The 115,343-nt window shown below is 61.2% G+C and carries 84 protein-coding genes and 1 other RNA gene (2 of these 85 cut by a window edge); 54 read left to right on the plus strand and 31 right to left on the minus strand.

All coding sequences use genetic code 11. The features are described from left to right. Positions 1-469, plus strand: the 3' portion of a protein-coding gene (locus M2366_RS08965) for a TetR/AcrR family transcriptional regulator (RefSeq protein ID WP_259269511.1). It extends 230 nt beyond the left edge of the window; the window shows 469 of its 699 coding nt (coding positions 231-699); its start codon lies beyond the left edge, outside the window; the stop codon is at positions 467-469. A 69-nt stretch (positions 470-538) separates the two neighbouring features. Here M2366_RS08965 and M2366_RS08970 read toward each other — a convergent pair whose 3' ends face one another. The 5 genes from M2366_RS08970 to glpA all read right to left on the minus strand — a co-directional run bounded on the left by M2366_RS08970 (position 539) and on the right by glpA (position 7,670). Beyond that, the gene (locus M2366_RS08970) at positions 539-1,792 is read right to left on the minus strand and encodes a D-amino acid dehydrogenase (RefSeq protein ID WP_259269512.1); all 1,254 of its coding nucleotides are present in this window, start codon (positions 1,790-1,792) and stop codon (positions 539-541) included. 379 nt (positions 1,793-2,171) lie between these two features. Next, complete coding sequence (locus M2366_RS08975; RefSeq protein WP_224430603.1) at positions 2,172-3,065, minus strand: serine hydrolase; 894 nt, start codon at positions 3,063-3,065, stop codon at positions 2,172-2,174. A 395-nt stretch (positions 3,066-3,460) separates the two neighbouring features. Continuing rightward, on the minus strand, positions 3,461-4,663 hold the full coding sequence (gene glpC, locus M2366_RS08980; protein ID WP_259269513.1) for an anaerobic glycerol-3-phosphate dehydrogenase subunit GlpC: 1,203 nt from the start codon (positions 4,661-4,663) through the stop codon (positions 3,461-3,463). A gap of 2 nt (positions 4,664-4,665) precedes the next feature. Next, a complete protein-coding gene (gene glpB, locus M2366_RS08985) occupies positions 4,666-6,000 on the minus strand; it encodes a glycerol-3-phosphate dehydrogenase subunit GlpB (RefSeq protein WP_259269514.1) in 1,335 nt (444 codons plus the stop codon). Continuing rightward, positions 5,997-7,670: an anaerobic glycerol-3-phosphate dehydrogenase subunit A gene (gene glpA / locus M2366_RS08990; protein ID WP_259269515.1), complete on the minus strand. Its 1,674-nt coding sequence runs from the start codon at positions 7,668-7,670 to the stop codon at positions 5,997-5,999. The genes glpB and glpA overlap by 4 nt, the downstream gene beginning before the upstream one ends. Before the next feature lie 225 nt (positions 7,671-7,895). On the opposite strand from glpA, the gene M2366_RS08995 reads away from it, so the two are divergent. Continuing rightward, on the plus strand, positions 7,896-21,191 hold the full coding sequence (locus M2366_RS08995) for a retention module-containing protein (RefSeq protein ID WP_259269516.1): 13,296 nt from the start codon (positions 7,896-7,898) through the stop codon (positions 21,189-21,191). Between the two features lie 55 nt (positions 21,192-21,246). Here the strand turns inward: M2366_RS08995 and M2366_RS09000 are convergent, their stop codons facing one another. Further along, positions 21,247-21,711, minus strand: coding sequence for a YchJ family protein (locus M2366_RS09000; RefSeq protein ID WP_259269517.1), 465 nt, complete (start codon positions 21,709-21,711; stop codon positions 21,247-21,249). Positions 21,712-21,884: 173 nt separating this feature from the next. Here M2366_RS09000 and M2366_RS09005 point away from each other — a divergent pair, with 173 nt between their 5' ends. Genes M2366_RS09005 through M2366_RS09015 form a run of 3 tightly spaced genes read left to right on the plus strand, consistent with a single transcriptional unit; the run spans position 21,885 to position 25,401 of the window. Beyond that, positions 21,885-23,105, plus strand: coding sequence for an ROK family transcriptional regulator (locus tag M2366_RS09005; protein ID WP_224430597.1), 1,221 nt, complete (start codon positions 21,885-21,887; stop codon positions 23,103-23,105). 43 nt (positions 23,106-23,148) lie between these two features. Beyond that, complete coding sequence (locus M2366_RS09010) at positions 23,149-24,735, plus strand: sensor histidine kinase (RefSeq protein ID WP_259269518.1); 1,587 nt, start codon at positions 23,149-23,151, stop codon at positions 24,733-24,735. Further along, positions 24,736-25,401, plus strand: a complete 666-nt coding sequence (locus M2366_RS09015) for a response regulator (protein WP_259235994.1) — start codon at positions 24,736-24,738, stop codon at positions 25,399-25,401. Between the two features lie 134 nt (positions 25,402-25,535). Here M2366_RS09015 and M2366_RS09020 read toward each other — a convergent pair whose 3' ends face one another. The 10 genes from M2366_RS09020 to M2366_RS09065 form a co-directional block, all read right to left on the minus strand. Continuing rightward, entirely contained in the window at positions 25,536-27,065 is a 1,530-nt protein-coding gene (locus M2366_RS09020) for a tripartite tricarboxylate transporter permease (RefSeq protein WP_224430595.1), read from the minus strand. Between the two features lie 10 nt (positions 27,066-27,075). Then, positions 27,076-27,537, minus strand: a complete 462-nt coding sequence (locus M2366_RS09025) for a tripartite tricarboxylate transporter TctB family protein (protein WP_224430594.1) — start codon at positions 27,535-27,537, stop codon at positions 27,076-27,078. 56 nt (positions 27,538-27,593) lie between these two features. Further along, a complete protein-coding gene (locus M2366_RS09030) occupies positions 27,594-28,562 on the minus strand; it encodes a tripartite tricarboxylate transporter substrate binding protein (RefSeq protein WP_224430593.1) in 969 nt (322 codons plus the stop codon). 326 nt (positions 28,563-28,888) lie between these two features. Further along, positions 28,889-31,171: a formate C-acetyltransferase gene (gene pflB / locus M2366_RS09035; protein ID WP_310508866.1), complete on the minus strand. Its 2,283-nt coding sequence runs from the start codon at positions 31,169-31,171 to the stop codon at positions 28,889-28,891. 41 nt (positions 31,172-31,212) lie between these two features. Beyond that, positions 31,213-32,061, minus strand: coding sequence for a formate transporter FocA (gene focA, locus M2366_RS09040; protein ID WP_224430592.1), 849 nt, complete (start codon positions 32,059-32,061; stop codon positions 31,213-31,215). 683 nt (positions 32,062-32,744) lie between these two features. Further along, positions 32,745-34,337, minus strand: coding sequence for an ABC-F family ATPase (locus tag M2366_RS09045; protein ID WP_224430591.1), 1,593 nt, complete (start codon positions 34,335-34,337; stop codon positions 32,745-32,747). A 153-nt stretch (positions 34,338-34,490) separates the two neighbouring features. Next, entirely contained in the window at positions 34,491-36,146 is a 1,656-nt protein-coding gene (locus M2366_RS09050; protein ID WP_259269520.1) for a cation acetate symporter, read from the minus strand. After that, the gene (locus tag M2366_RS09055) at positions 36,143-36,454 is read right to left on the minus strand and encodes a DUF485 domain-containing protein (protein WP_050720192.1); all 312 of its coding nucleotides are present in this window, start codon (positions 36,452-36,454) and stop codon (positions 36,143-36,145) included. The genes M2366_RS09050 and M2366_RS09055 overlap by 4 nt, the downstream gene beginning before the upstream one ends. Before the next feature lie 107 nt (positions 36,455-36,561). Next, the gene (locus M2366_RS09060) at positions 36,562-37,188 is read right to left on the minus strand and encodes a 3'-5' exonuclease (RefSeq protein WP_224430589.1); all 627 of its coding nucleotides are present in this window, start codon (positions 37,186-37,188) and stop codon (positions 36,562-36,564) included. Between the two features lies 1 nt (position 37,189). Continuing rightward, a complete protein-coding gene (locus M2366_RS09065; RefSeq protein WP_259235995.1) occupies positions 37,190-38,977 on the minus strand; it encodes a putative nucleotidyltransferase substrate binding domain-containing protein in 1,788 nt (595 codons plus the stop codon). Between the two features lie 160 nt (positions 38,978-39,137). Between M2366_RS09065 and M2366_RS09070 the strand changes: the two genes are divergently transcribed. Further along, a complete protein-coding gene (locus tag M2366_RS09070; protein WP_224430587.1) occupies positions 39,138-39,944 on the plus strand; it encodes a crotonase/enoyl-CoA hydratase family protein in 807 nt (268 codons plus the stop codon). 76 nt (positions 39,945-40,020) lie between these two features. Here the strand turns inward: M2366_RS09070 and M2366_RS09075 are convergent, their stop codons facing one another. Then, entirely contained in the window at positions 40,021-41,523 is a 1,503-nt protein-coding gene (locus M2366_RS09075; RefSeq protein ID WP_224430586.1) for a sodium:alanine symporter family protein, read from the minus strand. A 266-nt stretch (positions 41,524-41,789) separates the two neighbouring features. Between M2366_RS09075 and M2366_RS09080 the strand changes: the two genes are divergently transcribed. After that, positions 41,790-42,248, plus strand: a complete 459-nt coding sequence (locus tag M2366_RS09080) for a GNAT family N-acetyltransferase (RefSeq protein WP_224430585.1) — start codon at positions 41,790-41,792, stop codon at positions 42,246-42,248. Positions 42,249-42,379: 131 nt separating this feature from the next. Next, positions 42,380-43,123 (plus strand): zinc-dependent peptidase, encoded by a 744-nt coding sequence (locus M2366_RS09085; RefSeq protein WP_259236212.1) that lies wholly within the window; start codon positions 42,380-42,382, stop codon positions 43,121-43,123. A 138-nt stretch (positions 43,124-43,261) separates the two neighbouring features. Here M2366_RS09085 and M2366_RS09090 read toward each other — a convergent pair whose 3' ends face one another. The 8 genes from M2366_RS09090 to M2366_RS09125 all read right to left on the minus strand — a co-directional run bounded on the left by M2366_RS09090 (position 43,262) and on the right by M2366_RS09125 (position 55,266). Beyond that, positions 43,262-43,858 (minus strand): acetate uptake transporter, encoded by a 597-nt coding sequence (locus tag M2366_RS09090; RefSeq protein WP_042042287.1) that lies wholly within the window; start codon positions 43,856-43,858, stop codon positions 43,262-43,264. A 1,041-nt stretch (positions 43,859-44,899) separates the two neighbouring features. Beyond that, positions 44,900-47,833: a DUF748 domain-containing protein gene (locus tag M2366_RS09095; RefSeq protein ID WP_259269521.1), complete on the minus strand. Its 2,934-nt coding sequence runs from the start codon at positions 47,831-47,833 to the stop codon at positions 44,900-44,902. Between the two features lie 163 nt (positions 47,834-47,996). Further along, positions 47,997-48,431 carry a MerR family DNA-binding transcriptional regulator gene (locus M2366_RS09100; RefSeq protein WP_259269522.1) on the minus strand — a complete coding sequence of 145 codons (435 nt, stop codon included), beginning with the start codon at positions 48,429-48,431 and terminating at the stop codon, positions 47,997-47,999. Continuing rightward, positions 48,421-49,386, minus strand: coding sequence for a hydroxymethylglutaryl-CoA lyase (locus M2366_RS09105; protein ID WP_259235998.1), 966 nt, complete (start codon positions 49,384-49,386; stop codon positions 48,421-48,423). The genes M2366_RS09100 and M2366_RS09105 overlap by 11 nt, the downstream gene beginning before the upstream one ends. Before the next feature lie 76 nt (positions 49,387-49,462). Continuing rightward, positions 49,463-51,436: a biotin carboxylase N-terminal domain-containing protein gene (locus tag M2366_RS09110; RefSeq protein WP_259269523.1), complete on the minus strand. Its 1,974-nt coding sequence runs from the start codon at positions 51,434-51,436 to the stop codon at positions 49,463-49,465. Between the two features lie 109 nt (positions 51,437-51,545). Beyond that, entirely contained in the window at positions 51,546-52,388 is an 843-nt protein-coding gene (locus M2366_RS09115) for an enoyl-CoA hydratase-related protein (protein WP_404972796.1), read from the minus strand. 21 nt (positions 52,389-52,409) lie between these two features. After that, positions 52,410-54,023, minus strand: a complete 1,614-nt coding sequence (locus tag M2366_RS09120; RefSeq protein ID WP_259236001.1) for a carboxyl transferase domain-containing protein — start codon at positions 54,021-54,023, stop codon at positions 52,410-52,412. A 94-nt stretch (positions 54,024-54,117) separates the two neighbouring features. Further along, positions 54,118-55,266: an isovaleryl-CoA dehydrogenase gene (locus tag M2366_RS09125; RefSeq protein WP_042042115.1), complete on the minus strand. Its 1,149-nt coding sequence runs from the start codon at positions 55,264-55,266 to the stop codon at positions 54,118-54,120. Between the two features lie 242 nt (positions 55,267-55,508). On the opposite strand from M2366_RS09125, the gene M2366_RS09130 reads away from it, so the two are divergent. From M2366_RS09130 to ffs, 9 genes are all read left to right on the plus strand, one after another. Then, complete coding sequence (locus M2366_RS09130) at positions 55,509-57,020, plus strand: CoA-acylating methylmalonate-semialdehyde dehydrogenase (RefSeq protein WP_224430578.1); 1,512 nt, start codon at positions 55,509-55,511, stop codon at positions 57,018-57,020. A gap of 16 nt (positions 57,021-57,036) precedes the next feature. After that, the gene (locus tag M2366_RS09135; RefSeq protein ID WP_259269525.1) at positions 57,037-58,194 is read left to right on the plus strand and encodes an acyl-CoA dehydrogenase family protein; all 1,158 of its coding nucleotides are present in this window, start codon (positions 57,037-57,039) and stop codon (positions 58,192-58,194) included. Between the two features lie 40 nt (positions 58,195-58,234). After that, positions 58,235-59,062: an enoyl-CoA hydratase gene (locus tag M2366_RS09140; RefSeq protein ID WP_042042112.1), complete on the plus strand. Its 828-nt coding sequence runs from the start codon at positions 58,235-58,237 to the stop codon at positions 59,060-59,062. 47 nt (positions 59,063-59,109) lie between these two features. After that, positions 59,110-60,246, plus strand: coding sequence for an enoyl-CoA hydratase/isomerase family protein (locus tag M2366_RS09145; RefSeq protein WP_259269526.1), 1,137 nt, complete (start codon positions 59,110-59,112; stop codon positions 60,244-60,246). Then, a complete protein-coding gene (mmsB, locus tag M2366_RS09150) occupies positions 60,243-61,148 on the plus strand; it encodes a 3-hydroxyisobutyrate dehydrogenase (RefSeq protein ID WP_259269527.1) in 906 nt (301 codons plus the stop codon). The genes M2366_RS09145 and mmsB overlap by 4 nt, the downstream gene beginning before the upstream one ends. Before the next feature lie 61 nt (positions 61,149-61,209). Further along, positions 61,210-61,968: an SDR family oxidoreductase gene (locus tag M2366_RS09155; protein WP_259269528.1), complete on the plus strand. Its 759-nt coding sequence runs from the start codon at positions 61,210-61,212 to the stop codon at positions 61,966-61,968. A 408-nt stretch (positions 61,969-62,376) separates the two neighbouring features. Continuing rightward, positions 62,377-63,813: a basic amino acid/polyamine antiporter gene (locus tag M2366_RS09160; protein WP_259269529.1), complete on the plus strand. Its 1,437-nt coding sequence runs from the start codon at positions 62,377-62,379 to the stop codon at positions 63,811-63,813. 107 nt (positions 63,814-63,920) lie between these two features. After that, on the plus strand, positions 63,921-64,709 hold the full coding sequence (locus M2366_RS09165; protein ID WP_042042107.1) for a sulfite exporter TauE/SafE family protein: 789 nt from the start codon (positions 63,921-63,923) through the stop codon (positions 64,707-64,709). A 109-nt stretch (positions 64,710-64,818) separates the two neighbouring features. Further along, positions 64,819-64,915, plus strand: an RNA gene (gene ffs / locus M2366_RS09170) — signal recognition particle sRNA small type. A gap of 482 nt (positions 64,916-65,397) precedes the next feature. Here the strand turns inward: ffs and M2366_RS09175 are convergent. Further along, entirely contained in the window at positions 65,398-66,294 is an 897-nt protein-coding gene (locus M2366_RS09175) for a LysR family transcriptional regulator (protein WP_033131994.1), read from the minus strand. 247 nt (positions 66,295-66,541) lie between these two features. Between M2366_RS09175 and M2366_RS09180 the strand changes: the two genes are divergently transcribed. Beyond that, positions 66,542-67,195: an NAD(P)H-dependent oxidoreductase gene (locus tag M2366_RS09180; protein ID WP_259269530.1), complete on the plus strand. Its 654-nt coding sequence runs from the start codon at positions 66,542-66,544 to the stop codon at positions 67,193-67,195. Positions 67,196-67,613: 418 nt separating this feature from the next. On the opposite strand, the gene M2366_RS09185 is transcribed toward M2366_RS09180, so the two are convergent. Further along, entirely contained in the window at positions 67,614-68,582 is a 969-nt protein-coding gene (locus M2366_RS09185; protein WP_259269531.1) for a LysR family transcriptional regulator, read from the minus strand. Between the two features lie 137 nt (positions 68,583-68,719). Here M2366_RS09185 and M2366_RS09190 point away from each other — a divergent pair, with 137 nt between their 5' ends. The 7 genes from M2366_RS09190 to M2366_RS09220 all read left to right on the plus strand — a co-directional run bounded on the left by M2366_RS09190 (position 68,720) and on the right by M2366_RS09220 (position 75,005). After that, positions 68,720-69,868 carry an iron-containing alcohol dehydrogenase gene (locus M2366_RS09190; protein ID WP_259269532.1) on the plus strand — a complete coding sequence of 383 codons (1,149 nt, stop codon included), beginning with the start codon at positions 68,720-68,722 and terminating at the stop codon, positions 69,866-69,868. A gap of 104 nt (positions 69,869-69,972) precedes the next feature. After that, positions 69,973-70,956: an aldo/keto reductase gene (locus M2366_RS09195; RefSeq protein ID WP_259236013.1), complete on the plus strand. Its 984-nt coding sequence runs from the start codon at positions 69,973-69,975 to the stop codon at positions 70,954-70,956. Between the two features lie 103 nt (positions 70,957-71,059). After that, a complete protein-coding gene (locus M2366_RS09200; RefSeq protein ID WP_259269533.1) occupies positions 71,060-72,088 on the plus strand; it encodes an MBL fold metallo-hydrolase in 1,029 nt (342 codons plus the stop codon). A gap of 27 nt (positions 72,089-72,115) precedes the next feature. Next, a complete protein-coding gene (locus M2366_RS09205) occupies positions 72,116-72,586 on the plus strand; it encodes a cupin domain-containing protein (RefSeq protein WP_259236015.1) in 471 nt (156 codons plus the stop codon). Positions 72,587-72,631: 45 nt separating this feature from the next. Beyond that, positions 72,632-72,862 carry a flavodoxin gene (locus tag M2366_RS09210; protein WP_259269534.1) on the plus strand — a complete coding sequence of 77 codons (231 nt, stop codon included), beginning with the start codon at positions 72,632-72,634 and terminating at the stop codon, positions 72,860-72,862. 104 nt (positions 72,863-72,966) lie between these two features. Continuing rightward, a complete protein-coding gene (locus tag M2366_RS09215; protein ID WP_259269535.1) occupies positions 72,967-74,028 on the plus strand; it encodes an alpha/beta fold hydrolase in 1,062 nt (353 codons plus the stop codon). A 125-nt stretch (positions 74,029-74,153) separates the two neighbouring features. Then, on the plus strand, positions 74,154-75,005 hold the full coding sequence (locus tag M2366_RS09220) for an aldo/keto reductase (RefSeq protein ID WP_259269536.1): 852 nt from the start codon (positions 74,154-74,156) through the stop codon (positions 75,003-75,005). 296 nt (positions 75,006-75,301) lie between these two features. Here the strand turns inward: M2366_RS09220 and M2366_RS09225 are convergent, their stop codons facing one another. Beyond that, positions 75,302-75,610 (minus strand): hypothetical protein, encoded by a 309-nt coding sequence (locus M2366_RS09225; RefSeq protein ID WP_224430563.1) that lies wholly within the window; start codon positions 75,608-75,610, stop codon positions 75,302-75,304. Between the two features lie 358 nt (positions 75,611-75,968). On the opposite strand from M2366_RS09225, the gene M2366_RS09230 reads away from it, so the two are divergent. The 28 genes from M2366_RS09230 to M2366_RS09365 all read left to right on the plus strand — a co-directional run bounded on the left by M2366_RS09230 (position 75,969) and on the right by M2366_RS09365 (position 110,814). After that, positions 75,969-76,145, plus strand: coding sequence for a hypothetical protein (locus M2366_RS09230; protein WP_259269537.1), 177 nt, complete (start codon positions 75,969-75,971; stop codon positions 76,143-76,145). A 483-nt stretch (positions 76,146-76,628) separates the two neighbouring features. After that, complete coding sequence (gene tssB / locus M2366_RS09235; RefSeq protein ID WP_042043873.1) at positions 76,629-77,132, plus strand: type VI secretion system contractile sheath small subunit; 504 nt, start codon at positions 76,629-76,631, stop codon at positions 77,130-77,132. A 35-nt stretch (positions 77,133-77,167) separates the two neighbouring features. Further along, positions 77,168-78,646: a type VI secretion system contractile sheath large subunit gene (gene tssC, locus M2366_RS09240; RefSeq protein ID WP_224430561.1), complete on the plus strand. Its 1,479-nt coding sequence runs from the start codon at positions 77,168-77,170 to the stop codon at positions 78,644-78,646. 6 nt (positions 78,647-78,652) lie between these two features. After that, entirely contained in the window at positions 78,653-79,084 is a 432-nt protein-coding gene (tssE, locus tag M2366_RS09245) for a type VI secretion system baseplate subunit TssE (RefSeq protein WP_042043868.1), read from the plus strand. Positions 79,085-79,087: 3 nt separating this feature from the next. Next, complete coding sequence (gene tssF, locus M2366_RS09250; RefSeq protein ID WP_259236021.1) at positions 79,088-80,854, plus strand: type VI secretion system baseplate subunit TssF; 1,767 nt, start codon at positions 79,088-79,090, stop codon at positions 80,852-80,854. Next, positions 80,818-81,816, plus strand: a complete 999-nt coding sequence (gene tssG, locus M2366_RS09255; protein WP_042043865.1) for a type VI secretion system baseplate subunit TssG — start codon at positions 80,818-80,820, stop codon at positions 81,814-81,816. Before tssF ends, tssG begins: the two co-directional genes overlap by 37 nt. 2 nt (positions 81,817-81,818) lie before the next feature. Next, positions 81,819-83,102 carry a type VI secretion system-associated FHA domain protein TagH gene (tagH, locus tag M2366_RS09260; RefSeq protein ID WP_042043864.1) on the plus strand — a complete coding sequence of 428 codons (1,284 nt, stop codon included), beginning with the start codon at positions 81,819-81,821 and terminating at the stop codon, positions 83,100-83,102. Further along, positions 83,102-83,614, plus strand: coding sequence for a type VI secretion system lipoprotein TssJ (gene tssJ, locus M2366_RS09265; RefSeq protein WP_042043862.1), 513 nt, complete (start codon positions 83,102-83,104; stop codon positions 83,612-83,614). The genes tagH and tssJ overlap by 1 nt, the downstream gene beginning before the upstream one ends. Before the next feature lie 2 nt (positions 83,615-83,616). Continuing rightward, positions 83,617-84,954 carry a type VI secretion system baseplate subunit TssK gene (gene tssK, locus M2366_RS09270; protein WP_259269538.1) on the plus strand — a complete coding sequence of 446 codons (1,338 nt, stop codon included), beginning with the start codon at positions 83,617-83,619 and terminating at the stop codon, positions 84,952-84,954. 25 nt (positions 84,955-84,979) lie between these two features. Then, on the plus strand, positions 84,980-85,759 hold the full coding sequence (icmH, locus tag M2366_RS09275; RefSeq protein WP_259269539.1) for a type IVB secretion system protein IcmH/DotU: 780 nt from the start codon (positions 84,980-84,982) through the stop codon (positions 85,757-85,759). Positions 85,760-85,778: 19 nt separating this feature from the next. Further along, positions 85,779-88,430 (plus strand): type VI secretion system ATPase TssH, encoded by a 2,652-nt coding sequence (tssH, locus tag M2366_RS09280; RefSeq protein WP_259269540.1) that lies wholly within the window; start codon positions 85,779-85,781, stop codon positions 88,428-88,430. A gap of 3 nt (positions 88,431-88,433) precedes the next feature. Further along, positions 88,434-89,972, plus strand: coding sequence for a sigma-54-dependent Fis family transcriptional regulator (locus tag M2366_RS09285; protein ID WP_259269541.1), 1,539 nt, complete (start codon positions 88,434-88,436; stop codon positions 89,970-89,972). A 28-nt stretch (positions 89,973-90,000) separates the two neighbouring features. After that, entirely contained in the window at positions 90,001-90,603 is a 603-nt protein-coding gene (gene vasI, locus M2366_RS09290) for a type VI secretion system-associated protein VasI (RefSeq protein ID WP_042043852.1), read from the plus strand. Positions 90,604-90,611: 8 nt separating this feature from the next. After that, on the plus strand, positions 90,612-92,018 hold the full coding sequence (tssA, locus tag M2366_RS09295) for a type VI secretion system protein TssA (protein ID WP_259269542.1): 1,407 nt from the start codon (positions 90,612-90,614) through the stop codon (positions 92,016-92,018). A gap of 30 nt (positions 92,019-92,048) precedes the next feature. Continuing rightward, positions 92,049-95,543, plus strand: coding sequence for a type VI secretion system membrane subunit TssM (gene tssM / locus M2366_RS09300; protein ID WP_310508867.1), 3,495 nt, complete (start codon positions 92,049-92,051; stop codon positions 95,541-95,543). Between the two features lie 61 nt (positions 95,544-95,604). Continuing rightward, positions 95,605-97,089, plus strand: coding sequence for a VasL domain-containing protein (locus M2366_RS09305; RefSeq protein WP_259269544.1), 1,485 nt, complete (start codon positions 95,605-95,607; stop codon positions 97,087-97,089). Positions 97,090-97,140: 51 nt separating this feature from the next. Then, positions 97,141-97,428, plus strand: a complete 288-nt coding sequence (locus M2366_RS09310; protein ID WP_259269545.1) for a type VI secretion system PAAR protein — start codon at positions 97,141-97,143, stop codon at positions 97,426-97,428. A gap of 10 nt (positions 97,429-97,438) precedes the next feature. After that, a complete protein-coding gene (locus M2366_RS09315) occupies positions 97,439-99,469 on the plus strand; it encodes a type VI secretion system tip protein VgrG (RefSeq protein ID WP_259269546.1) in 2,031 nt (676 codons plus the stop codon). Then, complete coding sequence (locus M2366_RS09320; protein WP_259269547.1) at positions 99,469-100,362, plus strand: DUF4123 domain-containing protein; 894 nt, start codon at positions 99,469-99,471, stop codon at positions 100,360-100,362. The genes M2366_RS09315 and M2366_RS09320 overlap by 1 nt, the downstream gene beginning before the upstream one ends. Beyond that, a complete protein-coding gene (locus M2366_RS09325) occupies positions 100,359-103,391 on the plus strand; it encodes a toxin VasX (protein WP_259269548.1) in 3,033 nt (1,010 codons plus the stop codon). Before M2366_RS09320 ends, M2366_RS09325 begins: the two co-directional genes overlap by 4 nt. After that, positions 103,388-104,110 (plus strand): hypothetical protein, encoded by a 723-nt coding sequence (locus M2366_RS09330; protein ID WP_259269549.1) that lies wholly within the window; start codon positions 103,388-103,390, stop codon positions 104,108-104,110. Before M2366_RS09325 ends, M2366_RS09330 begins: the two co-directional genes overlap by 4 nt. 13 nt (positions 104,111-104,123) lie before the next feature. Beyond that, the gene (locus tag M2366_RS09335) at positions 104,124-104,675 is read left to right on the plus strand and encodes a hypothetical protein (protein WP_259269550.1); all 552 of its coding nucleotides are present in this window, start codon (positions 104,124-104,126) and stop codon (positions 104,673-104,675) included. Further along, a complete protein-coding gene (locus M2366_RS09340) occupies positions 104,672-105,307 on the plus strand; it encodes a hypothetical protein (protein WP_259269551.1) in 636 nt (211 codons plus the stop codon). Before M2366_RS09335 ends, M2366_RS09340 begins: the two co-directional genes overlap by 4 nt. A 424-nt stretch (positions 105,308-105,731) precedes the next feature. After that, on the plus strand, positions 105,732-106,100 hold the full coding sequence (locus tag M2366_RS09345) for a hypothetical protein (RefSeq protein WP_259269552.1): 369 nt from the start codon (positions 105,732-105,734) through the stop codon (positions 106,098-106,100). Positions 106,101-106,167: 67 nt separating this feature from the next. Then, positions 106,168-106,353 carry a hypothetical protein gene (locus M2366_RS09350; RefSeq protein WP_259269553.1) on the plus strand — a complete coding sequence of 62 codons (186 nt, stop codon included), beginning with the start codon at positions 106,168-106,170 and terminating at the stop codon, positions 106,351-106,353. Continuing rightward, positions 106,350-107,063 carry a hypothetical protein gene (locus M2366_RS09355; protein WP_259269554.1) on the plus strand — a complete coding sequence of 238 codons (714 nt, stop codon included), beginning with the start codon at positions 106,350-106,352 and terminating at the stop codon, positions 107,061-107,063. The genes M2366_RS09350 and M2366_RS09355 overlap by 4 nt, the downstream gene beginning before the upstream one ends. A gap of 203 nt (positions 107,064-107,266) precedes the next feature. Then, the gene (locus M2366_RS09360; RefSeq protein WP_259269555.1) at positions 107,267-108,943 is read left to right on the plus strand and encodes a hypothetical protein; all 1,677 of its coding nucleotides are present in this window, start codon (positions 107,267-107,269) and stop codon (positions 108,941-108,943) included. A 314-nt stretch (positions 108,944-109,257) separates the two neighbouring features. Further along, positions 109,258-110,814 (plus strand): lytic transglycosylase F, encoded by a 1,557-nt coding sequence (locus tag M2366_RS09365; RefSeq protein ID WP_259269556.1) that lies wholly within the window; start codon positions 109,258-109,260, stop codon positions 110,812-110,814. Between the two features lie 225 nt (positions 110,815-111,039). On the opposite strand, the gene M2366_RS09370 is transcribed toward M2366_RS09365, so the two are convergent. Beyond that, positions 111,040-111,798, minus strand: coding sequence for an SDR family NAD(P)-dependent oxidoreductase (locus tag M2366_RS09370; RefSeq protein ID WP_259269557.1), 759 nt, complete (start codon positions 111,796-111,798; stop codon positions 111,040-111,042). A gap of 122 nt (positions 111,799-111,920) precedes the next feature. Here M2366_RS09370 and M2366_RS09375 point away from each other — a divergent pair, with 122 nt between their 5' ends. Then, on the plus strand, positions 111,921-112,841 hold the full coding sequence (locus M2366_RS09375) for a LysR family transcriptional regulator (RefSeq protein ID WP_224430541.1): 921 nt from the start codon (positions 111,921-111,923) through the stop codon (positions 112,839-112,841). Between the two features lie 44 nt (positions 112,842-112,885). Here the strand turns inward: M2366_RS09375 and M2366_RS09380 are convergent, their stop codons facing one another. After that, positions 112,886-114,289, minus strand: a complete 1,404-nt coding sequence (locus M2366_RS09380; protein ID WP_259269558.1) for a sensor domain-containing diguanylate cyclase — start codon at positions 114,287-114,289, stop codon at positions 112,886-112,888. A 235-nt stretch (positions 114,290-114,524) separates the two neighbouring features. Beyond that, on the minus strand, positions 114,525-115,343 hold the 3' portion of the coding sequence (locus M2366_RS09385; RefSeq protein WP_042043114.1) for an AraC family transcriptional regulator. It continues 192 nt past the right edge of the window; the window shows 819 of its 1,011 coding nt (coding positions 193-1,011); its start codon lies off the right edge, out of view; the stop codon is at positions 114,525-114,527.

Raw genomic sequence — 115,343 nt, forward strand, 5'->3', positions numbered from 1 at the left:
CTGGCTGGCGGCGGTGTGCGAGGCGCAGGAGGTCATCCGCGAGCAGGCCGACAGCTGGCCGCAGACCCTGCTGATGCTGGACGAGGCGCTGGAGGCGCTGGATGAGCGCTTCGTCGGGTACGGGGCGCTGTGGCAGGCGATGGATCTCATTCCCGCCCTGCACGGGGTCGAGCAGGAGCACGAGGGGCGACAGGTAGCCTTCTGGTCCGAGCGGCTGCGCCACTTTGGCTGCCGCTGGCCCGAGCACGAGCTCATCACCCTGGTGCGCTATTTCTACCGCACCGCGGACGTGGCCAAGCAGTGCACCAAGGGGCAGGGGGAGGCGGGGGCGCAGCTGTGGCAACTGCATAGACGCTGGAGCGAGCAGCTGATGATGGCGGCCATCGAGGAGCCGGATCCCGCCCGGGTCTGGCAGTCGATGCCGGGACTGGCGCCGGGTTGCCAAGCCGCCGCGAAGAGTGGCGAATAGAAGAGGGACGAATAAAGAGAGGGAGTGCCAGGCACTCCCTCTCTTGCATCTGGCATTGCGCCCTGCGGGCTAGCCGTAGCGGGCCAGGGTCAGCCCCTCGTCGCTGATGGCGCCTGGCGTGCCACTGATGAGATCCGCCAGCAACTGGCCCGAGCCCGCCGCCATGGTCCAGCCCAGGGTGCCGTGGCCGGTGTTGAGCCAGAGGCCCGGGATGGGGCTGGGGCCCACCAGGGGCGTGCCGTCCGGGGTCATGGGGCGCAGCCCGGTCCAGAACTCGGCCCGGGGGAGATCGCCGCCATCCGGGAAGAGATCCCTGACCACCATGGCCAGGGTGTCGTGACGCTTGGGATTGAGCGCCAGATTGAAACCGCTGAGTTCGGCCATGCCGCCGACCCGGATCCGCTCATCGAAACGGGTGATGGCCACCTTGTAGGTTTCATCCAGCACAGTGCTGCGCGGCGCGGCCTCGGCATTGCTCATCGGCAGGGTGAGGGAGTAACCCTTGACCGGGTAGACGGGTAAGTCGAGTCCGAGCGGGCGTAGCAGGCCGGTGGAATAGCTGCCCAGGGCGCAGACGATGGCATCGGCATGCCAGCGCCGCTCCCCGGCCCGCACCGCCACGGCGCGGCCGCCTTGTCGCTCAATTTCATCCAGGGGGCAGTCAAACACGAACTCCACCCCGAGGCGCTGCGCTTCGCTCGCCAGGGCCTGGGTGAAGCGGAAACAGTCCCCCGTCTCGTCCCCCGGCAGGCGCAGGCCCCCCACTATCTTGCCGCGCACCCGCGCCAGGGCGGGCTCCACCTCTTCACAGCCGCTGGCATCGAGGGATTGGTAGGGGACGCCATACTCTGCCAGCACGGCGATGTCCCGTTTGCTGGCCTCGAGCTGGGCCTGGCTTCGAAACAGTTGCAGGGTGCCGAGCTGGCGTCCCTCATAGTCCAGCGCCAGCTCGTCGCGCAAAAGCTTCATGCAGTCCCGGCTGTATTCGGCCAGGCGCACCATGCGCCCCTTGTTGACCGCATAGGCTGCCGGGGTGCAGTTGGCGAACATCTTCAGCATCCAGCGCAGCTGGAAGGGATCCGAGGTGGGGCGCACCGTGAAGGGGGCGTGTTTTTGCAGCAGCCATTTGGCGGCCTTGAGGGGAATGCCGGGGGCGGCCCAGGGCGCCGCATAACCGGGAGAGATTTGTCCCGCGTTACCATGGCTGGTCTCGAGGGCCACATGGCTGCGCCGCTCGAGCAGGGTCACCTTGTGCCCCGCCTTGGCCAGATACCAGGCACTGGCCACCCCGATAACTCCCCCACCCAGAACCACAATATTCATTTCTACATCCTTGTTTTAACTGCACTTGTTCATGCAATAACCGAGACGCCCCAGATTGGCTCCTCTGGCAAAGCCAGCCGACACCGTCTTGATGGGCACCGGCAGGCATCACGTTATCATCGGCAGCGAAATCGGCAAATGAGCCATCACAAAAATATGATATACCGCTGCTTTTCTGTTTATTGCCAGCGAATAAGTCTATCCGATGAGAGGGGCGCGAGGGATCCTGCGGACATGAAACGCTCTGCCCTGTGCGACTGGTCTGTGTCCGCCAGGCCGGGCTATGGCTCCATGAGGTATGTGGGGCAGAGGGCGCTATCTATTTCGCCGTGACAGAAAATAAAAAAGCCCCGGGAGGGGCTCTCTCATGACGGACTCATCACTGACCGTTGAAGGCCGTGGTGCGGGCCAGGGCACTGCGATTGCCGCTCTCAAGCCAGGTCTTGATCCGCTTGGCATCGGCGACCCTGGCCCCGGTGGTATCGGCGTTGAGCAGCACCACTATCATGGGCTCGCGGTTGATGTTGGCCTCCATCACCAGGCAGCGGCCCGCCTCGCGTATATAGCCGGTCTTGGAGATGAGCACCTGCCAATCGGCATCGTGGACCAGGCGGTTGGAGTTGCGGTAGTGCAGTTGACGCTTGCCGGTGCGCACATAGTGCTGCTGGGCCGAGGTGAACTGCCGAATGAGTGGATAGGCAGACGCAGCCGCGACCAGCTTGGCCAGGTCATGGGCGGTGGAGACGTTGCGGGGGTTGAGCCCGGTACTGTCCGAGAACTGGGTGTTCCACATGCCGAGCATGCGGGCCTTGGCATTCATGGCGGAGATAAACGCGCGCTGGCCGCCCGGGTAGTAGCGGGCGAGGGAAGAGGCTGCGCGGTTCTCGGAGGCCATCAGGGCGATGTGCAGCATCTCGACCCGGCTCAGACGGGAGCCGATGGCCAGACGGGATCCCGTGCCCTTGATGCGATCTATGTCGGCCTTGCTCACCGTGATCATCTCGTTCAGGCGCGGATTGGCATCGAGTACCACCAGGGCTGTCATCAGCTTGGTGATGGAGGCGATGGGCATGACGCGATTGGCATTGCGCTCCGAAAGGATCTCGCCGGTGCGCGGATTGGCGACCACGAAGGCGGCCGAACTCAAGGTGGGGTCACTGCGTCGCTCGAGCATGCTGGGGGAGGGAGCATTGAGAAACGGAGCGGCCAAAGCTCCCAGGCTGACGGGAAGGAGCAAGGCACCGAACAGCAAGCTGGCAAGGGGACGTATCATGGTGGTGGTCTCTACCGCGTGAAAAAACCGAAAACAACCTCTCAGTTATATGTCGGGTTCTGACGCGCCGCAATCCCCATCACCTTGAACTGATAAGATTTTATGCTTGTCGGGGGATGGATGAGTGTCTATTGGTACCCCTTCGGTTGATAACCTCATGAATGGGGCTTTTTTGAGGCCCTGTTTGGCTAGGGGGCCAATGGCAGCGACGGCTGCTGATGGGGGGCCCATCTTGACGGCCAAGTCGCCGATTATGCCCGAATGGAGACAGTGTTGAGGGCAAGGCGAGCACCGGGTGCGGGGGAGCTGACGCAGCCTTTCTCAGGGCAACCTGGACCATGGTGGGGAGGGGCGAGCCTGCAGGCTCGCCCCGCTTATATCGGGCTGCGCCAGCCTCAGGCCAGCGCCAGGGCCAGCAGATGCACGGGGTGCTCGCAGCGAAAGGGGGTGCTCATCTCAATCTGCCACTTGCAGGTCTCGCAGTCGGTGATCACCAGGTCCGGCTCGAGCTGATTGATCTGCTCAAACAGCCCCTCACCTATGGTCTGGCTGGTCTGGTAGTGCTCCGACTTGAAGCCGTAGGTACCGGCGATGCCGCAGCACTGGGAGTCGAGCACCGTCACCCTGACCCCGGGAATGGCGCGCAGCAGTTCCAGGGTGTAGATGACGCCCCCCATCTTCTCCAGGTGACAGGGGGTGTGATAGGCAATGTGCAGGTTGAGGGGCTTCATGGCCGGTTTGTTGCCCTGGTAAAACTCGTTCCACAGGAAGCGGGTCACCAGCGAGATGCGATCTCGCACCTTGCGATTATCCTGGCCTAGCAGGTGCGGGTATTCGTCCCTCAGGGTGAAACCGCAGGTGGAGGAGGTGGCCAGCAGGGGCATCTCGTTGCCGAGCAGGCTGTTTTCGAGCTGTTTGATGTTGAAGGCGGCCTGCTGCTTGGCCTTGGCCATGAAGCCGTTGGTAATGAGCGGCACGCCGCAGCACTTCTCCCGCGCCAGCAACTGCACCCCTATGTGCATGGCATTGAGCACCTGCACCAGCTCCTTGCCGAGCTGCGGGTGGTTGTAGTTGACGTAGCAGCCGTGGAAATAGGCGATTTGTCGGCGATAGCTGGCCTGCACGGCTTGCTGCTTCTTGAACCAGCCGCGAAAGGTGCCTTGAGAATATTTGGGCAGGTCCCGGTGGGAGGAGACCCCGAGCGCCTTGTCCAGCACTTGCTTCACCGGTTTGAGTCCAGTGGTGAAGTTGACGATGGGGGCCATCAGGGTCGACATGCTGCCCATCAAGTCCGTGTGGGAGAGCACGAACTCACGCACCCCCGGCTTGAAACCACTGTACTGGTGCTTGGCCTTGGCAATGATGTCGCCGATGCGCACGCCGCTCGGGCAGGCCACTTCGCAGCGTTTGCAGTTGGTGCAATGTTTGAGCGCCTCGTCATAGAGGGCCGGGCTCTTGATGCGCAGCCGCTCGCCGTCGGGCCCGGCCTGTTTGGGGCCCGGATAGGCGGGATTGGCCTTGGCCACCGGGCAATAGGCGGTACAGACGGTGCATTTGATGCACTGATCGAAGGTCTGGTTGGCATGATCCAAGGGCATGGTTAAGCCTCCCGGGCGAGTGATGAAGTGAGGGGGGAACCGGTCTTTGAGTCTCGGGCGACAACCTTGGCGAGTATCTGATCGGCGGCGTGCCAGCCGGTGGCGACCGCCACCCCGGAGCCTGAGCCTTCCGCCACAGGGTCATAGTGTGCCAGCACGCTGCCGGCACCATAGAGGTTGGCGAGGGGCTTGCCGCCGCGCATGACCCGCAACCTGTCATCCGTCTTGACTCCGAAACCCATGAAGGGGTGCTGGTCGAACAGGCGGCGACCGGCCCAGGCATCGCGCTCGGCCAGGCTGATCACGTCGGCATCGAAGATGGGCTCACTGATCCCTCCCAGACGCGAGATCAGGCCACGGCTGAAGAAGCTGCCACTGGCGAGCACGAAATTCTCGGCCTCAAAGAGCTGATCGGCGCCGTTCTGGCTATGCACCCCCGTGACCCTGTCGTCATCCAGGGTGGCGCCCAATACCCGCTCACTGATGAGGAAGGTGCCGCCCAGAGCCTGGAAGCGGCGCCTGAGCGCATCTTGCATCCGCATGCCGATGAGGGAAGGGGGCATGGTGGCGACTTCGCGAAGGGTGCACTGGGTGAGCCGCTCCAGTTCCGCGAGCCGTGGCCCCGCCAACCCCAGGGAGAGGCAGGCGGGCAGCACCAGATGACGGCAGTCGGGGGCGTCGCTCTCGCGCAGCAGGCGGCGGATCTCCTCGGCCAGCGCGCCCAGCAGAGCCTGCCCCTCCTTACCCTGCTTGTCGAACAGGCGGGCGATGTCCGCCGAGCGAAACTCATGAGGATTGCGGTTAAAGGTCGCGAGCTGGGGCAGACATATCTCGCCGGTCAGGATGCGGCTCTGGGCCAGACGCGGATGCAGGGCCAGGTTGGCCGCCGCCAGCGCCGGTTGAAAGTCGCGAAAGCCCTCGAGAGTCGCCAGCAGCAGGACGGCCGGGGCGGGCGCCTCGCCCAGACAGGCACTGCTGGTCGGCGAGAGCCAGGTCGGCTTGAGGGTGCCGATGGGGGTGAGCCGCAGGTGATTGTGCGACTCATGGAACAGCGGCAATCCCTGCTCGGCGCAGTGGCGCTGCAGATCGGCCAGGCTGGCCGCAATATGAGTGAGCCCGACCTTTTGATAAGGGTGGAGCGGATGGGTCGCCAGGAAGGCGGGCAGGGCGGCGAAGGGATCCCCCTGGCAATCGAGCACGTCCACCGAGCCGGAGGAGAAGTGCAGGGCGCTCTGACCCGAGGCCATGATCAGCGTTTTCTGGCCCGCCTCGGCGAGGCGCAGCCCGGCGCACAGACCGGCCATGCCGCCGCCAATGATGATGGTATCGAATCTCATGGGGATACTCCTTCATGGCGCAGGGGGGCGGGGGAGTGCTCTGATCCCTGCGGCGCTGTGATGTCGGTGGGGCCAGTCAGATTGCCAAGACCGAACAACCCCTCATAGATCCAGTGGGTGAATTCGGTTTCGCGCAGGGCATCCCCCCACAGCACGGGGCGTACCCCCTTGTAACGCTCCTCCAGGAAGTCGCGCAGCATGACGCAGGCGGCGCGGCCATCGGCCTTGCCATATTCGTGCATCAGACCGGCGGCGCGATAGGCGCACAGCTCGCCCTGGCAGGGGCCCATGCCGAGCCGGGTGCGACGGCGCAGATCCACCAGGTTGTCCACGTCCAGCTCGCGCAGGGCATATTCAATCTCAGCGGCGGTCACCATCTCGCACTCGCAGATGAGGGCGTTGGCCTTGGGATTGTCTCGAAAGAAGGCGATGACCCGCTCCCCATGGCGCGACTCGGCGGATCCTTGCGCCGGTGCCGACAGACCGAAGGTCTGAGTGGGCGCGGGATCCCGTGAGCCTGGCAGGGCCTGCAGGGCGGTACGACAGGGTTTGCTGTTGCCAAGCTTGCTGGCGACCAGATCCGTGGCCATCTCTGCCATCAGCCGGTAGGTCATCAGCTTGCCCCCCGTGATGGTGATGAAGCCTTCCAGACCATCCCGACTGGCATGGTCGAGCAGCACTATGCCGCGGCTGATGTTGCGGCCCGACTCATCGCCATCCACCGCGACCAGGGGGCGCACCCCCGCATAGGCGCGCAGCAAGCGGGTCTGGGCCATGGCGGGGGCCAGCTTGATGCCCTCGCGCAGCAGCACCTCGACCTCCTCGGGTTCGACGCGCAGTTGGTCAATCTTGTCATAGTCGATGCGACTGGAGGTGGTGCCAATGAGGGAGATGGTGTCCCCGGGCACCAGAATGTCGGCGTCCGCTGGTTTGCGTGCGCGATTGAGCACCAGCTGGTTGAGGCGGTAATCCATGATCAGCAGGGAGCCCTTGGCCGGAAACATGCGGATGCCCAGCTCGGCATACTCGCAGATCTGCTGGCCCCAGATGCCGGCGGCGTTGATCACCTGCTCGGCTTCTATCTCGAACCCTTCGCCGGTGCGCAGGTTGATGGCTCTGACCCCATGTACCCTCCCTTGCTGGCGCAACAGCCCCACGACGCTGCAGTGGGTCAAGATGCGCGCGCCATGCTCCTTGGCATCGAGCACGTTGGCGGTGGCGAGCCGGAAGGGATCGACGGTGCCATCCGGTACTTGTATGGCGCCAATCAAGGCGGGATTGACATTGGGTTCGAGGCGCAGCGCCTCTTTGGGTTCGAGCTGGCGGGCCGGGATCCCGGCCTGGGCACAGGCTTGCATGAAGGGATCCTGGAAGCCGATGTCATCCTCGGGCAGCGTCACGAAGAGGCCGCCGGTATCATCGACGCAGTGGCTGGCGATGCGCTTGAGGATGCGATTCTCCTGGATACACTCCCGGGCAGATTCGGGATCCGTCAGGGCATAACGGGCGCCGGAATGGAGCAAGCCATGGTTGCGCCCCGTGGTGCCGGCGGCAATGTCGTCGCGCTCGAGCAGGATGCAATCTATGCCGCGCAGGGCACAATCGCGCATGATGCCGGCACCGGTTGCCCCCCCTCCGATGATGACTACCCTGGTCGTGATCCTGTTCATCTTTCTGATCCTCATTCCCTGCCTGATGGGGCAGTGTGGTGGGAAGCAAAGTGGGAATGTTTGATTTAGACCAAGTTAATGTTCGATATCGAAAGTAATGAGGGGGGTTTTTGTGGTTTTGTGGGTGAAATCACACATGCTACCCAGGATTGAACGATTGCTTTATTATGTGCGTATTGATGAGAAGCCCGCCGGGTTGGCTAGTATATCGGCATGAGTTTCCATATGAAACTTTACAGAAGTGATGAGCAGCAAGGGGACAGTATGGAAGGTAATCGAGTGGATACTCCGACGCAGGTCAAACAGGTTCAAGGAGAGGTGTTCATTATCGACCAGGATGGCACTGTCTCCCAGATGCCGCCCGAGGGGCAAATCGCCGCGGGTCAGGTCATGCTCACCGGTCGCAATGGCCAGGCCGTAATAGGCGTTGATGGCCAAGCTGTCGAGATTGGTCCTGATTGCGCCACCTGCAGCGATGAGCAGGGCAACTGGGTATCGAGCCAGCATACCCTGACCCTCAGTGGCCAGCCTGAAAAAGAGCCGACCAATGTGGATCTCGAGGCGCTGCAACAAGCCATCCGCGCCGGTGCTGACCCGACCGCCGTCTTTGCCGAAACCGCCGCAGGCCCTGCCGCAACGGCTGGGGGCGGCGTGGCGGGCGCCGGTTCGAGCGCCGCTGGTTTTATCGTGGTAGACCGTACCAATGATGCGACCCTGGCCGATGCCGGGTTTGATACCGATCACCGGGCTGCCCTCGATCAGCCCCGGGGCCCCCTGGCTGGCGACTATATCGATACCTTTGCCGCCATCACCGTCTTTGAACCCCAGACCCGCGACAACATCATCAATGCCGAGGAGGTGACAGGGCTCATCATTCGCGGCCAGGTCGAGGACGTGGAGGTGGGGCAACCCGTCACCGTTACCCTGACCGACAGCGCAGGCAACAGCCTGACGGTGACCACAGTGGTGCTGCCCGGCAATCTGTGGGAGGCCGATTTTGGCGACGTGACCGGCAAGCTGGTCGATGGCCCGCTCACCATTCATGCCCACACCGTCGATCTGTTCGGCAACGAGGCGGTCGATGATGGCCTGACCCTGCTCGATACCATTACCACCATCACCCTCGACTTGGCCGATGAGAGCGACTCGGGGGCCAGCCAGACGGACGACTTGACCCGTGACACCACGCCGCTCCTGCAAGGCAAGGGGGAGCCCGGTGCCACCGTCACGCTGACCTTGGGCAATCAGGTGCTGGCGGTGCTCACCGTCGATGGTGCCGGCAACTGGCAGTTCCCCATTCCCCAGACCCTGGCCGATGGCCGTTATGACTTCAAGGTTGATTCGGTCGATATCGCCGGCAACAAGGCGAGCGATACCCTGACGGTCACCGTCGACACCCAGGCCGGCATCGACATCGACGATCTGGATGCCGGTCGGCTCTGGGGTAGCAATAACGCAACCCTGAGCGGCACAGTGACGCAGGTTGAACCGGGTCAGACCGTGTTTATCAGCCTGAGCGGCGCCGGTCAGCCGGTGCTCAATGTGCAGGGGAAGGTCGGGGCCGATGGCCGCTGGCAGATTGATGGTCTGGATCTATCCGGCTTCAAGGGACCCATCACCATCAAGGCCAATGTGACGGACTTGGCAGGCAATCAGGTGAGCGATGGGGTGCCTCTGATCGGTCAGAGTGAAACCCTGGTGCTATCGGAAGCAGATCTCGCCAATGGACCCATCAGCCAAACCGGCCAGCTCAACACAGGCTCGGGGAACGATGGCGGCCTCAAGGTGACACTGGCGGCGGATCAGTCCGCCCTCGAAAGTCTGGGCCTCACCAGCCATGGTGCTCCCCTGACCTATAGCCAGAGTGGCCAGCAGCTGGTGGCCAGTGCCAACGGCCAGCCGGTATTCACCCTGACGGTCAACAACAACGGCACCTATACCCTGACCTGGCAGCAGAGTCTGGATCATGGCCAAGACAAGCTGGTGCTGCCCTTTGGGCTGGAGTATCGCGATAGCGATGGGGATCTGGTCGAAGCGCCGCTGCGCATTGAACTGCTCGATAGCACACCCCCCGATTTCCAGATACCCGGCATTACCCTGACCGAAGATGCCTTCCAGGATGCCAGCGCCGTGGTGGGAGTGGCTCAGTTTGAGGTCAAGCACAGCGCGGATCCCATCATCGCCGACACCCTGGGCTTCGTGGAACAGAGCAGCGTCCTGGCGGCGCTGCAAGGCCAGTACAGCAGCGACGGTCATCCGCTGACCTTTGAATTCGTTGATGATTTGACCCTGAGTGGCTATTACCTGGATGGCAATGGCCAGCGGGTCGAGGTGCTTCAGGCCAAGCTCAGCGCCACCCAGAACGGCGATGACGTCAAAGGAGAGGTCAACGTCAGTCTGACGGGACCACTCGATCACCAGGGGTCGGATGCCCTGATCCTGGGGCTGAAGGTCGGTGCCGTCGAGATTGATGGCGATGGGACGTCAGCGGCCGACTTGCAGATCGCCATCAATGACGGCATGGATCCCAGCCTTGGCATCGACACCGGCATCAGCCTGCAGGAAGGGGCCGCCGGTCAGAGCCTGGATGGCCAGCTGCCGGTCAATGTGGGCAGCGATCGCCTGGTGTCCCTAAACTTCGAGGCAAGCCAGCCCGCCCTGGATGGTCTCACCAGCGGCGGCAAGCCGACCAGCTATCAGGTCAATAGCAATGTCATCACCCTGTTGGATGCGGGTGGCAAGACGGTGCTGACCGTGACCCTGGATCTGGACGGCAAGTACCATGTGACGCTCGACGGTGTGCTGGATCAACCTGTGGGCACCAACAGCGTCAACCTGGGGCTGCAGGTGCAAGGCACCGACTTCGACGGCGACCAGAGCAACCTCGGCACCTTGAATATCGCCATCACCGACGGCGCCTTGCCCCAGGTCGACCCCGTCTCCCTGACTCTGACCGAAGACAGCAACTGGAGCGCGGCCCAGACCCTCTCCGGTGATCTCAATATCACCGCCGGCAGCGATCCCCTTGCCAGCATCAGCTTCGATGCCAGCCAGCCGGGCCTGCAGGGGCTCACCAGCGGCGGCCAGCCAGTTGTCATCAGCATCAGCGGTAACAGCATCAGCGGCGCCGTCAACGGCCAGAATGTCTTTACCCTCACGCTTGATCAGAGAGGTCACTACGTCTTCACCCTGAACCAGCCGCTGGATCAGGGCAGTGCGGACAGCCTGATCAAGGCGGGCTTCACCTTGACTGATTCGGATGGGGATACCGTCTCCTCCACCTTGAGCGTCGCCATCGGCGATGGGGCCAACCCGGTGATCAGCGCCGTGACCGGCACCAGCCTGACCGAGTCCAACCAGGGCGACGCCGCCGTGGTGGGCAATATGAGCTTCACCGTGAGCCACGGCTCGGATGCCCTCGATCAGAGCAGCCTCAGGTTCGATATCGCGGCGATCCAGAGCAGTCTGGATGGCAAATACAGCAGCCACGGCAGCCCGGTTACCTTTACCCTGGATGCCAACGGGGATCTGGTGGGCACCAGCGCGGACGGCCGCGAGGTGCTGCGCGCCGAGCTGGACTTGGTGGACAGCAACGGCAACTGGAGCGTCACCACCAAGGTTGTCTTAAGCGGTGAGCTGGATCACCAGGGCAGCGAGTCCCTCGACCTGCCCCTGGCCATCACCCTCACGGACAAGGACGGGGACAGGGTCTCCACCCAGTTGCCGCTGACCATCAAGGACGGCAATGCCCCCGTCTTCGTGGCGGGCAGCGGGGTGAGCCTGGACGAGGGCAACCTCAATGGCAGTACACCCCTGACCGGCACAGGTCACTTCACCGTGGACGCCGGCTCGGATCGGGTGAACGAGGTGTCGTTCGCCGATATCGCCGAGCAACCGGCCCTGACCGCCCTGGGCCAGAGCGTGAAATACGAACTGGTGGACGGCGATGCCGGCACCCCGGGCAACCAGATCCTCAAGGGCTATGTGGAAGTCAATGGCGTGCGGGTCGAGGTGCTGCAGGTCGAAATCAGCGGCAAGCTCGACAACGCCGCCAGTAACGGCTTTGACTACAAGGTAACCCTGTTCGAGGGGGTACACCAGAGCAATGGCGGCAGCACCGAGCTGCCGTTCAAGGTCAACGTCGTCGACAGCGACAAGGGATCAGGCAACAACGACACCACCTCGGGCACCCTCAACATCAGCGTTGCGGAAGGGGACAAACCGACCCTCAGCCTCACTGGGGTGACCCTGACCGAGGGGCGCTTCGATGGGGCCGCGAGCAACCAGACCGGTGACGACCAGCAGGCCACCGGCACACTCACCATCAAGGCGGATTCGGATCCCGTGGTGGACGTGCGCCTGACTCTCTCCGGCCAGGTCGTGGATGCCAGCGGCAAGGCCATTACCCACAACGGTGAGACCCTGACCTGGCAGGAGGTGCCGGGCAGCAATGGTCACAGCTTCCAGGGGGTCACCGCGAGCGGCACCCTGGTGCTGAGCGTGACCCTGCCGAGCGTGCCGGGCAGCATAGCGGCCCACAGCTCGGCGACCCTGGATTACCAGGTCACTGTGCACACCAACCTGGATCACGGCGCCGACGACAAGCTCAACCTGAGCCTGCCGGTCCAGGTGACCGACAGCGATGGCTCTGTGAGCACCGGCAATACCACGGCAGTGATCACCGATGCGGCCGACCCCAGCCTTGGCATCGACACCGGCATCAGCCTGCAGGAAGGGGCCGCCGGCCAGAGCCTGGATGGCCAACTGCCGGTCAATGTCGGCAGTGACCGCCTGGTGTCCCTCAACTTCGAGGGGAACCAGCCGGCCCTGGATGGTCTCACCAGCGGCGGCAAGCCGACCAGCTATCAGGTCAATGGCAACCAGATCACCCTGCTGGATGCGGGTGGCAAAACAATCCTGACCGTGACCCTGGATCTGGATGGCAAGTACCATGTGACGCTCGATGGGGTGCTGGATCAACCGGTCAATACCAACAGCGTCAACCTGGGGCTGCAGGTAGTGGGCAGCGACTTTGACGGCGACCAGAGCAACCTCGGCACCCTCAATATCCAGATCACCGACGGCGTCTTGCCCCAGGTCGACCCCGTCTCCCTGACTCTGGTGGAGGACAGCAACTGGAGCGCGGCCCAGACCCTCTCTGGGGATCTGAACATCACCGCCGGCAGCGATCCCCTTGCCAACATCAGTTTCGATGCCAGCCAGCCGGGCCTGCAGGGGCTCACCAGCGGCGGCCAGCCCGTTGTCATCACCATCAGCGGCAACAGCATCAGCGGCGCCGTCAACGGCCAGAATGTCTTCACCCTCACGCTTGATCAGAGAGGTCACTACGTCTTCACCCTGAACCAGCCGCTGGATCAGGGCAGTGCGGACAGTCGGCTTTTGGCGGGCTTCACCCTCACAGACAGTGATGGGGACACCGTCTCCTCTTCTTTAAGCGTCGCCATCGGCGATGGGGCCAACCCGGTGATCAGCGCCGTGACCGGCACCAGCCTGACCGAGGCCAACCAGGGCGACGCCGCCGTGGTGGGCAATATGAGCTTCACCGTGAGCCACGGTGCTGATGCCTTGGCGCCCGACAGTCTCAAGTTCGATATTGCGGCCATTCAAGGCAGCCTGAACGGCAAATACAGCAGCCACGGCAGCCCGGTCACCTTTACCCTGGATGCCAATGGGGATCTGGTGGGCACCAGCGCGGACGGCCGCGAGGTGCTGCGTGCCGAGCTGAGCCTGGTGGACAACAACGGCAACTGGAGCGTCACCACCAAGGTGACCCTGAGTGGTGAGCTGGATCACCAGGGCAGCGAGTCCCTCGACCTGCCCCTGGCCATCACCCTCACGGACAAGGATGGGGACAGGGTCTCCACCCAGTTGCCGCTGACCATCAAGGACGGCAATGCCCCCGGTTTCGTGGCGGGCAGCGGGGTGAGCCTGGACGAGGGCAACCTCGATGGCAGCGCTCCCCTGACCGGCACGGGCCAGTTCCAGATCGATGCAGGCTCGGATCGGGTGAACGAGGTGTCGTTCGCCGACATCGCCGAGCAACCGGCCCTGACCGCCCTGGGCCAGAGCGTGAAATACGAACTGGTGGACGGCGATGCCAGCATCCCGGGCAACCAGATCCTCAAGGGCTATGTGGAAGTGAACGGGGTGCGGGTCGAGGTGCTGCAGGTCGAAATCAGCGGCAAGCTCGACAACGCCGCCAGCAACGGTTTTGACTACAAGGTGACCCTGTTTGAGGGGGTACACCAGACCAATGGCGGCAGCACCGAGCTGCCGTTCAAGGTCAACGTCGTCGACAGCGACAAGGGATCAGGCAACAACGACACCACCTCGGGCACCCTCAACATCAGCATTGCGGAAGGGGACAAGCCAGTGCTGACCCTGACCGGGGTGACCCTGACCGAAGGGCGTTTCGATGGGGCTGCGAACAATCAGACCGGTGACGACCAGCAGGCCAGTGGCACACTCACCATCAAGGCGGATTCTGATCCCGTGGTGGACGTGCGCCTGACCCTCTCCGGTCAGGTCGTGGATGCCAGCGGCAAGGCCATCACCCACAACGGTGAGACCCTGACCTGGCAGGAGGTGCCGGGCAGCAATGGCCACAGCTTCCAGGGGGTCACCGCGAGCGGCACCCTGGTGCTGAGCGTGACCCTGCCGAGCGTGCCGGGCAGCATAGCGGCCCACAGCTCGGCGACCCTGGATTACAAGGTCACTGTGCACACCAACCTGGATCACGGCGCCGACGACAAGCTGAACCTGACCCTGCCGGTCCAGGTGACCGACAGCGACGGCTCTGTGATCACCGGCAACACAACGGCAGTGATCACCGATGCCGCCGACCCCGTGATCAGCTCCATCGGGAGTGTCACCGTCAATGAGTCGGATCTCAATGGCGGCACTGGTCAGCACGGGGGCACCAACCCTGCGGGTACAGGGGATAAAGCCACAGGGCAGGTGGTCATCGATGCGGGTAGCGACAAGGTGGTGGCCCTGCAACTGGATGTGGCCCGCTTCAACGCCCTCAACCAGCTCAGCTCCGGGGGCAAGGCCGTCAGCATAAGCGCCGACAGCCAGCCGGGTGTCTATCTGGGCAAGGACAGTGGGGGCAAGCTCATCTTCAAGCTGACCCTGGATGTCTCCGGCCGTTATACCTTCGAGCTGACCGGCAATCTGGATCACAGTGCTCAGGGCAATGATCTGCTCGATATTCAGCTGCCGTTGCAGGCCCTGGACAGCGATGGGGATCTCAGCGGCGAGGTGATAGGCCATGTGAGCGTGCGGGACGATGTGCCCGACGCGGTCGATGCCGGCAAGACCCTGAACCAGGGGGCGAAAGTGAGCGGCGATCTGCTGGCTACCGCCAGCGAGGGGGCCGACGATGCCGTGGTGAGATCGGTCACCATCAATGGGGTCGAGCACCCCATCGCCGCCAGCGGCAACACCACCATTACGGTCACAGACAGCACTGGCCAGACCATAGGCACCCTGGTGATCAACGCCGAGGGGAATTACAGCTTCACCGCCCGGGCGGATATAGATCACAGCAACAACACCCTGGTGCAGAAGGTCGACTTCCACCTGGTGGACGGGGATGGGGATACCGATGATGGGGTGCTGACCCTGACCATCAGGGATGAGGCGGGCAAACTCGTGGTCGAAGCCGTGCCGGGGAAAGAGGATGCTGGCGCGACAGATCCGACTCAGGGCATCCCCATTACCATGAACCTGGACATAGGCGACTTCGATCGGGGCGAGCATGTGGAGCAGTTGCTGATCCAGGCCCCGGCCAATGCCCATGGCACCTTCTACTTCAACGGTGTGGCGCTCACCACCATCACCCAAGGTGGCAAGACCTGGTATCAGGTGCCACCCGCGGCGATGCAAGCCGTTGTCGGTACCAACGACAAGTTCGAACTCAAGGGCGTGACCTTTGTGCCCGATCACGACTACTCGAGCTACAACGATGGCGGCAAGCCGTTGTCCTTCCCGGTGCAGTTGCAGGTCGGTGTCACAGAAGGCAGCAAGCCCCCCGTGCTGACCGGCAACCTGGCCATCACTGTGCAGGGCATTGCCGACAAGCCGCTCTGGGATGATGGCAGCACGAATAAGCACTACAGCACCAATGAGGACAGCACCGGCATCGCTCTCAACGTGCAGGCCAACCTCACCGACACGGACGGCTCCGAGACCCTGAGCTACCAGATCAAGTGGGCGTCAGGCGAAGGCAGCCTGACCCTGAACGGCAAGGTGCTCACGCCCGACGCAAACGGCCTGGTGACCGTCTCTGCGGGGGAGATCAACAAGATCATCGTGGTGCCCGGCAAGGACTACAGCGGTGACATCAAGCTGGTCGTGACCCCGGTCAGCACCGAGAAAACCCCCGTAGTCACCGGGCAGGAGACTGCCCTTGGGGATCCCATCGAACTGGTGATCAACGTCAACCCGCAGGCGGATGACGCTAAACTGACCATTCGTGACATCCAGGGCAAGGAAGACAGCCTGCTGGATCTGGGCAGCAAGATAGTGCTCGCCCATCTGGGGGATAGCGCAGATGGCTCCGAGAGTATGTTCGTGCGCATCAGCGGCCTGCCCGCCGGTGCCACCCTCTGGCTCGGCGGCGTGGCGGTCACCCTGGATGCGAACGGTTATTACGAAGTGCCCTATGACCGCATCGGCGAGCTCAAGCTCGAGCCGCCGAAGGACAGCAACCTCGACTTCGATCTCAACATCCAGGGGGTGGTAAAAGACACCGCCACCCTGACCGATGCCAATGGTCAGACCCAGACAGTGGTCAACGAGAAGGTGACCGGCAGCCAGGGTTTGCATGTGGATCTGGTGGGGGTGGTGGATGAGCCTCATTTTAATCTGGACAGCACCGGCTGGACCCAGGACAGCAATGACGGTTACACCATCACCATAGGGGAAGATGGCAAGGCGCCGCTGGACTTCAAACTGGCGTCGGGGGAGACGACGGGCGATGGCTCCGAATCCCTCAACCTGGTGCTGGAAGGCTTGCCGGAAGGGGCCAAGGTGTTCGATGGCAACGGCAAGGAGCTCACCCTGACCTTTGCCGGGCTCGACGCTCAGGGCAAGCCGACCTATCAGGTCGACGTTTCTAGTCTGGGCAACCTGCAGATCCAGCCGCCCCCCAACAGCACCGCCGACATCCACCTCATCGCCCACGTGGTGGTGACCGAGAACGACGGGGATCACCAGCGTTTCGACGTGCCGCTCACCATCAAGGTAGAGCCTGCCATCGATGCCGGTGACTATGCCAAGACCAGCCATGGTCTGGAGGATCAGTTCGCCGTGCTCGACTGGCAGCCGGACCTGACCGACAGCGCCGAAAAGGTGACTCACCTCAGCCTATCCGGCATAGAGCCGGGTTACGAGATCTGGATCCGGGTGGGCGGGGTCGAGACCCAGCTTAACGTGACGGGCGGCAAGGTGGAGTTGAGTGACGCGGATCTGAAGAGCCTGCTCGGCGGCGGTCAGCTGCTGGTGAAGGCGCCACAAGACAGCGACAGGGACACCACCATCCAGAGTCATGTCACGGTGACGCAGGTCGATGTGGACTCCAGCGTCACAGCCCAGAAGGTGATAGACGGCAATCTGCACGTGGATATCCAGGCCGTGGTCGAACCCGATGGCAACCTGGTGCAGCAGGGTGGGGATCTGGTCAGCCCGGATGGTCATGACATTCCGCTCAAAGATGTCTTTGTATTCGAGGATCTGGATCCGAGCAGCGTCGAAACCATCGATTATCTGGTGATCAGCGATCTGCCGCCGGGCTTCGTGGTGGTGGGCGGGATCAACGACGGCAAGGGCAACTGGACAGTGCCTAACAGCGCCCTCGGGAGCTTCTCCCTGCGTTCACCGGATGGTTTCACCGGCACTGCCACCTTCAAGGTCAGCGCCAAGGTGATCGATCTTGGCGATAACAACGAAGGGGATGTCAGCGCACCGGCTTATCGGGAGATCACCGCCAGCGCCGAGTTCAAAGGTGCAACCCACTCTGGCCAGCTTGCGGCCGGCGTCGATCTCGACAACAGCCAGCCCATCACAGGGGTGGAGGATCACGGCGTCAATTTTGGCACCCAGCTCAAGAGCATGGTGACCCTGGGGACGGCAAACATCGGTGATGACGAGCTCAGCATAGTCCTCACCGGTCTGCCTCCCGGCGTGAGCGTGCAGGGGCTCACCTTCGACTTCGTCAACGGCGAGTACCTCATCAAGCTGCCGGGTGGCCTCAGTGACCTCGACAAGCTGACTCTGACCCTGCCGGAGGATTACGCTGGCAGCGACCTGAGCTTCAACGTGCGTCTGGTCAATACCGACACCGTGAGCGGCGACACCAAGACGGTGGAGAAGGTCGTTTCCCTCTCCATCACCCCCGAGGTGGACATCAAGGGCGGCGCGGATGGCCAGCCCGAGCTGCACCTGCAGGTGAAGGAGGTGAACGGTCAGCCGAGCAACCTGGAAGACACCGAGATCCACCTCGATCTCTCGGTCAAACTCGCGGACATCAGCCCCACAGTGGCCAACGGCGGCCTGGAGACGGTGGAGCGGGTGACCCTGACTGTCGATGCCAGATACGGCCACTTCCTCGATGGCAACGGCCAGCCGGTCAATACCCTGGTGGTGACGGATCCCGATGATCTCAAGGATCTGGTGTTCGTACCCAGGGAGCACTTCAGCGGTCAGGTACCTCTGGGCATCAAGGTCGACATTCTGGACAGTGCCACCACGGGGACGGATCGCGACAGCTGGAGCGGCAATGCGAGCTTCGAGGTGCTGCCGGTCAATGATCCGGCCCAGCTCACGGTGAAGGATGTGAGTGGCAACGAGGATGGCAGCGTCAGCCTCGGCGGGCTAGGCGCGACCCTGGTCGACAATGATGGCTCCGAGCAGATAGTGGCGCTGCAGATCAAGGGGGTGCCGGACGGCTTCACCCTGTCGGCACCGGCGGTCAACAACGGCGGTGGCGTATGGCAGGTGCCTGTGGGCACAGACTTCTCCAAGCTGACCCTGATCCCGCCCGCCAACTTCAGCGGCAATGTGGAGCTCACCCTGAGCGCCTTCACCCTTGACAAGGGGATCACCATCCCCCTCGAGACCAGCGACAGCTTCACCGTCACCGTCAAGCCGGTGGGGGATGTCATCATCGCCGACATTCAGGACAAGGCGAGCGGCACCGAGGGGGACGTGGTCACCCTCAACCTGGGGCTGGAGACCAAGGACACCCAGGCCACCGGCGGCAGCGCCAGCAACGTTCACGAGAACGGCCCGGAGCAGGTGCGGGTCACCATAGCAGGGGTGCCCGATGGGGCAGAGATCCGTCTGCCGAGCGGGGTGACCGGTACTGTGGTGGATCTGGGCGGCGGCGTCTGGCAAGTGACCACGACGGGCGGCAAGCTGGACACCATCGAACTGGTGACCAACGACGCCAATGGCACCCTGGATCTCAAGGTGACGGCCCAGAGCCTGGACAACGGCGCCCTCGGCCCCGAGGTCAGTGGCAACATTCAGGTGGTGGTGGATGCGGTCAACGACGCCCCCATCAACGTGCTGCCCGGGGATCCTCAGGTAGCCCAGGAGGACAAGCCCTTCACCATCCAGGGTTTACAGGTCAAGGATGTGGACGCGGGCAGTGGCAACATAGAGGTGCGTCTGTCGGTGACTCACGGCTCCCTGACGGTGCTCAATGCCGCTGGAGTGACGGTGACCGGCGACGGCAGCGGTTCCCTGTTGCTCAGCGGCACCCTGGCGCAGATCAATGCCTTGCTCAGTGGTGGCATCGACTACCTGGGCAATAGCAACTTCAATGGCAGTGACGCCTTGACCATGGTCACCAATGACCTTGGCAATACCGGCAGTGGCGGCGCCCTGAGTGATACCGATGTGCTGCCCATCGAGATACAGCCGGTCAACGATGATCCTGTCAATATCCTGCCACCGGCCCAGGTGGCAGAGGAGGATAGCGTCCACCTGATCCAGGGCTTGCAGGTGCAGGATCTGGACGCCGCTGGCGCTGATATCCGGGTTAGCCTGAGCGTGGGCAACGGCAGCCTGACCGTGGTTGATGGCACAGGGGTCACCGTGACGGGGGATGGCAGCGGCAACCTGACGCTGCTGGGCTCCCAGGATGCGATCAATGCCCTGCTAAGCAGTGGCATCAACTATCTGGGGGACGCCAACTTCACTGGCACCGATCAGCTGATGATGGTGACCAACGATCTGGGCAACACCGGCAGCGGTGGCGGGCAGGATGTCAGCAGCACCCTGGAGATAGCCGTGCAGCCGGTCAATGACGCACCCGAGCTGACCCTGCCTGGCAGCGGTGTTAGCGTGGATGAAGATGGCGACATCATCCTCGGCGGCATCAGCGTCAAGGATGTCGATGCGGGCACCGCGCCCATGCAGCTGACCCTCAAGGTCGAGCATGGCCTGCTGGTCGCGGCGGCCGGGGCCGGGGTCACTGTGCTGGGTAGCAACAGCAATACCCTGATCCTGACCGGGGCTCAGGATGCCCTCAACGCCTTCCTGGCTGGCGCCGTCCACTATCAACCGAGTCCTGACTACTGGGGGGACGACAACCTGAGTCTGGTTATCTCGGATCTCGGTAACACGGGCTCCGGTGGCGCCCTGGAAGATAGCGGCCAGCTCGGCATCAGCGTGGCCGCCCAGGCCGATATGCCCAATTTGCAGCTCGACACGCATGGGGTGACGGCCCTGGTGGGGGGTTGGGTTCCGCTCAGCCTGAGTGCCTGGGTCGCCAACCCCGAGCCGGGTGAGCTGAGCATCCGGTTGAGTGGTCTGGATGGCGCCCAGGTCCTGGATCAGCATGGCCAGCAGGTGGGGCAGGATCTGGGCAATGGCGACTGGCTGCTGCCCGGGGATAACAGCTTGCCGCTGTTCCTGGATGGCTTTGGTGTGGGTGACCACAGTATCGCCGTGCAGGCCGAGTCCAGCGCCGGGGGGAGCATCATCAGCTCAACCCCGGATATTCTGGAAGTCCATACGGTGGCGGGCAATGAGCTCCATGGCAGCGGCAGTGATGACCATCTGATCGGTGGCCTGGGGGATGACATCCTCTATGGCGGCGCAGGCAGTGACATTCTCACCGGGGGGCTGGGCAGCGATACCTTCGCCTGGACCTTGCCGGATGCGGGATCAGCCAGTCAGCCAGCGGTCGATACCATCACCGATTTCAACCTGCAGCAAGGGGACAAGCTGGATCTCAGCGACATGCTGGGTGGGGTGAGCGGGGATGACATCAACAGCCTGCTCTCCCATATCCAGGTATCGGTGACGGCGGGTGCCAACGGGGTGAGTGACTTGCATCTGGATATCTCTCCTGCCGGGGATGGTCAGGTAACCCAGTCCATCGATGTCAAGAGCGTGGATCTCTCCAGCCTCGACATGGGGGGCGGCAGTCAGAGCGAGATCCTCACCTCGCTCATCGATAACCAGCACCTCATCCTGGCCCAGTCATGATGCAACAAGGCCGCCCTCGGGCGGCCTTGTTCTTTATCGGGATTGGGCAGACCCATCAGCCACAGCATTTCTTGTGTTTCTTGCCACTGCCACAGGGGCAGGGATCGTTGCGTCCGGGCAGAGGGCACGCGTCATGGGGAAACTGGACACCCTCGGTATAGACCCAGCGCCCTGCCAGGCGCGTGAAGCGGGAGCGCTCATGGAGACAGTGACGCTGCTCCCCTTGAATAAACCAGGCCTTGAACTCGACCTGGCCCTCCTCATCATCCGGGGTGCCAGCTTGGGTGGTCACTATTTCAAGCCCCGCCCAGCGGGTATCCATACGACTCAGCTCGCGGGCAGTCAGCCCCCCCAGAAAGTCCGGGTGCCAGCTCAGTACCAGATAGTCACCCAGTCCCAGCACGAAGGCGCTGTAGCGCGAGCGCATCAGCTGTTCGCAGCTCGCGGCAGCCTGGCCCTGATGGAGAGGCGCGCAGCAGGTCTGGTAGGAGAGGGGGGAACCGCAAGGGCAAGGGGTCATGGTATAGGCCGTCTTTGAGTCAAATGTGCGGGGATTGTAGCCAAGCGAGGGGGCCACAGACCAGTACCGCAGCATAATCAGTGATCGGGGCCGGGGATCTGACAGTGCAGTTTGGGGATTGGCCGAGAATATGGAACAATTAACCATTGTTCGCCGTTTCGTTAAAAGACCCTATGAATGAGATCGTGAAAGGCAGTATCGATTTGATCCGGCAGCTCAACTATGGGCTGGTCTACGCCAGTCTGGAGGAGCACAAGGAGCTGTCACGCACCGATCTCTCCCGCCTGACCGGACTCTCCCCCGCCAGCATCACCAAGATCACCCGGGAGCTGCTCGATGGCGGCCTGGTGGTGACCTGTGGCGAAAGTTCTGTCGGTCGGGGTCGGCGCCAGATCCTGCTGCGCATCAATGAGCGTCGCTTCCAGTTTCTCTCCATGCGTCTGGGCCGTGGCTATGTGGACATGGCGCTGTTCGATCTGGCGGGCCGCTCTCTGGCACGCCATCGTCACCAATTCAGCGAAACCGAGCGGGGGGATCTGCTGGCCAGCCTCATCAAGGCGATAGAGAGCTTCTTGCCCAAGCGGGCCCTGCGTCTGGCCTGCATCGCCCTCTGCCTGCCGGGTCAGGTGGAGCGCCATTCCGGCATGGTACGTCACTTCCCCTTCTATGATCTGCGCAACTGGCCCCTGGGACCGACCCTGCAGCAGGCATTCGCGGTGCCCGTGCTGGTCAGCGGCGATGTGCGCACCTGGATCCAGGCCGAACGCGAGTGGGGGGCGGCCAAAAATTGCGCCGATGCCGTGCTGGTGTTCGTCCATAACGACATCGGGGTGGGCATGGTGGTCAATGGTCAGCTGATGGAGAGCGAATCCGCCATGCTGGGGGATCTCAGCCACCTGCAACTCGAACCCTATGGCCAGCGCTGCTATTGCGGTGGTTTTGGCTGTGCCTGCACCCTGGTCACCAATCAGGCGCTGGAGGCTCAATACCGTGAGCTGCGCGAGCGGATAGGCGGGTCGAACTCCGACTTGCCCGAGAGTGTCACCATTCGTGAGCTGTGCGAGCTGGCCCTGGCGGGCAATGGCCTGTGTCAGGACATCTTGCATCAGGCCGCAGGCCGCCTCGCCCGGGTGCTCTCCAATCTCATCTGCCTGCTCAACCCGGGTAAATTGCTGCTCGGTGGCGAGATCACCCGCGCCGACCGTCTGCTGTTCCCCATGCTGCATCAGGCGCTGGCGAGTCAGTTGCCCTCAGAATACCTGGTGCGCTTGCAGATAGAGTCGACCCACTTCTACGAAGATCCCACCAAGCCGACCTCGGTGCAGGTACACAAGGCGCTGCGCGACGGCAGCCTGCTGCTGGATCTGCTGCGGGGCGGTGGCAACGAGTCATGATGGCGGGGATGATGGTCAGAGGGCGCGGCGCAGGACGCCCCTCATGAAACTGGGACTGCAGGGACGCTTCCTTCTTATTCTGTGTTGTATCAGTCTGTTGCAGCTGATCTTGCTCAGCACCGCCAGCTATTACTATGTCTCGGAGCAGCGTTATCGTGAGGTCGGCGATCAGGCTCTGGACGTGGCTCAGTTGGTGGCGCGGGATCCCGCGGTGATCACCGGGGTGCGCCGTGCAGACAGTGCTCGCCTCAACCAGCTGGTTGAGAAGACCCGCGTCGATGTTGGCGCCAGCTTCATCGTCATTGGCGATCGCAACGCCCTGCGGCTGGTGCATCCGCAGGCCGATCGTATTGGCAAGCCGATGGTGGGGGACGATCCGACCCGGGCCCTGGTCAATGGGGAGTCCTATGTCTCCCATGCCAAGGGATCCCTCGGGGTATCGGTGCGCGGCAAGACGCCGATCCGTGATGAGCTGGGCCAGATCATCGGGGTGGTCTCGGTCGGTTATCTGGTGCGCGACATAGACGCGGACTTGCGCGGTTTCCTGCGCTTTGGCCTGCTTATCACTCTGCTTATCGTGTTGCTCAACAGCCTGGCCGCTGGCTGGCTGGCGCGGCGCTACAAGAAAGCCATCTTTGGCTTTGAGCCCGAACAGATAGGGCGCCTCTATGCCGAACTCGACTGTACCCTGCGCACCGTGCGCGAGGGGATACTCACCATCGATGGCGAGGGGCGACTCACCTCCATCAACCCCAATGGTATCAAGCTGTTGCATCTCGATGAACAGCAGGCCAGGGGAGCCATAGGCCGCCCCATCAACGATCTGCTGCCAGAGACTCGCATGCTGTCGCTCATCCATGATCCCAAGCCGCAATATGATGAGGAGATCTGGCTCAACGGCCAGCATCTGATCGTCAACCGTCTGCCGCTGGTGCGCGATGGCGAACTCATCGGGGCCGTGTCGAGCTTCAGGCGCAAGGATGAGCTGGCCGAACTGAGTGCCCAGCTCAGCCAGGTGCAGGCTTACAGCGACCTGCTGCGGGTGCAGACCCACGAACACAACAATCAGCTGGGCACCATCGCCGGGCTTATCGAACTCGGTGCCCATGAGGAGGCGCTCGCCTTCATTGGCCGTGAGGCTGGCACAGAGCAGACTCTGCTCAGCTTCCTGATGGCGGCGATCGCCAAACCCAAGGTGGCAGGGCTGCTGCTCGGCAAGTATCACCGGGCCCACGAACTGGGACTGGAGCTCATCGTCGAGCCGGATTCTCGCCTGTACGATATTCCCGCCAGGGTGTCGGGCTCCCAGCTGGTGACCCTGCTTGGCAACCTTATCGACAACGCCTTCGAGGCGACCCGTCGCCACGGTGCACCCTATGCCCCTATCCGGGTGTCGATGACGGATCTCGGTCAGGACCTTATTCTGGAGGTCGAGGATGGTGCTGGCGGTGTGGCCCCCGAGCTGCAGGACCGGCTATTTGAACCCGGCGTCAGCAGCAAGGCCGAACAAGGTCATGGCATAGGTCTGGCCCTGGTGCGCAAGACCCTGGATGCGCTCAAGGGCGACATCGTCATCGAGGCGACCGAACAGGGCAGTTGTTTTGTCTGTTACATTCCCAAGGATGTGTGAATGATCAAGGTATTGATAGTGGAGGATGACCCGGCCATCGCCGAGATCCACCGCCGCTTCGTCGAACGGCTGCCCGGCTTCGTCCTGTGCGGTCTGGCGCTCACCCTCACGGATGCCCGCGAACAGATAGCCGTGCTCAAACCCGATCTGGTGCTGCTCGATGTCTGGCTGCCTGATGGCGAGGGGTTGGGTCTGCTCAAGCAGTTGCGCCAGGAGGGGGCCGAAGTGGATGTCATCCTGCTCACTGCCGCGCGGGAAGCGGCTACCTTGCAGGAGGCGATGCGGCTGGGGGTGGTGGATTTCATCTTGAAACCCGTGGTGTTCGAGCGGCTCAAGGGCACTCTGGAGAAATACCGGCAGAGCAGCCAGGCCCTGGCCAGTCTGGCCGATATCAGCCAGCAGGATGTGGATGCCCTGCTTGGCAGCAGCGCAGGCAGTGCCAACCCGCTGACCCTGCCCAAGGGCATCGATGCCCTGACCCTTGAGCGGATCCTGAGCGCCCTGGCCGGCGAGGGGGCCAATGCCGAAGAGATAGGGGCGAGAGTGGGGGTGAGCCGTACCACGGCCCGTCGCTACCTGGAGTTTCTGGTGGGTCAGCAGCTGGCGTTCCCCGAGCTCGAATATGGCACCGTCGGGCGACCCGAGCGCCGTTATCGTCGCCGCTAATCTCATACTCATCGCTAGCAGAAAAGAAAGAGCGCCATCATGGCGCTCTTTTTATTACTGCTTGTTATCACTCTGGTTTATCAAGGTCTCTGCTCGTTATGGGTAGGGTACTGAGGCGGCAGAGTGCCATCGATTCAGGAATGAGTCACCGGTTCACCTTTGGGCTCCTTGCGGCCTTGCCACCATTGCCAGAGCGGGATCATCAGCATGGCGACTGTGATGACCGTGAAGCCGAGGGTGATGGGGCGCTCCCACATAAAGCTCATGGAGCCGTCATTGATCAGCAGGGCGCGGCGCAGGTTGTCCTCCAGCATGCCGCCCAGGATGAAACCGAGCAGCATGGGCGCCATGGGGAAGTTGAGCAGGCGCAGGCCGATGGCCGCCAGGGCCACGATGACCATGACATAGATATCTATGGTGTTGAATGACACCAGATAGACCCCGATCAGCGAGAAGAGCAGCACCATGGGGATCAGCACCGGGCGTGGCACTTGCAGGATCTTGGCCAGGTAAGGGATCAGCGGCAGGTTGAGGATCAAGAGCACCACGTTACCCAGATACATGGAGATGATCACCGACCAGAACACTTCCGGGTGCTCCATGAACAGACGTGGACCCGGCTGTATGCCATAGGCTATCAGGGCACCGAGGATCAGGGCCGTGGTGCCAGAACCCGGGATGCCGAGGGTCAGCAAGGGCACGAAGGCGCCACTGGAGGCGGCATTGTTGGCCGCTTCCGGGGCCGCAATACCGGTAAGACTGCCATGGCCAAATTCGGCCCGCTTTTTCTTGCTGGCAAAGTTACGTTCAGCACCATAGGCCATGAAGGAGGCAATGGTGGCACCGGCGCCCGGCAGCACACCAATGAAGAAGCCAAGCACTGAGGAGCGAATGGTCGGAGTGGCTATCTCTTTGACTTCACTCTTGCTGAGTTTGAGGGAGCCAAGTTGCTGCATCTGTTTGGCTTCTTCAGCACTGCTGTCCTTGCCCGGACGCAGTACCGCCATCAGGATTTCGGCCAGGGCGAAGGTGGCCATGGCCAGCAACAAGAAGGAGAAACCATCGCGCAAATCTGGCAGCCCGAAGGTGAATCTGTCCACCCCGACGCTGCGGTCTATGCCGATGGTGGAGATCATGATGCCAAACAGCGCCATGATCAGCCCCTTGAGCACCTGGCCCTTGCCAGCAAAGGCCGCCACGGCGGAGAGGCCCAATACCATGAGCGCGAAGTAGTCCGCCGATTGGAAGGAGAGTGAGACCTGTGCCAACAAGGGGGCCGCCACCATCAATATGATGGCAGACAGGGTACCGCCGACAAAGGAAGCATAGGCGGCAATGGCCAGCGCCTTGCCCGCATGACCCTTGCGAGCCAGGGGATAGCCATCGATGGCGGTGATCATGCTGGCCGCACAGCCGGGGGTGTTGATCAGGATGGAGGCGGTCGAACCACCAAACATGGAGCCGTAATAGACCCCCGCCATCAGGATGATGCCGGAGGAGGGATCCAGCCCATAGGTGAGGGGGATCATCAGGGCGATAGCGGTGACCGGGCCCAGGCCCGGCAACATGCCGATAAAGGTACCGACGAAGCAACCCAATACCACCATGAAGAGGTTGATGGGCATCATGGCGGTGCCAAAACCTTGTAAGATTCCGTCTAACATAACGTTTCCTTTAACCCATCAATTGGGTAAACAGCCGGCCCGGCTCGAGATAGACATGCAGACCCTTGGTCAGCAAGGCCCAGAAGCACAGGGTGAACGGCAGACTGATTTTTATGGCATAACTCCAGCGTGGCTCGCCCATCAAACGGATCCCGACCATCACGAACAAGATGGTGGAGATGAGGAAGCCCAGCCAGGTCAGTGCAAACCCATAGGCCACCATCAGCAGCAACAGGGAAAAGACCAGCCGCCAGTTACCTTCCTCTTTCCCCAGGCGTTCGCCACCGGGAAAGGCAAGCAACACGATGGACAGCACTACGCCGATAGCCGCGAGTGCATAGGGCAGGGTGCTGGCGGTAAAGGGTTCGAACTCATCTCCCGGGGAACTTGGGATCTGGGTGGCATAAAATCCATAGATCAGGGAGATCAGCAAAAACAGCAATCCCCCGAACCGCTCCTTGGTGATATTCATCTTCTTCTTCTCCTACAACGGTGGCGACCATGATGATTCGCCACCTTGACCAGCACTTACTGCTTGATGAAACCGAGTTCTGTCATCAAACCACCAATCTGCTGCTCCTGCGCATTGAGGAAGGCGGTGAACTCGGGGCCAGCCTTGTAGAGGTTGGTCCAGCTGTTACGGGTCCTGACGGCTTCCCACTCCGGTTTGTCATACATCTGCTTGAGCAGGGTGGCGTATTCGGCCGACTTCTCCGGCTTGATGCTGGGGGAGGCAAAGAAGCCACGCCAGTTGGCAAAGACGGTGGGGTTGCCCTGCTCGCTGAAGGTCGGCACCTGATCGGCCCCTGGCAGACGCTTGTCCGAGGTGACCCCCAGGATACGCATCTGGCCGGATTTGACTGCCTCCATTGCCTCGCCAAATCCGGTGGAGATGGCTTGAGTTTCCCCGGCCAACACGGCGGCCATGGCGCTGCCGCCCGCATCATAGGCGACGTAGCGAAGCTGGCTGGCATCGGCGCCAGCATTCTTGAAGGTCAGGGCCGCCACCAGATGGTCCAGGCTGCCACGGGCCGAGCCACCGGCAATTTTTACCTTGGCGGGATTTTCGTTATAGGCAGCCAGCAGCTGGGGCCAGTTCTGATAGGGGGAGTCCGCCTTGACGGCCAGGGCCTGGTAGTCGGCGATGATGGCGGCAACCGGGGTCAGATCCCGGAAAGATTGCGGCAGCTCCTTGGAGAGGGATTTGACGATGATGGGGGTGGAGTTGACCATCAGGGTCTTGTCTGACTGGGCCGAGGTCTCGATGAGGTGGGCGATCGCCTTGGCACCGCCACCGGCAGACATATTCTGGTAAGAGACTGTCTCCACCAGGCCGGACTTGGTGAGTGCCTCACCGGTGCCGCGGGCCGTGGTATCCCAGCCACCACCTGCACCACCCGGGATCAGGATGTGAAGTTCATCAATCTGGGCATGGGCGCCGAAGCTCAGTGCGAGCAGGCTACCGATCAGGGTGCGTTTGAAGGTTCCTTGCAACATGGTGCTCTCCTTGTGATTGTTGCAGGAAGGTTAACGGTGGGTGGTGCATTGGAAAAGATTGTGACCGAAATGGCTATTTAGGCTCTTGTGGCTATTTTGTTCATTCTGTTTTCAGCGTGTGACGGGGCCATGCTAGCGGGATCAGCCAGGGTCTTGGACTCGCGGACTGGTCCGGCAACGACCGAGTCACGCCATGGCAAGGATGGGGTTGGATGGGTGAACGGGGCACAGGTACTGGGGCATCAAAGATGGAAGGGGAGACGGCTGGATAGCGACAGATAAAAAAACCGGCGCCTGGGCGCCGGTTTTTGTTCACATCGACTCTGTTACAGAGAGGCGGTGAAGGTACGGGTGATGACGTCTTGCTGCTGCTCTTTGGTCAAAGAGTTGAAGCGCACGGCATAACCGGAGACGCGGATGGTCAACTGCGGATATTTCTCCGGGTTTTCCATGGCATCGAGCAGCATCTCGCGGTTCATCACGTTGACGTTCAGGTGCTGACCGCCTTCCAGGTTGGCTTCATGGTGGAAGTAACCATCCATCAGGCCCGCCAGGTTGGCTTTCTGGGACTCCATGTCCTTGCCCAGTGCGTTCGGCACGATGGAGAAGGTGTAGGAGATACCATCTTTGGCGTAGGCGAACGGCAGCTTGGCCACGGAAGTCAGTGAGGCAACGGCACCCTTCTGGTCACGACCGTGCATCGGGTTGGCACCTGGGCCAAACGGCGCACCGGAGCGACGGCCATCGGGGGTGTTACCTGTCTTCTTGCCGTACACCACGTTGGAGGTGATGGTCAGCACGGACTGGGTCGCCACGGCGTTGCGGTAGGTGTTGAGCTTCTGAATCTTCTTCATGAAGCGCTCGACCAGGTCACAGGCGATGTCATCGACGCGGGCGTCGTTGTTACCGAACTGCGGGTACTCACCGTCGATCTCGAAGTCGATGGCCACGCCATCTTCGTCACGAACCGGCTTGACCTTGGCATACTTGATGGCAGACAGGGAGTCGGCGGCCACGGACAGACCGGCGATGCCGCATGCCATGGTGCGATAGACGTCACGGTCGTGCAGCGCCATCAGGGAGGCTTCGTAGCTGTACTTGTCGTGCATGTAATGGATGATGTTCAGGGCGGCGACATACTGCTTGGCCAGCCAGTCCATGAAGTGATCCAGTCTGTCCATCACGTCGTTGTAGTCGAGGAACTCGGAGGTCACCATCTCGGTTTTGGGGCCGATCTGGATCTTGAGCTTCTCGTCCATGCCGCCGTTGATGGCATAGAGCATGGTCTTGGCCAGGTTGGCACGGGCACCGAAGAACTGCATCTGCTTGCCGACGATCATCGGGGAGACGCAGCAGGCGATGGCATAGTCATCGTTGTCAAAGTCGGCACGCATCAGGTCGTCGTTCTCGTACTGGACGGAAGACGTCTCGATGGAGACCTTGGCACAGTACTTTTTGAACGCCACCGGCAGCTTCTCGGACCAGAGTATGGTCAGGTTCGGCTCGGGGGAGGGGCCCATTGTGTACAGGGTGTTCAGCATACGGAAGCTGTTTTTGGTGACCAGGGTGCGGCCATCCACGCCCATGCCCGCTAGGGTCTCGGTGGCCCACATCGGGTCGCCGGAGAACAGTGAATCGTATTCAGGGGTACGCAGGAAGCGAACCATGCGCAGCTTCATGACCATGTGGTCCATCAGCTCCTGGGCTTCTTGCTCGGTGATCAGGCCTTTCTTCAGGTCACGCTCGATGTAGACATCCAGGAAGCTGGAGGTACGACCGAAGGACATGGCGGCACCGTTCTGGGACTTGACTGCCGCCAGGTAGGCGAAGTAGGTCCACTGCACCGCTTCTTTGGCGTTTTTGGCCGGTACAGAGATGTCGCAGCCATATTTGGCAGCCATCTCTTTCATCTGATCCAGGGCGCGGTATTGATCGGAGATCTCTTCGCGCAGGCGGATGGTGGCTTCCAGGTTGACGCCATTTTCCAGGTCGTCTTGCAGAGACTTGAACTGAGCCAGTTTGTCGGCCATCAGGAAGTCGATGCCGTACAGGGCGACACGACGGTAGTCACCGATGATGCGGCCACGGCCGTAGGCATCGGGCAGACCGGTGATGACGCCGGATTTACGGCAGTTCAGGATGTCCTTGGTGTAGACATCGAACACGCCCTGGTTGTGAGTCTTGCGGTATTCGGTGAAGATCTTCTTGACCATGGGGTCCAGCTCGCGGCCATACACCTTGCAAGAAGTTTCAACCATCTTGATACCGCCATTGGCGATGATGGCACGCTTGAGCGGCTTGTCGGTCTGCAGGCCAACGATCTGCTCCAGGCCCTGGTCGATGTAACCGGCATCGTGAGCGGTAATGGTGGAGGGCAGGTCAGTATCAAAATCGACCGGCGCGTGAGTGCGGTTCTCGATCTTGATGCCTTCCATGACCTTGTCCCACAGCTTGGAGGTCGCCTCAGTCGCGCCAGCCAGGAAGGACTCATCACCTTCATAGGGGGTGTAGTTCTTCTGGATGAAGTCGCGGGTGTTGACACTGTTCTGCCACTCACCAGGAGCGAAGCCTTCCCATGCTGCTTGGAACTGCTCGTTACGTTCTGCCATTTTCATTACCTCACAAGGTATTTATGTGTCTGTCGCCGTCCTTAATGATGGCGACGGAAGATAAACCAGTAAGTCAGACCAACCATGACGCCGCCACCAATGATGTTGCCAATGGTCACGGGGATCAGATTGTGAAAGACGAAGTTCGAAACGGTCAGGTCGGCATATTGCGCCGGATTCTGGCCGATGGCCTGCCAAAACTCCGGGCTGGCGATGGCGTGGATAGCGATGCCAACCGGGATCATAAACATGTTTGCGATACTGTGCTCAAACCCTGAGGCGACGAACATGGCCACCGGGAGCAACATCACCATGACTTTGTCGGTGGCACTGCGGGCACCGAACGACATCCACACCGCCAGACAGACCATCAAGTTGCAGAGGATGCCCAGCGCCACGGCTTCGAAGAAGCTGTGATGAAGCTTGTGCTGCGCCACATTCAGGGCATTGAGCCCCCACTGGCCATTGTCGGCCGTGTACTGTGCCGAGATGACGATGAGCGCCACCATGAGCAGACCGCCGATGAGGTTGCCAAAGTACACCAGGCCCCAGTTCTTGAACAGCTGCGCCCAGCTGATGCGTCCGGCCGCCTTGGCCACCAGGGTCAGGGTGGTGGAGGTGAACAATTCGGCGCCAAGCAAGACGCAGAGAATGAGCCCCATGGAGAAGCAGAGGCCGCCAATCAGCTTGCTCATGCCCCAGGCCATGTCACCTGCCCCTGTGGTGACGGTGATATAGAAGATGAAGGCGAGAGCGATGAAGGCGCCAGCGGTGATGGCGAGGGGAATGACTTTATATGCGGGCTTGGTGGCCTTGGCATAGGTGATGTCTTCAGCCAGTGCGGCTATGGCTTCGGGCTTGAGACAGTCAAAGGGGGATTCTGCTTTCAATTGTCATTGTCCTGCAAATTTTGCCTGTGGAAATCATAACAAAGGGGTTGATCCCCAAAATTGATGCCGATCAAGATTGGCTGATTGTGAATGTAATTTTACTACAGTTTTAATGGCTACCCTGGCCTTCACTGGTAGTTGGTAGTTTCAACTGATATATAAATTATGTTTTTATAACTAAATGATTTTAGTCAGGTTATAAAATTACAATTTGGATGAGCCTGGCTATGCCGTTTGCCTCTGTCCCCATTTTAAGCTCGGCTTTCAGGATCCCCCTAAAGAGGTGATTTCTGTTGGTTTTTATCATGGGAGCCTGCGCGAAAACCCAGTATAGCCGAGAGTAGACCGGTTACATATGACAACTATCCTGTTCGGTGCTACATAGCGCCCACAGGGCGCGGGTTGCCCTCCTCACGGATCCGGGCAAGATCTCATGACGACAACATTCCGATGGGGCTGATCAAGTCCCAGGTTTGATGGGGCAGGAGCGCGTCGAGGTGAAGACGCCAGCGACAGACAGGGCGAGGCACGCTTCTATAGCGTTGCTGATGGCGGGTCTGTGGGGCCGATGAGCCGCGAGAGGGAGGGGGGGTCGAGCTGCGCAGCTGCCGCACCGCGACAAAAGGCCATAAAAAATCCGGCGCACTGGGCGCCGGATTTTTGTATCGCAAAGCGGGGTGAGGTTACACCACGCCTTGGGTACGCAGGTAATCTTCGTAGGTGCCGCCGAAGTCGCGGATGCCGTTTTCGGTCAGTTCCATGATGCGGGTCGCGAGCGACGAGACGAACTCACGGTCATGGGAGACGAAGATGAGGGTCCCTTGATACATTTCCAACGCCAGGTTCAAGGATTCGATAGATTCCATGTCCAGGTGGTTGGTCGGCTCATCCATGATCAGGATGTTGGGACGCTGCATCATCAGCTTGCCGAACAGCATGCGGCCCTGTTCGCCACCGGAGAGTACCTTGACCGGCTTCTTGATGTCGTCCTGGGTGAACAGCAGACGACCCAGAATGGAGCGTACCGCCTGCTCGTCTTCGTTGGCCTGTTTCCACTGTGCCATCCAGTCGAACACGTTGAGATCGGTGTCGAAATCGTCTGCGTGATCCTGGGCGTAGTAGCCGATCTGGGCGTTCTCGGACCACTTGATGGTGCCGCTGTCCGGCGCCAGCTCGCCCATCAGGGTCTTGATCAGGGTGGATTTACCGATGCCGTTGGTACCCAGGATGGCGACCTTTTCGCCCACTTCCAGCATCATGCTGAGATCCTTGAACAGCGGCGCCTCACCATAGCCTTTGGCAACCCCTTCCACTTCCAAGATGTTGCGGTACAGCTTCTTCTCCTGCTCGAAGCGGATGAAGGGGTTCTGACGGCTGGAGACCTTCACTTCCTCAATCTTGATCTTGTCGATCTGCTTGAGGCGGGAGGTCGCCTGGCTGGATTTGGAGGCGTTGGCACTGAATCGGGAGACGAAGGATTGCAGGTCGGCAATCTGGGCCTTCTTCTTGGCGTTGTCGGAGATCAGACGCTCGCGGGCCTGGGTGGCCGCGGTCATGTACTCGTCGTAGTTGCCCGGGTAGACCCGCAGCTCGCCGTAGTCCAGATCCGCCATGTGGGTGCAGACAGAGTTCAGGAAGTGACGGTCGTGAGAGATGATGATCATGGTACTTTCACGATCGTTGAGCACCTGCTCCAGCCAGCGAATGGTGTTGATGTCCAGGTTGTTGGTCGGTTCGTCCAGCAACAGGATGTCGGGGTTGGAGAACAGCGCCTGTGCCAGCAGCACCCGCAGTTTCCAGCCCGGGGCCACTTCGCTCATGGGGCCGTTGTGCAGCTCGATGGGGATGCCGGCACCCAGCAGCAACTCGCCCGCACGGGCCTCGGCGGTGTAACCGTCATACTCGGCGACCAGACCTTCCAGCTCGGCGGCCTTCATGTAGTCGTCGTCGGTGGCTTCGAGGTTGGCGTAGATGGCATCGCGCTCGGCGATGGCGGCCCACAACTCACCATGGCCCATCATGACCACGTCCAGCACGCGCATCTCTTCGTAAGCGAACTGATCCTGGCGAAGCTTACCGATCCGCTCGTTGATATCCAGGCTCACATTACCGCCAGTGGGCTCAAGATCGCTGCCGAGGATCTTCATAAAGGTGGACTTGCCACAGCCGTTGGCGCCGATAAGGCCGTAGCGGTTGCCGCCGCCAAACTTGACGTTGATGTTCTCAAACAACGGCTTGGCGCCGAACTGCATGGTGATGTTATTACTCGAAAGCACTGGAATGTCCCGGTTGATCTGTCAAATGGCGCGCATTATGGCACAGATCTGCCGAAAGTTTTAGCAGGAACTGTGATCTGGCGCTATTGCATGGGGGGAACGGGTCATGAAAAAAGCCGGCCCAGGGCCGGCTTGTCAAGAAACTCAATCCTCTCAGTGGGAGCTGGCGCCGGAGGCACCGAGCCCGGTCTGGGAGCGCACGAACTGCGGGAAGAACTTCTGGTGTTCCTCGCTGGCGTTCAGGGACTTGTCGGTCACCGAGAAGAACCAGATCCCGACAAAGGCCAGCAGCATCGAGAAGAGCGCAGGGTATTCGTAGGGGAAAATCGCCTCGGCGTGACCCAGTACCTTCACCCAGATGGTGGGGCCCAGGATCATCAGGGTCACGGCGCTCACCAGCCCCAGCCAGCCGCCATAGACGGCGCCACGGGTGCTCAGGCGTGACCAGAACATGGAGAGGAACAGCACCGGGAAGTTGCAGCTCGCCGCGATGGAGAAGGCCAGACCCACCATGAAAGCGATGTTCTGCTTCTCGAACAAGATGCCAAGACCGATGGCGACGACACCCAGTACCAGGGTGGTCATCTTGGAGACGCGCAGCTCATCGACTTCGTTGGCTTTGCCGTCCTTCAGCACGCAAGCATAGAGATCGTGAGACACCGCGGAGGCGCCCGCCAGGGTCAGGCCGGCAACCACCGCCAAGATGGTGGCGAAGGCCACGGCGCTGATGAAGCCGAGGAACAGGCTGCCGCCGACCGCATCGGCCAAGTGGACTGCCGCCATGTTGGTGCCGCCGAGCAGGGCGCCGGTGGCGTCCTTGAAGTCCGGGTTGGTGCTGACCAGCAAGATGGCGCCAAAACCGATGATGAAGGTCAGTATGTAGAAGTAACCGATGAAGCCGGTGGCGTAGAACACCGATTTGCGCGCTTCCTTGGCATCGCTCACGGTAAAGAAACGCATCAGGATGTGGGGCAGGCCGGCGGTGCCGAACATCAGCGCCAGCCCGAGCGAGATGGCGGAGATGGGGTCGGCCACCAGGCCGCCCGGGCTCATGATGGCGGCGCCATTGGCGTGGACCTTGACGGCCTCGCTGAACAGAGCACCGATGTCGTAGTTGACCGATTTCATCACCATGATGGCCATGAAAGAGGCACCGGACAGCAGCATCACCGCCTTGATGATCTGCACCCAGGTGGTGGCCAGCATGCCGCCAAACAGCACGTAGAGCACCATCAGGATACCGACCAGCACCACGGCGATGTGATATTGCAGGCCGAACAATAGCTCGATCAGCTTGCCGGCACCCACCATCTGGGCGATCAGGTAGAGCGCCACCACCACCAGGGATCCGCTGGCAGACAAGGTGCGCACCGAGGTCTGTTTGAGGCGATAGGAGGCCACGTCGGCGAAGGTGTACTTGCCGAGGTTGCGCAGCCGCTCTGCGATCAGGAACAAGATGATGGGCCAGCCCACCAAAAAGCCGATGGAATAAATCAGGCCGTCGTAGCCCGAGGTATAGACCAGGGCGGAGATGCCAAGGAAGGAGGCGGCAGACATGTAGTCACCGGCGATGGCCAGGCCATTCTGGAAGCCGGTGATGCGCCCGCCGGCGGCATAGTAGTCGGAGGCCGAGCGGTTGCGCTTGGAGGCCCAGTAGGTGATGAACAGGGTGGCGGCCACGAAGGCCACGAACATGACGATGGCCGGCACGTTCAAGGGCTGGCGTTGCACCTCGCCGGTCAGCGCATCGGCCGCCAGCAGGGGAGTGGACATCAGGCTGCCGAGCAGCAGCAGAGACTTGCCTTTCATGATTGGGCTCCCTTGAGGATCTTGTTGTTCAGCTCGTCAAACTCGCCGTTGGCGCGATACACATAGATGCCGGTCAGCACGAAGGAGGAGAGGATCAGCCCCACACCGACGGGAATGCCACGGGTGATGGCGGAGCCTTCGCTCAGCGGCGTGCCGAGCCAGCCGGGGGCGAAGGCGATGAGCAGGATAAACGCCAGGTAGAGCCCCAGCATCAGGATGGAGAGGGTCCAGGCGAAGCGTTGGCGTTTGCTGACCAACTCCTGGAAGACAGGATCTTGCTGGATCCTCAGATAACGTTGCTGTTCCATTGCATTTCTCCATGACATGAATGTCGGCTGTGAATGAAGGATGTCTCTACCGAGCAGGACGCCCGCTCATGTAATGGAAATGTGAATTAAATGTTATTGATCGGCAATTAGACTTTGGGATAAGCCAGGGGGCCACCCAAGCGCAGACGCAGGAAAATGAGGGCGGCGGTGATGGCATCCGCCAGGGCGTCGTGGGCGGGCAGGGCAGGCAGCCCCAGATGGCTGCTGATGGCGGCCAGGTGCAGATTGATGACCGCACCCGGGTAGCGCCGATAGAGGTGATCGTGATAGAGCCGGCTCACCTCTATCCCCCGTTGCGGCAACTGCAGCCCCCACTGTTTCTGGCAGGCGAGGTTGAGGATGCGCAGGTCATAGGCGATGTGGTAGCCCACCAGTTCACGTGGGCCGATGAAGGCCAACAGCTGGCGCAGCGCGGCCTCCAGCGCCATGCCCTGCTGCAAATCTTGATGGCGCAGGCCGTGAATCGCCACCGATTGTTCGCTCAGGCTGGCGGGCGCCTGCACCCGCAGGGAGAGTGCCTCGCCGGTGAGCAGCCTGTTACCCTGGATACGCACCGCGCCGATGGCGACGATTTCCGCCTGCGCGGGATCCAGGCTGGTGGTCTCGAGATCGAGGGCTACCCACTCCTCCTTTGGGGGCGTAGCAAAGAGCGGGGCGAACTCCCCGTGACGAAAAGCCCGGCCAATCCAACGGCGTCGGCAGCGATTCCACATGTTATTGCCTCAGACGAAAGTGCAAGCCGAGCCACTGCTGGAATTTCTTCACCTGATGCAGGGCATGGCGCAGCAGATCCCGCTCGCCGTGACTGAGTGTCGCCACTCGCACCCGATCGTCGCCCTCCTTGAGTTGGCTGCGCAGGCGCAAGCGCACGAAGAGCCTAAACGCCTCCGCCAGATTGGCGCCGTAATCGCTGCTGAGCCGGCCCGCAGATACCAGCGCCTCGATGCGACCCAGGGTGGAGGTCTCCAGGATCTTGGCCTCCAGCGCCAGCAGGCGGATGCCGTGTACCAGCGCAAACAGGCCACCGCGCTTGAGATCCAGCCCCTCGGGCTCCTGGGCCAGCCGGCCAAACAGGGTGAGGGGGGTGTGAAAGGCGACCGCGGCGCGGGCCATCTCCGCCAGCAGATCGGGCCGATCGGCGAGCTGCTCCCTTAGCCTGTGGGCGATGGGGGGCAGCAGGCTGCGATCACCGGCGATGGGCTGGGCATCGGCCAAGGTGGCGAGCCAGAGCAAGTCGGCTTCGCTGGCCTCGAGGCAGGCCCGTTCTATTGCTTGCTGCCATTGCGTTGCTTCTTTCACCCAGGCGGGATTGTTGACCATCACCCGGCCCGGACAGGGGGGATAACCGAGCCGCTCCAGCAGGGCGCCGAAGGCGGCAAGGTCTGCCTGCTGGCTTGGCCACTGCAGGCTGGCGGGCAGGATCAGGGCGTTGTCCTGATCGGTCTTGAGGATTTGCTCGCTACGACCCTCCGATCCCAGCATCAGCAGGCACACCTTATCCTGCACCTCGGGGGGGATCACCAGGGCGAAGGCCTTGGCGATCAGCTGCTCGTTGAGGGTGGCGATGAGTCTCATCAGGAAGGCGGTGTGGATCCCCTGGGCAAATAGCGAGCGGGTCAGCTGTTGTTGTTCCCGGGCGACGGCCTCCAGGGCGGCCTGGCTGTCTGCCCGGGCGATGCGCAGGGTCAGTACATGGGAGTGGGTTGAGAAGAGCCCCAGCACCTGGGTCAGGTGCAGTATCCCTGCAACCTCCTGCCCCTGCCAGATGACCAGCCGCTTGATGCGGTGGCGGGTCATCAGCAGCAGGGCGTCGAACAAATAGCTGCCTTGCGCTAGGCCGATCAGCGACGCCGGAGTCAGTACCACCAGCGGCGCCGTCAGAGGCAGTCCCTTGAGAGTCAGGGCATGGAGCAGGGTCTTGCGGGTTGCCAGGCTCAGACTGCCGTCGGCGGCGGGATAGAGCAGACAATCGCTGCTCTGGCTGGCCATGGCTTCGGTCGCGGCCAGCAGGCTGAGTCGGCTCTCGACGAGGAGCGGTGGCTGCAGGTGGCAGGGCTCAATCCGGGTCAGGATGAATTCCGCCAGATTCTGCTGGCCGAGTTGGCTGCGCCGATCCTGCTCGCGCTGGCGTTCCGTCAGGGTGGCGGTGAAGTAGTGGGCAAAATCGGGGTTGTCGGTGCATAGCACCTGAAACACGGCGCGGGGAATGAGCTGGCAGAGGCAGTCCTCCAGGGCGCTGAAGCCATGGCGGCAGTGGCCATCGAACTGGGCGCGCACGTCGAACAGATCCCCCTCGCCATAATCCCCGAATGACTGGTGGGTGCTCGACTCCTCCACCGCCCCCTTGATGACGAGATAGAGCCCAGGCGGGGCTTCACCGGGGTTCAGTACCGTCTGGCCCGCCCGAAAGTAACAGATGCTGAGGCTCTGTCCGAGCCGCTGGCGCGCCGCTTCCCCGAGGCAGTCAAACGGCGGGCGGCTGAAGTTGAACAAGATGGTCATGGCGGGTCTCGGCCGGGGGCGTGAGGCCAGTCTGACAAAGCGGCCGGAGCGGGGCCAGCCGACTTTAGTCGCACGGAGGCTCTCGCCTCCCTGTACCCGTCGGTAACACTCTGATAATTTGGTGGTATGACCAGTATCGACTAAGGAGAGGGCAGGGGACATGGATAAACCAAGGGTCAAATGGGAGATCCGGGACGGCATCGCCGAGGTGATGCTGAGCCGGCCAGACAAGCTCAATGCGTTGGACTTGCCCATGTTCAGGGCCCTGGATCAGACGCTGCAGAGTCTGCGGCAGATGCCCGGGCTGAGGGCCGTGATCCTGCACGGAGAGGGGCGCGGCTTCTGCGCCGGGCTGGATGTGAAGGCCATGCTCAAGCAGCCGCTGGCCGCGCTGGATATCTTGAAGCGCGAGGCGGACGAGGCGACCAATCTGGCCCAGCGGGTGGCCTATGGCTGGCGTCAGCTGTCGGTGCCGGTGATCGTCGTCACCCAGGGGGTCTGTTTCGGTGGCGGCCTGCAGATTGCATTGGGCGCCGATTTTCGCTTCAGCACGCCGGATTGCCGCTTCTCGGTGATGGAGATCAAGTGGGGCATCATCCCGGACATGAGCGGCAGCGTCACCCTGCGCAACCTCATGGGCGTCGATACTGCCATGGAGCTTGCCATGAGCGGACGCGAGTTGCTGGCCCCCGAGGCCAAGGCGCTGGGGCTGGTGAGCCGGGTCTGCGAGGATCCCCTGGCCGAGGCCCGTGCTTTCGCCAATAGCCTGCTGGGTAAATCACCGGATGCACTGGCGGGGATCAAACACCTTTACCGTCAGGCTTGGGCGCACAGTGACGAGACGATGCTCAACGAAGAGACCCGTTTGCAGAGGCAGATCCTGGGACGCCCCAATCAGTGGCGGGCCACCCTCAACGGGCTGTTTGGCTGGCGACTGCGCTTTGGGCCACGCCGTGACCGGCACTGAGCCGAGCCCACGCCGGGCAGCAGACAACATGAAAAATGGCAGCCGAGGCTGCCATTTTGATGAGTGAATATCGGGCTTACTTGCTAGCACCTGGCTCGCGGTCTGGCTCGAATTCGTGGCCGTTATGTTCCTGCTCCAGATTGTGCTCGGAGCGGCGACCCGTCCAGTAGTCGGCGTTCTTGATGCCAAGCTTCTCGGGGTGGAAGACGGGGTCGACTCCCTGAGCCTTCTGGCTTTCGTAATCCTTCAGGCAGATGAAGGCGGTTTTTTGCATCAGCAGGATGGCGATGATGTTCAACCAGGCCATCAGACCGACGCCAATATCACCTAGTCCCCAGGCCAAGTCGGCGGTCTTGACGGTGCCGTACACGGTGGCGGCCATCAAGCCAATCTTCAGCACGAAGGTCAACCAGGGGCGATTGATCTTGCGGTTGATGAAGGCAATGTTGGTCTCGGCGATGTAGTAGTAGGCGACGATGGTGGTGAAGGCGAAGAAGAAGAGCGCGATGGCGACGAAGATGTTGCCAAAGCCGGGCATCATGCTCTCCATGGCGGTCTGCACATAGCCAGGGCCTGCGGCGATGCCGGCGATGCCGGTATAGAGGGCGGCGCCGTCCGGACCCTGTACGTTATAAAGCCCAGTAATAAGCAGCATGAAACCGGTGGCGGAGCAGACAAACAGGGTATCGATGTAGACGGAGAACGCCTGGACCAGACCCTGTTTGGCCGGGTGGCTCACGGCCGCTGCGGACGAAGCATGGGGGCCAGTACCCTGACCGGCTTCGTTGGAATAGATACCGCGCTTGACCCCCCACATGATGGCCAGACCCAGAATGGCACCGAAACCGGCATCCAGACCGAAGGCGCTCTTCCAGATAAGCAGGATGACACCTGGCAGTTGGCCGATATTGAGGGCGATGATGACGCAGGCCACAATGATGTAGCCCAGTGCCATGAAGGGCACCACCGTCGAGGCAAAGTGGGCGATGCGCTTGACGCCACCGAAGATGATGAAGCCCAGCAGCAGCGCCAGACCGGCGGCGGTGACGTTGGGGTCAATATCAAAGGCGGTCTGCAGGCTGGAGCCGATGGAGTTCGCTTGCACCCCAGGCAGCAACACGCCGCAGGCGAAGATGGTGGCGATGGCGAAGGTCCAGGCATACCAGCTCATCCCCAGACCCTTCTCGATATAGAAGGCGGGACCACCACGGAATTCACCGTTGATCTTCTCTTTATAAACCTGACCCAGGGTGGACTCCACAAAGGCGGAGCTGGCGCCCAGGAAGGCCACCATCCACATCCAGAACAGGGCGCCGGGGCCACCGAAGGTGATGGCGGTGGCCACCCCTGCGATGTTACCTGTCCCGACTCGGCCTGCCAGGGTCATGGTCAGCGCCTGGAAGGAGGAGACACCGGCATCGGTCGCCTTGCCATCCATCATCAACCGCACCATCTCTTTGATATGGCGCAGTTGCAGGAAGCGGGTGCGGCAGGAGAAATAGAAACCTACCCCGAGGCACAGATAGATGAGCGCAGGGCTCCAAATCACACCATTGATGGCATTGACGATCTCGTTCATGTACAACAACTCCTTTGTTGTGAGACTTCCGGCGGGCTTTTGCCCACTCGATCTTTGTTATTCAGTCATTTCTGCTGTCGGCATAGGCCGAGGCGTTTAACATATCGACTTGCTTCGGCGCTTCCCAGTGAAATTTGCGTTAATGTTGCCAATTTGTGAACTCGATATGGTGGCGCGCTTTTCACGGCTTGATTAACGGGATGAAACGGCGTTATTTTCTCCTGAAACAGTGCCTTGGCAGTGATATAGCAATTTTGAGGCCAATCATGAACGAGCAGATGGAAGATATCGGTCCCGGTGAGGGCATACGCCTGGCAGGGGTCGCCGATGCGGAGGTGATGGCGAGGCTCTTTGTCCAGCTCGGCTATGGGGATGAACCCGGCAGGCTGGTGGCGGATCTGCTGGCGATGGAGCCCGGACGACAGGTGCTGGTGAGTGAAAACCTGCACGGCGTGACGGGGGTGCTGGTGCTGCATCTGTTGCGGCCTCTGCATCTGGCGCCAGGCTGGGCATTGATCTCGGCGCTGGTGGTCGATGAAGAGGCTCGCGGTCAGGGCTGGGGGGCCGCCTTGCTGGCGGCCGCCGAACAAATGGCTCGGGAGGCCGGCTGTGGCCAGATTGAACTCTCCAGCAGCCCGCACCGTGAGCGGGCCCATCACTTCTATCAGCAGCAGGGTTATCGGGAAAAGCCAACGCGCTTCGTCAAATCCCTGCTATCACAATGACATCCCAATGGTCGAGGTATTGAGTGGCGAGCGTGTGGTCAGCTATCAGGGCAAGTCGCTTGCTCTGCACCCTGTTGGGTGCACCGAGTCAGTGCAAGGCCGTCGCAGATGCCCAATCACCGGGCAGACCCATGGAGGAGGAGTGGCAGGGGTTGTTTGCTGCCATCCCTATTCTCCATGGCTTGAGTGAGGCCCAGCAGGCTCAGTTGGTGACTCTGGCGCGCCGCCTGCTCGAGCGCAAGAGCTGGACCCTGCTCGGTGTCGAGCTGAGTGAGCGTCAACGGCGTGCCCTGGCACTGCAAGGTGCCTTGCCCATTCTGGCGCTCAGTCTCGACTGGTATCGGGGCTTTCATGAGATCATCATCATTCCCGAGCCCGTCGCTCGCCGTCAGCAGGTGCAGGACGAGTTCGGTCTGGTGAGCGAGTGGGAGGAGGAGAATGCCGGCGAGGCCTGGCCACAGGGGCCGCTGGTGCTGGCCTGGAGCGAGCTGCAGCAGGACGGTGATTGGGATGGCTATAACCTCATCATCCACGAGCTTGCCCACAAGCTCGACATGCTGGGGGGAGAGGCCGACGGCGCGCCCCCTTTGCCAGCGGGTTTGACAGGATCTGAGTGGGCCGTCACCTGCCAGCAGGCATTCGACCAGCTTCAGGGCCAGTGCGAGCGGGGGGAGACGACATTGATAGACTCTTATGCTGCCAGTCATCCGGCCGAGTTTTTTGCCGTGTGCAGCGAGCTCTTCTTCAGCCAACCCCGGCAGCTGCATCACGCCTTCCCGGCGGTGTATGGCTTGTTCACCCGCTTCTATGGCCAGGAGCCCCTGCAACGGCAGCCGGAGGCTGACGAGGGGGAGCGGGATTCGCCGTCACCTTAGTCCGCGTACAAGAGAAGCGGACTGCGCAGAGGCGTGCGGTTGGCAAGCGACAGATAGCAAGAAGGCACCCCTGGGGGTGCCTTCTGTGTTTCATCGCCGGCGAGGGTCAACCTGAGGCTGGCCCTTGCCTGCGGGCGTTTAGGCGGCGGCTTTAAGCTGCACGGTGGCGGCTTTCTTGTGATCGCCAATCGGCAATACGGTGCGACCGAACTGCTCATTGATCACGGTCGCCATGGCCAGGTAGATGGCGCTGGCACCGCAGATGATGCCTTCGAAACCGGCGATGTGACCGATCAGTGCGCTACCGGTGAAGTTGTGGGCAGCCAGCAGGAAGAACAGCACGGTCAGGGAGGCGAACACGAACTGTTTGGCGCGCGGGTAGTTGACTGTCCCGACCATCATGAAGAGGGTGAACATGCCCCACATCAGCAGGTACCAACCCATGAAGGCGGCGGGGGTGGCTTCGGCCAGGCCCATCGCCGGCAGGACCATCAGCAGTACCAGGCTCCACCAGAAGGTGCCGTAGGAGATGAAGGCGGTGACGCCGAATGTATTGCCACGCTTGTATTCCATGATACCGGCGATGATCTGGGCCAGACCGCCATAGCACAGGCCCATGGCCAGGATCATGGCGCTGATGGGGAAGAAACCCGCATTGTGGATGTTCAGCAGGACAGTGGTCATGCCGAAGCCCATCAGACCGAGGGGGGCAGGGTTGGCCAGTTTTTCGCTCACGCTCACGTGGTGTTCTCCAAAAATGTGTGGGGGTTGTTCAAAGGACGCGGGATTTTAGGCAGGGCTCCACGCCCTCGCAAGGGGAAAGGGCAGTTAAATAGTAAAAAAACTACAACTCAGACCAGCGCAGGGTTCAATCGTGGCTAATCAGTGGTTAATTGGTAAATAAAAGGTAGGGAACAGGTTGTTTTTTTGTGTTTATTACCAGATTGGATGCCATCAGGTCTGACCTGATCTGGTCTGGTCGGTCGGGGGAGGGGGCCGTTGGGCGTCGCTATCTCTCTGCGCCGTTGATGTGATGCCAAGTGCAGCATCCGCAGCGCATCCCTCGCCGCCACAAGGAGGCCACTCTCTTCATCAACTGTTGATGAGATGCCAGGTACGGTGTCCGCCGCAGGTATCGCTAGCCTCGGCAGGTGAGGGCACCAGGTGGGGTCGTCTCTCTCGAGATACGGGATCTCATTCCGACAACCGGCGAGGCAGGGCAACTGGGGCTGCCGGGATCATTGACTGGTCCGGGGCCGTCAGGATTGTCTCCACACGAGCCGACAAAGAGATGGTTGCATTTCAAACGAATATGCCATCAAACCAGAGTTTGATGACCATGTTTGAAACACAGTGTGACAGAGCCCTGGTTCAATCGGCTTAGCAGCAGTTCGGGGCGGTTCGGCGTCGGGCACCTCCCGTGTGAAGCCAACTTGAACGGGGCTCATGCCCGCGCATTGGCAGGCTCAGAGATGGGATGGCAGTGACGAACCGGGTGCTGCAGCTGGCGATAACGGGGGTTATTCAGCCCCCATTGAAGGGAGTGTGAGCCTCTGTCGCAGGCGGTGCTCACGCTGGCCATCAGCGCGGCCTCGCTCAGAGACGGCCTGACACCCATCCCGGAGAAGGGGCTGTTCGGGAGAGGAGGACCCCGTGCGGAGGCGTCGCCGGGGATGCCGCGCAAGTCGCTCCTGCACGCTGGTTGCCGGCATCACAGGGTGAAGGGCAGAGACAGAGGAGCCATCCCCAATGCGTTTGCCCAGCCGGGGGGGCAGCTCACTCATCCAGGGTGAGCACCACCCTGGCGGTCTTGTCGGTCTCCTTGACCTGGCTGTCGAGCACGAACAGGCGATCCGGGGTAATGGCTTGTGTCTCGACCAGATAGCTCTTGGTGTTGCGGGCCCGGGCCATGGCAAGGTTGCGCAGTGACTTGGCGGTGATGAGCTGCTGATCCCGCAGCAAGATAACCGCCTGATCCCGCAGCGCCATGCTGGTGAGCGCCAGGCCGAGCCGGTCCGCCAGGGCCGCGACATCCTCCTTGAAGCGATCCTGATAGGCCTGGGCCAGGGCGGTCTGCATGGCCTCATCTTGGCCAAGTCGGGTCAGGTCAACCGGGCTGCCGGTGATCCTGGCCAGTACCCGCTCCAGCTTCTGGCGTTGCAGCAGGGGGCGCTCCTCATTGAAATTCACCTTGCCGCGGATATTCATGCTGAGCTGGGGTCTGGCCTTGAGCGCCTCGGCGAGCTTGGCCAGCTTGCTCTGCTGGCTCTGTGTCAGCTCATACTCGCCGGGCGCAAAGGAGAGTTCATCGAGATCTTTCGTCCCTCCCGCGAGGGAGGCAAGCAGGGAGAAGGGGGAGGTGATGGCCTTGCGCAGCGTGTTGCCCAGCACATTCCAGAAGATGCTCCCCAGGCTGAAATCAGGCTGATCCAGGTTGCCCTTCACCTTGAGGTTGAGCCTGATGACGCCATTGGCATCGCTGAGCAGGGCCACAGCCAGTCCCAGCGGCAGATCCTTGGCCTTGTCACTGGCTATCTTCTCGCCCAGTTGCAGCTTCTTGATGATGATGTCGTTGTCGCCCTCCAGGCGGTTACCGACCAGGCGATAGTTGAGCTTCATGGTGAGCTGCCCCTTGTCGATGGCATAGCCCGCATAGGTGCCGGAATAGGGGCTGAAGCTGGTCATCTCCAGATTGTTGAAGGCGACGGCCAAGTCCAGCTCGGGCTCATCGATGAGTAGGTTGGCGCCGCCCCTGATGGTCACGGGGGCATATTTGTCGACCTTGCCGTTGAAGGCGATGTCGGATCGTTGGTTGGGAATATTGGTGATGTGGCGGCTCTGACCGTTCAGATCGGCAATATCGGCATTGAACTCCTGGCTCAGGCTGCGATCGGCAAAGCGCAGATTGCCCTGCTGGACACGGATCTGATCGATGACCAAGCGAGGCTCCGGGCCTGCATGGGTAGTCGCTGAGCCCTTGCCAGCCGCAGGGGTAGGCAAGATCAGCTGCTGAACATTGGTGGTGCCATCCTCGTTGATCTCGATGCGGGCAAAGGGTTGGCGCAGCAAGATGTCATCTATCTTCACCTGCTGGCTTAATCCCTCATAGTGGAGCCCGGTCAGCTCGAGTCGGGCTATCTGCAGCAAGCGCTGGTTGTCGGCGCGACTCAACACATTGAGTCCATCAATGTCGAGCCCGCCGCCAAGGTCAAACTTGGTGAGGTCACCCTTGTCATTGGTGGCGAGGGCGAGCTTGAGCCGGCTCGACAGCACTCCCTCTTGTACCTTGACGCGGGCGCGCTCCTGCAGATAGGGCTGGGCCCAGCTCAGTGGCAATCCTTGCTGCTTGATCTCCCCCTCCAGGGCGAAGGGCATGGGGGTCAGTTTGCCCTCGAAGGCGATCTGAGTCTGCTGGTTGAGGCTGCTCTTCAGGGTGAGGGGGCTTGCCTTGCCCAGGCGGTTATCGAGCCCGCTCAGGGTCAGTTCGAGGCTCGTCAGCTCGCGGGTCAGCGGCTTGCCGCTGCTCGATTCGAGCAGGTTGAGACTGCCTTTGTGCAGCGCAATCTGGCCGAGCTGCCAGCGCCAGGGAGCGCTCTGTGGCTTGGCGGCCTTGCCCCCCTTGGTGGTGGCGGGCTTGGGCTTCGTCTGTGCAAGCCGGGGCGCCAATATCTTGCTCAAGTCCAGGTTGTGCTGAGCATCCAGGGCGGCGCGCAGCACAGGTTGCTGCAGGTTAAGGGTGCCAATTTTCAGCAGTTGCTGCCGGCTATCCAGATTGATATCACTCAGCGCCAGTTGCGTGAAGCGGGCAAACTCTGCCCCCTTGGGGTATGTCAGTTGCCACCCATCCAGGGTCAACTTGCCCTTGCTCAGTTGCCAATCCAGTCCCTGCTTGCCCGGGGTCAGGCGATAGCTGGCCCGGGCGCTGGCCTGACCCTTGTTCAAATCCAGCGTCAGATAGGGGGCCCAGAGCGGGGCAAAAGCCTTGAGGGGCAGCTTGGCCAGGCTGAGAGTGCCCTGGCTGGCGCCACTCAAATTGAAACTGCCCTCGGCCTTTAGCGGACTCTTGCCGAGATTGGCGGCCAGGGTGTAGAGCGTGTTCTGATCGGGAAGCGAGCGGAGATGGGTCAGGGTGAGCGTCAGCTCCGTCAGGGTTTGGGGCGGCAACCAGCCATCGGCCTGTGCGGGACGGCTGTCCCGATAAGTCAGGCTGCCCTGCTGCAGCGTCAGCCTGGCTATCTCGAACAAGGGGGGAGAACCGGGTATCTCACTGGCGGCCCTGGGGGAGGGGGCAAGCAACTGGCTCAGGGCATCGGTCAAATTGAAGCGGGGCGTGCCTGGCTGTTTGGGGTCGGAGGCCAGCCGCTGCAACGCCAGTTTGGGGGCGAGCAGGGTCGCCTCGGTGAGTACCAGGCCCTTTTGGTGCCAACTAGCCTTGAAATCGGGTCTGAGGCTGAGCTCGGCCAGGCTGAGCAGGGGCTTGCCGTTCTCATCGGTGAGGGCGCTGGGGCCCAGGGTCAATGAGGGTTGTTGCAGATTGACCTGGATCTTGCCCAGGGTGAGGTTGAGGCCATACTCCTGTTTCAACCAGCCGGGCAGATAGCGCACCGTCAGGGCGGGGGCTTGCCACAGCAATATGATGACTCCGATGAAGAGCAGCAGTAGCAGGCCGGCGATGAGCGACAGCACAAGGCGGCGGGAAGGCAGAGCCATCGAATTCTCCTGAAGGGGCGAGACGCGCTAGCTATAACATGCCCTTGGGGCTAAGGGCCATAGGCAGTGTCAATCGCCTCCTACTGCTCTTCACTTCGGGGCAGGGGATCGCAGGCAGGCCGGTCCAACGTCCGTTTGGTCCAGGCCTGCAATTACCCGCCTCTTATTGCGTATCAGCCCAGCTGGCCCAATCCCCCTGATCACCGAGATTATCGAGGGCCCCGGCGCAGCGTCGCTCGGCGGTTTCCAGCTCGGCCAGCACCATCTGGATGTCTTCTTGCTGTTGGCGCAGCGCCTCGCGCTTGGACTCGATGAGCTGAACCATGGAGAGCAACTGGGTGCGGCTGGATCTGTCGGTGTCATACATGTCAAAGAGTTCGCGGATCTCGGCCAGGCTAAAGCCGAGGCGCTTGCCGCGCAGGGTCAGCTTGAGGCGGATCTTGTCCTTGTGGCTGTAGATGCGATTCTGGCCCTCCCGGGTCGGGGAGATGAGCCCCTCATCTTCGTAGTAGCGAATGGTGCGGGCCGTGATGTCAAACTCCTGCGCCAGTTCCGAGATGCTGTAGGTGACCTCCTTGCCGGCGTGATTATCTGACATGGCAGCCCCCCTGGTGGTTGTCCATCTCTCGCCGGGCGGCGAGGGCGCGACCGACCCGGGAGGCGTTGGGTCGGCCAAGCAGCTCGCTCACCCATTGGCCGGTGGCGGCGAGGCTATCGAGATCCACCCCGGTCTGCATGCCCAGCCCTCGCAACAGATAGACCACCTCTTCACTGGCCAGATTACCGGATGCCCCCGGTGCATAAGGGCAGCCGCCGAGCCCGGCCACCGAGCTGTCGATGGTGCGAATGCCACGCTCCAGGGCTGGCATCAAATTGGCCAGGGCCTGACCATAGGTATCGTGAAAGTGCACAGCCAGGCGCCCGGCGGGGATCTCCCGCAGCACGGCGTCGAGCATGGGCACCACAGTGCCAGGGGTGCCGACCCCAGTGGTGTCCCCGAGGGATATTTCGTGGCAGCCCAGATCCAGCAGCCGTTCGGCCATGGCCGCCACCCGCTTGGGACGGGTCGGGCCATCGAAGGGGCAGGCGATGACGGTGGAGAGATAACCGCGCACCCGGATGCCCAGACGGCGCGCCTCCTGCACCAGAGGGGCGAAGCGCACCAGGGACTCCTCCACGCTGATGCCGATGTTGGCCCGGGTGAAGCCATCAGTGCAGGCGGTGAACAGGCCAATCTCATCGACCCGAGCGTTGATGGCCCCCTGCAGCCCTTGCAGGTTGGGCACCAGGGCGCCATATCGAACCGGCGCTCTGCCCGGCATGGCGCCCCGGGGCAGGGCGGCCAGCAGGGCGGCGGAGTCTGCCATCTGGGGCACCCGTTTCGGGGAGACAAAGGCGCCGACCTCGATGCGCTGCAAGCCGCTCTCGCCGAGTCGCCGGATCAGCGCCAGCTTCTGGGGCAGCGTGAGCTGGACCACTTCGTTTTGCAGGCCATCCCTTGGCCCCATCTCGACCAGGCTGACCCTGTCATCCTGCTCCATTATCTGCGTCATGCTGATCCCCTCTATGACTCTGGTTGCGGCCAACCACTATGTGGTGGCAAGAAGGCTGCTGTGAGCCCTGTCATGGCTAGCTGGCGGCCTCTGTACTCTCCAAAAAGCGCACCAGGGGAGCCCCCTGGCTGACCTGATCCCCCTCGCGGCAGAGCAGTTCGGCGATGACGCCATCTTGCTGGGCGCGCAGCTGGTGCTCCATCTTCATCGCCTCCAGCACCAGCAGTGGCTGGCCCCGGCTCACGGCTTGACCGGCCTCTATCAGCAGGGCGACCACCAGGCCATGCATGGGGGCCAGGGTGACGGACCTGCCGCTCGCCTCATCCCCGTGGTGATCCTGTTGCGCCAGCTCCTGGGCCGGGCCGAAGGGGATCTGTTGTCCCGCCAGGGTCAGCACGAAACCTGGTTGGCGTTGATCCCCCTGGCGCAAGGTTCGGACAGGGTAGCGCTGCCAGCGCCCCTGCCACTGCAGGCGAATATGATCCTCGGCCATGACGTAGGGGATCGACTGGCCCTGCCAGCTCAGTTTTCCCTCGGATGAGTGCAGGGTGAGTTGATGGCGTTGCCCAGCCAGGGTCACGGCTGCCGTCCAGGTCTGGTGTCGTCCGAGCCGAAATCCGGTCGCCTTGTGCCAGGGATCACTGCTGGCGGCACTATGGGCGAGCCAGAGGGTGGCCAGGGGCCCCGCGAGCTCGGGCAGAGGTTGAGGATCGGTGGGGAGTGGCCACTGGGTATGGTGGCGCATTCCCAGCACGTCCGGCTCCTGGCACAGGCGTGCCAGCAAGGCGCCGTTGTGAGTCAGCGGGCCTATCTCCAGGGCCGTGAGGGCCTCGCTCAATCTGGCCAGGGCCTGGGCGCGGTGCTCGCCATGGGCGACCAGCTTGGCGATCATGGGGTCGTAATAAGGGCTCACGGCGTCACCCGCGGCCACCCCGGTATCGATGCGCACTCCTGTCGGCCAGTGCAGCCAGTGGATGGGGCCGCTCGCTGGCAGGAAACCGGCGGCCACATCCTCGGCGTAGAGGCGTGCCTCTACCGCGTGGCCGCGCAACTGAACCTGATGTTGGCTCAGGGGCAGCGGGCGTCCTTCGGCGACGGCGAGCTGCCAGGCCACCAGATCCAGACCCGTGACCGCTTCGGTCACAGGGTGTTCAACCTGCAGGCGGGTATTCATCTCCATGAAATAGAAGGCGCCCTCGCAGAGCAGGAACTCTATGGTGCCAGCCCCGCGATAGTCGATGGCCATGGCGGCGGCCACCGCGGCGTCGCTCATGGCGCGGCGCAGCTCGGGGGCGATATCCGGGGCTGGCGCCTCCTCGATCACCTTCTGATGACGGCGCTGCAGCGAGCAGTCCCTGTCCCCGAGGGAGAGGGTGTAGCCGCTGTTGTCGGCAAACACCTGCACCTCGACGTGCCTTGCCCCGGCCAGGTAGCGTTCGAGCAGCACATTGTCATCGCCAAAGGCCGCCAGGGCTTCCCGCTTGACCGCCCCCAAGGCGTCATCGAAATCGGCCAGCGCCTCGACCCGGCGCATCCCCTTGCCACCGCCGCCGCTGGCGGCCTTGATGAGCAGGGGAAAGCCGATGCTCTGGGCATGGGCTCTGAGGGCGAGCAGGCTCTGATCTGCGCCGTGATAGCCGGGCAGCACCGGCACCCCCGCCGCTTCCATCAGCGCTTTGGCGCCGGATTTGTCCCCCATGGCGAGGATGGCGGCCGCCGAGGGGCCGATGAAGCGGATCCCGGCCTCCTCGCAGGCAAGGGCGAAATCGCTGCTCTCAGAGAGAAAACCATAGCCGGGGTGGATGGCGTCGGCCCCAGCCTGCTTGGCGATGGCGAGCACCTTGGCACCGTCGAGGTAGCTCTCCCGCGCAGGTGCCGGCCCCAGATACCAGGCCTCGTCGGCTTCACGCACGGGCATGGCCTGGTGGTCGGCATCCGAGTAGAGGGCGATGGTGTGAATGCCGAGGCGGCGCGCGGTCTTGATGATACGCACCGCTATTTCGCCACGATTGGCGATCAGCAGTCGTTTGATGGGGACTATCTCTGTCATGGCATCTGCTCCGGGGATGAGACGGCGACGGTGAAAAGCGGCAGTAGGCGCACCCCGGTTTTTTCGCCACGATTGGCGATCATCTGCCATTTGATAGGGACTAGCTCAGTCATGGTTTCTCCTTGCATTCGGGACGCCAGGCGGGCGGGCGCTTGTCAAAGAAAGCCTGCATCCCCTCCTGGGCCTCGGCGCCGACCCGCACCCGGGCAATGGTATCCACGGTCAGCGCCTGGTGTTGACTGGCGGGCAGATGGGCGAGCTTATCGAGCAGTGCCTTGGTGTCGGCCATGGCCGCCGGGCCGTTCTGGCACAGCGTTCGGGCCAGGGCACGGCCCTCTTCCAGCAAGGCGTCGGGGCTGAACCGCTGATGAATCACGTTGAGCCGACAGGCGGTGATGGCATCGAAGGGTTCGGCACTGAGCATGTAGCACCGTGCCTGGCGCTGCCCCAGGGTGCGCACCACATAGGGGCTTATCACCGCTGGCACCAATCCCAGACCCACTTCGGAGAGGCAGAAGCGGGCATCGTCGCTGGCCAAGGCGATGTCGCAGGCACAGATGAGACCAAGTGCCCCCCCATAGGCGGCGCCCTGCACCAGGGCCAGGGTGGGGAAGGGCAGCTCGTCCAGGGTTTGCATCAGCAGGGCGAGCTGGCGGGCATCCTCCCTGTTGTGTTCAACATCGGCATGAGAGAGATCCCGCATCCAGTCGAGATCGGCGCCGGCGCAAAAGTGTTTGCCCTCGGCGCGCAGCAGCAGCGCCCGGGGACTGTGCTCAGTGCGGTCAGCCAGCTCGCGCAAGGCGCCAAGCAGCCCCTGGATCAGCGCCTTGTCAAAGGCGTTATGGCGTGCCGGGCGGCAGAGCACCAGCTCAGCCAAGGGGCCAGTCTGCTCCAGGCGAAATCCGGCATCCGGGGCGGCCCTGTTGTCGGGGGCGGCAGGGGATGACCTCATGTCTGCTTTCATACGGGCTCCTTACATCCGGAAGATGCCATATTGCTCGGGGGTCACTCGGGCGCGGGCCAGGGCATCCTGACAGGCGGCCAGGGCCAGTGCGAGTACGGTGCGGCTCTGGGCCGGGTCGATGACCCCATCGTCCCAGAGCCGGGCACTGGCGTAGTAGGGGTGACCCTGGCGTTCATACTGGTCGAGCACAGGGGTGCGGATAGCCTGCGCCTCCTGCTCGTCGAGGGGCTTTCCCGCTGCGGCGAGCTTGTCGCGGCGCACCTGCACCAAGACGCCAGCCGCCTGTTCGCCCCCCATGACGGAGATGCGGCTGTTGGGCCAGCTGAACAGGAAGTCGGGGTCAAAGGCGCGGCCACACATGCCGTAGTTGCCGGCGCCAAAGCTGCCCCCGGTGATCAGGGTGAGCTTGGGCACCCGGCTGCAAGCAACGGCAGTAACTAGCTTGGCACCGTGTTTGGCGATCCCTTCTCGCTCGGCCTGGCTGCCCACCATGAAGCCGGTGATGTTCTGCAGAAACAGCAACGGGATGGCGCGTCTGTTGCAGAGCTGGATGAAGTGGGCGCCCTTCTGGGCGCTGTCGCTGTGCAGCACACCGTTGTTGGCGAGGATCCCGACGGCCATGCCCTGGATGCGGGAGAACCCGGTGACGAGCGTGGTGCCGTACAGCGCCTTGAACTCGTCAAAGTCCGAGCCATCGACCAGGCGAGCGATGATCTCCCTCGCCTCCACCGGCCGCTTCAGACTGGTACCGACCAGACCATAGAGCTCCTCGATGGGATAGACAGGCTCCCGATAGAGGGGGCGGTTGGCTGGCTGGTCGCCCCCCAGGTTGCTGACCAGGGTGCGGGCCAGTTGCAAGGCATGGTCGTCATCTCTGGCCAGGTGATCGGCAACGCCAGAGTGGGCGCAGTGGACCAGGGCCCCCCCCAACGCTTCGGCGCTGATCTCCTCGCCAGTGGCGGCTTTGACCAGGGGGGGGCCGGCCAGGAAAATGGTGGCCTGCTGCTTGACCATGATGGACTCGTCCGCCATGGCGGGCACATAGGCGCCGCCTGCGGTACAGAGCCCCATCACCACGGCGAGCTGGGGGATGCCCTGGCCCGAGAGGCGAGCCTGGTTGTAGAAGATGCGACCGAAATGATCCCGGTCGGGAAACACCTCGTCCTGCATCGGCAAGAAGGCGCCGCCAGAGTCCACCAGGTAGAGGCAAGGGAGGCGCAGCCGCTCGGCGATGGCCTGGGCGCGCAGGTGTTTCTTCACCGTGAGGGGGTAATAGGTGCCGCCCTTGACGGTGGCGTCGTTGACCACCAGCAGGCAGAGCCTGCCGTTGATGCGACCAAGCCCGGTGATGATACCGGCGGCGGGGACGGCTTCGTCATAGACCCCCCAGGCCGCCAGGGCGGAGAGCTCGAGGAAAGGGGAGCCGGGGTCGAGCAGCCGGTCGATGCGCTCGCGGGGCAGCAACTTGCCACGCCCGGTGTGGCGGGCCTGATTGACGGCGCCGCCCCCCAGGGTTATCTCCTCCAGCCGATCGTGCAGATCCTCGACCAGGGCCTGCATGGCGGCCCTGTTGGCCTCATAGTCGGGGCTATGGGTGTCGAGCTGGGAGTGGATCTGGCTCATGCGGGCTCCCCTAAAAAGGTGTAAGGGAAAAGGTCTGCCCGGTGAGTCACAGAGCGGTCGGCGCTATGGCGTGCTAGCTGGGCGTGCAACGGCTTCATGCAGACTCTCCCATCAGCTCGCGGCCGATGAGCCAGCGGCGGATCTCCGAGGTGCCGGCACCTATCTCGTACAGCTTGGCGTCCCGCAGCAGGCGCCCGGTCGGGTATTCGTTGATGTAGCCATTGCCGCCGAGCAGCTGGATGGCATCCAGTGCCATCTGGGTGGCATTTTCCGCGGCAAGCAAGATGGCGGCGGCGCAATCCTTGCGGCTGGTCTGCCCTTGATCGCAGGCGTTGGCCACCGAGTAGACCAGGGCCCGGCTGCTGGCCAGGCGGGTGTACATGTCGGCCAGTTTGCCCTGCACCAGCTGGAATTCACCGATGGCCTGGCCGAACTGCTTGCGCTCGCGCACATAGGGCAACGCCACGTCCATGCAGGCCTGCATGATGCCAAGGGGACCCGCCGCCAGCACCACCCGCTCATAATCGAGACCGCTCATCAGCACCTTGATGCCCCCGTGCAGCGGGCCGAGCAGGTTCTCTTTGGGAACATTGCAGTTGTCGAACACCAGCTCGCAGGTACTGGAGCCCCGCATGCCCAGCTTGTCGAGCTTCTGGGCCGTGCGAAATCCCGGGGTGCCCGCCTCGACGATGAAGGCGGATATCCCCTTGGCCCCCGCCTTGGCATCCGTCTTGGCATAGATGACGAAGGTCTCGGCATCGGGGCCATTGGTGATCCACATCTTGTTGCCGTTCAGCACGAAGTGATTGTCCCTCGCCTCGGCCAGCAAGCGCATGCTCACCACATCGGATCCGGCACCAGGCTCGCTCATGGCCAGGGCGCCCACCTTGGCGCCGCTGACCAGATCAGGCAGGTAACGCGCCTTCTGATCGGGGGTGCCGTGGCGGTGGATCTGGTTGATGCACAGGTTGGAGTGGGCACCATAGGAGAGCCCGACCGAGGCGCTGGCCCGGCTCACCTGCTCCATCACCAGCACGTGAGCCAGGTAGCCCAGGCCCACGCCGCCATACTCCTCGCCGACAGTGATGCCATGCAGGCCGAGACTTCCCATCAATGGCCAGAGATCCCGGGGAAAGAGGTTGCTGCTGTCTATCTCGGCGGCGCGCGGCGCTATCACTTGTCGACAGAAAGCGCCGACCTGGTCGGTCAGGGCCAGCAGGGTCTCATCCATCAATGGGGGCATAGCTGTCTCCTTGTCATCACGAGGGTGGAGTGGGTCTGAGTGCGGGGACGGCAGGCAATAATGGGCACCTTGCTGTCGTCCTGACTGGTCAGTCCATCTCCAGAGTTAGTTTACGTTAGCGTAAACGTAAATCAATTGTTAGTCTAAGGTAAAATCCCTTGTGGTGAGGGAGCTGGCCGCGCTGCCGCCCGCTCAATCCTGTGCAATCCAGTCGTCTGACCAGACTCAAAGGAGTTAAGAACATGACCAGCCATGCCACCCTGTACGGGGATCTGCCGCTCTACATCAACGGCGGGCCCCATGCCTCGACGACGGAGCAGTGGATAGAGGTGACCAATCCGGCGGATCAGAGTCTGCTGGCCCGCGCCCCCAGGGCCACGGCAGAGGAGGTTGAGCTGGCGGTGCGCAGCGCCCAGCAAGCCTATCTGCTGTGGCGGGATGTGCCTGCGCCGGAGCGGGCCAGGGTCATGTTCAACTATCAGCATCTGCTTAAAGTCCATCATGACGAGCTGGCCACCCTGCTGGCTCAGGAGACGGGCAAGAACTTTGCCGATGCCAAGGGGGATGTGTGGCGCGGTATCGAAGTGGTTGAACAAGCCTGCGGCATCGCCAGCCAGACCATGGGCGAGACCATGGGCAATGTGGCGCGGCGGGTCGATGGGCACTCCTGGGTGCAACCGCTGGGGGTCTGCGTCGGTATCACCCCATTCAACTTCCCGGCCATGATCCCGCTGTGGATGTTTCCCCTGGCCATCGCCTGCGGCAATGGCTTCGTGCTCAAGCCCTCCGAACAGGATCCGCTCACCCCCATGCGGCTGGCCGAGCTGTTCACCGAGGCGGGGGCCCCGGCGGGCATCCTCAGCGTGGTGCACGGCGGTGCCGAGCAGGTGGATGCGCTCTTGACCCACCCGGACGTGAAGGCAGTCAGCTTCGTCGGCTCGGCCCGGGTCGGGGCTCATGTCTATCGCACCGCGACCGAACAGCTCAAACGCGCCCAATGCTTTGTCGGCGCCAAGAATCACATGGTGATCATGCCCGATGCCAACAAGGGGCAGGTGCTGAGCAACCTGGTGGGGGCCGGGGTCGGCGCCGCCGGTCAGCGCTGCATGGCCATCAGCGTGGCGGTGTTCGTCGGCAGTGCCCGCGACTGGATCCCGGAACTTGCCGAGGCATTCGCCGCCGTGCGCCCCGGGGTGTGGGACGATCCGCAAGCCGCCTATGGCCCTCTTATCAGCCCGGAGGCCAGGGTGCGGGTGGAGAATCTGATTGAAGCGGGCAAGCAGGAAGGGGCCGAGTGTCTGCTCGATGGCACCCTGTGCGAGGTGGCGGGTTACCCGGTCGGCAATTGGGTGGGCCCCACACTGTTTCGCGGCGTGACGGCGCAGATGGGACTCTATCGGGAGGAGATCTTCGGCCCTGTGCTCTGCTGCATGGAGGTCGACAGCCTGGCTGAGGCGCTCGCCCTCATCAATCGCAACCCCTATGGCAATGGCACCTCCATCTTCACCGGTTGCGGCGCCGCGGCCCGTACCTTTCGCCACGAGGTGGCGGTGGGCCAGGTGGGCATCAATGTGCCCATCCCGGTGCCGCTGCCGTTCTTCTCCTTCACCGGTTGGCGCGGCTCTTTCTATGGGGACTTGCACGCCTACGGCAAACAGGCGGTGCGCTTCTATACCGAGACCAAGACGGTGACCGAGCGCTGGTTTGACGAAGACATTCCCACTGGCCCCAACATGACCATCAGCCTGCGTTGAGTGAGGACTCTTGCCCATGAATTTCAATCTGACCGAGGATCAGCAGGCTTACTGCGATGCCGCCACCGCCTTCGCCAACGAGGCGTTCAAGCCCAATGCCGCCCGCTGGGACAGGGATCATGAGTTTCCCATCCAGACCATCAAACAGGCGGCCGAGCTCGGCTTTTGCGGCCTCTATACCCAGGAGCCATATGGCGGCCTGGGGCTGCCCCGGCTCGACGCCAGCCTCATCTTCGAGCGCCTCGCCATGGGCTGCACCTCCACCACCGCCTATCTCACCATCCATAACATGGTGAGCTGGATGCTGGGGCGCTGGCTGCCCGCCGAGGTTGCCGGGGAGTGGGTGCCACGTCTGGTCAGTGGCGAGTTGCTCGGCTCCTATTGCCTCACCGAACCTGGGGCGGGCTCGGACGCCGCCGCCCTCAAGAGCCGCGCCCTGCGCGACGGCGATGATTACCTCATCGAGGGGAGCAAGGTGTTTATCTCCGGGGCAGGCAGCACCGATGTGCTGGTGGTGATGGCCCGCACCGGCGGCGAGGGGGCGGGGGGGATCTCCGCCTTCATGGTGCCGGCAAACAGCGAGGGCATCGTCTACGGCAAGGCCGAAGAGAAGCTGGGCTGGCACAGTCAACCGACCCGGGAAGTGGCCTTTAACGGGGTGCGCATTCCCGCCAACTATCGGCTGGGGGAAGAGGGGGAGGGGTTCAAGTTTGCCATGCAGGCCCTGGATGGCGGTCGCATCAACATCGCCAGCTGCTCCCTGGGCACGGCCCAGCAGGCCCTGGATGATGCCCTGGCCTATGTGACCGAGCGTCAGCAATTTGGCCGCCCCATCGGCGAGTTTCAGAGCGTGCAGTTTCGTCTGGCCGACATGGCGACCGAACTGGCCGCCGCCCGGCTGCTGGTGCGTCAGGCGGCGGCCAAGCTCGACGAGAACAGCCCGGACAAGAGCGCCTGGTGCGCCATGGCCAAGCGCTTCGCCACCGACATCGGTTATCAGATCTGCGATGAGGCCCTGCAACTCTTTGGCGGCTATGGTTATATCCGCGAATATCCCCTCGAACGCTATCTGCGCGATACCCGGGTACATCGCATCCTGGAGGGAACCAACGAGGTGATGCGACTCATCATCGCCCGTCGCCTGCTGGCCACTCCCTCACTGAATCTGCTATAGGGGCGATGCCATGACGTTGCCCGCACACAAGGATGATCCCATGACAAGGATACGGCTCGAATACCATGGCCACGTGGCCTACATCACCCTGGACAACCCACCGGCCAATACCTGGACCCTGGCCAGCCTGCGCGCCTTCGTGCAGATGATGGCCGAGCTCGACGGCAAACCCGAGATAGTGGCCCTGGTTATCCGCGGGGCCGGTGACAGGTTCTTCTGCGCCGGCGCCGATCTCAAGATGTTTGCCGACGGTGACAGCCTGCATGCCGCGCAGGTGGCCGAGGCCTTTGGCGAAGCGTTCGAGGCCCTGGCTCGCTTTCACGGGGTCAGCATCGCCGCCATCACGGGGTTTGCCATGGGGGGCGGGCTGGAAGTGGCGTTGGCCTGCGATATTCGCATCGCCGAGCAGCAAGCCATCATGGGGCTGCCTGAGGCGTCGGTGGGACTCTTGCCCTGCGCAGGCGGCACCCAGCGCCTGACCGAACTGGTGGGGCCGGGTTGGGCCAAGCGCCTCATTTTGTGCGCCGAGAAGGTCGATGCCACCCTGGCCTACGAGATAGGCCTGGTGGAAGAGGTGGTCAAGGTGGGTTGCGCCTGGGAGGCCGCCAGGCAGATGGCAAGCCATGCCGAGCGCCAAAGTCCCGCCGCCCTGCGCGCCTGCAAACGGCTCATCAACGAGGGGCGTCGCCGTCCTCGTGATGAAGCGCTGCCCATGGAGCGCGCCCTCTTCCTCGACCTTTTTCAGGATGCGAATCAGCAAGAGGGGGTGGCGGCCTTTCTGGAGAAGCGGGCGCCGCGTTGGCACTACGGTCGAAGTGATGACATCCAGGGTCATGGCCAGCACGAGCCAGGCAAACAGACGCAGTGATGGCCGCAAGCAAGCCAACCAGAGCCGCTTTGAGTGAGGAGCACGAGATGAGTGATGGGGTAAAGGTCGCGTTACTGCCGACCCGGGATGGCCAACGGTTGGGGGTGCTGACCCTGGACAGTCCGGCGTCCCTCAATGCCTTGAGCCTGCCGATGATCCAGGCCTTGGCACAGCAGTTAGCTGACTGGCAAGACGATGACACTGTGTGTGGCGTGCTGCTGGAGGGGGCCGGGGAGAAGGCATTCTGTGCCGGGGGGGATATTCGCGCCTTCTATCATGAGCGCCAGCGCATGACAGACCCTGAGCTGGCGGATTATGCCTGCGCTTTCTTCGAGCAGGAGTACCGGCTCGATCTGCTGATCCATCACTACCCCAAACCGCTGATCTGCGTCGCAGATGGCATCTGCATGGGGGGCGGCATGGGGCTGTTTGTCGGGGCCCGTTTTCGGCTGGTGACGGAGTGTAGCCTGCTGGCCATGCCGGAGGTGAGCATAGGCCTCTATCCGGATGTGGGGGCCAGCTGGTTCTTGAGCCGGTTGCCGGGCCGCGTCGGGCTCTGGCTCGGCCTGACCGGGGCCCGTATCAATGGTGCCGACGCCCTGGGGCTGGGGCTGGCCGATGGGGCGCTGAGCAGAGCCGCTCGCCCTCAGCTGATCGAGGCATTGCTGCGGCTCGACTGGCGGCAGCCGGCAGAGGAGCTCGATGACAGCCTGGCGTTGATGCTGGCGGCGTTGGGGGCGGCAGCACCCCTGCCCGAGCCGCTGTTGCTGCCTCATCTCGCACAGATTGAATCCCTCTTGCTGGGCCGCAGTCTGGTGCGGGTGCTCGATCGGCTATTCGACGCCCCTTTGACAGGGTCGCTGGCACAGCAACGGGACAGTTGTCGCAGCGGCAGCCCCTTGAGCCGCGGCTTGCTGTGGCGCCAATACTGGCAGGGGCGTCAGCAATCACTGGCGGGATCCTTCGCCAATGAGCTGACCCTGTCGGTGAATTGCGTCCTCAAGGGAGACTTTATCGAAGGGGTCAGGGCGCTGCTCATCGACAAGGACAAGCAGCCTCGCTGGCAAGACGCCGAACAGACCGCTATCGCGGAATTCTATCGCTGGCCCGCCTGCGCGGGGGCGAGCAATCCCCTCTGGCGCGAGCTCAAGGGACAAGCGACTCATGGAGACAGCAGCATATGACGACAGGGGTAGGTTTTATCGGCCTTGGCAACATGGGCGGCCCCATGGCCGCCAACCTGGCCAAGGCGGGGCTGCGGGTACAGGTGTTCGATCTGCTGCCCGATCATCTGATTGCGGCCAAGCAGGCGGGCTGTCACTGCGCCGCCAGTGCCGCCGAGGCGGCAGCCGGCTGCGAGCTGGTGATCAGCATGTTGCCTGCCGGGGAGCACGTGATGGGGCTCTGGCTCGGTGACGGGGGAGGCAATCCTGGCCTGCTCCAGGCCCTGGCCCCCAATACCCTTATCATCGACTGCTCCACCATCGATGTCGCCTCGGCCCGCGCCGTGGGGGGGGCAGCCCGCTTGCTGGACCATCGCTTCATCGATGCCCCCGTTTCAGGCGGGGTCGTGGGGGCGGCGGCGGGTACCCTCACCTTTATCGTCGGTGGCGAGGCGGCGGATTTTGAATCCGCCCGCCCTGTGCTTGGGTTGATGGGGCAGAACCTGTTTCATGCCGGTCCCCTTGGCGCGGGTCAAATCGCCAAGATGTGCAACAACATGCTGCTTGCCATCCACATGGCGGGTACCGCCGAGGCGTTGGCACTGGGGGTCAAGGAGGGGCTGGATGCCGCCGTGCTCTCCGGCATCATGGCCAAGAGCTCGGGCAATAACTGGAGCCTGGAGCGCTACAACCCCTGGCCCGGGGTGATGGAGAGTGCCCCGGCGTCCCGCGGTTACAGCGGCGGCTTCATGACCCGGCTCATGGTCAAGGATCTGGGACTGGCCATGGGATTGGCCGAACATGCCCACAGCGCCGTGCCCATGGGGGCGCTGGCGCGTAACTTGTTCAATCTGCACGCCAGTCGAGGGGAGGGGGATCGCGATTTTTCCAGCATCCTCAACCTCTATCGGGAACCCGATTGAGACGACTTCCCCAAGGAGCGGGCCGCACTGGGCCCCTCCACTGAGATAACGAGGAGCCTTGATGGATCTGAATAATAAATTGATTGCCGTGACAGGGGCGGGACGGGGCCTCGGCAGGGCCATTGCGCTGGCCCTGGCCGAACAAGGGGCCAGACTGGCACTCATCGATGTCAATCGAGCGGATCTGGAGATCACCGAGGCCGAGTTGCAGAGCCGGGGTGGCCGCTGTTCACTCCATGTCTGCAACGTGGCCGATGAGGGCGAGGTGGAGGCAAGCTTCGCCGCCATCCATGACCTGGGGCCCCTTGCTGGCCTTATCAACTGCGCCGGGATCTTGCGCGATGGTCTGCTCATCAAGATGAAAGAGGGGGTGCTGACCGACAAACTCTCCCTGGCCCAGTGGCAGGCGGTGATTGATGTCAATCTGACCGGCACCTTCCTGTGTGGCCGCGAGGGGGCCGCCCTGATGGCGCGCCATGGCCTGGGTGGCGTCATCATCAACATCTCCTCCATTGCCAGGGTCGGCAACATGGGACAGAGCAACTATGCCGCCAGCAAGGCGGGGGTGGCCGCCCTGGTGGTCACTTGGGCGCGGGAGCTGTCGCGCCATGGCATCCGGGTGATGGGCATCGCCCCCGGGGTCTTCGCTACCGAGATGACGGCGGCGATGAAGCCCGAGGCGATGGATCGCATGCTGCACGCCATCCCCGCCGCGTGCCTGGGGGAGGCGCACCAGCTCGCCGATGCGGTGCGCTTCATCCTTGGCAATGATTACCTGTCCGGGCGCATGATAGATCTCGATGGTGGCCTGCGCTTGTAGCGGGGCAGCGTCATCAAACCAGCGAGCGCGGGGCGAAGGCCCCGCCTTGTGGTCTGCTTTGTGGCCCGCACCGCGAGCGAGATGCGGCTCTTCCCCCAGATGCACCATGACGACCCTGGCTTGCGTGCTTATGCAAGGCACCAGGATCCGGGGTCAGATCATGGTATTCCCTGAAAGTGGCGACAATCCGGCAGAGTTTGAGCCAGCTCACAGGCCGTGCCCGTGACTTCTGTAAAATTGCGCCCGGTCAAGGCGGCCAACGATTGATATGGCGAAGGATTGCGAGCCGTATAGTCATGCAATATAGTTGCCGCCTTTTTCAGGGGGCAGGGACAGTCGCTCCATCATGATGCGAGTCGAATTGAGCAGGGACTCTCAACCGCCGCCAAGACAAGCAACAGGATAGAGATGGACAAGAAACTCGGGCTGGGTGCCCTCATCTCACTGGTGATTGGCTCCATGATCGGAGCCGGTGTGTTCAGTTTGCCGCAAAATATCGCCGCCCATGCCAGCGCCGGAGCCGTGGCCCTGGGCTGGACCATCACCGGACTTGGCATGATCTGCCTGGCCCTGGTCTATCAGAGCCTCTCCCTGCGCCGCCCGGATCTCGATGGCGGCATCTTCAGTTATGCCAAGGCCGGATTTGGCGATTTTATCGGCTTCAATGCCGCCTGGGGCTACTGGATCTGCCAGCTGCTGGCCAACGTCTCCTACGCCGTCGTGGTGTTCAGCGCCCTGAGCTATTTCTTCGATACCCCGGACAATGTCATCTTCGGCAATGGCAATACCCCCACCGCCATCCTGCTGGCGTCCCTGCTCATCTGGTCGGTGCATGCGCTGGTGCTGCGCGGGGTGCAGGTGGCGGCCCTGGTCAACATAGTGACCACCATCGCCAAGATGGTGCCCCTCATCGTGTTCTGCGTCGCGGTGCTGCTCGCCTTCAATCTGGACACCTTCACCCTGGACTTCTGGGGCCAGGGCAATGGTGAGCTGGGATCCGTGATGGATCAGGTGAAATCCACCATGAAGGTGACCCTCTGGGTCTTCATCGGTATCGAGGGGGCCGTGGTGGTCTCGGCCCGGGCCCGCCAGCGCAAGGACGTGGGCAGCGCTACTGTGCTGGCCCTGCTCGGCGCCCTGACGCTGTACGTGATGGTGACGCTCTTTTCCCTGGGAGTCATGAGCCAGCCTGAGTTGGCGGCCCTGAAGAATCCCTCCACCGCCATGATACTGGAGGCCGTGGTCGGGCCCTGGGGGGCCTGGCTCATCAATATCGGCCTGGTCATCTCGGTGATGGGGGCCCTGCTCAGCTGGACAGTGCTGGCCGCCGAGGTGCCTTTCATCGCCGGCAAGACGGGGGTGTTCCCGGCCTGGTTTGCCCGGGAGAACAAGCGGGGATCTCCCAGCGTCTCCCTCTGGTGCTCCACCTGCCTGGTGCAGGCCTTCCTCATCATCATCTATTTCCAGAACAGCACCTATCTGGCGCTGGTCAACATCACCACGGCGGCGGCCCTGGTGCCTTATGTCTTCTCGGGGGCCTATGGCCTCAAACTAGCCCTGAGTGGCCAGACCTATGAGGGGCAGCCATATCAGCGCAAGCGGGATCTGTTGTTGGCCCTGGTGGCGACCCTCTATGGCTGCTGGCTGGTCTATGCCGCCGGGGTGGAGTACCTGCTGCTGGTGGCCCTGCTCTATAGCCCGGGCATCTTCATCTACTGGAAAGCGCGCCAACATCACGGCCTGCGTGGTCTCAACCGACTGGAGCAGGGGATGACGGTGGCCCTGCTCGGCTTCGCGGTGCTAGCGTTTTACAAGGTGATGGACGGTACCATTCCCCTGAGTTAATCGGCACAATAGCGAGGTGGCCCATGGGCCACCTCTTTTTTTGCCGATGATGATCGAGCCAGCAGGGTCAGCAGACTCGTGCCAAGGGCTTCTGATAAGGATGCAAGATGCTGTTTCTGGGTTATCTGTTGCTGGGGGCCTTCGCAGGTGTGTTGGGTGGATTGTTCGGCATAGGGGGCGGTCTCATCATAGTACCCGTGCTGGTGGTCAGTTTTCATGCCCAGGGCATAGCCCCCGAAATAGTGACTCACCTGGCCCTTGGTACCTCCATGCTCACCATGATCTTCACCGGACTCAGCTCGCTGCGGGTGCACTATGCCAAGGGCGTGGTGGACTGGTCTCTCATTCGCCGCCTGGCGGGGGGCATGATGGTCGGTGCCTGGCTAGGCGGCCTGACGGTGAATCTGCTCAGCGCCACAACCCTCAACATCATCATCGGTTGTTTCGCTTGGATCATGGCCCTGCAGATGGGGCTGAACCTGAAACCCAAGGCAGAACGCCATCTGCCCGGCCCCCTTGGCACCGGGATCGCGGGGACCTGTATCGGCTGGCTCTCCGCCATGTTCGGTATCGGCGGTGGCTCCTTGACCGTGCCCTACCTCACCTGGAACAGCGTGCCCATGAAGCAGGCGGTGGCCGTCTCGGTGGCGGGCAGCATCCCTATCGCCCTGGCGGGCAGCCTGAGTTACCTCTATACCGGTTGGGGTCATAGCCAGTTACCCGAGTGGAGCCTGGGCTACATCTATCTGCCTGCCTGGTTAGGCATAGTGTTGACCAGTACCCAGTTCGCCCGACTCGGCGCCCGTCTGGCTCACCGTTTGTCTCCCCAGCGACTGCGTATGGGATTTGCCCTGCTGCTGCTGTGCGTCGGCGCCAAATTCATGATTTTTAGCTAGATTGCCGACTCTTTGTGCGGGTTGCCGAAAAAGCAGGCAAACGCACCCTGGCAGGGCAGAAAGCCGTTGCAATGACCCTCTGCTTTGGTAGACTCAGCGCCGGTGGTCCCATTGGTCCTCTCGCATTGATAACCCGTCGACCTGGTCAGATCCGGAAGGAAGCAGCCAAGGTGGGGGACTCGAGTGCCGGGATGTGGCTGGTGGGGCCACCACCTGTTTCTGCAATTCAATAAGTTACCTTCCAATTCCCCTTCAGACCTCTTGGTAATCCACTTTGTGTTGATGACTGATCGCATCTGCAATGCGTTTCTGGCTCAGTTCCCGATACATCAGTCCCTAAGACATTTGCGACTCTCGGAAGATCGGCACGCCTGCTGTCGTTGCCGACGGACATCCATAAACCGCTCGGCACACGGGATAGGCTGGCAGCTCATAACAAACTCGCCCAGTTATTTGTCTGTGCGCGTGCTCGCGTAAAACCCAGCAATCATCTCTGCCATGGTTCCAGCCTTCGTCCCCTATGATGGGAGCGTTTGGATTGTTGTGAGCAAGCGGCCGATCCTCTCTGGTATCTGCCGGTTCGGTGACATGTGTATCCCAGCCCAAGCAACTATGCAGGAGTAACAAGGGCGAACGAGCGTTTTTGAACACCAGTGGTCAGTTCAGCAACAGCAGAAAGCAGGCTTGCTCAGATGACAGCCCGCCGCGCGTACTCGATGAATGCCTTCAACTTGGACGGTTGATCATGCCGACTGGGGTAGTACAGAGAGAAGCCTGGAAAGGTCGGCGAGAACGGTGCAAGGACTCGCGTCAGGCGCTTTGCCTTGATGTGTGGCAGGGCCAGCTGCTCAAAGGTGTAGGCGATCCCGACGCCTTCCAGTGCCGCCTCCGTACTGAACAGGGTGTCCGTAATGGTCAGGTTGCCCTTGACCTCGTACTCGACGATTTCCTCATTCACCTTGAACTCCCATTTGTGGATCGCGCCTGTTCCGGCGAAGCGGAAGCGGATGCAGTTGTGCTGCACGAGGTCGTCCGGATGGCTGGGCGCGGGGAAGCGCGCGAGATAATCAGGGGAGGCGACGATGGCGACTGTGATGGGGCCGCCAAGGGGAAGGGCGACCATGTCCTTGTGCAGATCTTCTCCCATGCGAATGCCCGCATCGAAACCCCGCTCGACGATGTCGACGAAGCCTTCGTCATTGGTCAGTTCAAGTTTCACGTTCGGATGCTCACGAAGGAAACCTGCCAACAGCGGTTGCAACACCATTGAGGTCGAAATGCGTGCGGCATTGATGCGTAATGTGCCGGTGGGCCCACCTTGCAGGACGTTCAGCTCTTCACCCGCCACAATGACCTGACCGAGTGCCGGGCCGATGCGGGCAAGATAGTCCTCCCCAGCCTCCGTCAGGCTCACGCTGCGGGTCGTGCGATTGAGCAGGCGTACGCCGAGACGCGCTTCCAGCTGCCTGATCGCCTGGCTTAGCGCGGAAGGCGATACCTCCAGTTCGGCAGACGCGGCAGTGAAGCCGCGATGCTCCGCGACTTTCCAAAAGGCCATCAGGCCGTCGAGTTGATTGAGTTTCATATCTTGAAGCATAGCTTCATATGGTGTGCAGGATTAAGCTATTTTTCTGCGCTAATGCGGCGCCTATAGTTGCCTTCACCGTGAAGGAGGCACCCATGAAAACCAATCCGCAAGATTGCCATGCCCTCGGGCCTCTTTCCCTCAGGTGTCGTGACGCCCTGGTCAGCGTGATGGACCCCACGACGCCGAAACCAACAGGCAAGTGAGAAGGCGCATCAGACCATTGATTATTGAGGAAAAGAAGACGATGAAAAACGTATTGATCATCAACGCACATCAGTTTTTTGAAGGCATCTCCGGCGGCAAACTGAACAGCACCCTGGCAGGTGTCATCAAGCAAGAGATGGCAGCGCGCGGCTATGCGGTGAAGGAGACATACATAGAGCAGGGCTACGACGTTCAGGGCGAGGTCGACAAGCATCTGTGGGCAGACATCATCATCCTGCAATCGCCGGTCTTCTGGTTCGGCATGCCGTGGATCTACAAGAAGTATGTCGATGAGGTATTTACCGCGGGCATGTTCCAGCAGTGTTTTCTGTCGGGTGATGGCAGGACGCGCGAGGATCCGCGCAAGCAATATGGCTCTGGCGGCAAGATGCATGGCAAGCAGTACATGCTGTCGCTGACCTGGAATGCACCGAGGGCGGCATTTGGCGATGCTGGGCAGATGTTGTTCGAGGGCAAAACGGTGGATGACGTCTTCGTCAGCAACACGGCCAACTACAGGTTCTGTGGCGTAGAGGTGTTGCCCTCCTTCTCGTGCTTCGATGTGATGAAGCAGCCGGATGTTGCAGGCGCTATTGAAGAATTGCGTGGCCATCTGGATGCCATCTTTGATCCCGTGGCGAGCCCCCAGCCTCAGGTGGAGAGCAAGATGGACGAGGCACTCACATCCCCTTGACGACGTCGGATGCTGGTCGACAACGAGGTGACGGTGACCGCTCAGTTGCTGGGCGTTCACCGTCTGCCTTGGCCTATGATATGTGCGATGAGCTGTCGCCACCAGTGACCACCATACTGGCCAACCCGCCAACCCGCCAACCCGCCAACCCGCCAACCCGCCAACCGCCTGCCACCCGGCGCATGCGTCAAGGATCTCGAAGGGGCAAAAGGCGTCTCTTGGCCGACTACGAGGTTGTCATTGGCGTCGAAGAAAAGCCGGGTTAGTCAATCAGACTCCTTTGGCTGATGCTGGAAACATCCTGGGGCACCCTTGCGTCACCATAAGCCCGCCTATCTCTCGTGGAGGGCTCTTCGTCAGTCAGCCGTCGCCTGGTACTCCTGTCTCTGTGGCAGCTCGATCACCTGCTTATCGCTCCTTATCCGGGGATTGCATCCCCGACTCCCCGAGCATGGGCAAGGCGCAGCTCCTCGGCGCCGAGCACGAACTCCGGGCTGTCGGTGAGACGCTCGACCGCCAGATCGATGAAGCGGCGTACCCGGGCGGGCTGGGCCGCGCGGCTGCCGTAGTAGAGAAACAGGCTGTACATGTCTGTCATGTGGTCGAGCAGCAGGGGAACCAGGCGACCGGCCCGGATGTGCGCCGCCGCCGTCGGCCCGGCAATTTGGCCTATCACTTCTCCCGCCAGCACGGCGCCCAGCTCTACCGTCTCATCATTGGTCGATATTGCCGGACGAACGAGATGATCCTGCACGCTCTCCCCAAGCTTCACATGCCAGGGAATAAGGTGGCCGGTGCCGGCATGACGAAACACGCTGCAGCGGTGCACGCCCAGATCGTGCAGCGTGTGCGGCACCCCATGTTTGCGCAGATAGGTGGGGGAGGCGCAGATGATGAGCTGCAAGGGAAACAGGCGGCGTGCGATCAGCCCATCCTGTGGCGAAAGGCCGATCCTAAGGCCCACATCGACGCGCTCCTCCACCCAGTTGCCGATGCGGTCATCGAGCTGCACATCCGGCTGGACCTCGGGGTAGAGCCGGCAGTACTCGTCCAGCACTGGGCCGATGATCATCTGCGCGACCGAGCGTGGCCCCACGATCCGCAGCGGGCCGGCGAATGCTTCCCGGGTCTGCCTCGCGGCTGACAGCGCCTGTTGCAGGCCGAGCAGGGCGGGTTGGGCTGCCTCCAGAAAACGCTGGCCCTCTTCGGTCAACGACATGCTGCGGGTGGTGCGATGAAACAGCCGCACCCCGAGATAGGTCTCCAGTTGCCTCAGTGCCTTGCTGGCGGCCTGAGGGGAGATCTGCTGGGCCTCGGCGGCCTTGCTGAGGCTGCCCAGTTCCACCGTGCGCACGAAGGTGGTGATGGATCTCAATTCGCTGATCATGGTCTTGCTCGTCGATTTACATCATTTAGTTGTAACTGATTCATCCATTTGCCGTCTAGTTCGATGTTTGTTGCCCATTTATAGTTCAGCTCATCGACATGCCACCCGGCATGCACCCAGATAGCGAGACAGGCAAGATGGACAATTTCAGCTTTTACAACCCGACCCGGATCGAGTTCGGCACCGGCAAGGAGCGCCTCATCGGCGAGATCCTGGCCCAGCACGGCATCAAGAAGGTGCTGCTGGCCTATGGCAGCGAGCGGATCAAGGGTGATGGCCTCTTCGCCACCGTGAGCGCCAGTCTGAACGAGCAGGGGATCCCGTTCGTGGCGTGCGGCGGCATCGTCAGCAACCCGCTCATCTCCAAGGTACGTGATGCCATCGCCCTGGCGCGGGAGCAGGGGGTCGACGCCATCCTGAGCGTCGGCGGCGGCTCCGTGCTCGACAGCGCCAAGGCCATTGCCGCAGGGGCCTTATATCAAGAGGATGTCTGGGATCTGTTCGTCGGCAAGGGGCAGATAGAGGCGGCGCTGCCGGTGTTTGCCATCCTGACCCTGGCTGCCACCGGCAGCGAGATGAACAGCGGCGCCGTGGTGACCAACGATGACACCAAAGAGAAGTTTGCCATCAACTCGGTGCACACCTTCCCGAAAGTCTCCATCGTCAATCCGGCGCTGATGCAGACGGTCTCTCGCGACTATCTGGTCTACTCGGCGGCGGACATCATAGCCCACTCCATCGAGGGCTACTTCACCGCCAAGGTGCAGCCGAAAATTCAGTCCCGCCTGGTGGAGTCCGTCATCGCCACCGTGCTGGAGACCACCGAGCAGTTGCTGGCGGATCCCGCCGACTACAACGCCCGCGCCGAGTTCGCCTGGGCTGCGACCCTGGCATTGAATGGTCTGACCTATGCAGGGACGTCGGGTTTTGGTTACCCCAACCACATGATCGAACACGCGCTCTCCGCCCTGTTCAATGTGCCCCATGGCGCCGGCCTGTCGGTGGTGATGCCCGCCTGGATGAAGTGGTTCCAGGGCCAGAATCCGGCTCAGTTCGAGCGCTTCGCCCAGCAGCTGTTTGGCTTGAACACCGCCGAGGAAGGCATTGCCGCCCTTGAAAAATGGTTCGACAAGATAGGCACGCCGACCCGCCTCTCCCAGCTCGGCATCACGGAGGCGGACCTGCCTGCCATCCTGGAGAACCTCAAGGGCAACGCCCGCTGGTTTGGCCTGGCCGAAACCTACACCCAGGACGTGCTGGCCACCATCCTTCGCAATGCCATGTGAGTGGCGGTGCCTCCCGGTCCTGCGTCAGGACTGAACCGCGCGTCGCCAGCCATCACACCATGGCGCTCTCCAAGGAGAGCGCCTTTCAGGAAAAAGGATCCATCATGCAAACACGTACTTTGGGTAACAGCGGGCTGGCAGTGTCGGCCATCGGTCTGGGCTGCATGGGGCTGAGCTTTGGCTATGGCCCGGCCACGGACAAGGGGCAGGCCATCGCCCTGATCCGCCGTGCCCATGAACTGGGGGTGACCTTCTTCGATACCGCCGAGGCCTATGGCCCTGGCGATAACGAGTTGCTGCTGGGGGAGGCACTGACCCCGTTCCGGGACAAGGTGGTGATCGCCACCAAGTTCGGTTTCAAGCACGGCAAGACATCGGAGGGGCTGGACAGCCGCCCGGCCACCATCCGCGCCGTGGCGGAGGCGTCGCTGCGCCGCCTCAACACCGATGTGATCGATCTCTTCTACCAGCACCGCGTCGATCCCGATGTCCCCATGGAAGAGGTGGCTGGCACAGTGCGAGACCTTATCCAGGAGGGCAAGGTACGCCACTTCGGTCTGTCCGAGGCCGGTGTCGACTCCATTCGTCGCGCCCACGCCGTGCAGCCGGTGGCGGCGCTGCAGAGCGAATACTCCCTCTGGTGGCGCGAGCCGGAGCAGGCCATCCTGCCGCTGCTGGAGGAGCTGGGCATCGGCTTTGTGCCGTTCAGCCCCCTCGGCAAGGGCTTCCTGACCGGGACCATCAAAGCCGATACCCGATTCGATGACGCGGATTTTCGCAACATAGTTCCACGTTTTGCCGAGGCGGCGCGTCAGGCCAACCAGCATCTGGTCGAGGTATTGAGCGACCTTGCGGCCAGCAAGGGGGTGACGTCTGCCCAGATTGCGATCGCCTGGCTACTGGCACAAAAGCCCTGGATTGCCCCCATTCCCGGCACCACCAAGCTGCATCGGCTCGAGGAGAACCTGGGCGCAGCTCGGGTGGCACTGAGCGCCACCGATCTGGGAGACATCCAGCGTGCCCTGGTCGGGATCAAGGTGGAGGGGGATCGCTATCCGTCACACCTGCAGCACAACGTGGGTCGCTAAGGTCGGATCGTCAACAGGAGTCTCATGAATGCAGAACCCTTCTGTACTCTCTCGCGCCGTTCCAAGGGGCCGGCGTTCTCTCTGGTTGCTAACAGGAGCCGTGATGGCAGGCATCTTTTCCTATGTATTGAAACCGGGCCTGCCCGCGCACCCTGACTCTTCCCAGTATCAGGCGGGTCAATTCAGCAATGTCGTGGCACTGCCGCAGCGCAGCACCTGGGAAGGGGTACGGCTCTGGTGGGATTTTCTGTTCGCCAAGCCTGATGGCACTGTGCCGGATCGCGCCATCCCGGTGCAAGCCATGAGCCGTGAAGGGCTGATAGCCGCCCCGGACAACAGTGTGTGGCGCCTCGGCCACTCCAGTCTGCTGCTCAAATTGCAGGGCAAGTTCTGGCTGACGGATCCCGTGTTCAGCGAGCGCGCCTCGCCGGTGCAATGGTTTGGCCCCAAGCGCTGGCACGCAGCGCCCATCACCCTGGATGCGCTGCCCCCCATAGAGGCGGTGATCCTCTCCCATGATCACTACGACCACCTCGACCATGACGCCATCCTGGCGCTGCAGGATAAGGTCAGCCACTTCATCACGCCGCTCGGCGTGGGGGCGCGCCTGGTTGCCTGGGGTGTCCCCCGGCACAAGGTCAGGGAGCTGGATTGGTGGCAGAAGGCCCGGGTCAGCGGCATTGAGTTTATCGCTACCCCGGCCCAGCACTTCTCCGGCCGTGGCCTTGGGGATGGCAATCAGACCCTGTGGGCCTCCTGGGTCATTCGTGGGGAGGGAGCCACTCTCTTCTTCAGCGGTGACAGCGGTTACTTCGATGGCTTCAAGGAGATCGGCAAGCGTTTCGGCCCGTTCGACGTGACCTTCCTCGAGACCGGGGCCTACGACAAGCGCTGGGAGTACGTGCACATGTTGCCGGCGCAGACGGCGCAGGCGTTTCACGATTTGCGCGGGCAGTGGCTCTATCCGATCCACAACGGCACCTTCGATCTGGCCATGCATGGGTGGGATGACCCGCTCGAGCAGATTGTCCATCTGGCCGCCGAGCAGCAGATCCCATTGACCACCCCGATGATGGGCGAGCCCCTGAACGTGCTGGCCCCCCATGAGGGCAGCGCCTGGTGGCGCGAGTGACACATTTTTAAAACGCAGGAGTCGACAATGAACCCAATATCCGCAACCACGCTCGCCCAGGCCGAGGCAAAAGACCAGACGATACAGGTATTTTCCCCGGGACTGGTGCCTGCAACCCAGGGTGCCAGCGAGTTCTTCGTCGGGGATGTCTATGTGGATCAGCTATATCAGGGCACGGCGCCCGCCGCCATCTCTGGCGGCCTGGTCAGCTTCACGCCGGGGGCGCGCACCGCCTGGCATACCCATCCTTTGGGCCAGACCCTCTACGTGGTCAGCGGGGTAGGGCGGGTGCAGATGGCAGCAGGTCCTGTCCAGGGGATCCGGCCAGGGGATCTGGTCTGGATCCCGGCTGGCGTGAAGCATTGGCATGGTGCGGCACCTGATACTCCCATGACCCACCTGGCGCTGGCTGAACGGCAGGATGGCCAGGTGGTGACTTGGCTTGCGCAGGTGAGCGAGGGTGATTATCGCGCCTCCGTCGCCGGGGGCCGGAATTGAGCATGCGGGGGAATAACAGTCAGCCCGATCCCCAATCAGTGCACCTTGGTACCGCCCCTTAGCGTGATCAAGCGCTTCTTGATCACCCATGATCTGGCGGGTAAGCGGCTGGTTCCTTTCATCACCCACGGTGGCTATGGCATCGGGGATAGCGAGGCGGTACTCGCCAGACTGGCGTCAGGTGCCCGGCGAGATGCACCACTGATCATGGAGTGCGATCAGGAGAGGCGAACGACCGAGACAGTAGCCCGGTGGCTGGAGGCCAGAGGGACTTGATCTCATCTTTGGGCGAGGCAGACAGGTCATCGTCGTGATGGCGACAGGTGACGTTCATTACGTAAACAGGATTGATGCTTGATGCCAAACAAGGAAACACAACCATGAAGATACTCAGTAAATCATTGCTTTTTTGCATGCTGGCAGGGGTGCTTGTGGCCCCCGCTCATGCCGATCCCCTGGTTATTCAGGAGCAAGGCAGCTTTGCTGCGGGGGGCGCCGTCGTCACCGCACCCGGCACCTTCGACCCCAAGAAACCACTGGAGCCTGCCGGTCAGACGTACCATGGGGATCATTCCAGCGTCTTCTATCAGATCCCGTCCAACCCGCACAAATATCCGATCGTCATGCTTCACGGCGCGGGTCAGTCTTCCCGTACCTGGCAGACCACGCCGGATGGCCGGGAAGGTTTCCAGACCCTCTTCCTGCGCCGGGGGTTTGCGACCTATCTGGTCGATCAACCCCGCAGAGGCAGCGCGGGTCGCAGCATGGTGGAGGGGACAGTGGCCCCCAAGCCGGATGAGCAGTTGTGGTTCAATCAGTTCCGCCTCGGCGTCTGGCCGGATTATTTCAAAGAGGTCCAGTTCTCGCAGGATCAAGCGGTGCTGAACCAGTATTTCCGCCAGATGACACCCAACACCGGGCCCTTTGATGTCAACGTCATCGCCGATGCCATGGCGGCTGTGGTGGACAAGAGTGGTCCGGCCATACTGTTCACCCACTCTCAGGGGGGCGGACCTGGCTGGCATACCGCCATAAAAAGCAACAAGGTGAAGGCCATAGTCGCGTTCGAACCAGGCAGTGGCTTCCTCTTCCCTGAGCAGGCGTTGCCAGCCCCCATGCCGAGTGCGTTCGATACCCTGAAGGGGGAGCCGGTGACAATGGCGCAGTTCATGAGCCTGACCAAGATCCCGGTGCTGATCCTGTATGGCGACAACATCCCAGACAAACCGACTGCCATGCCCGCCCAGGACAGCTGGCGAGTACGGCTGGCGATGGCCCGCCAGTGGCGGGATCTGGTCAACCAGCACGGAGGGGATGTCACCGTCGTCCATCTGCCCGAGATCGGCATCAAGGGCAACACCCACTTCCCCTTCTCCGATCTGAACAATATGCAGATTGCCGATCTGGTCAGCCAGTTCCTGAAAGAGAAGGGTCTGCAATAACCAGGGATAACGGCAGGGTGCCTGATATGCACAATTAAGGTGGTCAGCGCACCCTGGCAACGAATTGATCCCTGGAGACCCTTGGCTGCGTCATGCCAGTCACACCACAGCGAAAGGAAAATGAGATGAACACAGTCAGACTCAATAACGGTATAGAGATACCCCTGCTGGGCTTTGGGGTCTTTCAGATGACAGACGCGGCAGAGTGCGAGCGTGCCGTCATCGAGGCCATCGACAGCGGCTATCGGCTGATCGATACCGCCGCCTCCTATCAGAATGAGACCCAGGTCGGGAACGGGATCAGGCAGAGCGGCATCGTGCGCAACGAGCTCTTTGTCACCACCAAGCTCTGGCTGCAAGACGCCAGCTATGAGGGAGCCAAGGCGCAGTTCGAGCGCTCCTTGAATCGCCTGCAGCTCGATCATGTGGATCTCTATCTCATCCATCAGCCCTACGGGAATGTCCACGGCGCCTGGCGGGCGATGGAGGAGTTGCAGCAAGCCGGCAAGATCCGGGCAATCGGCGTCAGCAATTTCCAGCCGGATCGGCTGGCGGATCTCATGGCGTTCAACAAGGTGGTGCCTGCCGTCAACCAGATAGAGGTGAACCCCTTCAATCAGCAGTTGCATGCCGCGCCCTGGATGCAGAGTCGGCAGATACAGCCACAGGCGTGGGCTCCCTTCGCAGAGGGCAGAAATGGTCTGTTCCAGCACCCGGTGCTGACCGCCATCGGCGCGAAGCGGGGAAGGAGCGTGGGACAAGTCGCGCTGCGCTGGATCTTCCAGCGTGGCATAGCGTCGCTGGCCAAATCGGTGCGAAAGGAGAGGATGAAGGAGAACCTCGATATCCTCGACTTCGAGCTCAGTCAGGAAGAGATGGTGCAGATAGCCGCGCTGGATACGGCGACCAGCGCCTTCTTCTCTCACCGCGACCCCGCCATGGTTGAGTGGCTGACCCGGCGCAAGCTCGACGTCTGACAAGGGCAATCAGCAATGGCGTCGGGAGATGACAGACGGTTGGTGGCGCGGTTCGCCGCCAACTGGAGTCTGGTGCCTGAACATCAGGACAACCGCCCAGATCAGAAGCGCAAGACGGCTAACAGTGCTCGTCTGATCCAAATCTATCACTCACTGATTGCTCTATCGGCTTCGTGCGGGAGAGGGCAGCAGGCTTTGTTCTCTGAATGACCTCACCGACCAGTCGGTTACAGCCATCTCCGGGGTCAGTGGTGCCATGAGGGCCACCGGGAGACAACCCATTATGAATGAGGGCTTTAGCCCAAGAGAGTCCGCGAGGAGGGGGCGGTGTTCTCCACAATTTCAATGGGAAGTACCCTGCACACTCTCTGCATGTACTCCTCGGCTTCGTGTCTGGTGGTGAAGCCTTGAGCTATCCCGGCATCATTCACGACACGGTGTTCGCCTAGCGACGACACCACGGTCGGATACCAGAGGATGTCACTGTGGTTCAGGTTGCAGTAAAGTAGAAGGCCCCCTTCGTTGCCAAATATCTTCACCACTGACTCTCTAATCGTCGTTAAACCCTGCCCGAGCACTGCCTGGAAAGGTGCGAGATTTGTCATGATGTTCCCCTGATTAAGTCATGGTAATTAAACAACGGTAAATTACCCGGGATTGGCTGAATGGCAGCTTGCTACAAAACACGAAAGTGTATGAAAAACCTGCACAGCTCAGGATGGCGGCCGTGTGAGTGTGCCGTGCGTTTTCCATTGGCTGTGAATGTGTCGGCACGCTAGCGTCCCTTCCGGCACTTCTTGGTGCAAAGCGTTGATTATATTGTCAACTTTAGATAAGGGAGGGCGACTCAAGGGGCGATTCTTGTGGCGGGAGGGGCCCCTGTTTCTACAAATCAATCAGTGGCGGCCGATATTCCCTTACAGAGCGCTTGGTCATCCATGGGATGGTTCAGGGCTCTTTCAAGTGATTCACTGGCTCTGTTCGCAAGGCATCTGGTTCGTCGAATGGGGTGGCAGCGCCAGCAACCCGTTCATCGCCAAGGTCCGTGATGCCATCACGGTGACGCTGCCGCTGTTTGCCATTCTGACCCTGGCCAAACAGTGGGTGAGGCCAATTATCGCGTGGCCGTCGCCTGGGTGATACAGGGCTGCCCCAGCTTGCCTCGCGGCAGGCGATCCACGGGAAATAGTGATGTTCATACTCCATTTTCGATAACCCCTCGCTGAGCCAGTACGACGATATATCTGAACGACATGCCCCGGGAGCGCACATCAATTATTCCGTCATGATGATTGTGATGAATTGCGAACAATACATGACATTTTAATGACACATTATTTTTGCTGGTTAATTGGTCGCCTGATAATACCTGTCAGATCTGACAGGTATTATAAAAAACTGTCGCTATCTACCCAGTTAATGAGTGCATACTAAATGACGATCTGCTTAAGGAGTTTGTTTTATTTTTTTTAGTTAATTCAGCACTTTATGGTTTGTTGTTGGTATTTTTGAAAAAGAGTTTTTATGAGGTGGAGCGTCAACTGTTATTTTTGACAGGTTGCCACCGGGCTATATCGAGACCAACCTAGTGCACCTAAGTGGATCCAAGATGGTACTTATAGCATGGGAAAGGGAATCGACGGCGCCACAGTAGCGCCCAAAGAACGTATCAATATCAAATATGTCCCGGCAACCGGTGGTCAGCAGGCGGAAATAGAACTTCCGTTGACCATGATGGTGGTTGGGAATATGAAGGGACGGACTGAAGACACGCCCATTGAAGAGCGTCAGACCGTTTCCATCGATAAGAACAACTTCTCTTCTGTCATGAAGGAATCCGGTCTGGAGTTGAAATTCTCCGTGGCCAATCGTCTGGAAGAAGACAGCCAGGATGAACTGCCTGTCACCATCCAGATCCAGTCTCTGGAAGACTTCACCCCGGATCGCGTTGCTCAGCAAGTGCCCGAACTGCGCAAGTTGCTGGAGTTGCGAGAAGCCCTGGTGGCCCTCAAGGGACCGCTCGGCAATATCCCGGCGTTCCGCAACCGCCTGCAGGATCTGCTGTCCAGCGACGAAGCCCGTGAGCAACTGCTCAAGGAACTGGATGTGATTAAGCCTGCCGAGTAACGCGGCGGAACTGATTGACGAGAAGGGAAATAGACATGTCTTTGGTCGAAGAACAGGTACAGGCAGGGGCCAGCAGCGCCTCTGGGTCCTTGCTGGACGAAATCATGGCGCAGGCCCGCATCAGCCCGGTTGATGAAGGTTATAGCGTTGCGAAACAAGGGGTTGCCGCTCTCATTGCCAATATCTTGGACAATGGTTCAACGGCAGAACCCGTCAACAAGGCACTGGTTGACAGCATGATTGTCGAACTCGACAAGAAGCTGAGCAAACAGATGGATGTCATCTTGCACGCCGGTGAACTGCAGGAGCTGGAGTCCTCCTGGCGCTCCCTGAAGCTCTTGGTCGATCGCACCGATTTTCGTGAAAACATCAAGATCCAACTGCTCCATGCTACCAAGGAAGAGCTGCTGGAAGATTTTGAATTTTCACCAGAAATCACCCAGTCTGGCCTCTACAAGCATGTCTATTCGACGGGCTATGGCCAGTTCGGTGGCCAGCCGATCGGTGCCGTGATCGGCGACTACGCCTTCACCCACAGCTCCCCCGATATCAAGCTGATGCAGTATGTCAGTGCGGTCGGCGCCATGGCGCACGCACCTTTCATCTCCTCGGTCGCCCCCGCCTTCTTCGGGGTGGACAGCTTCACCGATCTGCCGTCGATCAAGGACATGAAGTCGGTATTCGAAGGGCCTTCCTACACCAAGTGGCGCTCGCTGCGTGAATCCGAGGATGCACGCTATCTGGGCCTGACCGCCCCGCGTTTCCTGGCGCGTCTGCCTTACGACCCGACTGAAAACCCCATCAAGGGCTTCAATTATCAAGAAGACATCAGCTCGGATCATGACCATTACCTCTGGGGCAATACCGCCTATCTGATGGGCTCTTCCCTGACCGACAGCTTCGCCAAGTACCGCTGGTGCCCAAACATCATCGGTCCCCAGAGCGGTGGCGCCATCCATGACCTGCCCGTGCATGTCTACGAGGCCATGGGTCAGTTGCAGGCCAAGATCCCGACCGAAGTGCTGATCACCGATCGCCGTGAGTATGAGCTGGCCGAGGAGGGTTTCATCACCCTGACCATGCGCAAAGACAGCGACAATGCGGCCTTCTTCTCTGCCAACTCGGTGCAAAAGCCCAAGGTGTTCCCGAACACCAAAGAGGGCAAGGAAGCGGAGACCAACTACAAGTTGGGTACCCAGCTGCCCTACATGTTCATCATCAACCGCCTGGCCCACTACATCAAAGTGCTGCAGCGCGAGCAGATCGGTTCCTGGAAAGAGCGTCAGGATCTGGAACGTGAACTCAATGGCTGGATCAAGCAGTACGTGGCGGATCAGGAAAACCCGCCGGCAGACGTGCGTAGCCGCCGTCCGCTGCGTGCCGCCCAGATCAAGGTGCTGGACGTGGAAGGGGAGCCGGGTTGGTATCAGGTTGCCATGTCGGTGCGTCCGCACTTCAAGTACATGGGTGCCAGCTTCGAGCTCTCTCTGGTAGGGCGCCTGGACAAGGAATAATGACCCATGCCGTATCTCTCTTCCTGGGATAGAGGAAATGCGGCCAGTCTGTTCGATCGTATACGGGGGGAGGGGCTTGCAACTCCCCCCGCTTCGGATGTTGAGCAATTGATAGGCTCGGTGAAACGCCAGCTCGATCAGGTGCTCAACACCCGTCCCGGCAGTTGTGCCAGTTCCCCGGAACTGGGTGTCATCGACTTGAACGATGCGACCCAGGGTCAGGCGGACATCAAGGGGCGGGTCCGGGAAGCGATCCGGCAGTGCATCCGACGCTATGAGCCGAGGATCACCCATGTGGAGGTCAGGACACCCGACTATCAGGACAATCCGTTGGAGATGTCTTTTCAGGTGACCGCCCACATACGACTGGAAAATCTGGAGCAGATTGCCTCGTTCAATGTCCACATGGACAACCACCGTCACTACCGCATGGTCTGATCAATGCCGCTGGAACACTACTTCAGGGATGAACTCGCTTTTTTGCGCCTGCAAGGTCGCGAATTTGCCGATGCCCATCCCGAACTGACCCGATTTCTGTCGGAACAAAATACCGATCCCGACGTCGAGCGCCTGCTGGAAGGCTTTGCCTTCCTGACGGGCAATCTGAGGGCCAAGATCGAAGATGAGTTCCCCGAGCTGACCCATGGCCTGCTCGGCATGCTCTGGCCAAACTACCTGCGTCCCGTGCCCAGCATGACCATGATGCAGTTTTCCGTGATCCCGGGCTCCATTGCCCAACCCGCCCTGGTCAGCCAGGGTTGCCTGCTCGATAGCCGCCCCCAGGATGGGGTGAGCTGCCATTTCAAGACCTGCCGGGATGCCTGGATCTACCCCGCCGACATCGCGCGAATAGATGCCCAGAGCGGCACGGATCTCTCCACCATCAGCCTGGACATTTCACTCCATGGCCCGCTGCCCCTGAGCGACCTGCAACTGGACAAGTTGCGGCTCTATCTGGGGGGGGATGGTTACACCGCCTATGAGCTCTATTTCTGGCTTTCGCACCAGCTCTCCCATATCGAGCTGGAAGTCGAGGGCAAGCGCTTTCGCCAGGATGCCAAAGCCCTGCGCAGCGTCGGTTTTGAGCGTGATGATGCGCTGCTGCCTTACCCGAACAACGTCTATTCCGGCTACCGGATCTTGCAGGAGTTCTTCTGCTTCCCGCAAAGCTTCCTGTTTTTCGAGCTCTCCGGTGGCGACTGGCCGCGCCAGCCCTTGCCGGTCAGCGCGTTCAAGATCCACTTCTGCTTCACCAGACCGCTGCCAGCGGATCTGAAGATCCGGCCCGACTCCTTCATGCTCAACTGCGTGCCGGCCATCAACCTGTTCCAGCACGACAGCGAGCCCATCAACCTCAATGGCCGCCAGACCGAATATCCCCTCAAGGCCAGCTATCGCCACAGCGACAGCTTCGAGATCTTCTCGGTGGACAAGGTGGAAGGCTGGGCCGAGGGCAATCTGGGCCGTGCCCGGGGCGCGCCGCGACTCTATCAGCCTTTTGAGAGTTTCCAGCATCAGATTGAGCGGGCCAAGGGCCGCCTGGCGCTCTACTACCGGGTGCGGGTCAAGGAGTCGGTGGCCGGGGAGGGCTTTGAGCATCAACTCTCCTTCGTGCGTGGCGACGAGACCAGCATGGTGCAGCTCGATGAGTCCATCTCTGTGACCCTGACCTGTACCAACAGAGGCAAGGCGGCGCGGCTCAAGGTCGGGGATATCTGCGTGCCGACCGGCAGCTCCCCCTCCTTTGCCACCTTCAGGAATCTGATGCGGCCAACCCGGCCCCTGCATCCGGCTCTGGATGGCAGCCTGCACTGGACCCTCATCTCCAACCTGTCCCTCAACTACGTCTCTTTGCTGCGCCGGGATGCCCTGGTGCAGGTGTTGCGTACCTACGATTTTCCCGCGCTGCAAGACAAGCAGGCGGAGCAGGCATCGCGCAAGCGACTGGCCGGCATCGAGGAGATAACCACCAGTCCGGTCGATCGTCTGGTCAAGGGCATGCCGGTGCGAGGACTCAAGTCGGTGCTCTCCATTCGTCAATCTGCCTTTGGCAGCGAGGGCGAGCTCTATCTGTTCAGCACTGTGCTGGCACATTTCCTCTCGCTCTACGCCAGCGTGAACGCCTTCCACCTGCTCGAGGTGGTCAATTTGGACAACAAGGAGTGCTACAAGTGGCCGGTACAGATAGGTCAGCACTCCCTGATGTGAGGCCCGCCCAGGAGGCGGCTCGCTACAATTTCTTCCAGCTGGTGGAGCTCTTGCGCCAGCAGGATGGCCTGGATCAGGAGAGCGGACTCGATTACCTGCCCGAGCGGGAGCGGATCCGCTTCAAGTCGTCTGCTTCGCTGGGTTTTCCGACCAGCGATGTGCTGACGGTGGATCGCGATGACGAGGGGCGTCACCACCTGGAAGTCGCCTTCCTCGGCCTGCACGGCAGCCAGTCCCCCATGCCCGGTTACTACCTGGACTCCCTGGCCTGGGAGTATGCCCAAGGGGAGCAAAAGCTCGGCCTGTTCCTGGACTTCTTCCACCACCGGCTGTTGACCCTGCTCCATCGCATCTGGCGCAAGTATCGCTACCACGTGCGCTTTCAAAACGATGGTGAGGATGGCTTCTCCCGGCTGATGTTTGCCCTGGTGGGACTGGGCAACGACGAGCTGTGCCACAGCCTGCCGGTCAACCGCGCCAAGATGCTCTCCTACGCCGGAATGCTGGCCAGCCCCAGTCGCTCCCCCGAGGTGGTGGCGGGTCTGGTGGCCCACTGTTTCGACCTGCTCGATGTCGAAGTGGTTGCCTGGCAGCCACGCCGGGTTGCCATTCACGGCGAACAGCAGAACCGGCTCGGTCGTGCCAATGCCTCCCTGGGCAGCGATCTGGTCATAGGCGCGGGCGTCAAGGATTGTGCAGGTAAATTTTTGTTGAAAATAAATAACTTAACTCATGAAGAGTTTCTCACCTTTCTTCCGAACGGCGAGCATTTCCAACCCCTGGTGACCTTCGTCTCCTTCATCTTGCGCGATCAGCTTGCCTGGGATCTGCGGTTGGGCTTCGCCCCGGCCCAGGCCCACGGCATGCAGCTCGGCGAGGAGCAGAGCGGTCGGCTGGGATGGAGCAGTTTTCTCGGCCAGCCGCCGGAAGATCCCTACGTGACCATCTGTGTGCAGGAGTGAAAGTGGAGACCATAAATCAACAGCTGTCCCTGGTGGTGCTCAACAGCGAGCAGCTCGATGGCAATCACAGGGTGCAATACAGCTTTGACGAGCTGGGTGGCACCCTGGGCGCGTCCGAGCAGGATGACTGGCAACTGCGGGACCGGCTCGGTGTCGTCATGCCGGGTCATGCCCGAATCGAGCAGCACGATGGCCGCTTCTGCCTGTGCGATCTGAGCGGCCAGACCTATATCAATGGGGCCAGTTCGCCCATAGGGCGGGCTCGCAAGGTTCACCTGGAGCAAGGGGATGAGCTGGTGGTGGGGCCGTTTCGCCTCAAGGCTTATCTCGGTGCCGTCCGCGTCGAGCCGGACTTGCATCAGGTGCTGCATAACCGGCCATCCGAGCAGCTCGACGACTGGTTGAACGGGGACGCCACTCCGGCCTCCCAGGCCGATGCCGGTCCCCAGGATCTGGCGCTCGACCCCCTGGCTGCCCTGCAACAGGAGCGCCAGCAGAGCCCGCTCATCGACAGCCGCCCCTCGCCGCGGCAGGGCATTGCCGCCCTGTTTGCCGAGGCGGATGCCAGCGCCCCCAAGCATTGGACCGACCGGGTCCCCCCCACTTTTACTTCCGCCGTTAGCGAGGACACCATGAGTCAGGAATATCTCGACATCCCCACCATCGAAGGGGCCGGGCATGATTATCAGGATCTGCACAACGAGGCGAGCCATGTGGCGCTCACTCCGCTGATGCGTGGCCTTGGCCAATCCTTGCGCGCCGCAGACAGCATGCAGGCTCACGACATGCTCGAGGAGATGGGCAGAACCTTGCGGGCGCTGGTCGAGGGGCTCCTGCTGTTGCAGGCGGATCAGACCGCCCTGACCGACAAGCATCTGCGGCCCATCGAAGATAACCCCCTGCGTCTGGGACTGGGTTATGACGACACCCTGGCGCTCCTGTTCGCCGAACAGCAGAGCCCGGTCCATCTGGCCGCCCCTGCGGCGGTTGCCGAGAGCCTGCGCAATATCCGGGTCCACCACGTGGCCAACCAGACCGCCATCAAGGCGGCGCTGGACAGCATACTGCACGCCTTCTCCCCCGCGGCACTGCGCTCGCGTTTCGAGCACTATCGCCGTACCCGCAAACCCGACGACATGAGCGAGGAGGCCTGGAGCTGGATCATGTATCAGCACTACTACCAGGAGCTCACCTCATCTCGTCAGCAGGGCTTCGACAAGCTGTTCCATCAGGTATATGCCCAGGCCTATGACAAGGCCCTGCGCGAGCAACAAGGACTTATCTGATGCGCTCAGTGCTCTGCCTGCTGTTGCTGCTCGGGCTGTCCGCTTGCACCACCATGGGCAAGATGGCTGACGTGGCCATGGATCCGGATATCCAGGTCGGCAGTCATGACGATCAGCCTTCTACCTTGGGGCTCAGCCTGCTGGCCGAGCCCGATGTCAATCCGAACGAGGGGGGAGAGGCTGCGCCGATCGAGTTCCAGATAGTGCTGCTGGCCGAAGACTCCAAGCTGCTGGCCACCGATTATGACCAGGTGACGGCGGATCCGGAGAAGGCGCTGGGCAAGAACTACCTGGATCATCAGGACTACACCCTGCTGCCGAACCAGTTCAAATATCTGCCGCCTATCGAGCTTGACGAGAAGACCCGCTACATCGGCGTCATTGCCCGTTATGCCGACCCGAACAGCGCCGAATGGCGCAAGGTCATCAAGGTGCGCAGCAAGGGGCGGGCTTATCAGTTGCTGGTTCACCTGCGACTCGATGAAGTCGAAATACAGAAAGAAGAAGAATAACTATGTCCAGTCGAAATCGGGTTATCTGGCGTGAGGGTTTGTTCATCAAACCCCAGCATTTTCAACAACAACAGCGTCACGGGGATTACAGCCTCCAGGCCAGGCTGAGCGCGCTCAGCGACTACTTCTTCGGCCTGCAATCCTTGAGCATCAATGAGGATTATCTGGGCTTTGGTCGCATCGCCCTGGTCGGTGCCAGCGGCATCTTGCCCGATGGCACAGTGTTCAATATCCCGAACGATGATCTGTTGCCGCCCCCCCTCGAGATCCTCGATGCCTCCTTGGCCAACCAGAAGGTCTATCTGGCGCTGCCGTTGTCGGTGAGCGGGGTCAACGAGGTGAGTGACCCCGAGCAGGGGATCGCCACCCGGTTGCAGGCCCAGCGCCATGATGTGCGGGATCTGCACAGCGAAGGGGGGGACGTGGTCTCCCTGGAGATTGGCAAGGTGAGCCTGCGGCTCATGCTCGAACGGGAAGATCGCAGCGCCTACGCCTCGCTCGCCATCGCCCGCATCCTGGACAAGCGCCCGGATGGCAGCCTGGTGCTGGACAGCAACTTCATGCCGTGCAGCATCAGCGTCTCCGCCATCCCCAGCCTCAAGCGCTTCCTGGGCGAGATAGCGGGCCTGGTGGGGGAGCGGGCTCGCAGCCTCTCCCAGCGTATCGCCGCCCCCGGTCAGCAAGGGGTGGCCGATGTGGCCGAGTTCATGATGCTGCAACTGCTCAACCGCGCCCAGCCCCAGCTCACCCATCTGGCCCGGCTTGGCACCCTGCACCCCGAACGGCTGTTCGAGGCACTGGTACAGCTGTGTGGCGAGTTGATGACCTTCACCGATGAGTCCCGTCTGCCGCCCCTGTTTGGTGCCTATCGTCACGACGATCAGCAACAGAGCTTCGAGCCGGTGATCCTGGCCTTGCGTCAGGCGCTCAGCACTGTGCTGTCGCCGCGCGCCGTCTCCATTCAGCTGCACAAGCATCAATACGGGGTCATGGTGGCCATGGTGGGCGAGAGCGAACTCATGGCCAGTGCCGATTTCGTGCTGGCGGTGCGGGCCCGCATGCCCCAGGAGCAGCTGCGCAAGCAGTTGCTGCAACAGATCAAGGTGGCATCGAGCGAGAAGATCCGCGAACTCATCAGCTTGCAACTGCCGGGGATCCCGCTGCTGCCACTGCCGGTGGCGCCGCGCCAGCTGCCTTATCACGCCGGTTACAGCTACTTCCAGCTCGACCGGCAGAGCCCGGCCTGGCAGATGCTGATCAAGGGCAACACCATCGGCTTCCACATCGCAGGGGATTTCCCGGAGCTCGACATGCAGCTCTGGGCCATCCGCAGCCAATGAGCCCCCGAAGGGAGGAGTATCACAGATGACCATGGACATCATTCACAGCGACCAGATGCAGGACCTGCTGTTCGACCATGCCGAGCAGCTGGACATGGACTCGGATTACTGGTTCCGCCTGCGGGGCCAGAGCATCAACCCCATGATAGATGCGGTGACCCCGCTGCTGGGCTTGGTGCAGCGGGTGCGTCAACTGACCCGCCATGATCGGGTGCCAGAGCTCTATCAACGGGTGGTCACCGAAGTGCAGGCCATCGAGCAGGAGCTGACGGCCCATGGCTATGAGCACGGGGTGGTCTTGTCGTTTCGCTACATCCTCTGCACCTTCATCGATGAGGCCGTCATGGGCCGCGACTGGGGCAGTCAGAGCGAGTGGTCGGAACACTCACTGCTGACCCGCTTCCATAACGAGACCTGGGGCGGCGAGAAGGTGTTCGTGCTGCTCGCTCGTCTGCAAGAGGATCCGGTGCGCTATCGCGACATCCTGGAGTTCATCTACCTGTGCCTCTGCCTGGGGTTTGAAGGGCGCTACAAGGTGATGACCCAGGGCAAGGGCGAGTTCGAGCGGGTGGTGAGCCAGCTCCATCGCCAGCTCAAGGGCGAGGCACAGACCGAGGCGCCCCGGGTCTTTCACCTGGATCTGGGCCAGCAGGCATCCCGTTATCAGTTACCCCGCCAATGGTCCCTGCGCACTCTCTGCATCGGCAGCGCCCTGGTATTGGCCCTCATCTTCGGTCTCTACCATCACCAACTCGATAACCAGACCCAGGACGTGCTGCGTCAACTGGGCGAATTATTAAAATAAATACTAAGGAGAGCACGCCTTGATCCGTATAGAACTGCCAGTACTGGTGGAAAGACTCAACCCCATCTGTCGCCACATGTTGGAAGAGGCTGCCGCCTTGTGCGTCAGCCAGCAAGGCAGCGAGATCCGTATCGAGCATCTGCTGCTCAAGATGCTGGAGACGCCCCTGTGCGATGTACGCCAAATTCTCAAGCGGGCCGAGGTACCGGTCGATGAGCTGACGGGACTGCTGCAACCCCGGGCGGGGGATGCCAGTACCGATCCGGGCTACCCCTCCTTCTCACCGCTGCTGGTCGAGTGGCTGCAAGACAGCTGGCTGCTGGCCTCCGCCGAGTTTGGCCATGCCCGCTTGCGCAGCGGCGTCTTGTTGCTGGTGCTCCTGATGACCCCCCAGCGTTATCTCAGCGCCGGTATCAGCCGTCTGCTGGCCCAGGTCAACCGCGAACTGCTGCGCCAGCAGTTCGATGAGTGGGTGAAAGAGTCTGCCGAAACTCAGGTCAGCGTCAACGCCAGCGGCGCCGCGACCCAGGGCGCCCTGCCTGCCGATGCCAGTCTGCTGGCCCGCTTCACCCAGAATGTGACCGAACAGGCCCGCCAGAACCGCCTGGATCCGGTATTGTGCCGGGATCACGAGATCGATCTGATGATCGACATCCTCTCCCGCCGACGCAAGAACAACCCCATCGTCGTGGGGGAGGCCGGGGTCGGCAAGAGCGCCCTCATCGAAGGACTGGCGCTGCGTATCATCGCGGGTCAGGTGCCGGAAAAATTGCGGGGGGTCGAGCTGCTCAGTCTGGATCTTGGCGCCATGCAGGCCGGGGCCTCGGTCAAGGGGGAGTTCGAGAAGCGCTTCAAGGGGGTGATGCAGGAGGTCAAGGAGTCGACGCGTCCCATCATCTTGTTCATCGACGAGGCGCACACCCTGATAGGGGCTGGCAACCAGGCCGGTGGTCTGGATGTCTCCAACTTGATCAAACCGGCCCTGGCCCGGGGTGAGCTGCGCACCATAGCCGCCACCACCTGGAGCGAATACAAGAAGTACGTGGAGAAAGACGCGGCCCTGTCGCGCCGTTTCCAGCTGGTGAAGGTGGGCGAGCCCTCGGCCTCGGAGGCGACCGTGATCCTGCGCGGCCTGCGCAGCATCTACGAGCAAGCCCATGGGGTGCTGATCGACGAGGAGGCGCTGCAGGCTGCGGCCCAGCTCTCCGCCCGCTATATCTCGGGTCGCCAGTTGCCGGACAAGGCCATCGACGTGCTCGATACCGCCTGTGCCCGGGTGGCCATCAACCTGACCACGCCGCCGCGCGCCGTCAGTCACCTGCAAAACGCGCTGCGCCAGCGGGAGCTGGAAATTCGCCAACTCGAGCGCCAGGCCATGATTGGCCTGGGCGACAACGCCGAGCGCCTGGCCGAGCTGCACGAGGCACAGCAAGCCTGCACCCTGGCTCTGGGCGAGCAGGAGGCGCACTGGCAGCAGCAGCAGAGCCTGGTGCACGAGATAGTGGCGCTGCGCGCCGCGCTGCTCGATGGCCAGCATGACCAAACTCAGGCGGAGCAGCCCCAGGCTGAGGTGGATCTGGCCGACGCCGCCATGGATCCCCAGCTCGCCATCGCCCGTCTGACCCAGCTCGATGCCGAACTCACCGCCCTGCAACAGGGGGCCGTGCTGGTCTCTGCCCACGTGGACAAGGGCCAGATAGCGGCGGTGATCGCCGAGTGGACCGGGGTGCCCCTCAACCGTATCTCCCAGGGGGAACTGGATGTGGTGACCCGTCTGCCGGAGTTTTTGGGCAACACCATCAAGGGGCAGGGGGTTGCGGTTGCGCACCTGCACAAGCATCTGCTCACCGCCCGCGCCGACTTGCGCAGGCCGGGTCGCCCCCTGGGCGCCTTCCTGCTGGTGGGGCCAAGCGGCGTCGGCAAGACCGAAACCGTGCTGCAGATTGCCGAGCTGATGTTTGGCGGTCGTCAGTATCTCACCACCATCAACATGTCCGAGTACCAGGAGAAGCACACGGTTTCTCGCCTCATCGGCTCGCCTCCCGGCTATGTCGGCTTTGGCGAGGGGGGCGTGCTGACCGAAGCCATTCGTCAGAAACCCTACTCAGTGGTGCTGCTCGACGAGGTGGAGAAAGCCCATCCGGACGTGCTCAACCTCTTCTATCAGGGCTTTGACAAGGGCGAACTGGCCGACGGCGAGGGACGAGTCATCGACTGCAAGAACGTGGTGTTCTTCCTCACCTCCAACCTGGGCTTCCAGACCATAGTGGACCATGCCGAGCAGCCCAATGCCCTGCTCGACGCCCTCTATCCGGAACTGGCCGCCTTCTTCAAGCCCGCCCTGCTGGCGCGCATGGAGGTGATCCCCTATCTGCCGCTCGGTCACGACACCCTGGTCGAGATAGTGCAGGGCAAGCTGGCGCGACTGGTTAGCCTGCTCAAGGAGCGGTTCGGTGCCGAGGTGGTACTCGAGCCCGAGGTGGCCGAGGAGATTCTGCGCCGGGCCAATCGCAGCGAGAACGGGGCCCGCATGCTCGAATCCGTCATCGACGGGGCCCTGCTGCCGCCGGTCTCTTTGCAACTGCTGCAACGCCTTGGGGCGGGTCAGGCCATCAATCGCGTCAGCTTCCGGGTCGAGTCGGGTGAGTTCATCGCCGAGGTCGAGGGCTAAGCCATGTTACAAGCCCTCGAGTTTGCCCTGGCCCTGACCCGCGCCCGTGATGAGCAGAGTCTGTGTGACTGGTGGCTGGCCGAATTGGCGACCCGCTACCAGGCCAGCGGCATGCTGCTGGCCATGCTGGATGTCAGTGGTCGCGAGCTGCACTGCCAGGGACGGGTGCAAGGGCAGCCGGTCACCATGGTGCTGGGAGCGGATGATTTCGCCCATCCCCTCGCTTATGTACTGCACAAGGCGCAGTCGCGCACCTGGGATTCCCTCTATGGCGGTGCGCGCATCGAGCATAAAGGGTTTCGCCAACTGTTGACCACCCTTGGCCAAGGCACAGGGCTGCACGCCATGCCGCTGGTTGACAGCCAAGGCAAGCCGTTCGCCGTGCTGGCCCTGCTCGATGAGGGAACCCGGCTGCAAGCCTGGAGCGTGGAGCCTTGCCTCACGGCCCTGGCGCAACTGTTTTGCAATCAACTGACCCTCATTCGCGAGCTGGGCCGCAGCCGTCGGGATCAATCGGTGCTACGTGACTCCCTGCGCTTGATCAAGGGGGAGGGGCAGCGTCAGCGCCAGCATGAACAGCTGCTCGATGAGCGGCTGGTCGGCCAGTCTGCCGCAATCCGCGGCCTGCGCCAGCAGATCCATCAGGGGGGCCAGCACAGGCTGACTGTGCTCATTCAGGGGGAGACGGGCAGCGGCAAGGAGGTGGTCGCTCGCCTGGTGCACCAGTGCTCGGATCGCGCCGACAAGCCCTTCGTGGCCATCAACTGTGGCGCCATCCCGGAAAACCTGATTGAGAGCGAACTGTTTGGCTACCTGAAAGGCGCCTTCTCCGGGGCCCAGCACAACAAGGCGGGCCTGGTGGCTCAGGCCCATGGCGGCACCCTGTTTCTGGACGAAGTGGGCGACATGCCCCCCGCCATGCAGGTCAAGCTGCTGCGGGTGCTGGAAACCCACAGTTACCGACCCCTGGGGGGGGAGAAGGAGTGTCACTCCGATTTTCGCCTCATCGCCGCCACCCATCAGCCCCTTGAGCGTCGGGTGGAGGAGGGGACGTTTCGCAGCGATCTCTACCACAGGCTCTGTCAGTGTCTGCTGCACATAGCACCTCTGCGCGAGCGCAGTGAAGATATCGCCCCCCTCACTCAGCACTTCCTGGCCCAGTTTGGCGCCGCCGAGGGCAAGGTGCTGGGCAAATTGCAGGGCAGCTTCCTGCGCCAGCTACAGGGTTACGACTTCCCGGGCAATGTGCGCGAGCTGCGCAACCTGCTGGAAGTCGCCTGTGCCCACACCCTGGCCGGTGAGGAGATTGGCCTGGAGGCGCTGCCTCCCGAGCTGCAAAACCGGGTGTGCGCCAGCTTGCCGGGCCTGCTCGATGACTACAACCACATCCGGGACTTGCGCATGGCCATGCAGAAATACGAGGCCTCGGTGATCGAAGCCAGGCTGCGCCACTACCAGGGCAATCGCCTGCTGGTGGCCCAGAGCCTCAATATTCCCAAGCGCACCCTGGATCACAAATGCCAGAAGCTGGAGGTGAACTGATGCCTCTTAACCCGCTGGAGGTGAACTGATGTCCCTTAGCCTGATCCCCTTGCTGCTCGCTGTCACGACTCAGGGCGATGCGCTCGCGCCTCAACTGCAACAGTGCCGTGCCGAAGCGTCTCCGCTAGTGCGCTTGGCCTGCTACGACGCCATCGGCAGCGGGGCCGTCGCCCTGGCCGAACCCGCCCGTCAGTCCGAACTCTGGCAAGCCATCTGGCGCCAGGAGCAGGGTAGAACGGCTCAAAGCGAGCCCTTCTTGCTCGGCCAGGATGCTGAAACGGACGCTGAGCAGGCCAGTCTGTTGCTGACTCGACCCGCCTTGCGTGGCGCCACCCTGGCCATCAGTTGCAGCAACAGCATCACCAGCTTGCGACTGCGTCTGGATGAACCCTGGGTGGGGAACCGCGTCGAGACCCGACTCGATGACGCGCTTCGCCAGGGCAACTGGTTCGTGCGCGAGCAGGGCATGCTGCTGGAGTATGGCCGCGGCCTGCCCGCCATCGATGAGCTCAAGGGCTGGGTTGGCCATCGCCAGCTCACCCTGACGGCGCCCAAGGGGGTGATGTTGCAGTTTGACCTGACGGGTCTGGGCAAGGCCTTGTCGCCCTTGCGTCAGCAGTGTCGCTGGTAGGGGGGCGCATGAGTCACATTCACCCCTGGTGCCAACGCCTGTTGACCGCGATCCCTGAGGAACGCAGCCGCGAGCCGGTGCCCCCCGACAATGGCAAGTGGGACTATGTGGAGACCGAACTGGTCAAGCTGGGCTCCCTGGCCCACAGCCAGGTGGATCTCGATGCGGTCGCCGAGTCCTGCCTGCAACTGTTTGAGTTGCATACCAAAGACATGCGGGTATTGGCTCAGCTGCTGCGCTGCCTGCAACAGCCGGCCAAGCTGGCGCCCTTCGCGACGGCCCTCGATCTACTGGAGGCCTGGCTGGGTGCCTACTGGTTGACGGCCTGGCCGCACAATCTTGCGCAGAAGCAGCGCTTGATGACTCAGATAGTGAAGCGCTTCGAGGCGGCGGCTGAGCGTAGCTGCGAGTCGGCCAGTGCCGCTGAGTTGAGCCAGCTGCTTGGCCGCTGGGACAGGCTCTCCTCCCGCTGGCTTGCCCTGTGCCCCGACAAGGAAGAGACCCTGGCCAGTCTGGGCAGCGCCCTGCGCCGGGCCCAGAGCCAGCAAGCGGCCCAGCAGCAGGCCGAGGGTGGCCAGCGTGCCCAGACGGCCCCATCGGGAGCGAGCAGCGCGACCGCGATGGGGCTGACGGCCACGCCATCTCCTGCTGCGCCTCTGGAGATAGACAGCAGCAATGACAGGGCCTGGCGCCAGACCCAGCTCAAGGTGGCCGAACTGCTGATCGAGCGCCAGAGCGAGGCGGCGGTGGGATATCGGCTACGCCGCCACGCCATCTGGTCCGGGATAGCGACGCCGCCGCTGGCGGGGGCCAATGGCAAGACCCAGTTAGCGCCGGTTTCCGCCGACATGGTGGATGAGTACCGCGCCGCCATGGGCCAGCCGACCCAGGCGCTCTGGCAGAAGGTGGAGCAGAGCCTGACGTTGGCGCCGTACTGGCTGGAGGGTCACCAACTCTCCTTCGAGCTGGCCAGGGCCCTGGGCTTCAACGAGGCCGCCCAGGGGATCCGGGAGGAGGCCCAGGCCTTTCTCGCGCGTCTGCCCGGGCTCAAGGCCCTGAGCTTTAGCGATGGGACCCCTTTTCTACCAGCAGTTTGCGCGAGCTGGTTGCAGCAGGCGCGGGCCGGTGAAGGGGGGGCAGAGCTGGGATCCCTGGCGCAGCTCGATCTGGACGAGGGCGGATTGGCTCTGGCCCTGCAGCGGCTCGAGGAGCAGATGCAGGGGCTCAGCGAGCCCCGCTCGCGCTTCTATGCCGAACTGGTCCAGGCCGATCTGCTGGCGCAGGCCGGCATGGGGAGCCTGGCACGGCAACATTATCAGCATCTGTGGCAAACCACGGTCCGGCTGGGTCTGGCCCAGTGGGAGCCAAGCCTGGTCAATCGCCTGGAACAGCACGCGACCCCTGGGTCGAAATGAGTCATCGAGTCGGAGTTGAATCACAATCCTATGTTCAAGACCCTATTTAGTTTTTTACGGCAACAGCTGCCCAAGCTGAAACCCTCCTGGACCCTGTTGGGGGGACTGGTGTGGGTCGTCGTGCTGATCCTGGCCTGGTGGCTCGGCCCGCGTCTGACCCTGGGGGAGAGCCAGCCGCTGGCCTCCGTCTGGGCTCGGGTGGTATTCACGATGATCTGGCTCTGGCTGGCGCTGGGGATCCTCGCCTGGCGCCTCTATCAGGGGCTCAAGGCCGATCGCCTGGATCGCGAGAAAGAGGTGGTGCTGGAGCAGGATCCGACCCAAGCCTTGGTGGACAGTCAGCAGCGTTTCCTCGACCGCTGGCTGGGCGCCTTGCGTCAGCACCTCGGCAAGCAGGCGCTCTATGCCATGCCCTGGTATCTGGTGCTGGGCCTGCCTGGCAGCGGCAAGAGCAGCCTGATCCACAGGGCCAACCCGGCCAACAAGCTCAACCCCAGGCTAGACAACGAGCTGCGCGATGACGCCCAGGGCCAGCAGATCGACTGCTGGCTCGGTGAGCAGGCGGTGATGCTGGATCCCGATGGCCAGCTGTTTGCCCAGCCGGGCGCGGATGAGATGAACTCGCCGGCGCAACGGCGCTGGCATCACCTGCTTGGCTGGTTGCGGGACAATCGGGGTCGCCAGCCCCTCAACGGCCTGGTGCTGACGGTGGATCTCGCCTGGCTGTCTCAGGCCAGCGTCTCCGAGCGCAAGGCCTATGCCCAGCTGATGCGGGCGCGCTTGCAGGAGCTGGTGGGCACCCTCAATACCCGTTTGCCGCTCTATGTGGCCTTCACCAAGCTGGATCTGCTGCACGGCTTCGATGCGGTGTACGAGGCGCTGGATAAAGAGGCCCGCGAGGCGGTGCTCGGGGTCACTTTCGAACCCGGCACCAGCCAGGGCAAGCAGTGGTTGCAGGATCTGGAACTGTTCTGGGATCAGTGGCTGGTCAATCTCAATGACAACCTGCCGGAGATGTTGCTGGCCGGGCGCGGCGACAAGCAGCGCAATGCGCTGTTCGCCTTCGTGCGCCAACTGGCGGGGCTCAAGGATTATGTGACCGCGCTGCTGGGCGAAACCCTGGCCCCCCTGGAAGAGGGCAAACCCATCATGGTGCGCGGCGTCTATGTCAGCTCCGTTTACCAGCAAGGGGTGCCGTTTGATGCGTTCGCTCAGGCATCGGCCCGCCGTTATCAGCTGCCAGACCCCATTTACTCCTCGTTGCGCGGGGAGTCGACCACCTATTTCGTGCGCAATCTGTTCGCCGCCATCATCTTCCCCGAGGCCCATCTGGCCGGGGAGAATCGCCTGCATACCCTCTATCGCCGCCGTCGCATGGCGGTGGGCATCGGCGCCATCGCCCTGGTGTGCGCCGGGTTGGTTGGTGGCTGGCACTACTACTACCGAGTCAACGAGGCGGCGGGGCAGGTCGTATTGGCCAAGGCTCAGGACTTCATGCAGACCCGGGATCTGAGCGGTCAGGATGCCCTGGGCTTCAACCAGTTGCCCCGCCTCAATCTTATTCGCGAGGCGACCCTGTCGTTTGGCAACTATCGGGAGCGATCCCCGGTGCTGGCGGATTTGGGGCTCTATCAGGGGGACGAGATAGGCCCCTATGTGGAGGGCTCCTATCTGCAACTGCTGCGGCTGCGCTTCCTGCCGGCCCTGATGCAGGGACTGGAAGAGGATCTCGAGCAGGCCCCGGCCGGTAGCGAGGAAAAATTCGCGATATTGCGGGTGATGCGCATGCTCGATGATGCCTCCGGCCGTGACAAGCCTCAGGTCGAGCAGTTTATGGGCAGCCGCTGGCAGCAAGCCTTCCCGGGTCAGGGAGTGGCGCAGGATCAGTTGATGGGTCACCTGGATTACGCCCTGGACCATACCGACTGGTATGGCAGCCGTGTGCAGAAGGATCAGGCGGCCATCACGGCCTTCGCCCCTTTCCAGCAGAGCGTCTATGGCGCCCAGCGTGAGCTTGGCAAGCTGCCGCTCTATCAGCGGGTTTACCAGAATCTGGTGCTCAAGGCCGACGAAACCCTGGCGCCGGATCTCAATATCCGCGACGAGGTGGGGCCGACCTTCGACAGCGTCTTCGTGCTGCGGGACGAGAAGCGGGGCCTGGTGCCACGGCTGCTCACCTATCCGGGGTTCAGCACCTTCTTCCTCAAGCAGGATACCGCGCTCATCGACTTGACCGCGACCGATGCCTGGGTGTTGGGTCAGCGCAAGAACACCCGGTTGAGCGAGGCGGATCGGCGGGAGATCACCCGTCAGGTCAACGATCGCTATGTCACCAACTATGTGGGCCAGTGGCAGAACCTGCTGACCAACCTGGATGTGCAACCCCTGCAAAACCCGCAGCAGGCCCTGGATGTGCTGGCGGCCATCACGGGCAACGATCAGCCGTTCCAGCGGGTCATCTCGACCCTGGACGACAACACCCGCATCCGCCAGCTGTCGGACAAGGAAGGGGATCCCACCCAGGCCATCTCGGCCCGGATAGGTCGCCCCTTCCTGGCCACCAACGCCGTGCTGAGCGGGCGCGGTGAGCAGGGGCCGCTCATCTCTGAGGTGACCCAGAAGCTGACCGATTTGCAGCACTACCTCGAGCTCATCGTCAACGCCACGGACCCGGGCCAAGCGGCGCTGAAAGCGGTGCAGATGCGATTGACCAACAAGTATGCGGATCCGGTGTTTGCCCTGCAGCAATACGCCACTGGCCTGCCGATGCCCCTGGATCGCTGGGTGAGCCAGCTGGCCGAGGAGAGTTCCCGCCTGGTGGTGGACCTGGCCATGTCCTCCCTCAATCAGGAGTGGCAAGACCGGGTGGTGACCCCCTTCAACACCGAGCTGGCGGGGCGTTATCCCTTCAATCCGGTGTCGGCCAAGGATGCTCCGCTCTCCGAGATGGAGCGCTTCTTCGCGCCGGGCGGCACCCTGGACAGCTTCTATCAGAGCAACCTCAAGCCCATGGTGGAGAGCGGTCTGATGGATGGCGATTACGGCTCGCCAGTGCAGGCCGAGTTGCTCAAGCAGCTCGAGCGGGCGGCACGGATCCGTCAGACCTTCTTCACCCCCAAGGGCAATCTGGAGGTGCAGTTCGTGCTCGAACCCATCGAGCTGACCGCCAACAAGCGGCGCAGCGTGCTGAACCTGGACGGCCAGTTGCTGGAATATGCCCATGGTCGGCGCAGCAAGGTGCCCTTGGTGTGGCCAAACACCATGCGGGACGGGGCCGAGAGCAAGATAACCCTGGTGCCTGCCGCCCGGGACAGATCGCCGCGCAGTGAAGGCTTCGTCGGGCCCTGGGCCATGTTCCGGCTGATGGACAAGGGGGAGCTGACTCAGGTCAAGGAGGCCGCCTTCGACGTGCGCTTCCCGGTGGATCAGGGCGCCATGACCTACAGGGTCTATACGGATGCGTCTCACAATCCCTTTGCCGGGGGCCTGTTCAGCCAGTTCAGTCTGCCTGAATCCCTTTATTGATAGCTAATGGCGAGACACCGGGGCGAGTCCCCGGTGTGCTCCCAGCGAGTGGAATATTGATATGCAAGACGCACAACAGGCACTCAAAATAGGCTCGGATCCCCGCATGCTGCCCGAATACGAGGCGCTGCGCAGCGAAATCAACAAGTTGAGTCATGCCTCTCGTCCCGAGGTGGATTGGGCCCGGATCCATCAGCTGGCGAGCCAGATCTTCGAACGGCACGGGGTGGATCTGCAGACGGCCATCTATTTCGTGTTGGCACGCTCGCGCCTGCAGGGCCTCAAGGGGTTCGCCGAGGGGTGCGAGTTCATGGCCAACCTGATCGTCAGCCAGTGGCAGAGCGTCTGGCCGCCGGTGCATCAGGAGCGGGCCCGGGTCGAGATGCTGGACTGGTTCATCGCTCGTGTCAGCCCCATCATCCGTGAATACCAGATAAGCCATGACGACAAGCGGCTAGTCTATCGCTGCGAGCGGGCCTTGCAGCTCATCAGCGAGAAGCTGCACCACAGCGGGCTCAGCCGCATTCCCAGGGTCGAGAATCTGGTGCACTTCATCGAGGGTTATACCCATCTGTTCGATGAGGCAGAAGTCGTGATTGTCGCGGATGAAGCGGGACTGAGCGACGATCTGCAGATCCCGCCCATGGTGTTCTTCCACGGCGAGCAGGGCGCCCAGGTCGCCGCCGGGTCCGAGAGCGCCTCTGGAAACACCGCGAGCAGCCCGGTTCAGGGCAGCATACTGGTGGGACGAGAACCCGGCACCCTCAGACCGACAGTGCTGAAAATCGAAGCCAAGCACAAGCGACGTCCGGCCTGGCAGTGGTTCGGTCTCGGGGTGCTCTGCTGTGCGCTGCCCGTGCTGGCAGGGTGGGGTTGGCAGCTGAGTCAGCAGCCGGCCAGCGTGCAACAGCAGGTGGAGCAGGCCAAGCGCAGTGCCATGATTGCCCGCCTGCAACTGCCCGCCCAACCCATGCCCAAGGGGCTGGATCGGGACGATATTCGCCAAGCGCGCATCCTGCTTGGCGAGCAGTCCCTTCAGGATCTGGCGCCCACCTTGATCGGTGATTACCAGCGTCGGCTCGCCCAGCTGGAGCAAGTCTCGCCCCTCTACTGGTATGGCTTTGGTGACGAGCTCACGAACTCCATGCAGCGCCTCTACCCGGAGACGGCCCAGGTGCAGGCCATGACCCGCCAGTGGCAGGATGCCCTGCTGCGTCAGCGTGGCAATGCCGCACAGACTGGATCCGCTTATCTGGGGGTCAGGGAGGGGATCGATGGTCTGCTCGGCACCCTGCTCGAGCTGGAGCGTCAGCGCAAATCGGTCACCATCTCCTACCTCAAGTCCCGCCTCTACGAGATCCAGAAAGATCTGCTGGTGGAGGTGCCATTGGACGCGAGGTTGAGCGAGATGGAGACGCGGGGAGGGCAGGTGCCTCCGGCTCAGCTCAAGAGCATGGAGGATGAGCTCAAGTCGCTGACGGTACGCCTCTATCAGCTACAGCAGTTGGCCGAGCGCCAGAACGATGGCGTCCAGCCACCCGGTTGAATATCAGGCGGTGCCGGACGCTGTCTGGTGCCGCCATGCAAGGAGAATCATATGTGCCCTACCATTGCCCTGCTCGGAGATCTCGGTACCGATCATGATGGCTTCGTACCATCGCCCATCATCGCGGCCAGTCCCAATGTGCTGCTCGACGGCAAACCGGTCGCGCGTCAGGGGGATCCCCTGGCGTCCCATGACAAACCCAATAATCCCCCCCATCCGCGCAGCATCGCGGGCGGGGTCGGTTCTGTACTGGTCAACGGCAAGCCCATTGCCGTGACCGGCACAGAGATAGGCTGTGGTGGCGTCGTCATCGGCACCGGCAGCGGCTTGGCAGGATAAGGAGCCCCCCATGGCAGACAGCACAGGACTTCAGTTCACCATCAAGGTAGGGGCCTTGCCCGAATCCACCTTCGCCCTGGTCGAGTTCAACCTCGATGAGCAGCTGAGTCGCCCCTTCAGCCTGCGGCTCGATCTCGCCAGCCATCAGGCCGATCTCCCCTTCGCCGACCTGCTCGACCAGCCCTGCGAGCTGCTGGTCTGGTACAACGGCGAATTGCAGCGCCGGGTCAGCGGTGTGGTCAGCGACGCGGCCCAGGGGGACAGCGGCTTTCGCCGCACCCGCTACCAGCTGGCGGTCAAACCGGCCCTGTGGCGCCTGGGTCTTCGCCGCAACGCCCGCATCTTCCAGGCGCAAAAACCCGATGAAATCATCAGCATCTTGCTGCAGGAGGCGGGCATCACCGACTACGCCTTCGCCCTGAAAAACGACCATGGCCAGCGGGAATATTGCGTCCAGTACCGGGAATCCGACCTCGACTTCGTCGACCGCCTCGCCGCCGAGGAGGGCATCTTCTACTTCCACGAGTTCGAGCAGGGCAAGCACCGCATCGTCTTCGCCGATGATGCCGCCGCCCTTGTGGCGGGCCCCGAGCTGTTCTTCAATCTCGGCAACCGCTCCCTGGAGCAGGGCCCCTATGTGCGCCAGTTCCACTACCGCGAATCGGTGCGCACCAGCGATGTGGAGCTCAAGGACTACCATTTCCAGACCCCGGCCTATGGCCTCTCCCATCAGGCGGTGGGCAGCGCCCTCGACCATCAACGGGATGCCTATCAGCACTTCGATTACCCGGGCCGCTTCAAGGCCGACCCCAGCGGCAAGGCGTTCAGCCAGTACCGGCTCGATGCCCTGCGCAATGACGCCGCCATCAGCACGGGCCAATCCAACTGCGCCGCCCTGCAGCCGGGCCAGCGTTTTACCTTGAGCGAGCACCCCAACGCGGCCCTCAACGACGACTGGCAACTGGTCAGCATCCAGCACACCGGCAAACAGCCCCAGGCCCTGGAAGAGGAGGGCGGCAGCGAGCCCACCGTCTATTACAACCAGTTTGCCGTGGTGCGCGCCAAGCAGAGCTGGCGCCCCCAGATCCCCCCCAAGCCCATGGTCGATGGCCCGCAAATCGCCTTCGTGGTGGGCCCGGAAGGCGAGGAGATTTACTGCGACCAGCATGGCCGGGTGAAATTGCAGTTCCCCTGGGACAGATACGGCGCGAGCAACGATCAGAGCTCCTGCTGGGTGCGGGTCAGCCAGGGCTGGGCCGGTGGCCAGTACGGCATGATGGCCATCCCGCGCATCGGCCACGAAGTCATCGTCAGCTTTTTGGAAGGGGACCCGGATCAGCCCATCGTCACCGGCCGCACCTTCCACGCCACCAACCGGCCCCCCTACGAGCTGCCTGCCCACAAGACCCGCACCGTGCTGCGCACCGAGACCCATCAGGGCGAAGGCTTCAACGAGCTGCGCTTCGAAGATCAGGCCGGGCAGGAGGAGATCTACATTCACGGTCAGAAAGACCTCAATGTGCTGATTGAGAACGATGCGGCCTGGCACATCAAACACGATCAGCACAGCGACATCGACCATGAGCGGGTGACCCGCATCAAGGTCAATGACCATCTCACTGTGAATGGCGAGAAGCGCGACCACATCAAGGGCGATCTGTCGCTCAGCGTGGATGGCTCCCTGCACCAGAAGCTGGGGCAATCCCTGCTGGTCGAGGCGGGCTCCGAGGTCCACCACAAGGCGGGCATGAAGATAGTGCTGGAGGCGGGCGCCGAGCTGACGCTCAAAGTGGGTGGCAGCTTCGTCAAAATCGATCCGAGCGGCGTGACCCTCAGCGGCGGCAGCATCAAGCTGAACTCCGGTGGCAGCCCAGGCAATGGCTCCGGTTGGGCGGGCAAGATGCCGACCCTGCCTGGTGAGGTGGAAGTGGTGGCGCCCCCTGCACCCATGGATCCCGTTCGTCAGATTGCGACGCTCAAATCGGCCGAGCCCGTCTGCGAGATCTGTGAGCAATTGGCGGCCAAGGAGGGAGGTGCCTGATGCAATCCTGCCTTACCCAGACTCGGCCGGATATACAGTTATCTGACTCAGAACGGCTCTATTTGCTGCTCGATGGCGGCCAGATAGCCGCCCTTGAGCAAAGCCTGTTCGAGGTAGAGGGTTCACCTGACTACCAGCCGCTCTACCTCTATCATCCCTGGGACAGCCTGAGGGAGGCGAGTCCCTGTCTGGTCAGTGCCAGTGCGGCCCTGTTAGAGTGGTTTATGGAAAAGCGTGAACCATCATGGGGTTACCTGTTATCTTCCCCCCTTTCATTGCTGCCGTTGGCCGAGAGTCTGCGCACGCTCATCGAGGCCGAGAGCCCCTACGGCAGCCGGGTACTGCTCAAGCTGGCCATGCCGGAGACGGCGTGGCGGCTGTTTGATGGCGACGACGGCTGGCTATGGCAGGGGGTGAGTCAGGTCTGGATCCCGATCAGAGCCGGGTGGCAACACAAACAGGTGCCATCGCCGCTGTCGCCCAGACAAGGGGATCGCCTGCGACTGACCGATGAACAGTGGACGCGCTTGGGGGAAGTGAGCTGGCAGCACACCCTGGACGCCATCTCGCGCCACATGGCCACATGGTTTCCCGCGCGTTTGGCCGAGCAGCTTGATGCTTCCCAGTGGGTCGCCCAGTGGGCCCAGTGGGGTTATGACAAGGGGTTTCAGAGTGAGCGGGATCTGCTGCTGATGTTCAACGTGCTGGGTTATCTGGGCCTGGGGGCTATGCAGGCCCCCGATGTTGCGTCAGCCCAGCCTGGCGAGGATGAGCATGCCGATATCCGGCAGTTGATCTTGTCCACTTCCAGTCAGACCCCCTCCCAGCGAATTGAACGGGCCGCCGAACTGGCCCAGACCCGCGTGCAGAACAAGAAGGAGAGAGTGGCATGAGCACCCCCAATCAGGCTGCCCAGTGCGCAAGTCCGAGCGATGGTAAGAACCCAAACGGGGCTTGTCCGTTCAAGAACAAAGAGATAGCCATAGTACCGGTGCGCTATGCCCTGGATGAGGTGTTTGAGACAGGTGCCAAGCAACCCCATCCGCTGCCAGCAAAGGAGTTCAAGGGCCCTCTGACGCTCAAGGGCAGTGCCTACACCCTGCGCCAATTGCGTGATGGCTGGCTCTATGTCTATGACGAGACGGCCAAGGTGCTTGATGAGTACGAGATCAAGGGGGCGCAATTTATCAGCGCCAGCAAGGGGAGCAAGGGACACCTGCTCTACCCGGCGACGCACAAATTATCGATGATGTTTGCCCATCAGCCTTGGACTGACCGACTCAAGGTGGCCTATGGCGAACAGCGCTCTTTGCGTAGTAAAGGGATGCGCAGTTTCTCTTTGTTGCCTCTGGCTAGCAAGTTGGGAGGCATGCACGCCGGGCTCTTGAGCCTGCTTGAGAGCCATGTGGCAGATATGGCGCAGGCCAATCAAGGCTTCCCCTTGAGTTGTGCGCCCCTCAACGCCCCGGCTGAAGCTAAGCCAGGTCTGCTCTGGTGTGACAAGGCCGCCCAGGCTGCGAGTGCTTATCAGGCGGGGATATCTGATCCCCAGAGCGCCCTGATGGTGGTGCTGGATGATCCCATCTCTGACATGCACGATCTGACGCTGCGCCTGAGTGATACCTGGGCCAGGCAGGAGGCGCCGTTCAAAACCGATAGCGATCGCCATCGCTGGAGCATGGCGGGGATCACCGAGATGCTGGCCCTGCCCCCCTTGAGCGAAGCCGAGTTGCCCGCCGCCGCGCGGGGCAATCGTCTGGCGAGCTTTCGCTTCAAGCGGAAGGTGCAGGGCTATCTGGCGGCGCGCCACGCCTTCAATGAGAAGGTGATGAATGGCTCGGGTAACAACTACTCCCTTGCCGAGGAGCAGCGCCTGCAAGCCATGGGCGATGAGTTGGAGCAAGCGGGCTACACGCCGAGCCGGGCGCTGGCCCAATGGTCGGGGGCCCGGCTGACCGATGAGGTCAACTGGACTGGGCTGGAAGCCCTGATAGCCGCGCAGCAGCCGCTGCTGGATGAGTTGCGGGAGCAGTGGCAACTGAGTTTTGCCGATGCCTTGCTGGGGCTGGACGCTGTGGGGAAGGAGCCCCTGCCGCTGGGGATAGATCCCGAGAGCCCCGAGGGGCAGACCTTCTTGCTGAGCGCCAACGGGGAGTGGTTGAACATCTTGGCGATGACTGCGCCGGGGGAGAAGCAGGCCGCAGAACTGCACAAGCTGCTGGGTAAGGGCGCCCTGCCAGCCTTGGTCTATTACGGTTTTTCCGCCCAAACGAAGGAAGACGTCATCAAGGATACCCCTTGGCTCAACATCGGCAACGGCACGGCGCTGGCCAATGCCAGTGCAGGTTGGAGCGCACTGGCGGCGGATGGCCGCCTGCTCGACAGTGCGCTGTTTGCCGGTCTTGGCAAGAGTGCCCAGGCGACCATGGCGGCTCTTAACAAGGCGGTGACCGGGCCTGGCATGCAGGCCTGGGAGAGGCTGACCATGGCGCTGCACCCGGCACTGCTCAAGGGGCAGCAGGGCTCGGCCTGGGTCGCAGCGGCAGCACTGGAGGCGGTTCACACCGGTCAGTCAGCCCGCTTCAACCCGAACTTTGCCAGCGAGTTGCAGCTCTGGGCACTCAAGGTGGGAGATGCGGCAGGCTCCCAAAGCCGCTTGCTCGGTAACACAGGGCAAGCCGTGACGCCCTTGCAGATCCAGCGTCTGCAGGAGATGAGTGAGCAGATCAAGGCGGCGCGCACCCCACGGATATTGCTGCTGGGTGGCGGCAATCAGGAAGCATTCGAAGCCAGAGTGGCCCGCTATCAGGGCGCATTGGCCAAAGGCGGTGCCCAGGGGGCCCGCGCGGCGAGCCAGGTGTGGGGCGACTGGGGCAACTTTGGTGGTGTGGCGGCCCTGGTCAATATGGCCAATCTGGCCTGCGCCCTCAATGGCTTTGAGGAGAACCAGCGCAAGGCGCGCGGGGATGCCAAGGCCCAGTCGGATCAGGCCCGTGCCCTGGCCTATACCGCCGCCTGGACTGGCAGCGCCATCGCCGGGGTCTATCAGGGCAAGGCCTATGGGCAGTTGACCTCACAGGGGGGCTTGCTCAATATGGTGCTTAAGGATGCCATGGCCGATGCTCCCGTACTGGCCAGCCGATTTGCCCTCTCCATGGGGGCCATGGCGGGGCTGGGATTGGTGGCGGCAACATTGGAAGGGTTAGAAACGCTCGAAAAGATGAAAGATGGCACCAATTCGGAAATAGAACAGTTTGCTTACGGTTTAAAGGCTTTAGGGCTGGCTGGCCAGTGGGCCGCTGCTTTTGGTTCCGGCGTTGGCTTGCTAACAGGCGCTAGTATCACAGCTATTTTCGCCCCCTGGATGGTGGTTGCCCTAGCCATCGGTGGTATCGCCTATCTGCTCGCCACCCTGTTGCTGGGTCGTTATGGCCGCATTCCCCTGGAGCGCTGGTTGCTGCAATCGACCTGGGGCAGCGAGCCCAATTTGACTTGGACGCCAGCAATCGAATTGCAGGAGTATGAGCGGCTCACCGCGGCTCCCCAGATAGAGATGACGAACACTGAGCTGGTGATCCGGCTGCCGAATCACATTGACAAGATCAGCCTGAAACTCGGCGCCCGGCGCATGGTGAAGATGTCCTACCCCGATGGCAGCCCGAGGTTGATGCCGCGTGGCGACAAGCCAGAGGCCATTGCATTGGCAAGCAGCAACGGGCAAGGGGGAGAATATCGCGTCCCTCATACCCTGAACCCGCACGATCAGCTCATCGCACTGATCACCTACCCGGCAGACGAGAGCCTGAGCGGCACAGCGCAGCGCTTCGTGGTGCGTGGCGATCTGCGGGCGGGGGTCGTGCTCACCGCAGAGCGTGATGCCAGCCTGCCCATCGAAGGCATAATGATTGGAATAGCACCATGAGTGAACAGCAAACCGACAACCTGTCTCCCCTGCAAGGGGAGGCCTTGCGCAGCTATATCAGCGACAGCTATCGCAAATTGGAAAATGAGCCCGTGCTCTATCAGTGGAACATTAACCATAAGCAACATCATGCAACCTTCATGGGGGTTGCCCAGTTTTTTGTTTTGGGAGCATTAGCAACTTACGCCGCAGGGCAGTCAGATCTTTTATTTTCCACCACGCATCTTATTTACATGTTGGTCGTTATGTTTATCGCAATTAGCGCCCGCTACCTATTTGCTCCAAACCAACTCTATCACTACCACATTACTGCCAAAGGGTTCTTCTATACCCAGCAGGATAATATTCCCGATATCGCCTTTACCATCGCCCGTGGGTTGGGCTGGTTTGGCTGTGGTGTCTGTGTGCTGGCTGCGGGCGTGTTGGGCCCTGCCGCCTTTATTGGCGCCGGTGCCAGTGCCCTGTTGGCATGGAAAATAAAGGATATACAGCCGGTAGAAAAGAAAAATGTATGCCTCTTCGTTAAAAATGAAAAGAAAATGACAATCAGACTATTTGAAAGGAAGAGTGCAATTAAGTTCATTGTCAGTCCTTTATCTCCATATACCTATGCATTTATATACTGCAAGGAGGGAGAAACTGAAAAAGTGATGCAGTTATTATCACCTTATATCGCTGCTTATGACGTTATAAAAGTTAATAGCTGGCGTGAATTTTAGGACGGCTCTCTACATGACTGTCGCGCTCGGTGGTATCGCCTATCTGATCGCCACTATATTGCTGGGCCGTTACGGCCGTATTCCCCTGGAGCGCTGGCTGCGGCAATCGACCTGGGGCAGCGAGCCCAATCTGGAGTGGACGCCAGCAATCGAGTTGCAGGAGTACGAGCGGCTCACCGCGGCTCCCCAGATTGAGATGACGAACACTGAGCTGGTGATCCGGCTGCCGAGCCACATTGACAAGATCAGCCTGAAACTCGGTGCCAGACGCATGGTGAAAATGTCTTACCCCGATGGTAGCCCGAGGTTGATGCCGCGCGGCGACAAACCCGAGGCCATTGCATTGGCAAGCAGCAACGGGCAGAGGGGAGAGTACCGCGTCCCTCACACCCTGAACCGGTACGATCAGCTCATCGCACTGATCACCTACCCGGCAGATGAGAGCCTGAGCGGCACAGCGCAGCGTTTCGTGGTGCGTGGCGATCTGCGGGCGGGGGTCGTGCTCACCGCAGAGCGTGATGCCAGCCTGCCCATCGAAGGCATAATGATTGGAATAGCACCATGAATGAACAGCACACCGATAACTTGTCTCTCCTGCAAGGGGAGGCCTTGCGCAGCTATATCAGCGACAGCTATCGCGAATTGGAAAAGGAGCCTGTGCTCCATCAATGGGACATATCCCATAAAAATCCCCATCGCTGGCTTGTCAGTGGCATAGTATTTTTTATTTTCATTGTTTTGGCCTATGTTACAGGAACAACTGGAGAATATGGTGCTAATACATCCTTGTGGTTCTTTTCTTTATTTGCTGTGTTCGGGGGAGGGTACGTAAGGTTCTTATTATTACCAGATAACATATATAACTATCATCTCACATCTAAAGGTATATGTTATACCCAGCAGGATAGTATTCCCGACATAGCCTTTACCATCGCCCGTGGATTGGGCTGGTTTGGTTGCGGAGTGTGCGTGTTGGCTGCGGGAATGCTGGGCCCTGCCGCCTTTATTGGTGCCGGTGCCAGCGCTCTGCTGGCATGGAAAATCAAAGATATGAAACCCAAACAAATAAAAGATATAGCGTTGTTTTCATCTCGTCATGGTGTGATGAAGGTTTTCAAAGCCAAAGAGTGTATCAACCTTTTTTTCGAAAGATGTACACGGGTTTATCAATATATATTGCCTTCCCGGCGAGTGTGACAAAGTTCTGAAATTGATATGTCCATATTTGGATGCTTATGAGATTGAGGAAGTAAATACTTGGCGGGAGTTTGGTAGTTGAATAGTATGCATCGCCATCACACTGGCCTATGGCTAGCTGCTTCATCTATCTATATTGCCAGCAAGGCGAGGCAGATAAAGTGCTGAATTATATATACCCATATTTACCTAATCATGAAGTGAGAGAGGTTAATAGTTGGCGTGAATTTTAGGCTGGCTATCTCAATGGTGTTGGCGGCCGGCGGTATTGCTTGTCTGGCCGCCACCCTGCTGGGCCGTTATGGTCGCATTCCGTTGGCGTGCTAAACCGTAAAAACGCTGGTCTGCCCACCTAATTTGGCACCGCCGCCCGCCATTTTTCCAAGCGGCGGCCTCAGTATCCCAAGGTTTTCACGAGGACATTATGAAGACGTTTTACATCATTCAGGACAAACGCCAATTGATGGCCATTGAGAAGCAAGATGCCGACGAGCTGGAGGCCGTCTTATCCGACGCCGTGGCACGGGGCCAGCAACTGGTGGCCGACGCCGTTGTGGCCTCCGATGAGGGGGCTGCTGTCAAGGCGGTCAAGATGATGCGGGTGTGGAGCATGTTTATCTGCCTGGTCGGGTTGCTCAATATAGGGTTTATGCTGATGGTCCAGGAGACGCCATTCAACGTGGTGATGATGCTCGCCATCGCGGGGGCGTTCATCTGGGTGGCGAGCAGCTTCAGGCGCACGCAGAGTGACGCGCTCAAGACCTTGCTAAAACATCAGGGCAACCGGACCTGATCCCGATCAGCCCCCGGCCGAGGCCATTGCATTGGCAAGCAGCAAGGGGCAGGGTGGAGAGTACCGCGTGCCTCATACCCTGAACCCGTATGACCAGCTCATCGCACTGATCACCTACCCGGCAGATGAAAGCCTGAGCGGCACAGCGCAACGCTTCGTGGTGCGTGGCGATCTGCGGGCGAGGGTCGTGCTCACCGCAGAGCGTGATGCCAGCCTGCCCATCGAAGGCATAATGATTGGAATAGCACCATGAATGAACAGCACACCGATAACTTGTCTCTCCTGCAAGGGGAGGCCTTGCGCAGTTATATCAGCGACAGCTATCGCGAATTGGAAAAGGAGCCTGTGCTCCATCAGTGGGATATATCCCATAAAGATCCTCATCGCTGGCTTGTCAGTGGCATAGTATTTTTTATTTTCATTGTTTTGGCCTATGTTACAGGAACAACTGGAGAATATGGTGCTAATACATCCTTGTGGTTTTTTTCTTTATTTGCTGTGTTCGGGGGAGGGTATGTAAGGTTCTTATTATTACCAGATAACATATATAACTATCATCTCACATCTAAAGGTATATATTATACCCAGCAGGATAGTATTCCCGATATAGCTTTTACCATCGCCCGTGGATTGGGCTGGTTTGGCTGTGGTGTCTGTGTGTTGGCCGCGGGCATGTTGGGCCCTGCTGCCTTTATTGGTGCCGGTGCCAGCGCTCTGCTGGCATGGAAAATCAAGGATATGCGACCGGTAAAAAAACACCGAGGATGTTTGTTTACACCAAATGGTTATTTGAAGATTTTCAAGAGAAAAGATGCCTTGATAGTCTGCAGTGAACCTTTTGATGCGGGAAACTTTATCTATTTATATTGCCAGCAAGGTGAGGCAGATAAAGTGCTGAATTATATATACCCATATTTACCTAATCATGAAGTGAGAGAGGTTAATAGTTGGCGTGAATTTTAGGTCGGCTCTCTACATGACGTTCGCACTCGGTGGTATAGCCTATCTGGTCGCCACTATATTGCTGGGCCGTTATGGCCGCATTCCCCTGGAGCGCTGGCTGCTGCAATCGAGTAGCAGGAGTATGAGGAGTTCACTGCCTCCCTTGACACTTTGCCATCAGGGAAGAATTATCTGATCAACCCTCTAAGTTAGGAGCATTATTTTTGTACATTTTCCTACCCCTATTAATGATTATCATCAAGATCATGATGTTGCTTTGCTGGTGGTCAGACAATACCCTGCGCCAGAAGGAAAGGGATGAGGCCATTTCTAGATTGAAAGAACAAGGCATGACAGCCGATGTGCTATCTGATACCGATCTGGTTTTGCTGAGAAAGATATATAGGCGACGATTTATCGACGGTACCATCTATCAGCATGAAGGGATCTATAACATTCGCCAGCTGGCGCCTGGATGGCGTCAGCGGTGGCAAGATACCTGTGTTGGTGACCTGAGGGTGGAGTCTATTTATTGGCCAGCGCCCCCTTCCAGCAAGGATGAATCCCATACCGTTGATATCCGAGGAATTATCTATAAAGATGCGCTCTACGCCATCAGTGCCGATGATGCACTCTTTATTCCTGAAGCCAAGAGGTTAGAAAACCTGCCCAGGCAGTGGGTGCCTAGAGAATTTGATGTCGTCTATCTTGAGGGATTGCACTTCATCATGCCGTTATTTTCACTTTTTACTTTCATCGCTTCTTTGTCGAGCAGCATCCCCATGCTGTCAATATTAACCACCTTAATCCTCGGTATGCTCGGTGCTTATTTATGGTTGATCCAAAAGCAGCATCGTCTATTTCTGATCGAGGGGAAATGCTCACTCATGTCTGCCAATAGCGCATTTGGTGAAAGGAAAATCATCAATGAGTGTATGGTCAGCGACCCCGCAAAGAAGTTGCAGCCGGGGGAGCGCTACACATTGCATTGCGTGCGTTCCCACCATGAGGTGTTTCTATCTCCGGAACGACTAAATAACAAGGAGTATGTAGATGGAGCTCAATTCCTACTCTTTGGCTCTCGCCAGTGGAACTGCGCCTTGGCGCTGGTGCTATTTGTTGCACATTTTATTTTTATTCATAACTTATACCACTCGCCAGCGTATCTGATTCATAATGGCTATATAGAATATGTAAGGGAGAAAGTGATTGATAGCGACCATTTCTCCGCATTATACGAGGTGTTGCCAAAAGAGTTTATTCATATAAACAGTGTTTTGGTAGTCAATCATGATTTTGATGATACGTTGTGCCTTCGTGATAAGTCGGAACTGAAAAAAGACGATTTCAAGGATGCCGTACAGCACCTTATAGGCATGGACTACAGTGTAGAATTGGATGAGAAAAAATCTCTCTTCGAGATGTACCCTGAAGCTTATGAGTACCTTATAAATATAAAATCCAGGAATCAGGTTAATTGCCCTATTACAATGACTATGACAGGTGAAAGAATATATGACTTTGATACATCACCTATATATATCATCACATATTTGTCTGAACGAGCGCAAAAAATAAAAATGACAGCCAATGCAATGATTAGCTCTGAACTAGTAAAAAAGAGTATTTCAGGGTATGTTTATGGGAATGAATTACCGGTTAGAAATTCTATTCATGGCTTGGTTGTTAAGAAAGAAATAAAATCTAATGGAAATGTATTTATCACTTTGAATAGGGCGTTTACCCCAACGCAGAAAGAGGAAGTCGAGAGTATTTACTACAAGATATGGGTGAATATAATCCTAGCTGCAATCTATTTATTCACGTTTATCGGCTTCTTGATTGGATGGTTCAAAGAGTCAGGATCATCGCCCAGCATGCCTAATCCAAGCGCTACATAACAGTTTGATAGGAAAACCAATCGTTCAACGAAACTGGTAGATGGCGTCAGTACGCAGCGAAAAGGATCTGGCTCGTTATCAGGCGGGCAAAGGTGATAGAGGTTACAGTGCGGGCGCTGGGATTGGCCTATCTCCCCACAGCAGGAATCGATATCACTATCGAGCGGGTTCTGCCACATCGCCAGCGGCGACATCCCAGCAAAGCCGTCTGATTCAATACCATCTGGTTACTACCCCTCCATAAGATCAAACGCAATAAGCTAAGTGGCGATCCGGGCGGCACTACACTCAATAAAATGGGTGAGGTAGCCACTATGAAAGGGTTATGGATAGTGATGATGTGGGGGCTCTTTATGGGGCCTTGGTCGCAGGTTTGGGGGGCTGACCCCAAGGAGGAGGAAGAGGAGCGTGCTCAGCTGGACTTTAACAGTGCTGAGCTATCAAAGCCCGCCTTGGGGGATCTCGATGCCATGCTGGAACGGGGCCGCATCCGGGTGCTGACCACTTACAACAAGACTGGCTATTTCATCAACAAGGGCGTGCAACGGGGTGTCACCTATGATGGCTTTATGCAGCTTGAGCAGCGCTACAACGGCCAGTTGCGAAAAGAGAAAGCCATCAAGCGTCACCTCAAATTACATATCGTCTTTATTCCGGTCGCGCGGGACAAGTTATTCAGCGATCTGATCGCCGGCAAGGGCGATATCGCCGCCGCCAATCTCACCATCACGGATCAGCGCAAGCAGGGGGTTAATTTCACCGACCCCTTGCTTGAGGATGTGCGTGAACTGCTGGTCTCGGGCCCGGCTTCCCCCAAGGTGGAAGGGGCGGGGGATCTCGGTGGACAGGCCATCTATGTGCGCCCCTCATCGAGTTATTTCGAGAGCCTGCTCAGTGATAACCAGGCGCGCAAGGCCGCCGGGCAGCCGTTGATTGACATTCGTGCCGTACCTGAGACCCTGGAAGATGAAGACTTGATCGAAATGGTCAATGCCGGTCTGCTGCCGTTCATCATCGTGGATGAGCACAAGGCGCGCTTCTGGAAGCAGATTTTTCCCGATATCAACGTTCATGAGCAGCCGGTATTTCGTGAAGGGGGTGTCATCGCCTGGGCGGTACGCAAGGAGAGCACCCAGTTGTTGGCGATGCTCAATAAGCAGATCGCGGCGCTGCGGGGCAAGCAGACTGGATCTCAGCGGCTGGCCCTCTATCTCAAGCAGAATAAGTATGTAAAGAGCGCGGCCGCCGAGGCTGACCGTAAGAAGTTTCTGCAATTGGTCGACCTGTTTCGCCAATACGGAGCACGCTATGAGGTGGACTGGTTGCTCATTGCGGCCCAGGGCTATCAAGAGTCGGGCCTCAACCAGAAGGCGCGTAGTCATGTGGGCGCCATCGGTGTGATGCAGCTGATGCCCGCCACTGGCAAGCAGATGAAGGTGGGGGATATTCGCCAGACTGAGCCCAACGTTCACGGTGGGGTCAAATATATGCGCTGGATGATAGATCACTATTATGCAGACGAGCCCATGACCGATCTGGACAAGGCGCTCTTCTCCTTCGCCTCTTATAATGCGGGGCCGGCCCGGGTGGCGCGCTTGCGAGCAGAAGCCAAGAAGCGGGGCTTGGATCCCAATATCTGGTTCCAGAATGTCGAATATGTGGCGGCAGATAAGATAGGCCCTGAGACGGTGACCTATGTGGGCAACATTTATAAGTACTATATCGCCTACAAGTTGGTGATGGAGCAGATCGAACAAAAAAACCAGGCTGCCGCCGCGTTGGAGCAAGATGCGGGCAAGGCCAGTGGGGCCGCAAATACGCTAACGACCCCGAAAATCATTACAGCTGAGCCTGCACCCGCCACGAAATAACCATCGCTATTACAGAGGCGCCCAAGTCATTGGCTTGGGCGCCTCTGCGTTGCATGGGGTGTACCGGCTGTGCTGGCAATCCATTCTCGCGGCCAGTGGATGTTGTGGCCGGCAGGGTCTGTGTTATCCCCCGGCGTCAGCGGGGGAGTGGCGTCCCCGTGGCAAACAGGCCATTTGATGAGTCCCCTGTGCCGTGATGTTATTTAGCGCGTCGTGGCGATCGACTCAGATAAACATGCCCCCGGAGGCTTCGATGCGCTGGGCATTGATCCAGCGGCAATCGTCCGCGAGCAGGGCGGCGATGACACCACCGATATCGTCAGGACGACCCACCCGGCCGAGCGCCGTCTGGCTGGCAATAAAATCGTTCACATCCCGATTATCGCGCACGACACCCCCACCAAAGTCAGTCTCTATGGCGCCGGGGGCCACCACGTTGACGGCGATGCCCCTCGGCCCTAGCTCCTTGGCCAGATAGTGGCTCAATACCTCAATGCCTCCTTTCATGGCCGCATAGGCGGCATAACCCGGCAGGGCGAACCGAGTCAGACCGGTGGAGAGGTTGACGATGCGCCCTCCATCGCGTAGCAGGGGCAATAGTTGCTGAGTCAGGAAAAACGTGCCCTTGAGGTGGATGTTCATCAGGGTATCGAATTGCTGCTCAGTGGTCTGCTCGAAGGGCGCGTTGATACCTATGCCCGCATTGTTGACCAGGAAATCGAACTGGGTCCGTTGCCACTGGCTTTGCAGCAGCAGCTGCACCTGCTCGGCAAAGGCCGGGAAGCTGGCGCTGTCGGCCACATCCAGCGCCAGCGCATGGGCCTGGACTCCCAGGGTGCGAGCGGCTTCAACCACCAGATCGGCCTCTTCGGCCTGGCTGCGATAGGTGATGATGAGAGAGATCCCCCGGGCTGCCAGGGTCAGGGCCGTGTTGCGGCCAAGGCCTCGGCTAGCGCCCGTGATGAGGGCAATGGGTTGGTACATGATGAACTCCTGAGTTGGTTGGCGGTAGGGAGATGCGGTGTCACGACTGTATTTAATCTTTGAAACTGGATAAAGATGGTCATACTGAATGCAATGTTCCATTTACATAAACAATAGCCGATATGGATCAACTGGATGCCATGGGTATGTTTGTGAGGGTAGCCGAGCTGGAAAGCTTTACCCGCGCCGCCGAACAGCTGGCGGTGCCCAAGGCGACCCTCTCGCTCACCATTCGTCGTCTCGAGGAGCAACTGGGCACCCGATTGCTGCAACGCACCACGCGCAGGGTGCAACTCACCGCGGATGGGCGGCTCTGTTACGAGCGTTGCCTGGATCTGTTGGCGGATGTGGACGAGTTGCGGAGCCTGTTTCAGCCCGCGCAGCGTCTGAGCGGGCGATTGCGGGTCGACATGCCGAGTCGCTTGGCTCGGCTACAGGTGATCCCTCGCTTATCGGCGTTTCTGGCTCAGCACCCGGACTTGACCCTGATGCTGAGCACCACGGACAGGCGGGTCGATCTGGTGCGGGAAGGGTTCGATTGCGTGGTACGGGTCGGGACGTTGGGATCCTCCAGCCTGGTGGCGCGCAGGCTGGGTCAATATCGGCAGATCAACTGCGCCAGTCCCGCCTATCTCGCTCGGCACGGGCTACCGGGGACACTGGCGGATCTGGCTCAACACCAGTTGATCCACTACGGCAGCGATCTTGGCGGTGAGCAGACGGGATTCGAGGTGCTGGGGTCGGATGGCCGGGTCGAACGCCATCCCATGGCGGGCGCCCTGACCGTCAATGACAGCGAGAGCTACCTGGCCGCGGCCCTGGCCGGGCTTGGCATCATACAGTTGCCGGAGCAGGGCGTCGCTGAGCTGCTGGCCAGGGGAGAGCTGGTCGCCCTCTTGCCCGAGTGGCAGGCGCCACCGCTGCCCATTCATGTGCTCTATGGGCATCGCCGCCAACTGGCGCCCAGGGTGCAGGCCTTCATCCAGTGGCTCGAAGGCGTGCTGGGGAATGCCCCGGCGCCAGGGACGGATGGCGCTGAGTGACAAGGGGTTGCGCGGCAGGGAGGAAAACTGACGCGGCAGGAAAATTAGCCGGCGAATTTCACGATGCAATTTTTGCCTGCCGCCTTGGCCTGATAGAGGGCGAGATCGGCGTGGTGCAGCAGGGTATCCCCATCAAGAGTGGGCGCGCTCTCGGCCCAGCCAATGCTGAGGGTGCAATAGAGGGTCTGCTGCTCGGCGACGATGGACATGTTGGCGAGGGTGCTGCGGATCCGCTCCAGCACCGGCAAGGCATCCGCTGGCGATATATCGATCAGTACCAGGGCAAACTCCTCTCCCCCGATCCGCGCCGTGATGTCCTGGCTGCGGCAATGGTTATGGATGATCTGGGCCAGGGTCTGGATCACCCGATCGCCCACCCTGTGACCATGGGTGTCATTGATTGACTTGAAGTTATCTATGTCCAGCATGGCCACGCAATAGGGGCGCGCCTGGCCAGCAAGCCGCGCCAGCTGCGGCATGAAGGCGCGGCGGTTAAGCAGTCCCGACAAGGGATCGTAACTGGCCTCCTTCTCGGCGGTCTGCTTGTCTTGCTCGGTGCGGCGCAACTGGGCCCGCTGCAATGAGACCCCGAAGATGGTCAGCGCCGAGGAGAGCACGAAGGCCATCATCTCGGTGTTGGTCTCCTCCTGGGTCAGATGGATGAAAGGGCCGAGTCCGTGCGCCGTGGCCAGGATCATGAACAGCATGGCGAGGCTGCTAAATATCCCCAGATAAAACCGGCTGACTTCGAAGGCAAGCACGATCAGCAGAGGCGGGAGCAGATAGAACAACCAGCCGGCCTGCAGACCCAGTCCCAGCAGGGCGAACAGCGACAGGCCTACCCCGGGCAGTATGATGTGGCGCAGTTGGGCAATGCGCAGGGCATGCGGTTCCTGCCAGCCGACATAGATCTGGTACATCAACAGGATGCCGAGGATATCGGCAAGGAAGAGCATCTTGACCATGCCGGGCAGCGCGGATCCGGGAATGTAGTGACCCAGCACCAGATTCCATGCGAGCAGCAGGCTGGAGAGCGAGATGGGAACCACGCCAGCCAGCACCACAAACTTGATGAGATCGTTGGCATTATGCACCCCAAGGGGCAGGAAACCTTGTAGCAGGCGCAGGGCAAGTGCCGGGGCCAGGGCATCGATCAGGGCGGCGATAGCGGTATGGGACAGGGAGGGGAGCAGGGCGCCCTCCATCATCATGCCTTTTACGTTCAACATGAAGCTGCCCAAACATATCCAGGGCAGCGCCCTCATCCCCCAGTTCAGCAGCATGATCAAGGCAATCCCGGAGGGGAGCCAGATCAGGGTGATGTTGGCGGGTTGCAGGCTAAATAGCGTCTGCCCCAGCCAGCCCGTGAGGCAATAGCAGAGACAGGCCAGTGCCAGGGCGAACCGAGTCCGCCAGGACGGGGAGAGGGGAGCTAAGCGTATGTTCAATCCGTTGATCGGTTCTTATGATGCCAGTGGCGCTACTATAGCCAATGTCATGCTGTAACTAAATTTAATAAATTCAGATGGTTCACCCCCTGTGAGCCAGATCGCGGCCTCGCGCTCATCAGCGGGTCCCTGTTCAGGCTTGCCGGCCACTGACGATGGGCAAGACAGGGCCCGGTGAGGGGGCATGGGAGCACTCTCAGCCAGCACTCTCAGCCAGCATTATCAGCCAGCACGCTCACTCCCGGTAGCGGCGGGCACGATACTGGCTGGGGGATTGCGCAAAGGCCTCCTTGAAGAAGCGGGTGAAGCTGCTCTGGCTGGCAAAGCCGAGCCGTCCCCCCACCTCTTGCAACTGCAAAGAGGAGTCGAGCAGCAAGCGGCAGGCTTCCTCTCGCCGTACCTGCTCCAGCAGGGCCGAGAAGTGGCACTGCTCCTCGCGCAGATGGCGGTTCAGGGTCCAGCGAGTCACGTTCAGGGTCGTGCAGATCCCGGCCAGCAGGGTGCGGGGATCTGCATCTCCCAACCAGAGCTGGCGCCGGATCAGGGTCAATACCTGCTCGCGATAATGGGAGGGCGGTTGCAACTGCGCCATCTGCTGGGTCAGCTCCCCCAACAACAGCGGCTGCAAGGCGGCATTGTGGCCGCCATAGGGCTGATCGAGCAGGGCGGCGGGGAACGTCAGCTGATAGCCATCCCCCAGGCGCACCTGCCCTGCCAGCCAGGCCGCCAGCTCCCGCCACAGTTTTGGGCGTACCGGGGTGGGCAGCACCAGCTGACCCTGGCCCGGTTGATAGAATTGCACCAGGGCATAGAGATAGCAGAGGTTGACCAGGCTGCTCATGGCGATCACATCCGGGTGATCGGAGTCCGAATAGTAGCTAAGCCGCGCCACGCCATCTTGCTCCTGCAGCGTGATCCGGTCGCACTCGCCGATCAGGGGGCGATAGCGCAGGAAAAATTGCAGGGCCTGACGCAAGGTGGCGGCGTTGCAGCAGAGGCTGGCCAGGGGCAGATAATCGGAGAACAACCCCGTCAAGGAGGGGGGCGACCAGTG

This window comes from Aeromonas sp. BIGb0405 (assembly GCF_024807335.1).
GTDB classification, from domain to species: Bacteria; Pseudomonadota; Gammaproteobacteria; order Enterobacterales; family Aeromonadaceae; genus Aeromonas; species Aeromonas rivuli.

Bases quoted from the DNA above. Each gene is read 5' to 3' on its own strand.
- M2366_RS09320 (WP_259269547.1), top strand. From the start codon at position 99,469: ATGCAATCCTGCCTTACCCAGACTCGGCCGGATATACAGTTATCTGAC.
- M2366_RS09365 (WP_259269556.1), top strand. From the start codon at position 109,258: ATGAAAGGGTTATGGATAGTGATGATGTGGGGGCTCTTTATGGGGCCT.
- icmH (WP_259269539.1), top strand. From the start codon at position 84,980: ATGACCATGGACATCATTCACAGCGACCAGATGCAGGACCTGCTGTTC.
- glpB (WP_259269514.1), bottom strand. From the start codon at position 6,000: ATGAGATTCGATACCATCATCATTGGCGGCGGCATGGCCGGTCTGTGC.
- M2366_RS09085 (WP_259236212.1), top strand. From the start codon at position 42,380: ATGGAGGAGGAGTGGCAGGGGTTGTTTGCTGCCATCCCTATTCTCCAT.
- M2366_RS09070 (WP_224430587.1), top strand. From the start codon at position 39,138: ATGGATAAACCAAGGGTCAAATGGGAGATCCGGGACGGCATCGCCGAG.
- M2366_RS09060 (WP_224430589.1), bottom strand. From the start codon at position 37,188: ATGTGGAATCGCTGCCGACGCCGTTGGATTGGCCGGGCTTTTCGTCAC.
- tssM (WP_310508867.1), top strand. From the start codon at position 92,049: ATGTTCAAGACCCTATTTAGTTTTTTACGGCAACAGCTGCCCAAGCTG.
- M2366_RS09185 (WP_259269531.1), bottom strand. From the start codon at position 68,582: ATGATCAGCGAATTGAGATCCATCACCACCTTCGTGCGCACGGTGGAA.
- M2366_RS09200 (WP_259269533.1), top strand. From the start codon at position 71,060: ATGGCAGGCATCTTTTCCTATGTATTGAAACCGGGCCTGCCCGCGCAC.
- M2366_RS09195 (WP_259236013.1), top strand. From the start codon at position 69,973: ATGCAAACACGTACTTTGGGTAACAGCGGGCTGGCAGTGTCGGCCATC.
- M2366_RS09120 (WP_259236001.1), bottom strand. From the start codon at position 54,023: ATGAGCCAGATCCACTCCCAGCTCGACACCCATAGCCCCGACTATGAG.
- M2366_RS08975 (WP_224430603.1), bottom strand. From the start codon at position 3,065: ATGATACGTCCCCTTGCCAGCTTGCTGTTCGGTGCCTTGCTCCTTCCC.
- M2366_RS09140 (WP_042042112.1), top strand. From the start codon at position 58,235: ATGACAAGGATACGGCTCGAATACCATGGCCACGTGGCCTACATCACC.
- M2366_RS09030 (WP_224430593.1), bottom strand. From the start codon at position 28,562: ATGTTGCAAGGAACCTTCAAACGCACCCTGATCGGTAGCCTGCTCGCA.
- M2366_RS09175 (WP_033131994.1), bottom strand. From the start codon at position 66,294: ATGAAACTCAATCAACTCGACGGCCTGATGGCCTTTTGGAAAGTCGCG.
- glpA (WP_259269515.1), bottom strand. From the start codon at position 7,670: ATGAACAGGATCACGACCAGGGTAGTCATCATCGGAGGGGGGGCAACC.
- M2366_RS09135 (WP_259269525.1), top strand. From the start codon at position 57,037: ATGAATTTCAATCTGACCGAGGATCAGCAGGCTTACTGCGATGCCGCC.
- pflB (WP_310508866.1), bottom strand. From the start codon at position 31,171: ATGGCAGAACGTAACGAGCAGTTCCAAGCAGCATGGGAAGGCTTCGCT.
- M2366_RS09110 (WP_259269523.1), bottom strand. From the start codon at position 51,436: ATGACAGAGATAGTCCCCATCAAACGACTGCTGATCGCCAATCGTGGC.
- M2366_RS09100 (WP_259269522.1), bottom strand. From the start codon at position 48,431: ATGTCAGATAATCACGCCGGCAAGGAGGTCACCTACAGCATCTCGGAA.
- tssB (WP_042043873.1), top strand. From the start codon at position 76,629: ATGGGAAAGGGAATCGACGGCGCCACAGTAGCGCCCAAAGAACGTATC.
- M2366_RS09310 (WP_259269545.1), top strand. From the start codon at position 97,141: ATGTGCCCTACCATTGCCCTGCTCGGAGATCTCGGTACCGATCATGAT.
- M2366_RS09115 (WP_404972796.1), bottom strand. From the start codon at position 52,388: ATGAGGTCATCCCCTGCCGCCCCCGACAACAGGGCCGCCCCGGATGCC.
- M2366_RS09010 (WP_259269518.1), top strand. From the start codon at position 23,149: ATGAAACTGGGACTGCAGGGACGCTTCCTTCTTATTCTGTGTTGTATC.
- M2366_RS09025 (WP_224430594.1), bottom strand. From the start codon at position 27,537: ATGAATATCACCAAGGAGCGGTTCGGGGGATTGCTGTTTTTGCTGATC.
- M2366_RS09225 (WP_224430563.1), bottom strand. From the start codon at position 75,610: ATGACAAATCTCGCACCTTTCCAGGCAGTGCTCGGGCAGGGTTTAACG.
- M2366_RS09095 (WP_259269521.1), bottom strand. From the start codon at position 47,833: ATGGCTCTGCCTTCCCGCCGCCTTGTGCTGTCGCTCATCGCCGGCCTG.
- M2366_RS09285 (WP_259269541.1), top strand. From the start codon at position 88,434: ATGTTACAAGCCCTCGAGTTTGCCCTGGCCCTGACCCGCGCCCGTGAT.
- M2366_RS09205 (WP_259236015.1), top strand. From the start codon at position 72,116: ATGAACCCAATATCCGCAACCACGCTCGCCCAGGCCGAGGCAAAAGAC.
- tssE (WP_042043868.1), top strand. From the start codon at position 78,653: ATGCCGTATCTCTCTTCCTGGGATAGAGGAAATGCGGCCAGTCTGTTC.
- M2366_RS09325 (WP_259269548.1), top strand. From the start codon at position 100,359: ATGAGCACCCCCAATCAGGCTGCCCAGTGCGCAAGTCCGAGCGATGGT.
- mmsB (WP_259269527.1), top strand. From the start codon at position 60,243: ATGACGACAGGGGTAGGTTTTATCGGCCTTGGCAACATGGGCGGCCCC.
- M2366_RS09215 (WP_259269535.1), top strand. From the start codon at position 72,967: ATGAAGATACTCAGTAAATCATTGCTTTTTTGCATGCTGGCAGGGGTG.
- M2366_RS09375 (WP_224430541.1), top strand. From the start codon at position 111,921: ATGGATCAACTGGATGCCATGGGTATGTTTGTGAGGGTAGCCGAGCTG.
- M2366_RS09340 (WP_259269551.1), top strand. From the start codon at position 104,672: ATGAATGAACAGCACACCGATAACTTGTCTCTCCTGCAAGGGGAGGCC.
- M2366_RS08970 (WP_259269512.1), bottom strand. From the start codon at position 1,792: ATGAATATTGTGGTTCTGGGTGGGGGAGTTATCGGGGTGGCCAGTGCC.
- M2366_RS09220 (WP_259269536.1), top strand. From the start codon at position 74,154: ATGAACACAGTCAGACTCAATAACGGTATAGAGATACCCCTGCTGGGC.
- M2366_RS09020 (WP_224430595.1), bottom strand. From the start codon at position 27,065: ATGTTAGACGGAATCTTACAAGGTTTTGGCACCGCCATGATGCCCATC.
- M2366_RS09155 (WP_259269528.1), top strand. From the start codon at position 61,210: ATGGATCTGAATAATAAATTGATTGCCGTGACAGGGGCGGGACGGGGC.
- M2366_RS09105 (WP_259235998.1), bottom strand. From the start codon at position 49,386: ATGACGCAGATAATGGAGCAGGATGACAGGGTCAGCCTGGTCGAGATG.
- M2366_RS09130 (WP_224430578.1), top strand. From the start codon at position 55,509: ATGACCAGCCATGCCACCCTGTACGGGGATCTGCCGCTCTACATCAAC.
- tssK (WP_259269538.1), top strand. From the start codon at position 83,617: ATGTCCAGTCGAAATCGGGTTATCTGGCGTGAGGGTTTGTTCATCAAA.
- M2366_RS09005 (WP_224430597.1), top strand. From the start codon at position 21,885: ATGAATGAGATCGTGAAAGGCAGTATCGATTTGATCCGGCAGCTCAAC.
- M2366_RS09355 (WP_259269554.1), top strand. From the start codon at position 106,350: ATGAATGAACAGCACACCGATAACTTGTCTCTCCTGCAAGGGGAGGCC.
- M2366_RS09080 (WP_224430585.1), top strand. From the start codon at position 41,790: ATGAACGAGCAGATGGAAGATATCGGTCCCGGTGAGGGCATACGCCTG.
- M2366_RS09345 (WP_259269552.1), top strand. From the start codon at position 105,732: ATGAAGACGTTTTACATCATTCAGGACAAACGCCAATTGATGGCCATT.
- M2366_RS09330 (WP_259269549.1), top strand. From the start codon at position 103,388: ATGAGTGAACAGCAAACCGACAACCTGTCTCCCCTGCAAGGGGAGGCC.
- M2366_RS09125 (WP_042042115.1), bottom strand. From the start codon at position 55,266: ATGCCCCCATTGATGGATGAGACCCTGCTGGCCCTGACCGACCAGGTC.
- M2366_RS09055 (WP_050720192.1), bottom strand. From the start codon at position 36,454: ATGGAACAGCAACGTTATCTGAGGATCCAGCAAGATCCTGTCTTCCAG.
- M2366_RS09145 (WP_259269526.1), top strand. From the start codon at position 59,110: ATGAGTGATGGGGTAAAGGTCGCGTTACTGCCGACCCGGGATGGCCAA.
- vasI (WP_042043852.1), top strand. From the start codon at position 90,001: ATGTCCCTTAGCCTGATCCCCTTGCTGCTCGCTGTCACGACTCAGGGC.
- tssC (WP_224430561.1), top strand. From the start codon at position 77,168: ATGTCTTTGGTCGAAGAACAGGTACAGGCAGGGGCCAGCAGCGCCTCT.
- M2366_RS09305 (WP_259269544.1), top strand. From the start codon at position 95,605: ATGCAAGACGCACAACAGGCACTCAAAATAGGCTCGGATCCCCGCATG.
- M2366_RS09075 (WP_224430586.1), bottom strand. From the start codon at position 41,523: ATGAACGAGATCGTCAATGCCATCAATGGTGTGATTTGGAGCCCTGCG.
- tssJ (WP_042043862.1), top strand. From the start codon at position 83,102: ATGCGCTCAGTGCTCTGCCTGCTGTTGCTGCTCGGGCTGTCCGCTTGC.
- M2366_RS09315 (WP_259269546.1), top strand. From the start codon at position 97,439: ATGGCAGACAGCACAGGACTTCAGTTCACCATCAAGGTAGGGGCCTTG.
- M2366_RS09160 (WP_259269529.1), top strand. From the start codon at position 62,377: ATGGACAAGAAACTCGGGCTGGGTGCCCTCATCTCACTGGTGATTGGC.
- tssA (WP_259269542.1), top strand. From the start codon at position 90,612: ATGAGTCACATTCACCCCTGGTGCCAACGCCTGTTGACCGCGATCCCT.
- M2366_RS09050 (WP_259269520.1), bottom strand. From the start codon at position 36,146: ATGAAAGGCAAGTCTCTGCTGCTGCTCGGCAGCCTGATGTCCACTCCC.
- M2366_RS08995 (WP_259269516.1), top strand. From the start codon at position 7,896: ATGAAACTTTACAGAAGTGATGAGCAGCAAGGGGACAGTATGGAAGGT.
- M2366_RS09000 (WP_259269517.1), bottom strand. From the start codon at position 21,711: ATGACCCCTTGCCCTTGCGGTTCCCCCCTCTCCTACCAGACCTGCTGC.
- M2366_RS09065 (WP_259235995.1), bottom strand. From the start codon at position 38,977: ATGACCATCTTGTTCAACTTCAGCCGCCCGCCGTTTGACTGCCTCGGG.
- M2366_RS09370 (WP_259269557.1), bottom strand. From the start codon at position 111,798: ATGTACCAACCCATTGCCCTCATCACGGGCGCTAGCCGAGGCCTTGGC.
- M2366_RS09180 (WP_259269530.1), top strand. From the start codon at position 66,542: ATGAAAAACGTATTGATCATCAACGCACATCAGTTTTTTGAAGGCATC.
- M2366_RS09015 (WP_259235994.1), top strand. From the start codon at position 24,736: ATGATCAAGGTATTGATAGTGGAGGATGACCCGGCCATCGCCGAGATC.
- M2366_RS09165 (WP_042042107.1), top strand. From the start codon at position 63,921: ATGCTGTTTCTGGGTTATCTGTTGCTGGGGGCCTTCGCAGGTGTGTTG.
- tssF (WP_259236021.1), top strand. From the start codon at position 79,088: ATGCCGCTGGAACACTACTTCAGGGATGAACTCGCTTTTTTGCGCCTG.
- M2366_RS09335 (WP_259269550.1), top strand. From the start codon at position 104,124: ATGACTGTCGCGCTCGGTGGTATCGCCTATCTGATCGCCACTATATTG.
- glpC (WP_259269513.1), bottom strand. From the start codon at position 4,663: ATGCCCTTGGATCATGCCAACCAGACCTTCGATCAGTGCATCAAATGC.
- M2366_RS09190 (WP_259269532.1), top strand. From the start codon at position 68,720: ATGGACAATTTCAGCTTTTACAACCCGACCCGGATCGAGTTCGGCACC.